Consider the following 96,903-nt stretch of genomic DNA (forward strand, 5'->3'; position numbering starts at 1 on the left):
GCCGCTGATCCGTGAGGCGCACGCCCTTTTCAGCACAGACAGCCTTGGCATCGGCAAGAACGCGATCTATGCAAAAACTATGGTCATGGTCACTCATTTCGATCATTGCATTTTCCTCTACAACACAGCAAAAGGCATTTCCGTCAACGCAATGCCATGCGTTTTGCCATGGTCATTTCTCTTTGGCCTTTCTGATGGTCGTGCAAACTGGCCTGAAGAGCATGCTGCCCGGCAGCGATGTGATACAATATAACAAGTCCGATTGTGCACATCCATAACCACTTGCCAAGTCTGAGACGGAATCAAATTGCTGAAAAGCACGCACAAAATGCCACAGGCCCCATCGCAAAGCCGAGACAGGCCGACAGGCAGCATCCCCATCTGAGCCTGAAAAGCGCCTGACCAGTCTGATGGTCAGGCATAAAATCAGTCAGATGATCAGGCGGAAGCGGCTTCAGAAATGTTAAGCAGATTGCGCATGTCGCCTTCCCGAGCAGTAAGATCCGCCAGCGTGTATTTGTCCAGCGCCTTGAGGAAAGATTCAAGCGCATCATTGAGCGCCTGGTTGAAGTCGCACATTGAGAGCAGCGGGCAATCATAGCTGCCTTCATCAAAACAGTCCGCGAGATGGAAATTCTCTTCGGCGGCACGAATGATCTGCCCCAGCGTGATCTCGCTTGGCTCCATTGCCAGCTTCAGCCCACCGTTGCGGCCACGGTGCGTGGTTATGAAGCCGTTGGACACCAGAATCGGCAGAATCTTGAACAGGTGATATTCGGAGATGGCATAAACCTGCGCGATCTCGCTAACCTTGGCAAATTCATCTTTCTTGGCAGCGCAATACATCAGAATGCGAACAGAATAATTAGCCTGCTGAGTTAATCTCATAATTTCACCACCTGCCTGTTGGCGCTGCGCAAAAGGTCACCGCTTGTTACTTGTGCCTTTTATCCCTTTTCACCATATCCTTCAATCCCGGACGCCGGAAACATTAGAAGAATTCGACTTCTAATATAGGGATGCGCGCAGAATATGTCATGATTCCGAAGTGAAATTCTTTATTTACACTTTGAAATATCAGAACCCGTTTCTTGCGAAAGCTCTTCGGCCCACCGGACGGCCCAGTCAGCGAGCGGTTGCAGCAAAGAATAAAGCTCCTCGCCAATGGCTGTCAAAGCATATCCCTGCGGCGTTTTCTCTATCAGGCCCGCTTCGCGCAGATCCTTGATGCGGCTATTCAAAATGGAGGGAGAAATGGTTTCGCAGTGGTCCTGCAGAGCCCTGAATGTCGCAGGCCCCTTCTTGAGGTTCCAAATGATCCCCATGGCCCATCGACGGCCCAATAGATCGAATGCTGCCATGACCGGGGCTCCGCTTTGGGAGCCTCGGACAGGATTTCCGGGGCGTGGTATCGCCATATGTGTCTCTTCTTCCTTCGCTGTGATGGTGTCACACTAACGCAAAGAACCAAAAAGAAAAGACCGTTTTGCCGCCAGAAGGCACAAAGCCCTTACGATGCCCTCAGCTTGCGTTTTTCTGTAAGCGACACACCGCCTACGCCGATATTATCGCTATCAAGTTGCTCGATGAAGACGATGAAGGATTGCTCGGGAATATTGGTAATTTCCGCAGCGGACTTGGTGACGGTCTGAATGAAAGCAGTTTTCTTTTGCTGGTCAATCTGATCAGCGCCCAACGTCATTGTGATAACGGGCATGATAGACTCCATGAATGAGTAGATAAACATAATTTGCTACTATTTTAGTAGCAAAGCCACATTATCACGCTACTAAATTAGTAGCAACAATTTTCTAGCATGACTTTTCTTCATCCCCGTCTGCCGCCAACCGGCATCAAAGCTGGGATCAGAGCGTCATTACCCACCTTTTTGCTTTGATTTTCGGGAGAAATGGTGAAAAGCTCGAATAAGCAAAACAAGAAGCCAAAAACGAACCATAATCAAACCTCATGCCATGCTGAATTACCTTCCTTCTCTCTCTGCCCTGCGTGCCTTCGAGGCAGCAGCCCGTCACCTCAGTTTCACCAAGGCTGCCAGCGAGCTGGGCGTCACCCAGAGCGCCATTTCCCGCCAGATGCGCTCCATGGAGGATCTGCTGGGCCTGCGCTTGTTCGAGCGCACAGGCTCGGGACTGGTTCTGACAGAGGCGGGCGCCGTCTATGCCCACAAAATCCGCACCAAACTGCAGGATATCGAAACCGCAACGCTGGAACTGCTCGCCTATCGTGGACAGGGCGGAGAATTGACCATCGCCTGCCTGCCGACCCTTGGCGCTCGCTGGCTGGTTCCGCGCCTCACAAAATTCACCACCACACACCCAGAAATCCTGATCCAGATCGTGACCAAACTTGAACCCTTCGAGTTTGATGGCCTTGATATCGATGCCGCCTTCCATTTCGGCGAAAGCGCTTGGCCCAATGCCCTCACAGACGAGCTGATGCCGGAATATGTCGTGCCCATGGCTCATCCAATCCTGCAGGAAGAACTCAAGGAGGTTGGACTGGAAGAATTGTTGCGGCGTCACCCGCTGCTGCAAGCGACATCGCGTCCCGCCCTCTGGCCCCACTGGTTCAGCCAGAAAGGCTATAGCCATCCCAACCCGCATGTTGGGCCGCGTTTCGAGCATTTTCATATGGTCATACGGGCCGCCGCCTCTAAAATGGGCATTGCCGTTCTGCCTCGTCTGTTGGCGGAGGAAGAACTGGCCAGCGGAGAGCTGGTGCAGCTTGACGACCAGTTGACGCCTTCCAACGGCGATTATTATTTCGTCTATCCGCAGGCCAAGCGGGCCAATCCCAATCTTCAGACCTTCCGCACCTGGGTCATGCGCGAGGCACTAAGCACCAAGAAGAAGATGAATGCAGCCCTCTCCTGAGCCCAACAGGTTAGGCAACCAGGGCCTATAAACAAATGTCATGAGCGATTGAAATATCATCGCTTCCTGCGCCTGACAGGCAGCACTACTATTGCGCCATTAATGCCAGCCCGCATCGGCCCTCTATCGGCCTTCCCGCGCGGCAGAACAGGAGCAATAGGCAATGTGCGCAAAACCGGCCTTCACTTGGGATGATCCGTTCCTCTTTCGCCAGCAACTGAGCGAAGATGAACGCATGATCATGGACGCGGCCCGCGCCTTTTGCGACGACAAGCTGATGCCGCGCGTCCTTGAAGCCAACAGGCAGGAATATTTTGACAGCGCCATCATGCGGGAAATGGGAGAACAAGGCTTCCTTGGCCCCACCATCAGCGAAGACTATGGCTGCGCTGGCGTCAACCATGTGGCCTATGGTCTGATCGCCCGCGAGATCGAACGTGTGGACTCAGGCTATCGTTCAGCCATGTCGGTCCAATCCTCGCTGGTCATGCACCCCATCCATGCCTATGGCTCCGAGGCGCAAAAACAACACTATCTGCCCAAGCTGGCGACAGGAGAGTTGATCGGCTGCTTTGGCCTCACCGAACCGGACCATGGCTCGGACCCCGGCTCCCTAGTCACCCGCGCCACGAAGGTCGAGGGCGGCTATCGCCTCAATGGCGCGAAAATGTGGATCACCAATTCTCCCATCGCCGATATCGCCATCGTCTGGGCCAAATCCGATGCTCACGACGGCAAGATCAAGGGCTTCATTGTCAAGGCTGACAGCAAAGGCTATTCGGCCCCCAAGATCGCAGGGAAACTAAGCCTCAAGGCCTCGATCACCGGCGAAATCGTGCTCAAAGATGTCTTCGTGCCCGAAGATCATCTACTCCCCAACGTGGAAGGCCTCGCGGGGCCCTTTGGCTGCCTTAACAAGGCCCGCTATGGCATCGCGTGGGGGGTTTTGGGCGCTGCCGAATTCTGCTGGCATGCTGCGCGCCAATATACAATGGATCGCAAACAATTTGGTCGCCCGCTCGCGCAAACCCAGCTCGTCCAGCTCAAGCTTGCCGATATGCAGACCGAAATCACGTTGGGCCTGCAAGCTGCCTTGCGCGTGGGCCGAATGATGGATGAAGGCAACTGCCCGGTCGAGAATGTCTCACTTATCAAACGCAACAATACCGGCAAGGCCCTCACCATTGCGCGCACGGCCCGTGACATGCATGGCGGCAATGGCGTTGCCGACGAATTCCACATCATGCGCCACATGGTCAATCTGGAAAGCGTGAATACCTATGAAGGCACGCACGACATCCACGCCCTGATCCTTGGCCGCGCACAAACCGGTTTGCAGGCTTTCTTCTAGAACCCCATTGGCCAAGCCCATTGGCACATACTTAATCACCATCCAATAACCGCAGCACTCCCTCCGCACGAGCATAAAAGCGGTTCCATAAAGAGAAAAGGACAGCGACATGACGCTGACAACAGGCGCAACCCTTCTGGTGGATTGCCTCATAGAGCAGGGAGCCTCAACCATTTTCGGCGTGCCCGGCGAGAGCTATCTGGCCGTCTTGAACGCGATTTACGATGCCCCCTCCCTGCGTTATGTCAACGCAAGACAGGAAGGCGGCGCCTCGATGATGGCGGATGCCTGGTCCAAGCTGACCGGCGAGGTTGGCCTCTGCATGGTCACCCGAGGCCCCGGTGCCACCAATGCAAGCTCCGGCGTGCATGTGGCCTATCAGGATTCCACCCCCATGATCCTGTTCATCGGCCAGGTTGCCAGCGACCAGATCGAGCGCGAGGCCTTTCAGGAGATCGATTATCGCCGCATGTTCGGCCAGATGGCCAAATGGGTCGCCCAGATCGATGACGCTTCCCGCATTCCAGAATATATCGCCCGTGCCTATCGCACCGCCCTGTCCGGTCGTCCCGGCCCCGTTGTATTGGCCCTGCCCGAAGACATGCTGGTCACCGAAATTGAAAAGCCAGCAGCCCTTCCCGCCAAGGGCAAACCGGCAGACAGCGCACCATCTGCTGAGAGCATGAAAGAGCTTGAGGCGCTTGTCGCCGAGGCCGAACGTCCCTTCATGATTGTTGGTGGCGGCGGCTGGTCGCTGGCAGCCAAGAAGGCGGTCACCGCCTTTGCCGAGCAGAATGCCATTCCCGTGGGCACCTCCTTCCGCTGTCAGGACTATTTCCCCAACGAGCATCCGAACTTTGCGGGCCATGTCGGCATCGGCATCGATCCCGCACTTGCCAAGCGCATCAAGCAAAGCGATCTGCTCATCGTGCTCGGCGCCCGCCTTGGCGAAATGACCACCTCCGGCTACACCCTCATTGATACGCCGATCCCGACCCAGACGCTCATTCACATTCATGCCGATCCGGAAGAATTGGGCCGCGTCTATCAGCCAGCTCTCGCCATCGCTGCCCGCCATGAAACCATGGCGCTGCTATTTGGCGCTCTGGGCCAAATCCGCAAGGCAGGGGATGCAAACTGGGTGAGCGAAGCCCGTGCGGGTTATGATGCCTTCAGCGCCATACCCGAGCGTAAATTGCCCGGAGATGTGCAGATGGCCGAAATTGTCAAACATGTGGTTGCCAACACCCCCGACAACACGGTCTTCACCAATGGTGCAGGCAATTATGCCATCTGGGTGCATCGCTTCATCAAATATCGTGGCTGGCGTACCCAGCTCGCCCCGACTTCCGGCTCCATGGGCTATGGCATGCCGGCCGTCGTTGCAGCCGCTATTCAGGATCCATCTCGCCCGGCCATCTGTTTTGCAGGCGACGGCTGTTTCCAGATGACCTGTCAGGAATTTGCCACCGCCGCGCAGGAAGGTGCCCCCATCAAGGTGATCGTTGTCAACAACTCCATGTATGGCACAATCCGCATGCATCAGGAGCGCGAATACCCAACCCGCATTTCCGGCACGGCCCTGTCCAACCCGGACTTCACAGCCATGGCCGCAGCCATGGGGGGGCATTCAGAAAAGGTCGTTTCAACCGAGGAATTTCCCGATGCCTTTGCCCGCATGATGGCCCATGACGGCCCAGCGCTCATCGAGATCATCACAGATCCCGAAGCAATCACGCCAGTTAAAACCATCACGGATTTCCGCACCAAAAGCTGATATGGCGCGTTTTTTCGCTTCAAAATGCATGATTTTTTTACAAAAGGGTGCCTCAAGGCACCCTTTTTTGTGCTAACAATCGTGCAAAACAGAAAAGTGATTGAAATCTCGACTTCGACGGAAGTCATGGCTGCCCCGAAGCGCACGCTGTGCAATAAAACGCCGCAACAAAGGGGGGAGCGAGCAGCATGCTGTCAACAGGACATACTGCGCTCTGCAATCAGCCAGCCAGTTCCTTTTATGAACCAGCGCGGCACAAAAAGACGGTCGGAGAGTATCAAGAATGATGAAATCAGCAAGGAAATGGGCTGTAGCCTTTTCTATGGCGGCAACGCTTGTAACAGCAGGCTCCACGTCCGCCGCATGGGCTGCACGGACAGATATCGTGCTGGGCGTCCGGTTGGAACCACCTCATCTGGACCCAACAGCAGGCGCTGCCGCTGCGATTGACGAAATCACCTATGCCAATATTTTTGAAGGCCTCACGCGCATTGACGAACATGGTGCAATCAAGCCAGCGCTGGCGGAAAGCTGGACCATTTCCGCCGATGGCCTCACCTATGACTTCAAGCTCCATGAGGGTGTAAAATTCCACGACGGCACCGATTTTGATGCAGAAGACGTGGTCTTCTCGCTCGACCGTGCCCGCGGGGAAGATTCGGTCAATGCGCAGAAAGCGCTGTTCGAACCCATAGATAGCGTCGTTGCCAAGGACAAATATACCGTCGAGATGACTCTTAAGCGCCCGACCGGCGCTATGCTCTTCAATCTGGGCTGGGGAGACGCTGCCATGGTGGCCCCAGAAAGCGCAGAAACAAACAAGACCAATCCCGTGGGCACAGGCCCTTTCAAACTGGAAAAATGGGTCAAGGGCGATTCCATCACCCTGATCAGGAATGACGCCTATTGGGGTCAACCAGCCAAGCTGGAGAAAGCCACCTTCAAGATTGTTGCCGATGCCGCGGCCAGCCTTGCTGCCCTGATGGCAGGCGATGTGGATGCCTTCCCGATTTTTCCCGCACCGGAAATGCTGCCGCAATTCGAGAATGACCCGCGCTTCAAGGTCGTCATCGGCACCACGGAAGGGGAAACCATTCTGGCCACCAACAATGGGGTCAAACCTTTTGACGATGTGCGCGTGCGCAAGGCGCTGGCCTATGCCATCAATCGCCAGTCCCTTATCGATGGAGCCATGTTCGGCTATGGAACCCTTATCGGCTCCCACTTTGCGCCGCATAACCCGGCCTATCTCGATCTATCCCACGTCTATGACTATAATCCGGAGAAAGCCAAAGAGCTGCTGAAGGAAGCTGGTCTGGAAGACGGCTTCAAAGCCCGCCTGTTCCTGCCACCGACCGACTATGCCCGTCGCTCCGGCCTGATCATCGCCTCTGATCTCAAAAAGGTCGGCATCGAACTGGAACTGATCAATGTCGAGTGGGCCCAGTGGCTGAGCAACGTCTTCAAGGGCAAGGATTATGATCTGACCATCATCTCGCACACCGAACCGCTGGATATCGGCATCTATGCCCGCGATGACTATTACTTCAACTATAAGAATGAAGAGTTCAAAGCGATCATCGCCAAGCTCAATGCCACAGCCGATGAAGCAGAACGCACGGAATTGCTGCATCAGGCCCAGAAAAAGCTCAATGACGATGCCGTCAACGGCTTCCTGTTCCAGCTTGCCAAGACCGGCGTCTGGAACGCCAAGATCAAGGGATTGTGGGCCAATGCCCCCATCCAGGCCAACGATCTGACAGCCGTAGAATGGATGGACTAATCAGCGAATTCGGTTTAAAAGACCTCCGGGTATGGCAGCAACCATCTGCCATACCCTTTTTCGCATCACCATGCCCGGCAGATAGCAGCCCATTGCCATGATCATCTATTCCCTGCGCCGCCTTGCTTCCCTTTGCGTGACACTCGTGGCAGCTTCTCTTTTCATCTTCGCAGTGATGGAGATATTGCCGGGCGATCCGGCTCAGTTGATTCTTGGCATCAACGCGCAGGAAGACACCTTGGCCGCTTTGCGCGAGCAACTGGGCCTCAATCTGCCCCTTGCCAGCCGCTACTGGCTCTGGATCTCGGGCATGCTGCAAGGCGATTTCGGCATCAGCTATACCTATTCTGTGCCAGTCACAGAGCTGATCAGCGAAAGACTGACCATTTCTCTGCCACTTGCGCTAATGGCCCTTGCCCTTTCCACCTTGATAGCCCTGCCACTTGGTATTCTGGCCGCCAGCAATCACGGTCGCTGGCCGGATGTGAGCCTCATTGGCGCAACACAGATCGGCATCGCCATCCCCAATTTCTGGTTTGCCATGCTTCTGGTTCTGGTCTTTGCCGTTACCCTGCATTGGTTGCCCTCGGGTGGCTTTCCCGGCTGGGAGGCCGGACTTTGGCCCGCAATCAAGGCGCTGTTATTGCCTGCCATTGCCCTTGCTCTGCCGCAAGCATCCATTCTCGTGCGCATCATGCGCTCTTCCATGCTGGAAGTGTTGCATGAAGATTATATGCGCACCGCCCGCGCCAAGGGCCTCAACCTGCGTCAGACACTGGCGCGCCATGGTCTGCGCAACGCGCTTATTCCGGTGATCACCATCATGGGGCTGCAATTCTCATTCCTTCTGGCTGGCACGGTCATCATCGAGAATGTCTTCTCCCTGCCCGGCCTTGGAAGATTGGTGTTTCAGGCCATCAACCAGCGCGACCTCATCACGGTGAAAGCCGTGATCATGCTGCTGGTCGCCACCGTCATACTCGTCAATTTCCTCGTGGACATCACCTATGGCCTGATCGATCCGCGCCTTCATCGCAGGCAGGGCAGCCAATGACCAAGCCGCATCTCTTCTCAACGGACGCCCATAAATATCGCAGCTTCCTTGCCAAGGGCCTGCATTCGCCTTCCTTTGTCATCGGCGGCGCGATCACTCTGTTCTTTGTGGTGCTTGCTCTGGTCTCCTTTGTCTGGACACCCCATGATGCGCTTTCGGTCAACATAGCCGAACGCCTCAAACCCATCAGCACCACCTATTGGCTCGGCACGGATCATTATGGCCATGATCTCTTTTCCATGATCATGCTAGGCGCCCGCAACTCCATCGCCGTGGCGCTGGTTGCCGTGGGCATCGGCGCCTGTCTCGGCGTGCCTCTTGGCTGTTGGGCAGCGGCAAAAGGCGGCTGGCTGGACGAAGCCATCATGCGCACGGGCGACTTCATTTTCGCCTTTCCGGCCATCATTTCGGCCATCATGATCACCGCTCTGGCAGGCCCCGGCGCCATCAACGCCATTGTCGCCATCGGGATTTTCAACATTCCGGTCTTTGCCCGCCTTGCCCGCGGTGCGGCGCTGAGCCTATGGACGCGTGAATTCATTCTCGCCGCCCGCCTTTCCGGCAAGGGCTCGGTGCGCATCACCATCGAACATATCCTGCCCAACATCGCCAACCTGCTGATCGTGCAGGGAACCATCCAGTTCTCACTGGGCATTCTGGCCGAGGCCGGCCTCTCCTATGTGGGCCTTGGCACCCAGCCACCCATGCCCAGCTGGGGGCAGATGCTCTCGGAAGCTCAGACATGGCTGATGATGGCCCCGCAACTGGCGATCATCCCCGGCATGGCCATCATTCTCACGGTTCTGGGCCTCAATCTTCTGGGCGATGGCCTGCGCGACATGCTCGACCCGAAAATCCGTTCAAGCCTCGACATTGGCGGGAGCAAAGCATCATGAGCCTGCTCACGTTGGAAAATGTCAGCCTCACTATTGGTGACAAGCCAATATTGAAGGATATCTCCTTCTCGTTGGAGCGGGGCCAATGTCTCGGGCTCGTGGGCGAATCCGGCTCTGGCAAGAGCCTGACAGCCCTCTCTATCATGCAGCTGCTGCCGCGCCAGAGCCAACTTACCGGCGCCATCCATCTGGCAGAAACCAATCTGGCCCATCTCTCCGAGCGGCAGTTGTGCAATTGGCGTGGCAACCGCATGGGCATGATCTTTCAGGAGCCCATGACCGCGCTCAATCCGCTAAAAGCCATTGGCGCGCAGGTGGAAGAATGCATCCTCCAGCACAGCTCGGTCACCCGCCATGAAGCGCAGGAGCAGGCCAGAAGCCAGCTGCAACGCGTTGGCCTCAACCCCGAGCATGTCGGGCCGGATCGCTTCCCCCATCAGCTCTCGGGCGGCCAGCGCCAGCGCGTCGTCATTGCCATGGCCATCGCCATGAAACCGGACCTCATCATCGCCGATGAGCCGACCACAGCGCTCGACGTCACCTCACAGGCCGAAATCCTGCAATTGCTCAAGGCCCTCATGGCCGAAGACCATTCCGCCTTGATGCTCATCTCCCATGATCTCGCGGTGGTGGCTGAAATGGCCAACTCGATAGCCATCATGAAAAAGGGTGCCATCGTCGAACAAGGCCCACTACCGGGATTGTTCGACACCCTCAGCCACCCCTATAGCAAACGCCTGTTCGAGGCTTCGACCCATCAGCCCGCGCGGCAAAAGCCTCCCATTTTCAGCGATGACCCGAGCCTTGCGCAAACGGCCCCCGTGCTTTCCGCCAACGCCCTTTTGCGCACCTACCCCTTGCCGCGCCAGTTCCCCTATCTTGAACGCCGCAGCACGCGCGCCGTGGATGGCGTAGACCTGACGATCCACAAGGGCCAGAGCATCGGGCTCGTGGGCGAATCCGGCTGTGGCAAGTCCACCCTTGCCCGCACCCTTCTCGGGCTGGAAGCTCCACAAAAAGGCGGCATTCGCGTCGGCCAACACGATCCCTATTCCGCCAACAAGACCGATCTGCAACAGGTGCGTCGGGATATCCAGATCGTCTTTCAAGACCCGAACGGCTCCTTCAATCCGCGTCACAAGGTGGGACGATCCATTGCCGAACCGCTCTATCTGTTTCAGAAGGAAGTGAACCGCGACGAGCGCGACGAACGCATCGCCACCAGCCTCACGCAGGTGGGGCTAGCACCAGAAGACGCGGAAAAATTCCCCCATGAATTCTCCGGAGGCGAGCGCCAGCGCATCGCCATCGCCCGGGCGCTTATCACCCGTCCCCGCATCATCATCGCCGATGAGCCCGTCTCGGCCCTCGACGTCTCCATTCGCGCCCAGATTCTGGATCTTTTCACCGATTTGCGTGACCGGCTAGACCTTGCCTATCTGTTCATCAGTCACGATCTTTCCGTTGTCCGCTCGGTGACAGACGAAGTCATGGTCATGTATCGCGGCAAGATCATCGAGCGCGGCCGCACCGAAACCATTTTCAACTCCCCCCAAGAGCCCTACACCCAAGCCCTCATCAACGCCGCCCCCGACCTGCACAAAACCATTGCACGGCGACGGGACGGGATAGAAGAGCCCACCTGAGAACGCGCCATGTCAGCTTTGCGGACGAAGGATACATTGGGTGCAGTGCCGAAATTTCATGGCGTCGGTGCGCGCTTATGGCAAAGCGAGCGGGAGGCGGTCATCTACTGCGGATGAGAGATTTGTGATGCTTCAAGAGGAAGCTGACATTTAGGGAATTAAGCAAAATACCTATTTGGCAGTTCAGCGGCCATGAAGGCGTTCTAGCGTCCCCAGAATAGCGCACCTGCTTTTGCCTTTTCTTAGCATCTCGCGGGCCACATCAGCATCGCGCCCACCCTTTCGAATGATGCTGAAAACATCCGATTCATCGAGCGTGACAGGATGCGCTAGCCCACAAATTTGAAAAACCTGCTTACTGGAGTGTGCCGCCATATCGAAGGGCGCCGCCATATCGGAGTATGGCGCCACCCTTTTGGACTGCTCCGAAAAGCCTGGACCTTCATAGGTTTTGCTCAGAGGTCTCTCCACTGTGACGGTGAGAATTGGTATGTTGAGAAGAATATAAATACTGAACATGAACATCGAGGCGATCAAGACGATACGCAGCGTTCTTGAGAAAGCGGACATTCGCAGCACCTTTTGAAATGAGTGTAAAGATTTGTTCTAATGACTTTTCGAGGAAGTTTACGTTTGTTTTCAGAACAAGGAATAGCAGCGCCTATTGCAGACATCTGAAACCGTCGAGACACTTGCCCGTGGCAAGGTCATAGACCACGGCATGTCCCAGGTCGCCTGCGGGAAGAGGAACCCCTTTTTCCAAGAGAAACGTACCGCCAAAGGCTCCGTGCATGCCTGCAGGAAAATGCGCTATCGGTTTTTTAATGATGAAGTATTCGTCTTCTGTAACGCTAAGTGATCCTGCATCAAGCAATTGTATCAGCCCTGCAATGTTAGGGAGAATGTCGTAAACTGCCACTTTTCCTGATGCGATCACATCAGCCACCTCGAATTGTTCCACCCCATATGGGTAGAAACCTCGAAATTTATTCTCAATTTTGCTGCGCGGATCTCTCTTTGAATAGTCGATGCCTAAGCGTTCTCTTTTAGCGCTCGTGCCCGATGGAAGCCCGATATTCTGAATAGAGCGGGCGGCAATTACCTTGTCAATAGCGTGGCCCAGCACCAGCGACAAACGACTTTCCGCCAGCAGGGCTCTTCCGGATTTCGGGTTGCCTATATAGGGTGGAGCACAGTTTTTTTGTGCTGTGAACTCGACTTGATTGGCCTTGAGGCCAACGATCCCCTGACGCTTACCATCCAGTTCAGAAACGACAAGCTTTTCAATCCTGCTCGTTTCGCCGGTAAATTTCAGAACAACTGATCCGCTAAAAGCACTTATGATGAAAAGGGGCTTGTCGCCGGATTCAATATTGATACTTGCAGCGGTTGTTTCTTCTTCAAAGCCATTCACGGCAACCGACGAGAGAGCCTTGGAGGCAGATCCGCTCAGGAAGATGATTTCCGCCTTTTCCGAGGGTTGCGGCAAAATGCAGGCCTGTTTTTTAGTTTCAACGGCAGCAGCTTTCGTCTTTGGCGTCTGGGCTGGTTTTTCAGCCGTTTCCGTTTCCTCTGTCGATGGACTTTGCTTTACCGGAACCTGATCTAATGCTTGCAGGATATCTTCAAACACCACCTTTCCATCATGGTCAGCGTCAAAACGCATGAGGCGGTCTTGCCTTTTTTTCTTGTCCTTATGATGCTGCGCTGCATCAGAAGAATATCGATACAATTCCTCAAATGAGACCTTGCCGTCTCCATTGCCTGCCTCGTCAATCTTGGAAAGAGTGGCTTGTACACTCTTGAGCTTGCGCTCAGACATGAGAGCGGAAAGACTGGCGTAATCCTTGCCGTCAATGACGCGATCCGAATTGAAATCATATGAAAGTATGTCAGCCGCAAAAAATGCGCGTGCCTTTGCCAAGCTCCATTGCTCTTCCCTATCCAACATGCTTTGCGTAAACACGCCGTCAGAAGCTCGTCTTTTAAACTCATCGTTGAGACGGATTAAGAATTTATCACGTCCCTTGGCGATCTGCTTCAGTTCATATTTGCTAAAAATGGATGGCGCTTCAGAGGCGCTCGCATAGGGCGCATTTAACAGCATCAGGGAAGCAACAAGCGATAGCATTTTGGTTTTCACAATACACCCTCCAGATTGAATATTGTCTTGATATATTCAAAAGGTTGAGAGTAAGAAAACACTGAATGCACACTGTCAGTAATTTTGCTTTTGGTAAGTAAATTGTAAAAATGATGCATCTTCGTAAAGGCTTGCGATGCTTCAATCGAATGGCAGGAATGGGGAAGCATGCATTTGGGATGTAGCCTCTACAGGGTGTCCGGTATGGACTGCGGTTTCCGGGCAGCTCTTTCGAGCATGGGAACGTGCCACCATTTTCAATGTCGCGTTTGGGCTCCAACCTCCCCTCCCAAAAAAAGCAAAACCCGCCGGATTGCTCCGACGGGCTGGATCGTTATTCCGCTAAAAGCGTTGTTGCACCATTTGGTGCTTATTTGGCGCGGTAGGCTTTGAGGCGATCGAGAATGGCTGGGTCACCTTCGCCGCGTTCGGCGGATTTAACGGCAGGAGCCAGCTTGTTGGCCAGTTCCTTGCCAAGCTCGACGCCCCACTGATCATAGCTGTTCACGCCCCAGACGACGCCCTGAACGAACACCTTGTGCTCATAAAGCGCGATCAGGCGACCGAGCATTTTCGGGGTCAGCTTGTCATAGAAGAGCAGCGAGGTCGGGCGGTTGCCCGGGAACACCTTGTGCGGCACGAGGGCTGCGACCTCTTCGGCGGATTTGCCCGAGGCTTCCAGCTGCGCCTTGGCTTCATCTGCCGTGCGGCCAAAGGCCAGCGCTTCGACCTGCGCAAAGCAGTTGGAGAGCAGCAATTCATGCTGATGCTGGTCCGCGTCCGTCGGCTTTGCAGCAACGAGGAATTCGCATGGGATGATATCATGGCCCTGATGCAGTTCCTGATAGAAGGCATGCTGACCGTTGGTGCCAGACTGGCCCCAGATCACCGGACCGGACGCGCGTAGGATATCGGAGCCATCGCGGCGCACGCGCTTGCCGTTGGATTCCATATCCAGCTGTTGCAGGAAGGCGGAGAAGAATTCCAGCCGCTGGTCATAAGGCAACACGGCAACCGATGGGCAGGCCCAGATATTGCGATACCACAGGCCAAGCGCGGCCAGCAGCATGGGCAGATTCTCGCGGAATGGCGCTGTTTCGAAATGCTCGTCCATGGAGCGGGCACCAGCGAGAAACTCCTCAAACCCTTCCGGCCCGATGGCGATCATCACAGGCAGACCGATGGCCGACCAGACCGAATAGCGGCCGCCGACCCAATCCCAGAATTCAAACATCCGCTCGGTGCTGATGCCAAAGCCTTCCACACCTTCCTTGTTGGTGGAAAGCGCTGCAAAGTGATCGCCCACAGCATCATCGCCCAGAGCCGCGACAAGCCATTCCTTGGCCGCACGGGCGTTGGTCATGGTTTCCTGCGTGGTGAAGGTTTTGGAGGCAACGAGGAACAGGGTACGAGCGGGATCCAGCACCTTCAGCGTATCGCCCATATGCGCGCCATCCACGTTGGAGACGAAATGCACGCGTGGACCATCATGATAGGCAGCCAGACCAGCGGTCACCATATGCGGCCCAAGGTCAGAGCCCCCAATGCCGATATTGACCACATCGGTGAAGGGCTTGCCATCTTTGGCAGCGATGGACCCATCACGCACGCCTTTGGCAAACGCATAGAGCCGTTCCTTGACGGCATTCACATCAGCCGCAATTGCCTGCCCATCAACCACCAGATCATCATCAACACTGCCGCGCAGAGCGATATGCAGCACAGAGCGCCCTTCAGTATTGTTGATGGCAACGCCAGATTTCATCTCGGCATAGCGTTCGGCCACACCGGATTGCAGCATCAGATTTTCGAGCAGCATCAGGGTTTTGTCCTGGATGCGGTTGCGCGAATAGTCGAGCGTTAGACATCCGTCCATTTCTGCAGAAAAGCGTTCGAACCTGTCAGCCTCTTCAGCGAAGGCTGAGCGCAGGTTAAAATCAGACAATTCCTGACGATGGCGGACCAAATCGGACCAGACGACTTCCAGAGAGCTCATTTTCAACCCCAATCAATTGCTTTTGAAACTTTACAGACTTGTAGAACGAATATGTGACGAGTCATTTGAGTTCCATCAACAAATGAATTCAAGTGTGTAATTTTCCACGCCCGCCCTTTGACGGCCTTCAGAGGAAAAAAAGCGCCTTCGCTGCTAAAAAGCGTCAAAAAATAGCTGAATATGTCAAGCAGATTGTAGAAATTCAACCTATGCAATTAATATGAAACAGTGAGCTGATTCGACCCCTCGAAGCCGCTCGCAAGGAAACAGGACAGGAAAAGCCGGATCGGCGGGAGAGTTTTGTGCGCAATATAGTCATTTCCATTGTTTCAGCGATCATTGTGGTTGTTCTGGCAATCCTTCTCCTACCCATGTTCCTTTCCACCGACTATCTCAAGGCGCAGGTGGTCAATCTAGTGAAAGACAAGACGGGCATGACGCTGGCCATTGGTGGCGATGTATCCCTGTCCTTCATCACCGGCGTTAAGCTCAACACCGAGAGCGTTTCGCTGGAAGATCAGGCGGGACAGCCGCTCTTCTCGGTGCGCGAACTGGATTTCGGGCTCGCCCTCTCTCCGCTATTGAGTGGCAAGGCAGACATCACCGGCATTACGTTGGATCGGCCGGTGGTGACCATTACGACGGGAGCGCCATCGCCCGCTGAAGGCCAACAGGGACAGACCAAGGCAGCCGATGGGGCTAGCGCCCAGACAGACACAGCGCCCGCCGCTTCGGGACAATCCGGCGAGATAGACCTTTCCGCCCTTAGCATCCGTCGCCTCAGCATCAATGACGCCCAGGTCGTTACCATCGATCAGGGTGGCCACGCACAAAACATCGTCTCCGGGCTTAACGCCACCGTGCGCATTCCCGATTTCAATGGTGTCTCCGAGATCGAGGCAACCCTGCCCTACAAGGGCCAATCCCTCTCCATTGCAGGAAAGCTGGCCAATACGGGACGCGCAATCAATGGCCAATCTTCGCGACTAGATCTCAACCTTGATAGCGAACTGATCAAGGCGACCATCGAGGGCAATCTTGCCTACAAGAACAACCAGATCTTCACGGCAAACTATGCCTCCAACATTGGTAATGTGAAGCAATTCATGAGCTGGTTAGGCCTGTCGCCAGACCTGCTGGATGTCAAGGCGGCGAGCGTCAAGGGCTCTGTGATCGCGAGAAAGAAAGAGATTCGCCTGCCCAGCCTGACCGTCTCGCTGGACAAGCAACAGCTGAACGCAGCAGCACGGCTTTTCATCGCCCCCAAAACGCAGCGCCCCGCCATTCGGCTGGCCGTGGATAGCTCTACCCTCAATATCGACACGCTTCTCAAGCCCGCAGCCGCAGCAAACGCGCAGGGCCAGGAAGCCACGTCTCAGGCGCAAGGCACCGCCGGCACACCGCCGGATCTGTCCATTCTCAACGACTTCAACGCCACGCTTGACTTCCGCTCTGGGCGCCTCACCTACAAGGGACAGTCGCTGCGCCAAGTCAAATTGCTGGCCCAGAACATCAATGGCAAACTTGGCATCAATCTCAAGTCCGCCAATCTGGCCAAGGGCAATGTGCGCGCCAAACTTTCGGGCGATGTCAACCAGCTTGTCTGGTCCGGCTCTCTGACAGCCAATGGGTTGGGGGTCAAGCAGATCGCAAAGCTGGTGGGGCAGACCAGCCCCTTGGCGGGCAAGCTTTCGGCCAATATCAATTTCGCCGCACAGGGCCTGACCGTCGACGAAATCACCCAGAAGGGCAATCTGGCAGGCGAGATCACCCTTACAAACGGACAATATGCCAATCCGGCACTGCAACAGGCCGTACCAAAGCGCAAAACCGGTATGCTGCGCAAAATCTCCAGCCGCATCACCATCGCCAACCTCGATGATCCTATCGACATCAAGGGCAGCTTCAACTGGAATGGCGACACAATCCAATATAGCAGCACCATCGGCCTTGGCGAGTTGCTGTCCAATGCGCCGGTTCCTGCCAGCATTTCGGTTGAAGGCAAGCGCTTCGCCCTCGCCCTTGCGGGAAAGCTTGACCCTGCTAAAAGCAGCCTTTCAGGCAGCAAGCTGACCGTTGAAACCAAATCAAGCAAACAACTGCTGGCCTGGCTCGGGCGAGATGTCAACCGGGGCACACCGAACCTTCCGGTTTTCTTCTCCGGTCAGCTCGACCTTGGCGCCAACAAGAGCACGCTCAAAAATATGACCCTGCGCATGGGCCAGACTAATGGCTCAGGCAACATCACCTATGTCGCGGGCACTATTCCAGCCATCTCGGGCTCGTTGGCCTTTGACAAACTGGACGCGACCCCGTTCATGGGCGATGGCCAGCAGAGCGGGGGTGCGAAAAACAGGCAAGCGGCCAATCGACCAGCCACCCCGTCCGGCTGGGACAAAAGCCCCATCGATTTCTCGGGCCTCAACAGCATCAAAGCCGATCTGGCCTTCTCGGCAAAATCCCTCGTTGCCCGCGACATCGTCATGGGGCCGGTGCAGCTCGCTGTGAAAATCGACAATGGCCAGCTCTCCACGGCACTGAACCAGATTTCGCTCTATCAGGGCAAAGGCAATGGACAGATCACGGTGGACGCACGGAGCAAACCGGCGAAACTGGCTGCCCAATTCGCCCTCTCGGGCATGAATATGCGCCCCTTCCTCACCGACACCATCGGCATGCGCAACTTGAGCGGCAAAGGCGGGGTCACCCTCGATCTGACAGCACAAGGCGCAAGTCAGGCCGCCATCATCAGACAGCTCAATGGCACAAGCAAACTGGAAATGCGGGATGGACAGATCAATGGTATCAACATTCCGCGTATGCTGCGCAGTCTGCGTGGCAATATTCTGGATGGCTGGGCCTCTGCCGATGCTCAAAGTACAGACTTCTCAGCCCTGACCGCCAGCTTCGTCTTCAAGAACGGCATTGCAAGCAACAATGACCTCAACATGCTCAGCCCGTTGTTGCGGCTGTCTGGTGCAGGCACCATCAACCTGCCACAGATGACCATCAACTATAAGGCCATACCGAAGGTCATTGCCAAGCTCAAAGGGCAAGGCGGTCCGGTGGATGCGGATGGCATTCCCATCCCGATCATCATTGAAGGCAAGCTCAGCCAGCCGCGCATCTATCCCGATATTCCGGGCATTCTGGAAAACCCGCAAGCGATCCTCAAATCGCTTGAGCAGATGGGAGGAGCAGGTAAAGATGCCTCCAAGGCGATCCAAAAAATCGAAAAGAATGTCACCAAGGAGCTGCAAAAGCAGTCAGACAAGCTCGGCGTTGACCTGAACCAGATCTTGCAGCCACAAAAGGGCAATAATAATGGCAATAACAACGAGAGCCAGCAAAAGCCCAAGCTCGAAGAGCAACTCCTGCAAGGATTGACCAAGGGCCTGTTCGGCAATTGAGCAAGCCGCATACCGACATCAAGGGTCGCCCATCGGCGGCCCTTTTTTTGTTGGAGACAGTCTCACTGCCAGACCAATTGACAATTTGCACAAAGAGTTCTGACGATTTGCATTAATTCTGACAATTTTTATAAAAGATAGCCTCTACCCGTTGATCAGCGAGTGCAGTTAAGTCCTCCCAAAAGACCAGCAAGCCGATCAAGGGAGCCATAGCACAATGCCTGCACCAGAGAAAGCAACCCCGCCAACGATCCATCTTCTTGGGGTTCCGGTTCAAGATGGTACCCATGAAAAAGGATGCCTCATGGGGCCGGATGCTCTGCGCACTGCCGGATTGCGAGACACGCTTGAAGGACTTGGCTTTGATTGCGTGGATCATGGCAACCTTTCGCCCGCCGCCATTGATCCGATGCCCGCGGGAAAGGGCAACGCTTTGCAATTTGATGCTATCGCAAGCTGGACCCGCACCCTTGCTCCCAAAGCCTATGAGATGGCCAAGAACGGTTTTCCGCTCTTTATGGGCGGCGACCATTCGCTGTCTATGGGCTCGGTTGCTGGCATGGCACGCCATGCCGCCGAAGAAGGAAGAGAGCTCTTCGTGCTATGGCTTGACGCCCACACAGACTTCAACACCCCGCTGACATCGGAATCGGGCAATATGCACGGCATGTCTGTCGCCGCTTTTTGCGGTTTGCCCGAATTGAGCGGTCTTTACGAAGCCCCCCTTGATCATCCGGTCAATCCCGCTCAAGTCCATATGATGGGCATTCGCAGCATCGACCAGAAAGAGCGTGATCTCTTGCGGCGGCACCATGTCAAGATCAACGACATGCGTGTACTTGACGAGATGGGCGTCATCCGCCCCTTGATGGAACTGATCGATGAAGTCAAATCACGCAACGCCATGCTACATGTCAGCCTTGATGTGGACTTTCTCGACCCGGAGATTGCCCCAGCCGTCGGCACGACAGTACCGGGGGGCGCCACCCTGCGTGAAGCCCATCTGATCATGGAGCTACTGCATGAGAGCGGCTATGTCTCCTCGCTGGATCTGGTCGAGCTCAATCCGTTCCTTGATCATCGCGGCAAGACAGCGGAGCTGCTGACCGATCTCACAGCCTCCCTCTTCGGACGCACCATTTTCGACCGGCCAACCCGCCGCCCCGGCCCACGGCACAGAAGCGTCTAGTCCACGGCCAACAAACAATTTGCTATCCCTTTCGGTAATTTTGTCGCTGCGTAACAGCCTGATCACGTTGATTAACTGGACAAAAATCATTTCCTGCCTAAAACTAGGATCAACGACAATGATCTGTCGTGTGAGAATGGCTCGCTATGGGTCAGGCTCAAAGGATAGATCACAACGGCACGAGGAAACGCACGCATGCAAGACAATGACAGCAAAGAGGATGATGCTCCGCTTCGCATCGCTCTGGTGGCCCATGATGCAAAGAAGGATGACATCGTGGATTGGGTTGGCAAACATCTCAATCTGCTGAGAAAAGCAACATTTGTCGGCACCGGCACCACCGGTGGACGCATCAAGAAGGCCTTTCCCGAGCTGGATCTCACGCCTTTGTTCTCCGGCCCTTTGGGTGGCGACCAGCAGATCGGCGCCATGATTGCCGAAGGCAAACTGGATGGTCTGATCTTCTTCGTCGACCCGCTTTCTCCCATGCCCCATGATGTGGACGTAAAAGCGCTCAACCGTCTGGCCGTCGTTTACGACCTGCCTATGGCCCAGAGCCGCCGCTCCGCCAACATGATCATTCGCGGCATGATGATGGAAAAATACGGCACCATCGACTTGTAGGATAGGCCCCCACAAAGCCCAAACGGATATTGCAAGACAAAAGGCCGCCCGGTTCCCCGAGCGGCCTTTTTCATTTCGCGATGCAGCCTGTCGCTAGTCTTCCCGCACAACATAGACCGAGCATTTGGAGTGGCGCACGACACGCGCCGCATTTGGACCAATCAGCATTTCGCGCAAGTCAGGCTTATGAGCACCGATCACGATCAGATCTGAATCAGCCTGCTCGGCGGTTTCCAGAATCTCCTCATAGATCGAGCCCGACGCCACGATGTGACGCAAATCGGCCACACCGTCTTCGCCAAGAATATCGGAGACACGCTTCTTCAACGCAACCTTGGCATCTTTGACCGCCTGATTCTGGAAATTCTCATCGAAATAGGACCCGACGAGAGAGATCCGGAAATTGGGCACGACCGTTACGATATCCAGCCGTGCACCTTCAAGCTTGGCGATCTTGTTTGCCGTGTTCAGAACTTCGGCATCATTTTTCTGACTGATGTCAAGGGCGCATAGGACCGTATTGATCATGCTGGTTTCTCCTCTTTGCGACCAACGCGTGCACGCTGAAGCAAATAAACACATCCAAGCAGCAACAGCCCCGGAATATAGATCAGATCCTTGGGCAACTGGTCTGCCTTGATTTCCGCATGGGTAATCTGCACAGGGTCATCCGCGTAGAAGTCAAAGCCACCGAGCATTTCAAAGAAAGGTGTGCCCGGGAATGGCTCATCCAGCTTGGTCACACCATCTTCATCGAGAATGGTCAGGCCCTGAGCCTCGAGACGTGCGTCCCCTCCCGCTTCTTCACCGGAGGTAATAACCAGGGTGGTTTCCTTGGTTGATCCTGTGTCGAAATCCGGCCCGGAGATGTTGAGCCGCATTTCATGCCCCGGAGGAATAGCCCCGAAGGCCTGGCTTACCTGCGCCGGTTCCACCACCTCGAAAGGAGGCTGTATCCGGTTCATGAAGAAGTCCGGACGGAACAGAATAAAGGCAATCAGCACCAGAGCGACACTTTCATAGATGCGGCTCTTGGTCACGAAATAGCCCATCGTACCCGCTGTAAAGACCAGCACTGCTATCATTCCGATCGCAGCAACCAGAAGCCCCTGATACCATGTGACATCATACCAGAGCAGATCGGTGTTGAAGATGAAGACGAATGGCAGAGCAACGGTCCGGAGCGAATAGAAGAAGGCTGTAAAGCCCGTCTTGATCGCATCGCCCCCCGACACCGCAGCCGCCGCAAAGGAGGCAAGCCCCACCGGCGGCGTCACATCGGCCATGATACCGAAATAGAAGACGAACAAGTGAACTGCGATAAGCGGCACCACCAGACCGGATTGCGCCCCGAGTTGAACAACCACACCGGCCATCAGCGAAGACACAACGATATAGTTGGCCGTTGTCGGCAGTCCCATACCCAGCACGAGCGACAGCATGGCCACAAAGATCAGCATCAAGACGAGGTTGCCCCCGGACATCAGCTCCACGAGATCCGCCATCACCTGTCCGATACCGGTTAGCGTCACCGTTCCCACGATCACACCAGCCGTTGCCGTGGCAAGACCGATACCGATCATGTTGCGTGAGCCATCGATCATGCCGATACCCAGATCACCAACACCAGCCTTGAAGGCGTTCACATATTCATTTTCGCCGCGGAACATGGCCTTGAGCGGCCGCTGCGTCAGCAGGATAACGAACATCAGAGCCGTCGCCCAGAAAGCGGAAAGCCCCGGCGATTTCTGCTCGATCATCAGGAAGTAGACCAGAACCACGATCGGCAGCAGATAGTAAAGACCGGTTTTGTAGATGTCCTTGACTTCCGGCAGCACGATATTCTCGTCATTTGGGTCGTCCGGTTTCAAGTCGTCCACCGATGCCGCCAGCTTGAGCAGCAGCAGATAGGCCACGAAGGTGAGAGCAGCCAGAATCCAGCTTGCCCCTTCTGGTACCATAGAAACGATCAACCCGATCGGGTATTTGATGCCATAGCAAAGCAGGGCAAATCCGACGAAGAAAAACAACATGCCAAGAATGGTACGCGCCGTGGAAACAGCTTTCGTACCGATGGTGGGCATATTCCGCTTCACCGCTTCCAGATGCACGATGTAAACCAGCGCAACATAGGACAGGATCGCAGGCAGGAAGGCATGCGTGATCACTTCCATGTAGGAAATGCCCACATATTCCACCATCAGGAAGGCCGCAGCCCCCATCACCGGCGGCATGATCTGCCCGTTCACCGAAGAAGCCACCTCAACAGAGCCAGCCTGTTCGGAGGTAAAGCCCACCCGCTTCATGAGCGGAATGGTAAAAGTACCCGTCGTCACCACGTTGGCAATGGAAGAGCCGGAGATAAGACCGGTAGCTGCCGAGCCGACAACGGCTGCCTTGGCAGGTCCGCCCTTCAAATGCCCTAGAGCAGCGAAGGCCATCTTGATGAAATAGTTCCCCGCCCCGGCCTTGTCGAGTAACGAGCCGAACAGCACGAACAGGAACACGAACTTGGTGGAAACCCCCAGCGCGATACCGAACACGCCTTCGGATGTGATCCACATGTGGCTCATGGCTTTCTTGAGCGAAGCGCCCTTCCAGCGAATGACTTCCGGCACCCATTCAGAGGAGCCGAAAAAGACATAGACAAGGAAGATGACTGCGATGGTCGCCATAGCCGGACCAAGCGCACGCCGGGCCGCTTCAAACAGCAGGATCAGGCCTGCAAGGGCGACCCACTTGTCGACATCATCGGCCAGACCGCCATTATTGACGACCTTCTGATAGAAGAAGAAGCCATAGAGCGCGATAAAGGTGCCCGCCAACGCGAAGATCCAGTCCTGAACCGGAATATGATGGCGTGGACTGCTTTTCAGCGCGGGATAAGCCATATAGGCCAGGAAAATGGCAAAGGCCAGATGCACCTGACGCGAGTTGTTGATCAGATCGGACGGAAGGACATAGTTGGAAATCGGCGAAGCCAGCAAGACCTGAAAGGCAGCCCAAACAAGGGCAACGATAGCCAAAAAGGTTCCCACCGGGCCGATCGGATTACGCGCTCCCGCATCCGTAGAGGCAACCAGGTCCTGAAGCTCTTCCTCAGAAAGTGGACGCCCAGACGCATTTTTCTGTGACATAGATTGCAGCCCCCAGCCATCGCTCCCAAGCGCGATTACAACCAAGCTGAAACCGTCAAACAGTTTCACCAGCACTGATCGGCGATAGCATATTATTAATTATGGAAAACCGAACCCGGTCTTGCCGGGTCCAGTCACAGCAATTGCAAAAGGCCTCGGACACAAAAGCCCGAAGCCTGAAATCAGCGAGACTTACATCCAGCCTTTTTCTTTGTAATATTTCACAGCACCCGGATGCAGAGGAGCAGACAGGCCGTCCTTGATCATTTCTTCCGGTTTCAGGTGAGCAAATGCAGGATGCAGTTTCTTGAAGGCATCGAAGTTTTCGAAGACGGATTTCACAAGCGTGTAAACAGCGTCATCGGAAACGGCAGCGGAGGTCACCAGAGTTGCGCCAACACCGAAGGTTTTCACATCTTCATCGTTTCCGCGATACATGCCACCAGGAATGGTAGCGGAGCGGTAGTAGGCATTGTCGGAGATCAGTTTTTCAACGGCAGGGCCGTCAACCGTTACCAGAACGGAATCACAAGCTGTGGTGGCTTCCTGAATGGAACCGGATGGGTGACCAACGGTGTAAACCATGGCATCGATCTGGTTATCACACAGAGCAGCAGACTGTTCAGCAGCCTTCAACTCGGTAGCCAGTGCGAAATCGTCGGTGGTCCAGCCAAGGGCTTCCATCAGAACTTCCATGGTGCCACGCTGACCAGATCCCGGGTTACCGATATTGACGCGTTTGCCTTTGAGGTCGGCGAAGTTTTTCACGCCGGCATCAGCACGGGCAACCACGGTGAATGGTTCCGGATGGATGGAGAACACAGCGCGCAGATCCTCGAAAGCGCCTTTGTCTTCAAATTTGGAGGTACCATGATAAGCGTGATACTGCCAGTCAGACTGGGCAACACCGAACTGCAGTTCGCCATCACGAATCGTGTTGATGTTGTAAACGGAACCACCGGTTGATTCGACAGAGCAGCGAATCCCATGGTCTTTACGGCCTTTATTGACCAGACGGCAGATAGCGCCACCCGTTGGATAATATACGCCCGTTACACCGCCGGTACCGATGGAAATAAAGCTCTCGGCAAACGCCGCTTGAGAAAAGCTCAAGCCAGCTGCGACCGCAGCTGCAGTGATTGTCAATTTTTTCAACATAAAGTTCTCCCTGAGTTGATCGAAAGGTTAATCCAAGTCTATTCAATCCCAAAACTCACCATATCGGTGATTCCGGGTTTCAACTTCTTCAATTCTGGCGCGAGCACTATCCCCTGCCCTAGCAACCAGCATTCCGATAAGAGTTTCAATTAGCACAAGCGTGGCTGCATAAGAAGAGAAGAATTGTGGACTCTCTGTCGGCACGATAAAATTTGCAGATGCATGTGCAAGAGCCGGGCAGGAAATATCATCCGTAATAACAAGTACATAGGCGCCAGCGTCGGCGGCCATCTGGGCAGCAACAATCGCGCGTCGGGCATAAGGAGCCTTGGTCAGTATGATGACGGCGTCCTTCTCGTTAAGCCCCACCATGGCCGAGCTCAAAGATGCCCCCATCCGCCCGGCAACCTTCCAGTTATCGGCAAAATAGCGCGCAAGATATCCCAGATATTCCATAAAACCCGTTGAACTGAAGGCCCCGAACAAAAGCACCTGACGGGCATCATTCAGACGATCCGCCACAGCGACCAGCTGTTCCTGATTGATATCCCGTTCCAGTTTCCCAAGATTTTCAAGGCTGGCGGATACCTGTCGTTCGAAGAAGGATCGAGCGCTGCTGCCGGCTCCATCCTCGACAAGCAAGCTCGCGCGTTCAGAAAATGACATGGCCTGACGCCCGATGCGCTGACGGCACATGTCTCTCATTTCTTCATAGTTGGAAAATCCCAGCGCCTGAGAAAGCCGTGTAAAAGTGGACGGAGCCAAGCCTGCCATACCGGATACCGAGCGCAACGAGTGAGTCGCTATCTCGACTTCGTGGTCAACCACAAAGTCTGCGGCCTGTTTCAACCGCCCGCTCAGTTGGCCATAGTGACCAGAAATCCTGTCCTGTATCGACTGCATACCCGTAATATTGGCTCCACCCTAGTCTCATGACGCCTCAGTAAAATTTCAATTGTTTTAACTAAAGTCAATAGTTGAAACAAATGTTTCTTTGTTATATAACCCACCCCTTGGGTCAAACGGTCCAATAACCCCGCGCGACCCGCTAAAACCATTGCTGCGGAGGCCATCTCCGCCCTATCAGCAGGCACAGCCATGTCCCACATATTCCCTCGCCATACCAAATCCAATCTCCCCACTGTAGACCACGGAAAAGGCGTTTATCTCTTTGACACCGAAGGGAAATGCTATCTGGACGGGTCCGGAGGAGCGGCTGTCTCCTGTCTGGGTCATGGCGATCAAGATGTCATCGAAGCGATCAAACAACAGCTTGACGCTGTGCCATTCGCGCACACCAGCTTTTTCACCTCCAAACCGGCCGAAGCGCTCGCCGACAAGCTGATCGCGCATGCCCCTGAAGGGCTGGACCGGGTCTATTTTGTTTCAGGTGGTTCGGAAGCCGTCGAATCGGCCATCAAGCTGGCACGTCAGTATTTTCTTGAAATCGGCCAGCCGCAGCGCCGCCATATCATCGCCCGCCGCCAGAGCTATCATGGCAACACCCTTGGTGCGCTTGCAACGGGCGGCAACCTTTGGCGCCGCGAACCTTTCGCGCCCCTGATGATCGATACAAGCCACATCTCTCCCTGCTATGAATATCGCGACCGCAAGGAAGACGAGAGCGCCTTTGATTATGGCCAGCGCGTTGCCAATGAGCTGGAAGATGAAATCCTGCGTGTCGGGGCCGAAAATGTCATGGCCTTCTTTGCTGAACCGGTTGTCGGTGCAACGGCCGGTGCATTGCCGCCGGTTGAGGGCTATTTCAAACGTATTCGTGAGATTTGCGATCAATATGGCATCCTCCTGGTGCTGGACGAAGTCATGTGCGGTATGGGCCGTACCGGTACGCTCTTTGCCTGTGAACAGGACGGCATCGCACCGGACATCCTGACAACCGCCAAAGGGTTGGGCGCAGGCTATCAACCCATCGGGGCCATGATCTGCACCGATACGATCTACAAGGCGATTGAGGATGGCACCGGCTTCTTCCAGCATGGCCACACCTATATCGGCCACCCCACGGCAGCGGCAGGAGCGCTGGCGGTTTTGACCAAGCTGACCGACGGCGGTCTTGTGAAGCGCGCTGCGGAAACCGGCACCAAACTGCGAGCAGCCCTCGATGATGCCTTTGGTACCCATCCCTACGTGGGTGACATCCGAGGCCGCGGCATGTTCCTTGGCATCGAGTTTGTTGAAGACAAAGAGAGCAAGAAGCCTTTTGATCCGGCCCTTGCAACCGCCAAACACCTCAAGAAAGCGGCCTTTGAAGCAGGCCTTATCTGCTACCCGATGAGCGGAACGATCGATGGCAAATTCGGCGATCACATTCTGCTGGCCCCTCCCTTCATCTATGAAGACGCGCATATCGAAGAGCTGGTCGGAAAACTGAAGATTGCCATGGACAAGGTGCTGCCATGACCTTGACTGCAGGCCAATCTCCCCTGCCGGCGATCATGATCGCGCCCAACGGGGCACGCAAGGGCAAGGCGGATCATCCCGCCCTGCCTGTTACCATTGCCGAAACCGTTAAAACGGCCCTTGCCTGCCAAGAGGCGGGAGCCGACGGCATCCATGCCCATGTGCGTGATGCCAAGGGCAAACATATTCTTGATGCCGGCCTCTACAGCGAATTGCTCGATGAGCTGACGAAGCAGACCCCGGACCTTTATGCCCAGATCACGACCGAAGCCGTGGGTCAATATAGCCCCGCCGAACAGAGAGCAGTTGTCGAAGCGGTGGAGCCAACCGCTGTATCCATTTCTGTCAAGGAAATGCTGAGCGATGGCGAAACTGCGGACGTCAAACGCTTCTATCACGCGCAGGCAGAAAAGGGCGTCGCCATCCAGCACATCCTTTATGATCAGCAACAGGTCCTTTTCCTGCTTGATCTCTGCCGTCGGGACATAATCCCCGCCCGGAACCTCCATCTGCTCTTTGTTCTAGGCCGATACACCGATGGTCAGGTTTCATCCCCCGACGATCTGCTGCCATTCATCAAGGCCAAACAAAGCCTTGAAGAAGCGTTGCAGATCAAGGCGGACTGGGCCTGCTGCGCCTTCGGAGCGCAAGAGACCGACTGTCTTCTCAAGGCGGAAAGTCTGCAAGGGAAGGTTCGGATCGGATTTGAAAACAACATGACCAACAAGGATGGCACCATTGCAAGGGACAATGCCGAACGTGTAGTCGACCTTATCAAGGCCCGACCGACAGCGCATTAACGCTCTGCTTACCATAGCCAAAGAAAGAGAGAGGTCGCCAGCGCAACTGGCATTATTGCTCAACTTTTCACTTCTATAGTCCGCTTGAAGATAATGTAAAAAATTCGGACTTATAATGAAGCGGGCACCTCTCTATCGCATATTGACGCTTCTGGTCGTTCTTGTTTGCTGCGTGCTGGCAAATAGGGAAGGCTGGTTCGACCATATTGATCATGTGCTCACGGATCATCGTATGGCCACTCGAGCCATGCCCGCTTCCGGCGAAATCGTCCTTCTGGAAATTGATAACAAGAGCCTCTCCGCCATTGGCGTCTGGCCGTGGAAGCGCTCGATCTATGCCGATATCCTTGATAAGGCCTTTAAGGCCGGGGCACAGGAGCTGGCCTTCGATATCGATTTTTCATCCAGTTCAACCCCCGATGAAGATCAAGCCTTTGCCGCGGCGCTCGAACAGGCGGAAGGGCCGGTAACCCTTGCGGTTTTCCAGCAATTTGCCACCTCGAGCATGGAGGCAGGCGAACAACGCTTCAACCGGCCCATCGCTTCTCTGGCCACACAGGCCTGGCTGGCTACGGTCAATGTGATCGCAGATTCAGATGGCTATGTGCGGTCCTTTCCTCTGGCGCAAACCATTGGTGACGAGCTGCTCCCCTCCCTTACCAGCTCCCTGAGTGGATATCAGGAGATTGTGGAGAAACAGCAGATCATCAATTTCAATATCAATCCGGACACGATCCCCACCTATTCGGTCATAGACCTGTTGGAGGGCACCCTCCCGGAAAGGGCGCTTGATAACCGGAAGATCCTGGTCGGTGCGGGCGCAGCAGAACTGCGCGACACGATGGCCGTCCCCGTCTTTGGCGTTCTCAGTGGACCGCAATTGCAAGTCATCGCCGCAGAAAATCTGTTACAGGGCACCAATGTCCATCAGGCTCCAGAGCGCTGGACCTATGGCCTGATGCTGCTGTTGCTATTGCCCATGGGATTGATCCTCCTTCTCAGAAAGTTCAATAGTTATGGCCGACTAGCGGGCCTTTTCGCGCTGGCTGCTGGCGTGGAATATCTGGGTTTTACCCTCTATGCCGATCATCATCGGCTGCTGGATACGGCCATGATTCAAGCGACCATCCTGATGACGGGTGTCGCCCTGACGCTGACCGAAGTGGGCTTCAAGTCTGTACTGCTCAATCTTTCCCACAAGCATGGCCAGAGCATATCCGATCTGCTGGACACCATTGTCACCGACAGCCTGACAGGCATTGTGATTGTTGATTCCGAACGCCGCATCCTCAGCGTCAGTCAGCAGGCACAGCAAACATTCGCGCGTCTCGGTTATGACGCCCACAAAGGGGCTCTTATGGAGCAATCCATCCCATCCGAGTTTGGCAGCAAGATCAGGGAATGCCTCGACAAAATTCATTGGCACCATAACGGACAGAGCACCCACCTGCTTGAAATCAAACGCAGGGGCGGAAGGCGCGTTTACGAATATTCCATAACACCGTCCTCCATTGCCCCCGATGGCGATGAGCAACAGGAAGAAAGCAAGGTCGTAACCCTTCTGTTTCACGATATCACGGATGTCTATCTGGAGCAGAAGCGTCTCGCCTACATCGCAGATCATGATCCCATCACGAACCTGTACAACATGCAGGGCTTTTGCAATCAGATAGAAGAAACTTCGTCTTCCGAAGCCGCTCTAGACACCACAATCATTCTGGCCTGTCAGGGAAGACGCATCGAAAAAGTCAACCAGATGTTGGGCCCGGACTATGTCGAGAGCCTCTTGCGTCAGATCGGCCAATCCCTCATAGCCCTGCAGCAATTTGACTGCATTGGCTGCTGCACCAATCGCAAGACCTTCTTGCTTGCCAAGAGGAATGCAAGCCCGTCCGACATGCACGCATTGGCCGAGATGGTTCAAGCATGTCTGGATGCTCCGTTCGACGTGCGCGGGCACAGCATCATGGTTGGCTCGCAAATCGGAGGAGCCAGATTTGACAGCGCGACCATGAAAAGCGCCACCGATCTGACCAATGCAGCCATCATTGCCCTTGATCACGCTCAGGAAACGGGAGAAGACTGTACCGTCTATTCAACCAGTCTCGCCGCCGACGTTCAGCGCAAACGGTTTCTGGAAAACGAGATACCGGGTGCGTTCAAGCGCGAGGAATTCGAGCTTTACTATCAGCCGCAGGTCGATCTGAAAACAGAAGAGCCCGTGGGCTGCGAAGCACTGGTTCGCTGGAACCACAAGGAACTGGGCCTCATTCGCCCAGACCATTTCATTCCCATTCTGGAAGAAACAGGCAAGATTGTCGAGCTGGGCCACTGGCTTTTAAGAACAGCTTGTTCTCAGGCGATGAGTTGGCCAAAGCCGGTGCCTGTCGCGGTCAATATTTCAGCGGTACAGTTCCAGCGCTCCAACATTCTTGAAGAGATTGAGGAGGCTCTGGCGTTTTCCGGACTGCCGCATGACCGCCTTCATATCGAGATCACGGAATCTCTTTTCATAGCAGATCCCGAAGCCGTTCTTGAGCAACTCACTGCCATCAGAAACAGGGGCATCAAGATCGCACTGGATGATTTCGGCACGGGCTACTCATCCCTGAGCTATATTCATCGGTTCCCTCTGGACAAGATCAAGATAGACCGCGCCTTTGTCAAAGATCTGCCCTACTCAGCGGATTCCATGGCCGTCATCAATGCGGTAACAGCACTCGCCCATGGCTTTGATATGAAGATCGTTGCCGAAGGCATGGAAAACCAACAACAGGCCGATGTCTTGCGTGTTGCTGGCTGCCATCAGGGGCAAGGCTTCCTATTTGGCAAACCCATGAAAAGCGATCAGTTTGCATCCTATCTTTCACTCAGCACAACGGTCAGCGCGGAGGGGAAACAGCGCCAAATCGGTTGAGCAAGAGATCAGTTCGACTCATGATTTTTAGGCAAGTAAACACCTTCAATGCCCCCCTGTTTATCCCGCAAAACAACAGAACTTGGCAATCTTGACGAGGTAAAAGCCCGGTAAAATCTATATAGCTTGTGGATTCTTAGTAGTATCGCGGTATCCAAACAGCTGAAGAATGTGATCTGCTTAGTGAGTCGCGGCGTCGCCAAGACAAATTGCGGGTTTTCAACCAGCATTACAGCCTCAACTATAAAAACAAATATGGTGACATTGAATGTCCACACGCATTTTCAGTGAGGATATCGACGAGACTTCCTTGGAAAAAATGGCGGGCGTTGCATCGCAAGCCTCCAGCTTCCTCAAGGCAATCGGACATGACGGACGACTGATGATTCTTTGCCATCTAGCAACAGGCGAAAAATCGGTTACTGAATTGGAAGATTTATTGTCAGCTCGTCAGGCTGCTGTTTCCCAGCAGCTCTCTCGACTACGTCTTGAGGGTTTAATTGAATCACGCCGAGAAGGTAAATCGATTTACTATCACCTCACCGACAATCGGGCAAAACGGGTCATGGACCTCGTTTACGACTTATTCTGTGGCAGCACCACATAGAGCTGCCACGATAACAATCGGGAGGAATAAAAAAGGCCGCTCACGCGGCCTTTTCCTGTTTCATGAAGCTATTCTTGCCCGGATGCTATTCGCCGATCTTGATCATGCGGCCTTTTCTGTAGGATTCCCAGGCTGCCTCTGCCAGTTCGATAGCCTTCAGACCATCAATATGGTCTGGGTGCTTTTCGTCCTGACCGGAAATCACGCGGCAGAAAGTCTGCAACTCGGCCTTATAGGAAACGGCATAACGCTCCTGGAAATAGTCGAGCAGCGGATCGCTGCGATAGCCGGTGGAGTTGGCCAGCGTAACCGACGTGCCACGCAGGTTGTTCGCCCGAACCATGCCCTTGGAGCCATGCACTTCGACGCGCTGGTCATAGCCATAACTGGAGCGGCGGCTGTTGGTAATCACGGCAACGCGGCCCTTGGCAGACTTCAGCGTTGCGGTCGCGGTATCCAGATCGCCAATCTTGCCGATTGCCGGATCGGTCAGCACGGAACCGGTGGCATAGACTTCAACAATCTCATCGTCGAGAACATAGCGCGCCATGTCGAAGTCATGAATCATCATGTCGACGAAAATGCCGCCGGATGATTTCAGATAATCCATGGATGGGGCGGACGGGTCACGCGAGGTGATCTGAACGAGTTCAACTTCCCCGACTTCGCCATTTTCGATGTTGCGCTTGACCGCATTGAAGTTGGTATCGAAACGGTGGTTGAAACCAACCATCATTTTCACACCGGCCTTCTCAACGGCAGCCACGCATTCACGCACCTTGTTCATGTCGAGATCGATCGGCTTTTCGCAGAAAATATGCTTGCCCCCATTAGCCGCTTCCATAATCTGCTCTGCATGCTGCATTGCAGGCGAAGCAATGATCACAGCATCGATATCGGGGTCGTCCACGATTTCCAATAGCGACGCACGGGCTGCGCCGGTCATGGCTTGAACATATGCGGCAGCCTCATCGGCCGGATCATGAATCGCGACAATTTCAACATTGTCGAGCGCATTGACTGATCTGGCATGAATTTGGCCAATACGGCCAGCTCCCAAAAGACCGATACGGATCATATATATTTCTCCAAGTTGCGTTTCTGCACGGGTATTAGCGACGCAGGATCGCGCAGATATGACAGATTCGTCATAACGCGTCGGTTCCGGCGTATGTCCACCGATTAATTCAGACTAGCACACAGGCGTAAGTGAGTTAGACCTTGGTATGGCTCAAATGCCACATTCCAGGGCGGAAAGTCAAATAGATGGTCAATGCTAATGGTCACTTCCGGCAGTCTTCTAGCATATAGTCGTTTTCACGAATAGCGACGCCTGGATGATAGAAGCTATGCAACAAGCTCATATCTCACCTGATTGGATATGATCTTCAGAAACATCTGATCAAACGCGCACAGCCGGGGCTGAAGCTTTTCATAAAAAAAGCACCCGGACCAAATCCGGGTGCCATTTGTCTTGCTAACCTGCGTAAGGCAGGTGTTGGACTATTATCCGCGCTTAGCTGAAGATTGCGTTCAGAGTCGCACTTGGACGCATGACGGCCGCTTTCTTCTCTACGGATGGGTGATAGTAACCACCGATATCACCAGCCCCGCCTTGCGCCTCAGCCAATTCCTTGAGGATGTCGCTTTCCTTCTCGGCAAGCGCCTTGGCAATCGGAGCAAAATGTGCTGCCAGCTCAGAGTCATCGGACTGTGCAGCCAGAGCATCGGCCCAATAGCGGGCAAACCAATAGTGGCTGTCGCGGTTATCCGGCTCACCAACCTTGCGCGATGGTGACCTGTTATTGTCCAGAATGCCCTGAGTAGCAGCCTCAGCCGCAGCGCCGAGCACAGCAGCCTTACTGTTGCCCTTGCTATCAGCAAGGAAATTCAGGCTCTCGCCAAGAGCGCAGAATTCACCCATGGAATCCCAGCGCAGATGGTTCTGCTCGATCAGCTGCTGAACATGCTTTGGAGCCGAGCCGCCAGCACCGGTTTCAAACAGACCTCCACCATTCATCAGTTTGACGATGGAGAGCATCTTGGCCGACGTACCCAACTCAAGGATCGGGAACAGGTCCGTGAGATAGTCACGCAGCACATTGCCGGTGATAGCGATGCTATCCTTACCCGCTGTGATGGTTTCAAGCGAGGCGCGGGTTGCTTCACGCGGTGCCATGATCTGGAACTTGTCGGCCACGCCAGCAGCCTCCAGAGCAGGTTTCACATAGTTGATCAGCTCTGCATCATGGGCGCGATTGGCATCAAGCCAGAAGATGGCTTCAAAGCCGGTCAAGCGCTGACGATCAAGCGCAAGCTGGATCCAGTTTTCAATCGGCGCCTTTTTAGCAGTGGAAGAGCGCCAGATATCGCCAGCTTCCACTTCATGGCTATGCAGAACATCACCATTGGCCAGAACAATACGGATGGTGCCATCGGCAGGAGCTTCAAAGGTCGTCGGATGAGAGCCATATTCCTCGGCCTTCTGCGCCATGAGGCCTACATTCTGCACGGTACCGGCGGTTGACGGATCAAGCGCCCCGTTGGCTTTGAAGAAACTGATGGCCTCATCATAGATGGATGCATAGCAATTGTCCGGGATGACGCAATTGACGTCGCCCTTCTCACCCTTGGCATCCCAGCCCTTGCCACCGGCGCGAATGAGCGCTGGCATGGAAGCATCAATGATCACGTCGGACGGCACATGCAGGTTGGTGATGCCCTTGTCGCTATCAACCATATAGATTGCCGGACGGTCCGCAGCCAAAGCGTCGATCTCGGCCTGAATTTCAGCAGCATTGGGCAGACTTGCGATGCGAGCGAGTACATCGCCCATACCGGAATTGGGCGAAATGCCTGCGCTGGCGAAAGCTTCACCATATTTTTCGAAGATCGGCCCCATCCATGCCTTGACCGCATGGCCGAAGATGATCGGGTCAGAGACTTTCATCATGGTCGCTTTCATATGCAGCGAGAACATGATGCCGTCATTCTTGGTCTTCTCGATTTCGTTAGCGAGAAAGGCATCCAGCGCCTTGGCCGACAGGAAGGTTGCATCGACAACTTCGCCATCGGTGAGCATCCAGCCATCCTTTAGAATCGAGATGCTGCCATCCTTGGCAACGAATTCGATTTTTGCAGCGCCTGCCTGATCAGCAGAAAGCGTTGCGGATGCCTCGTTGGCATAGAAATCATCACCCGGCATGGAAGACACATGGGTCTTGCTGTCAGAGGACCATTTGCCCATGGAATGCGGGTTCTTCTGCGCGTAATTCTTGACGGCCTTGGCTGCACGACGATCGGAGTTGCCTTCGCGCAGAACCGGGTTCACGGCAGAGCCCTTGATCCCGTCATAGCGCGCACGCACGGCCTTTTCTTCATCAGTTTTCGGCTCGGCAGGATAGTCCGGCAGATCATAGCCCTGTGCCTTCAGCTCTTCGATGGCCGCAACAAGCTGTGGCACGGAGGCGGAAATATTCGGAAGCTTGATAACATTGGCGCCGGGTGTTTTAACCAGTTCGCCAAGTTCAGCCAGATCATCACTCTGGCGCTGTTCTTCGGTCAGCTTTTCCGGGAAAGTTGCAATGATACGCCCGGCAAGGGAAATGTCCTTTGTACCGACCTTGATGCCAGCAGCATCAGCGAAAGACCGTATGATCGGCAAGAAGGATGCGCTCGCCAATTCCGGCGCTTCGTCCACAATAGTATAGATGATATCTGGGTTAGACTGATCGGCCATATGATTTACCTTTCCGGTTCCCGAATTCCTGACCATCAGGCAGCTCCCCTGCCGGGTCAGGAAAAATGAGCTCCGCAACCTCTCCCTCAAGGAAAAGCCCGAAGTGAGCAAGAGCACTATGCGTCAACCACTGATTGACATTCAAGTTAGCAAAATGATGTCATTCGCCGTTATTTGCCATTGACGCCCTTGTTATTGAGCACGCTCTTTTTTCGATCAAGTGTCTAGTCACTCTAAGGCCTTATTCCAATTCAACATCCGTCGCATGCCACCCTCAAACATGGCAAGATTTGTCAGTTGCAGGAAATTGCCGGAAGCTGGCGGTGCAAGACCTGCCCAGAATGCCTTTCCTTGCGAATCTCCTCACGCAGATTGCACAAAGCGCCAAGTACACCAAATACAACTCAAAGAGACACCAAGACACGCAAAGGTTTTAGCCAAAGGAAAGAAAACAAAAATTGAATTCACACATTCGGATATCAGAAATCACAGAAACAAATACTTAAGGAAAATTCGCTACACTCTTACCTAAGCAAAATTATCAATAACCAGTAAAAACGCCCGGTAGCACCGAAAAAGAGATCTGCGCCATGTTTTCAAGAATGATGATAACAACCAAAATGCTCGTAGCAAGCATATTGACCCTTATCGTGGTCCTCGCTGCAGGCATTACATTTATCGGTTGGCAAAGCTCCTCCATCACCAAGGAAACGACCTTCAGGGAAGCCAAGGCCGTTACCGAAACGCAAGTTGCAGAGGTCAAGAATACTCTGCAATATGGCCTGACCTCTGCTGGCAACATTGCCAACGCTCTTACAAGCCTAAAGCAGGATGACATGACCAACCGGCAAGCCTGGTCGGGTATGCTGCTGCATATGCTGGAAAAGACTCCTGAGCTTTCCGGCACATGGGGCGCCGTCATCGACAACAAGCTTGATGGTGAAGACACAAAGGCCGCCAATTCCGAGTATCATGATGCCTCGGGCGTCTGGCGCCCATATTTCTTCCGTAACCCGGACGGTTCTATCGGTTTCCGCACCATCGCGGATATGGATAGCAAATCCCGCGAAGAGCTGAGCTGGTTCTATGGCGCCTATGATAGCGGCAAGCCTTACGCCACTGAGCCCTACAGTTGGGACATGGGCGGCAAGACCGTGACCGGTGTTTCTCTGGCTGTTCCCATCAAGGACGCCAGCGACAACATCATCGGTGTAGCCGGTACAGATATTATCCTGACCGAGCTTTCAGATTATCTGTCTTCGATAAAGCCTCTTGGCAGCGGCACCGTGCAGCTTATTTCGCAAGAAGGCAAATGGATTGCCCATTCGGACAGCACTCTTCTTGGCAAAAACTGGAACGAGGGACGCAGCGAAGCGGATCTGTCTCATCAGGCCGAACTGTTCAACGCCATCAAGTCTGGCAAGCCGTTGACCTTCGAGGGATACTCCAACACTCTGGCTACAGACGTCATCCGGTTTATCGATCCGGTTCCCGTTGGCAACACGGGCAATTCCCTTGCCCTCATCGTTTCCATTCCGGTTGATAGCGTCTATGCGGCAAGCCGTCAGATCACCATGTCTGTCGTCATCACGGGTCTGGTTCTGATCCTTGCCGTCTCCTTGGCCCTGTTCCTTGTCGGTCAATCCGTGATCCGCAAGCCATTGGCTGCGACCACCGAAACCATCAAGGCCCTGATCAATCGCCAGTATGACGTCACCATTGGCTATCTCAACCGCAAGGATGAAATCGGCCAGATCAACCATGCTCTTGAAATCTTCCGCGAAAGCTCCCTGCGGGCCGAACAGCTCACCAAGGAGCAGGAGAAGGAAAAAGAGGAACAGTTGCGTCGGGCAGCCAAGGTCAACGAACTCGCCCAGGCTTTCGATGCCCAGATCTCTGGCCTGCTGGATACGGTTTCCAGCTCTGTTGAGCGTCTGGATCTGACCTCACAACAATTGACACAGGGCGCTGACAGCACCTCCATGAGGTCCAACGCTGTGGCAGCGGCCTCCGAAGAGGCCTCAGCCAACGTGGAAGCCGTTGCATCGGCTGCCGAGGAGCTATTCGCTTCGGTCAATGAAATCAACCGTCAGGTGGATCAATCCAACCAGATTGCGTCCGAGGCGGTGATGCAGGCCAATCGCACCAACAGCAAGATCGAAGGCCTTTCCAACGCGGCAACCCGCATCGGAGAGGTGGTCAAGCTGATCACGGATGTGGCCGAACAGACCAACCTGCTCGCACTCAACGCGACCATCGAGGCCGCACGCGCTGGCGAAGCTGGCAAGGGCTTTGCGGTTGTCGCCGCAGAGGTCAAAGGCCTTGCGGAGCAGACTTCCAAGGCAACGGACGAGATCGCACAGCAGATTCAAGCGGTTCAGAACGAAACCGATGGAGCGGTTACCGCTATCGGCGAAATCTCGGCCACCATCGAACATATGAACCAGATTGCCGCTGCCATCACCGAAGCGGTGCAGCAGCAAGGGCAAGCCACTCAGGAAATCGCACGCAACATTCAGGAAGCCTCCGCAGGCACGCGGGAAGTTTCTTCCAACATTGCAGGCGTCTCCACCTCGGCTAGTGAAACCGGCGAAGCAGCTCGTCACGTTAGTGAATCTGCAAGCGAGCTGACCAACGAATCCAGCAACCTGCGCAGAAGCGTCAGCGGCTTCTTTGAAGACATCCGCAAGGTTGTCGGTTCCTGATCCCTTCGCCCATACAAAGCAAAAACACGATAAAAGGTCGCCCATGGCGGCCTTTTTTATTGCCCCCTCTTTTGCGCGCCCTTCACACAATAACCGTCATCAATAGGCATGGCTTGCGATACTGAAGGTGATCCCTTAGGGTCAACACGATTTTCAAGACGCACCGGGCCTGTCAGATATCGACCCGGACAAATTTACCGCGCGAAAGACATAATGACATGAACCTTAAAGACAAAAGCCTTCTAGAACCCCGCGCCTATATTAATGGCGAATGGAAACAACTCGACGCCACTTTCGATGTCACCAACCCCGCGACGGGCGACGTAATCGCCAAGGTTTCCGATTGCAGCATTGACGATGTCAAGGCCGCCATTGATGCTGCCTATGAAGCCCAGAAGGAATGGGCCAAGCGCACGGGCAAGGAACGTGGCACCATCTTGCGCAAATGGTTCGACCTGATGGTCGAAAATGCCGACGATCTCGGCCAGATCCTGTGCGCAGAAATGGGCAAGCCCCTGCCTGAAGCCATTGGAGAAATTCATTATGGCGCCTCCTTCATCGAATGGTTCTCCGAGGAAGCCAAACGGGTTTATGGCGATATCATTCCCGGCCATCAGCGCGACAAGCGCATCATGGTGCTCAAGCAGCCAGTTGGCGTCGTCGGCTCCATCACACCCTGGAACTTCCCCAACGCCATGATTGCCCGCAAGGTCGCTCCGGCGCTGGCTGTGGGCTGCGCCTTTGTGGCGCGCCCGGCAGAACTTACGCCACTGTCTGCCATGGCCATGGCTGTTCTGGCCGAGCGCGCAGGCGTGCCAAAAGGCGTCTTCAATGTGGTGCCGAACAGCCATTCTGCCGCAACAGGGCAAGAGCTGTGCGCCAATCCGAAAATTTCCAAGATCACCTTCACCGGCTCCACCCGCGTGGGCAAAATCCTCATGCGCCAGTGCGCAGACAGCATCAAGAAGATGAGCATGGAGCTTGGTGGCAACGCCCCCTTCATCGTTTTCGACGATGCCGATCTGGACGCCGCCGTGGAAGGCGCCATGATCGCCAAATATCGCAACAATGGCCAGACCTGCGTCTGTGCCAACCGCCTCTATGTGCAGGAAGGCGTCTATGATGCCTTTGCCGAAAAACTCACCGCAGCCGTGGCGAAACTTAAACCCGGCAACGGCATGGACGAAGGCGTCACCGTCGGTCCGCTCATCAATATGGATGCCGTTGAAAAGGTCGAGACCCATTTAAAGGATGCCTCGGAAAAAGGCGCCAAGGTGCTCACCGGTGGCTCTCGCCTTGACGGCACCTTCTTTGAACCGACGGTCATTGCGGACGTCCCGGCTGACGCGCTCGTCTCCAACGAGGAAACCTTCGGACCGGTCGCCCCGCTCATCCGCTTCAAAACCGAAGAGGAAGTCATTACGTTGGCGAACGACACCGAATTCGGCCTTGCTGGCTATTTCTTCGCCAATGATCTCTCCCGCGTCTGGCGCGTTGCTGAAGCGATTGAAACCGGCATGGTTGGCGTCAATACCGGCCTTATCTCTACTGAGGTGGCTCCGTTCGGCGGCATCAAGCAGTCCGGTCTTGGCCGTGAAGGCTCCAAATATGGCATCGAGGACTATCTCGAAGTCAAATATGTGTGCCTTGGCGGCATTTAACAGGCCAAAGAAAAGCCCAAAAATCAGAACTTGAAAGAGCCCGCCTCCCGACAGGGGCGGGTTTTTCGCGCCAAACGCCAAGGAAAGCGCAAATCCCTGTTGTACTCGATGAGACAACGTGGCACTGAGACACCAACCAAGCCCCTGCCCTATGGGCAAAGAGAGATAGGACCCGCCATGAGCGAACTACCACCCTGCCCGCAATGCGGCAGCACCTACACTTACGAAGACGGCGCCCTGCTGATCTGCCCTGAATGCGCCCACGAGTGGTCGCTCACACAGGCGACAGAAGAAGATGGCGAAGAGATTGTTCGGGACGCAAACGGCACCCCGCTTGCCGATGGCGACACCGTCACTGTCATCAAGGATCTCAAGATCAAGGGCACCAACGATGTCGTCAAGGTCGGCACCAAGGTGAAGAATATTCGCGTCGTTGGCGGCGACCATGACATCGATTGCCGCATTCCGGGCATTGGCCCAATGGGGCTGAAATCGGAATTCATCAAGAAGGTGAATGAGTAAGCAAACAAGGCCTCCGAATGGAGGCCTTTTTCATATCCCGACTGAGCGTTATCGGCGCGGATCAAACCAGATACACACGACTGGGTGCATCAGAGCATCATGGAATGGTTGAGACCGCCATTCACATAGATCACCTCTCCGGTCATCCCGCCCGAAGCATCGCTCAGCAGAAATTCCACGCTACCCGCAATCTCTTCAGTGGTCACCGGACGCCGCAGGAAGGACCGGCGGCTCAAGATGGAATGCACCTTGCTGAAATCAGGCAACACGCGCGAGGCTGGCGTGCGCAGCGAACCGGCAGAAACGATATTGGCGCGAATGCCGCGATCTCCGAGCTCACAGGCAAGAATACGGTTGGTCTGTTCAAGCGCAGCCTTGGCCACCCCGATCGCATCATAGCCGGGAATAACCTTCTCCCCACCGAGGAAAGACAACCCGACAATCGACTTGATATTGGGATTCCGCTTGAGCGCTTCATCGATCACGGCGATGTAGGAATAGCAGCTATCGCTCATCGTCTGCAAAAATTCATCGCGGCTGGTGCCAAGCAGACCCTTGGTCGTCGTCACATTCGACTTGGCGATGCAATAGACAAGACCGGTCACATCATTGAGATCATCCAGATCATCAAAAGATCTCTGATAATCGAGCTCACGCACCTCGTGACGCTGAGAAATATGCATGAACTTGTCTTTGCGACGCGTTGTCACCACGGTATTCCAACCATGGTCAGCCAGATGTTCAGCAATACCGAAGCCGATGGAACGCCGCGAGCTCACACCCACGATCATGGCCTTGCCGGCAGGAGCCACAGCCTTTTCCTCGCGCACGTCCTGTCTCGGAGCCTCATTATCGGGCACCGGAGCCAAAAAATTCCGTTTGTCGAGAAATGCACTATATTTCAGGACTTGTCCTTGCCAACCCATCGCCAATCGATCCACTTCTTCATCCTGAACGGATGGTCCCAAGACACCGGAGACAATACGCCTTCATCAAAAGGTCACGGATGAATGCGTCAAAACTCCAATTGATTCAAAACTCAACAAGCGCCTCAAGTCTTCAAGACCCGAAAGGCCGCCTTAGATACCACGCGTTCCAAACTTCAATATGACAAAATGACGGCACAGTGTGGATTTGTGACAGGGCTGTCCAAGATCCACATCCACCTACAACTCCCGGCAAGATCTGCTTCAATCTTACCGACGCGGAGCAATCAAAATGTTCGCTGAACATGTTAGTTAAATATATGGGACAAATCGTGAAATGCCAACAGAGGCGCCCGGGCAGGAGTGAACATCAAGACACCCAAAAGCGTCATCAAGAGCAACCCCACACAAAATCCAAGAAAATCAAACAAGTTATTGTAAATATTGAACTTTCAAGAAATTCTGGAGCAAAAAACCGCTTACCTTGACCTTGCGAGACGGTCGAACATTACCATTTCCAACACAATTTGAAACAATATGTGATTACCCTGAGAGGGCATTTTCAACCCTCAAAAGGCGTGAAGGGCTGGCAAGCCAGAATCAAACAGGGACGCCGCCGCGAAACCCGCCAGCTCCCTATTCCATCCTGTAGCGGTCAAGATCCACATCCGCCTCATAGTCGACGCTCTCCAGTCCGAAGCCGTTGAGCTTCATGAAGTCGCCCTTGTAGCCTTCATAATCACCGATGGAGCGGAAGGTCTCAGGTGTCATCTTGTCCAGAAGCGCGGCAACCTTCTCCTGCACATCGGCGCGCTGCTCCCTGTCGTCAATTCGCACCAACCGCTCGGCATCAACCGGAATGGTGCCATCCGCGCGGTAGAGTGTGTCCGCATAAAGCCGCTGCATCTGCTCGATGCAGCCTTCATGCAGTCCCATTTCCTTCATCACGCGAAACAGCGCCAGCAGATAGGGCGACAGACCTGGAATAAACACACTGGCCTTTGTCACCAGAGCCTTGCAGACAACCACATGGGCCTGACCCTTTTGCGCCTTCAGCGCCGCATCAATCCGGTCTGCGGTTTGATGCAGATCAGCCTTGGCCCGCCCGAGCGTGCCATGATGGTAGATGTCGTAAGTGCGTTCCGGCCCGATATAGGAAAAGGCCAGCGTTTCAAAGCCTTCCGCGAGCAGACCTTCGCCTTTCAGAAACGATATCCAGCTTTGCCAGTCCTCGCCACCCATCACCTTGACGGTATCCTTGATCTCCTGATCTGTCGCAGGTTCCAGACATTGCTCTTCCAGAAAATCCTTTTCCAGATTGATGGTATAGCCGCGCGTCGCAGTTCCTATCGGCTTGATGGTGGAACGCACGAGTTCACCCGTTTCCGGATCGGGCCTTGCTCCGGTGGCCAGAGAATAAACCACCAGATCCACCGATCCGCCAAATTCATTGCGAATATAGTCAGCGACTTTCGCCCGCATGTCCGGAGCAAAGGCGTCGCCAACAAAATTGCGCGCGATCAGCCCTTCCTTGCGGGCCATGTGACTGAAATGAATGAGATTATACCAGCCGGCCGAGCCGACGCCCTTGTCCGAAGGCCCGCGCTCGAAGGCGACACCGATGGTATCGGCCCGTGCTCCGCCAAAGGCCAATGAGATCCGCGAGGCAAGCCCGAAGCCCGAAGACGCCCCCAACACCAGAACCTTGCGTGGCCCTTTGGCAATTTGCGGGGCGCGGCTCACATATGCAATCTGTTCAGCAACCGCCTGGCCACAGCCAACCGGGTGGCAGGATTTGGCAACCTGCCCCTTGATAACGGGATGAATAATCATGATAGTCCAAGCAGCAATGCGTGATCAAAAACAGGGGCTCATCCATCTTGGGCCCGACACAAGCAAAATAGCGCAACCAAGCAACTGAAAAAAGTGGCCACACTTAACCAAAAGACCCCTGTTAAAAAACAGAGGCCCACGATCCGGTGCATTCGCTCCTGAGAGCCCGAATAGATGCCAGAAGCAAGATAGAGGCAAGGAAGATGCAGCCTAGAAGCTGGTGCGCATCCGGTAGCCGGGATGATAAACCAGCCGCACATGGGTGATCGGTTTTTCCGCAAACCATGTATTGCGCTCGGTTGCAAACAAGGCGCCGCCGATAGGAATATCAAAGGCTCTGGCCAGCTTGGCATCGGCCGAAACGGCAAAGAAACTCGCATCGCCACCCGAATAAGGCGCATTCTGAACGAGCCATTCGTTTGCCGTCACCTTTTCCAGATCGGCAGCCTCGAAATCAGGAACCGCATCAAGGCTGGTATAGCGTTCTTCATAGATAAAGGGCTGATTGTCGTAAAAATGCACAGTCTCGGTGTAAAGAAGCGGCGTATCATCACCGACACGGAAGGCCCCAGCCAAAAAGGCAGGCAGGGAACGATTTTCACGGATCAGCAGATTCTGCCGATAGAATGCACCCTTGGCCTCGACTTCCTCGCGAATGATCGGAATGGTCAGGATTGCCTTGTGTGGCGGATTGACGGCAACCCGAGTGCCCGCCTTGCGCTTGCGCGTCACGATGCCTGATGTCGCCAGCTCTCGAAGGGCACGGTTGACCGTCGTTCTGGCGCAGTGAAATTCCTCGGCCAGCTCTGACTCATTGGGAATTATCTCACCGGGCTGCCAAATTCGCTCATTGATCCGCCGAAGCACTTCTTCTCTGATCTGGGTCCAACTGGTACCCTCTTTTGTCTTCTCGCTCAAAATTCCTGCCTCAGCCGTCTCATTACCTGGATATAGCGTGCGCGAATCTCTTCTCCCCTCGTGTGTTTTCCATCTATAACCAAATGCCGCCCCGCAGACCAGACATCTGTTATCAAACGATCATCGCCAGCAAAAATCCAGCTATCCAGAATTTCGTCCCCCGCGCAGCCATCCAGCATCACAGATGATGCATCAAGCGCCAGCAGGTCTGCATAGTGCCCCTCGGCAAGCGCTCCGGCAGCACGACCAGCAGCCTGAGCCCCACCGGTTACGGCCGCATCAAACAGCACCCGCCCTGTGGAGCGCTCCGCTGTGGCAACACTCGCCCGGCAACGATCACGCAAACGCTGCGAATATTCCAGCGTTCTCAATTCTTCAGACAGGGAAATGCGGATGTTGGAATCCGACCCGAGCCCCAGCTTGCCGCCCTTGGCCAGATAGCGCACCCCATTGAAGATACCATCCCCAAGGCTGGATTCAGTCATCGGGCAAAGTCCGGCAACAGCACCGGTTGCCGCAAGCGCGTCAGTCTCGTCGTCGCTCATCTGCGTGCAATGGATAAGACACCAGTTCGACGCCACATCATGGGTATCAAGCAGCCAGTCGACGGGCCGTTTGCCCCAGGCAGCTTCCACTTCTTCCACTTCCTTGACCTGCTCGGCCAAATGCATATGCAACGGGCGCTCTCCTACCAAGGCCACACAAGAGGCCAGAGCATCGGGCGAAACAGCCCGCAGAGAATGGGGTGCAACGCCAATGAGGCTATCGCCCCCAAGATGCGCCACAGCCTTTGACGCTCCTTCATGCAGTCGTGCAAAGCGCTCGAAATCATTGCCAAACCGGATCTGCCCAGCCCCGAGAGGCCGCTGATCACAGCCGCCATATTGATAAAGCACAGGCAGCAGCGTCAATCCGATGCCGGATGTCTCGGCGGCAGAAACCACCCGCTCGGACAGTTCGGCCAGATTGTCATAGGGCGTCCCGTCCGCTTGATGATGCACATAATGGAATTCGGTGTTGCAGGCATAGCCCGCTTCCAGCATTTCCATCTGCACAAAGCTCGTAATGGCTTCAATGTCGTCGGGCGTCAGAATATCAAGGAAGCGATACATGATCTGGCGCCAGGTCCAGAAGGTATCGAGCGGTTCGGGCCCGCGTTTCTCGCTCATGCCGGCCATGGCGCGTTGGAAGGCATGGCTATGCAGATTGGTCGGCGCAGGCAACAGAATATCCACTCTGCTCTCAGCCTCGCTTGCGCGCGCGGCATCAACATCGCTCTCGATCTGTGCTATCTTGCCATCCGCGCCAATCGACACAAGAGCATCATTCTGCCAGCCATTCGGCAGCAACGCCTTTTCTGCATAAATTTTCATCACTTACTATTCTCCAACGCGATCGTGATCAGTTTTGCCGATAATAGCGGCATTAATTCGAGAGTCTCGTTGACAGCCTCATTATTATGTGCATGTATATTCACATAAATCGCAACATAATCAAGCACGGATTGCAATCAGTGACGCGACTTTTGATAAAAAACGCCACCTTGGCAACAATGGTAACAGGCGCGGAGCCCTATGGCCTCATCCCCGATGGAGCGCTCGCCATAGAGAACGAGACAATCGCCTATTGCGGCCCGCTTGCCACTCTTCCAGAAGACATGAAGGACTGGCCGAGCCGCGACGTAGATGGCGCATTGGTCACACCCGCTCTGGTCGATTGCCACACGCACATTGTTTTTGGGGGCAATCGTGCGCGCGAATTTGAAATGCGTCTTGAAGGAGCCACCTATGAAGAGATTGCCCGTGCAGGTGGCGGCATTGTTTCCACGGTAACAGCCACCCGCGCAGCCAGCGAAGACGACCTGCTTGCCAGCGCCCTGCCCCGCGTTGATACCTTGATCGCAGAAGGCGTCACCACCCTTGAAATCAAATCCGGTTATGGCCTCGATATCGAGAGCGAACTAAAAATGCTGCGCGTTGCCAAGCGGATCGCCAAGGAGCGTCCGGTCACCGTGCGCACCAGCTATCTTGGCGCCCATGCCGTACCGGCCGACTATAAAGGCAAGTCGGATCTCTATCTTGATGAGGTTTGTCTGCCAGCCCTCAAACAGGCCCATGAAGAGGGCCTTGTGGATGCGGTTGATGGCTTCTGTGAGGGCATTGCCTTCTCACCTGAGCAGATTGCTGGTGTATTTGCAGCGGCCAAGGCACTCGGCCTGCCGGTCAAACTCCATGCCGAACAGCTCTCCAATCTGGGTGGCGCAGCGCTTGCTGCCAAATTCGGCGCACTTTCCTCCGATCATCTGGAACATCTCGATGAAGCTGGCGTAAAAGCCATGGCCGAGGCCGATACGGTTGCCGTTTTGCTGCCCGGAGCCTTCTATACCCTGCGCGAAACCCAAAGCCCACCGGTTGACCTGTTGCGTAAGCATGGCGTCTCCATGGCCATCTCGACAGATTGCAATCCGGGCACATCGCCGCTCACATCCCTTCTGCTGACCATCAACATGGCCTGCACCCTTTTCCGCCTGACGCCAGAAGAAGCGCTCAGCGGTGTCACCCGCAACGCAGCCAAGGCCCTCGGCCTTGCCGATCGGGGCATGTTGCAAAAAGGCCTTCGTGCCGATATCGCCATCTGGAATGCCGCTCATCCGGCAGAGCTGGCCTATCGCATCGGCTTCAACCCGCTAGAAGATCGCATCTGGGGAGGTGCATAATAAAATGGCTACCGTTTCTCTCGTTCCCGGCGCCGTAACGCTCAAGGATCTTGAATCCATTTATCGTCAGAGTCACTCTGTCACCATTGACCGCAGCGCCAAACCAGCCATTGAAGAAGCCGCCAATCGCGTGCGCCTTGCTGCCCTTGGTGAAGAAGCCGTCTATGGCGTCAACACCGGCTTTGGCAAACTGGCCAGCGTCAAAATCGCACCGGAAGACACCGCCACCCTGCAGCGCAATCTCATTCTCTCCCATTGCTGCGGCGTGGGCGAAGAGATGGAACCGGCCACCGTGCGTCTCGTCATGACGCTGAAGCTGTTGTCTTTGGCCCGCGGCGCATCGGGCGTTCGATGGGAAATTCTCGAGCTGATCGAAAATTGCCTTGCAAAGGGCGTGACCCCCATCATCCCAAGCCAAGGGTCGGTTGGGGCTTCAGGCGACCTTGCCCCACTGGCGCACATGACCGCCGTGCTGATCGGCGAAGGCGAAGCCACCTATGAGGGCGCCCGCCTGTCTGGCGCGCAAGCCCTTGCCCAAGCGGGCCTTACACCAGTCACCCTTGGCCCCAAAGAAGGCCTCGGCCTCATTAACGGCACGCAGGTTTCCACCGCCTTTGCGCTGGTCGGACTGTTTGGCGCCCTGCGAATGGCCGAAGCCTGCCTCGTGACCGCCTCCCTGTCCACGGATGCCATCATGGGCTCCACAGCGCCCCTGCTACCGGAAATCCACGCGCTCCGTGGCCATCGCGGCCAGATCGAAGTGGCCAGCGCCATGCGCAAGCTGATGGAAGGCTCTGAAATCCGCGAAAGCCATCGCGATGGCGATGCCCGTGTGCAGGACCCCTATTGCATCCGCTGCCAGCCACAAGTGGCAGGCGCCTGCGTTGACCTTCTGCGCATGTCCGCCCAGACTTTGCAGATCGAAGCCAATGCCGCCACCGACAACCCGCTCGTGCTCATTGAGGCTGATCGCATCGTTTCGGGTGGCAACTTCCACGCCGAGCCGGTTGCCTTTGCCGCCGACCAGATCGCCCTTGCCATTTCCGAGATTGGTGCCATTGCCCAGAGGCGTATTGCGCTCATGGTAGACCCGGCCCTCTCCTTTGATCTTCCGCCCTTCCTTGCCAAGGATCCCGGCCTCAACTCAGGCCTGATGATTGCTGAAGTGACGACCGCTGCCCTGATGAGCGAGAACAAGCATCTGGCCAACCCCTGCTCGACGGACAGCACGCCCACAAGCGCCAATCAGGAAGACCATGTCTCCATGGCCGCTCATGGGGCCCGCCGCCTCAAGCGCATGACGGACAATCTTGCCAACATTCTGGGCGTGGAGCTGCTCTGTGCGGCCATGGGTGTGGAGCATCGCTTGCCACTCAAGACGAGCCCATGCCTGCAAACGGCCATTGCCCGCCTGAGAGACGACATTCCGAGCCTTGAGACCGACCGCTTCATGGCACCGGACCTCAAAGCCGCCTGCGCCCTGATCGCAGACCGCACCCTGCTTGATGCAATTTCCAAAGACTATCTGATTTCACTGGAGGCGCTCGATGCAGCCCTTTGACCTTACCGAAGGCACAAGCCCGATTATCCTGGCCTTCCCCCATGTGGGCACCTATCTGCCTGACGCGGTAGAAGAAAAGCTCAATGAAACGGGCAAGGTCCTTGCCGACACCGACTGGTTTGTCGACCGGCTCTATTCGGGTCTATTGGAAGGCGCAACCATGGTGCGCGCCAATTTCCATCGCTACGTGATCGACGCCAACCGCGCCCCGAGCGACGAGTCGCTTTATCCGGGCCAGAATACCACAGGCCTTTGCCCCATCACCGATTTTGACGGCAAGCCGATCTACAAGGATGGCATGGAGCCCGACGCTGAAGAGATAGAAGCCCGCCGCCTTGCCTGGCACAAGCCCTATCATGATGCCCTTGCGGCCCAGATCGAGCGGGTCAAGGCCATTCATGGCTTCGCAATTCTCTATGATTGTCACTCGATCCGCTCCCATATTCCTTTCCTTTTTGAAGGCAAGCTGCCCGATTTCAACATCGGGACCAATGAGGGCAAAACCTGCTGCAAATGCGTTGAGAAGACCGTCGCCACCCACGCCATGGGCGCTGAGGGCTACACCGCCGCGCTCAATGGTCGCTTCAAGGGCGGCTGGACGACGCGCCATTATGGCGATCCGGACAACAAGGTCCATGTAATCCAGATGGAACTGGCACAGGATACCCATCTGGTCCGCGAAGAGCCCCCGTTTGACTATGATGACAAAAAGGCCGAAGCGCTGCGCGTGCATTTGAAGGCGATCCTGACCGATCTGGCCGCACTCGCACCCCACCTTTCCGGCAAAGAACAATAAGACTTGAGGAGACAGCAATGGTTGACAGCCGCCACAACGAACGTGATGTTTTCCCGCCGACCGGCCCGGAACTGAACGCCAAATCCTGGCTCACCGAAGCGCCCCTGCGCATGCTCATGAACAACCTGCATCCGGATGTGGCCGAACGCCCGCACGAACTGGTTGTCTATGGTGGCATCGGTCGCGCCGCCCGCACCTGGCAGGATTTCGACAAGATTACACAAACCCTCAAGACGCTGGAAGACAACGAGACCCTATTGGTCCAGTCTGGCAAGCCGGTTGGTGTGTTCCGCACCCACAAGGATGCGCCGCGGGTTCTCATCGCCAACTCCAACATTGTGCCCCACTGGGCCAACTGGGACCATTTCAACGAGCTCGATAAAAAGGGCCTTATGATGTATGGCCAGATGACCGCTGGCTCGTGGATCTATATCGGCGCACAGGGCATCGTGCAGGGCACCTATGAAACCTTCGCCGAAGCAGGCCGTCAGCATTATGAAGGCGACCTGAAGGGCAAATGGATTCTGACCGGTGGTCTTGGCGGCATGGGTGGCGCCCAGCCACTGGCAGCCGTCATGGCAGGCGCCTGTTGCCTTGCCGTTGAATGCGACGAGAGCCGCATCGATTTCCGCATGCGCACCCGCTATGTGGACGAAAAGGCCCACACCCTCGACGAAGCTCTGGAGATGATCAAGAAATGGACCGCCGCAGGCGAAGCCAAATCGGTCGGCCTCGTAGGCAACGCCGCTGACATCTTCCCCGAGTTGGTCGCACGCGGCGTCAAACCGGACATCGTCACCGACCAGACCTCTGCCCATGACCCTGTTCATGGCTATCTGCCCAAGGGCTGGAGCGTTGCCGAATGGCGCGCCAAGCAGGAAACCGAGCCCAAAGTGGTCGAAAAAGCGGCCCGCGCTTCCATGCGAGATCATGTCGAAGCCATGGTTGCCTTTTCCGACATGGGCATCCCGACCTTGGACTACGGCAACAATATCCGTCAGATGGCACTGGAAGAAGGCTTAGAGAATGCCTTTGCCTTCCCAGGCTTCGTGCCCGCCTATATTCGTCCGCTCTTTTGCCGTGGCGTGGGCCCCTTCCGCTGGGCAGCCCTCTCCGGCGATCCAGAAGATATCTACAAGACCGACGCCAAGGTGAAGGAACTCATCCCCGATGATCCGCATCTGCACAACTGGCTCGATATGGCCCGTGAGCGAATCGCCTTCCAGGGCCTTCCTTCCCGCATTTGCTGGGTTGGCCTTGGCCAGCGCCATCGTCTCGGCCTTGCCTTTAACGAAATGGTGCGCAATGGCGAGCTGAAAGCGCCGATCGTCATCGGCCGCGACCATCTGGACAGTGGCTCGGTTGCTTCGCCAAACCGCGAAACCGAAGCCATGAAAGATGGTTCGGATGCCGTTTCCGACTGGCCGCTACTCAACGCTCTGCTCAACACAGCCTCGGGCGCCACATGGGTGTCGCTGCATCATGGCGGCGGCGTCGGCATGGGCTTCTCCCAGCATGCGGGCATGGTCATTTGTTGCGATGGCACAAAAGATGCAGACGAACGCCTGGAACGCGTGCTATGGAACGATCCTGCAACCGGTGTGATGCGTCATGCCGATGCGGGCTATGAAATCGCTGTGGAATGCGCTAAGGAACACAAGTTGAATCTTCCGGGCATCCTTTCAGACGAATAATATAATAACGAAAACAATACCCTCCAACCTTCCAGAAATTTAGGAGTACAGCTACAATGAAAAAGACAATCCTCAGCTTTGTTGCTGCTGCAACCATCGGTCTGAGCTTTGCCAGTGCGGCACAGGCCGACCTTTTGTCCGACATCAAGGCAAAAGGCGAAATCGTAGCCGCAACCGAGATGCACTACGCGCCATTCGACCTTCTCAAGGATGGTGAATATGTAGGTATCGACCGTGATCTGTTTGACGAAATTGCCAAAGATCTGGGCGTCAAGGCCAAATATCTCGACCTGCCATGGAACTCCATTCTGCCGGGTCTGGAAGCAGGCAAATTCGACTTCGTCGTTGCCCCGGTCACCATCACCGCAGAACGCATGAAGCGCTACAACTTCACCCTGCCTATTGGCAACGCCACCGTTGCTTTGGCCAAGAAGGCTGGCGACACGTCCATCTCCAAGCCTGAAGACATTTCTGGCAAGGTCGTCGGCACCCAGAAGGGTACCGCTCAGCTCGAACAGCTCAAGGCTTTTTCCGAATCGCTGGCAACGCCAGCTGAGATCCGTGAATACACAAACGTCGACGAAGCGCTCGCTGACATGGCAGCAGGCCGCATCTCCGGCGTTGCCAACTCCCTGCCTCTGATGGGGTATGCCGCAGTACAGCGCCCAGGCCTGTTCGAACTCGTCATGCCTCCATTCGGCGATCCGAAATTCTTCGGCTGGGTCGCAACGGGTGACGAAAACAGCAAAAGCCTGATTGAGGCAATCAACGCCAGCCTTCTCAAAATGCATGAAGACGGTCGCCTGAAAGCCATCAACGAAAAATGGCTCGGCAGCAATCCGGACCTTCCGACAACCATGCCGGACGTAAAATAATGAAAACAGCGCCCGGCAGGTCACCTTGCCGGGCGTATGCTTTTCATTAGATTGCCAATACAGCCAAGCGAGTCATGCCTTTATGCCTCGCCCTTTCTGTTTAACAATCATATAAGTCTTCTCTACGACAGATCAGCCCGCCTCATGACACTTGACCGGGGGAAGTGGCTCATCGAGCGGAGATTGCGATCAATGAATTTTTCCTTTGATACGATCTGGCACAATCTGCCCTATCTGCTGGCAGCTGCGCGCTGGACCATCCTTATTTCGGTCAGCGGCATGGCGATTAGCCTTGTGTGGGGCACAGCCCTGTGCGCGACCCGGCTTTCGGCCAACCCCTTTTTACGTGGAGCCGCCGTCCTCTATATCAGTTTCTTCCGTGGCGTACCGCTGCTTGTCCAGTTGCTGCTATTCTATTACGCCTTGCCTTATGTCGGCCTGGACCTTCCGGCCGTTCAGGCTGCCATTCTGGCAACGGGCCTATGTTCGGCGGCCTATACCGCTGAAATCCTGCGCGGTGCCTTGCAGAGCATCCCCAGCGGACAAACGGAAGCTGCCTATGCGCTGGGCATTCCGTCTTTTTCGCTCTGGCGTCGCATTCTGGTGCCGCAGGCGGTGCGCATCGGTATGCCTTCCCTTGTCAACGAGCTGATCCTTCTGGTCAAGGTTTCCTCTCTGGCATCCGTTGTCGGCATCGGCGAACTCACGCGCATCTCGCAGAATATCACCGGTGAGACCTATCGCCCGCTGGAAATCTACATCACCGCTGCTGTCATTTACTTCGCGATCAACTGGGTTCTGTCCATCAGTGGCCGACTGATCGAAAAGAAACTACAGATCGGATAGGAGCGCGTCATGGAAACAGAACTTTTTGTCCGTTACGGACCCGCCCTGCTCTACGGTTTCGGCATCACCATCCTGTGCTGGTTGGCAGGCTCCATTGGTGGCGTGATCGTCGGCTTCATTTTGGCCTGCCTCAACCGCTGGGGCCCGCATGCGCTCAGTTGGGTGATCTATGTCTATGTTGAGATCATTCGCGGCACGCCTTTCATGATCCAGCTGTTCATCCTCTATTATGGCGGCCCCTATATCGGTCTGGTGCTCTCGCCGGTGCAGGCTGGCATTACAAGCTTTGTGGTCTATGGCAGCCCCTATTTTGCCGAGATCTTCCGCTCTGGCTTTAACGCCATTCCCAAGGGCCAGATCGAGGCGGCCCGCTGCGTCGGCATGCCTGAAACCCGCATCCTGTGGCGGATCATCCTGCCGCAAATGCTGGTGCCGATCACCGCACCACTCACCAACTTCTTCATCATCCTGACCAAGGAAACCGCTATTCTTTCCGTCGTCACCGTGCCGGAACTGCTGTTCCAGACCCAGACAATGGCTGCGGAAACCTTCACCTTTGTCGAGCCGTTCCTCGCGCTGTCCCTGTTCTACTGGCTGATGGTGCTGGTAACCGGCTGGATTGGCGCCAAGGTGGAACAGCGCGTTACCCGCCACCTGAAACGGGCCTGACAAGATGAACGCACAAGCAAGTGAGACCAAGATGTCGAAAGAACAGATGACCACCACCGCTGACGATGCGATCATCACAGTCCGCAATCTCAGCAAATATTTTGACGATTTCGAAGCCCTGCGCGACATCACGCTGGATGTCAAACGCTCCGAAGTGCTCTGCCTCATTGGCCCGTCCGGCTCCGGCAAGAGCACGCTGCTGCGCTGCCTCAACTTTCTTGAGCAATATGACGGCGGCGAAGTGCATCTGGATGGCGAACTGATCGGCTGGCAGGATATCAGCCACAATCCGCGCAAGCCGCTTTCCGGTGAAGCCCTGCGCAAACAGCGCCAACATATCGGCATGGTGTTCCAGCATTTCCATCTCTGGCCGCATATGAGCGCACTGGACAATGTCGCCGAAGCCCTGACAAGCGTAAAGAAGTTATCCAAAAAGAAAGCCAAGGAAGCTGCCATGGCAGCGCTCACCAAGGTGCATCTGGAAGACAAGGCAGAGAATTACCCGGCGAACCTCTCGGGAGGTCAACAGCAGCGTGTCGCTATCGCCCGCGCCATTGCCATGGAACCGCAGGTGATGCTGTTTGACGAACCCACGTCGGCGCTCGACCCGGAACTGGTGGGCGAAGTGCTCTCGGTGATGAAGGATCTGGCGGCCGAAGGCATGACCATGGTCGTGGTTACCCACGAAATGGGCTTTGCCGCCCATGTGGCCGACCGCGTCGCCTTCCTTGATAGCGGACGACTGGTCACCTGCGTTCCGCCTGAAGAAATGTTCGGGCGCGAGCCGGACGACGCCCGCGTGCGTTCCTTCCTGCAGACCTATCGCGAGCGCAACGTGGTTTAGGCTTTGCGCTTAATCTTGCTTGAAAAATGGCCGCTTTCTCTCCAGGAAGGCGGCCTTTGTCTTTTAAAGAGGGCACCCAATCTATCCCACCGGTGGAAAGACGCATGCCTGAAGCGGAAAGACCCTAAAGGGGGCTGGAAATGGCGTGCCTGCCCTTTATGATGACTGGATAACACGACTAATTCATTGCCCCATTCCCTTGCCCTTTCACACTAGCAAGGCCCCCATTTCAAACCTTAAAGAGAGAACCATGGCAACCTCGTCTGCCCCATCCAGAGCCCACACGCCCATCGCTTCCCATACGACGCCCATTGCCGATATCATTCTGCATAACGGCCCCATCTGGCGTGGTTTTGAAGAAGGCACAACGCAAGCGCTGGCTCTTTGGCAAGGGCGGGTTCTGGCAACGGGCACACTGGATGAACTCTCCCCTTACAAGGGGGACCACACCCGCATAATCGATCTTGAGGGCAGGCTGGCCACACCGGGCTTTACCGATGCCCATCTGCATCCCACCTATTTGGGCGTGGTCATGGATTGGGTCGATATCACGCCGCAAAAGGCCCCAACCCTTGAAGCGTTGCTTTCTGCCGTCAAGGCGCGGGTAGAGCAGAGTGCGCCGGGCGACTGGGTCTTTGCCAGCGGCTATGACCAGACCAAGCTCGACGTCAAACGACACCCGACGCTTGCAGAACTGGACGCCATCGCGCCGAATAATCCGGTAATGCTGATCCGTACCTGCACACATGTGCAGATTGCCAACAGTCTGGCCATGAAGGCAGGCGGAATTGATGACAGCACACCTGACCCGGATGGCGGACAGATTGGCAAGGAAAATGGCAAACTGACCGGCTTTCTGGCCGAGAATGCCTCGGCACCGGTCTTTGATGCCGTGCCGCCACTCAGCAGAGACGCTGCCATTGATGCCATAGAACGAGCCGGGAATTACTGTCTCTCGGTCGGCATCACATCCGTGATGGATGCTGCCATCGGCATGAAGGCAGGCTTTGAGGAAATCGCTGCCTATAACGAGGCCAAGCGGACAGGTCGCCTGCCGGTGCGCACATGGATGGCGCTCAGAGCCACCCCCGCGCATGATAATATCGTGCCCCAATGCGAGGCCGTCGGCCTTGTCTCCGGCGTTGGCGACGACATGCTGATGGTCGGCTCTGTGAAGCTGTTTCTGGATGGCTCGATCGGCGGCGCAACAGCCTGGATGACCGAAGGATATCTAGCCGACAAGGACAATCACGGCCTGCAGATGATCCCCACCCAAGAGCTGGAAGCCATGGTGCTGGAGTATCATGAGAAGGGCTACCAGATTTGCGCCCACGCCATTGGCGATGGCGCCATCGAACAGCTCATCACCGCCTATGAAAAGGCACTCACCGCCTACCCCGATCCGGACCGGCGCCACCGCGTGGAGCATAGCGGCTTTCTGGCCCCTGACCACAATGAGCGCATGCAGAAGGCAGGCATCATCCCCTCGCCGCAACAGGTGTTTCTCTATGATTTCGGCGATGCCTACATCACCATGATCGGCAAGGAACGGGTCTATAGTTCCTATCCGCAGAAAACATGGACAGACATGGGCCTGAAACCACCTGCCGGCAGTGATAGCCCCGTCTGTGACCCTGCCCCGTGGACCAACCTTTATGCCATGCTAACCCGCAAGACGGGCGCAGGCACCCAGTTAGACCCGTCCGAATGCCTCTCGATTGAAGAAGCCCTGCAATCCTACACCGAATATGGGGCCTATTCGCAAAAGCAGGAACATGTGCGTGGCAAGCTGATGCCGGGTTATTTGGCCGACGTCGCCGTCTTCTCGCGCAATCTCCTGGAGGCAACGCCGGAAGAGATTCTCAATGACACGCTCTGCGACCTCACTATTCTAAATGGCAAGGTCTTCTATGAGCGCAAAGAGGGCTGATTGCAGCCCTCTTGTCACTCTTTCCCGCGACTCATCAAATCCTCTGCAAGTGAAGGAGCCCTGCTCCTAGCGCACGATCAACAGACTACAAGGCGCAAGATGGGCGAGTTGGGCCGTCACTGGCCCGGCAATACCCGTCATCGCGTCCGGCTGGCTGGCATTGACGATGAGATAGGATGGGGCCAACGTCTCGGCGAGCAGCAGGATCTGCTGATGAACGCCGCCCTTCAGGACATGCCGATAGACCAGCTCATCGGAGAGGCCAGCCTCCTTTACGAGCGCCACAAGCTCCATCTTGACGTGAGCGATGCTGTCCTTGACCACCTCTTCCACCAGAAAGGGCTTCACATAGTCATAAAAGCCATAGGCCAGCACATAGCAGACATGGATTTCGCCATTGACGCATTGCGCAAGCTTAGCTGCCTCCTTGAGGGCCTTGACCGCATTGGCCTGATGTTCAATGTCAATCGCAACGAGAATCTTGGGGTCCATGGGTCTCTCCGCAGGGTTCATCGCCACCTATCCAGAGGCCGATTGTCTATTTCAATACACTCGGCAACCAGAGCGCCAGATCCGGGAAGATCACCAGCAGCACCACAAACAGGCACATGACGAGGAAGCTCGGAACCGCTGCCCGCGCAATGACCCCGATATCGTGCCCCGTCATCCCTTGCAGCACAAACAGGTTGAACCCGATTGGCGGCGTTATCTGTGCCATCTCGACCACGATCATCAGATAGACTCCGAACCAGAGCATATCAAATCCGGCAGCCCGGACCATCGGCTCGATGACGGCCATTGTCAGAACAATGGACGAAATGCCGTCCAGAAAACAACCCAGCAAGATGTAGAAGACCGTCAGCGTCATGATCAGAGCCAGCGGCGATGGATCCCACGTGGAAATCACCTCGGCCAGCGCCTTGGGAATCCCGGTAAAGCCCATAGCCAGCGACAGGAAGCCCGACCCCATCAGAATGAACATGACCATCGTGGTGGTGCGCACCGCACCCAAGACGGACTCAACGAAAGTGTCCCGCGTCAATGTCTTCTGCAGGAAGGCGAGCACAAAAGACCCGAGCACCCCGAGCGCAGCCGCTTCGGTTGCCGTTGCGACGCCGCCATAAATAGAGCCGATCACTGCAACAATGAGCGCCACAACGGGCAGCAGCCCCAAAAAGGCTGAAAGCTTTTCGCTCCAGTTGGTCGATGGATCCATCTGCATCTTCTCGCCATGGCGTAGCCCCCAGAGGGCGATATAGCCCATGAAAAGCAGCGCCAGACACACACCGGGGATCATCGCCGCCATGAAGAGCTTGGCGATGCTCTCATTGACGGTCACCCCATAGATAATCATCGAAATGCTGGGTGGAATGAGCAGCCCGAGCGTGCCTGCCCCCGCGAGCGACCCGACGATCTGCCTTTCCGGATAGCCACGTTTGCGCAACTCCGGAATGGCCATTTTACCAACTGTGGCCACCGTGGCTGCAGAAGAGCCGGAGATAGCAGCAAAAATGGCAGAAGCCCCCACATTTACATGCAGCAATCCGCCGGGCATGCGCCGCATAAAGGGAGCGATGCCACGAAACAGGGTCTCGGACAGGTTTGTTCGATAGAGAATTTCACCCATCCAGATGAAAAGAGGCAAAGCCGTCAGGGTCCAGGAAGATTGGCTGCCCCAGACGGTCAACGCCAGCGCGTCCCCGATGGGTGCAGAGGTAAACAGATACATGCCCAACATCGCCGTGAGCAACAGCGATGCCCCCACCCAGACACTGGTGCCAAGCAGGAAAAACAGGGCGAACAGGAAAATCGAAATGGAAAGCGCTTCATTCATACTTCTTGCGGCCCCCCGGCCTCGCCCTGTTCAGGATCTATCGACTTGTAATCGAACAGAACGATCAGCAAGACATGAATGGTCGACAGCGCGAACAATATGGAGCCCAGCGCCACTGGCGTCTGCGGTATCCACAAAAGGATCGCATCGGCGCCTTCGCTGCGCTCACCATAGTCATAGGAATCAATCACCAGTCGCATCATGTAGAAGGCCAGAAAGCTGGCAACACCGGAGATAACCAGATGCGCCCAGATTTCCAAAGCCCGCCTCTTGGCCCCTTCCAGCCTCTGGGAGAGGATCGATACACGAATATGCCCCTGTGAGCGGAAGGTATAGGCCAGAGCCATGAAGCTGCTGGTTGCCATGGCATAGCCAGCCACATCAGATGCCCCACCGGCGAACCATCCAACAAGACGCGCCAGGATGCTATAAAGCACCAACAGACACAGCAGCACCAAGAGCGCCCCCGCAAGCCAGGCTCCCAAAAGATAGATGCGGTCCATAAACCGACTGATAGTAGTCATGCATTCGTCCCGAGGCTTGCGCCTCTCAATAAGACCGGATTACCTGCGAACAGATATGCATCGGGGAGGCACGAGGCCTCCCCGATATTTCGGTTACATTTCTTCGTAGGCTTTCAAAGCGGCAGCGCCTTCTTCTCCGGCGCGCTCAAGCCATTCAGCTTTCAGCTTTGCACCGGCATCTTCAAAGGCTTTCTTCATTTCAGGCGAAGCAGGAGCAACGGTCATGCCCTTTTCCTTGAACTGCTCAACATACCAGCTGTCCAGCTCTTCCGATTTTGCCCAGCACTTGGCTTCTGCATTGGCAGCTGCGTCTTTGACAACTGCTTTGACGCCATCATCCAACCGATCCCATGCACGGGTGTTGACGATGACCATGTTGCGCGGCAACCAGGCTTTCACATCATAATAGTAACTCACATGCTCCCAAAGCTTACGGTCATAGCCAGTCGCGCCAGAAGAAATCATGGCTTCTGCCACACCTGTTGCGAAAGCCTGAGACAGTTCGGCAGCTTCGATCTTGGTCGGCGCCATACCCAGATATTCGGCGATCTTGGATGTTGTCGGATTGTAAGCACGGAATTTCAGGCCTTCAACATCAGCAGGCACCTTGGCTTCCTTGATGGAATAGAAGCCCTGCGGCGGCCATGGGCAGGAATAAAGCAGCGTGACGCGTGACTTGGCCAGAGTTTCTTCTAGAGTTGGTTTGGTTGCCTTGTAAAGCTTCATGGCATCATCAAAAGAAGTTGCCAGAAACGGAATGGAATCCATTTCATAGATCGGGCTTTCATTGCCAAGCGCAGAAATCAGGCGCTCACCAATCGGCACCAAACCTTTACGCACGGCACCGAAAATTTCAGCCCCGCCAAACAAAGACCCTGACGGGTGGGTGGTGATTTCAAGCGCGCCATCACTCTTCTCGGCCACTTCCTTGGCAAATTCAGCAGCCATTTCGGAATGGAAGTTTGTGGCCGAATAAGCCAGAGCCATATCCCACTTTTCAGCATGGGAGAGCGATGTCGAGGCCGCAAGCGCTGCGACCGAGGCAAGGAGAAATTTGAGTTTCATTTGGTATTCCTCTGGATGGTGGTGCTTTTTAAAAATGAAAGATTGAACCGTAAGAAAAGGACGGCTCGGCAATCCTGTTATTTTTCCGACCTGTTATCCGATCGGTGAAAAATTTGCGATATCAGGGGCTTTCCCTGATTGGCGCAGGTGTCTGCTGGCTTAAAGTGTTAGAAAATGTGGAAAGCGTCAAGATCTATGAGGCTTATCCTGTTGGGCAGAAGCGCCAGCGCGATCAGCACGCCCCTTGTTCATGCTCCGCAATCCAGACCATCCTTGACCATACTGCATACTCCACTTGACGCTTACCGGACTGGCGGCCCGCCCTTGATCTCATTCAAAATTGCAAAGATAAAAGGACAAGGCAAAGACCGAATGAAGCCCCTGCCAACCCTTTGCCTGCGAATAAAATGCCGTCCGGCTTTCTTTTGCCGGTCTCCACGTGCAAAAACCATGCCCCATTGACAAATTTGGAAATATCGCTGCTATTTCGCACAAGCAATGCGATTTCCAGTTATAAAATCAACAGCTTTGACCGGAATGGGCATTCGTCACCAACAAGGAATGGCAAATATTTTGGCACCAACTGTTCAAAATGATCCTTTTCTAGGCATCCTGATGCTGGATACACGTTTCAAGCGCCCAATCGGAGACGCGGGCAACGCCGCCAGTTATGCCATACCGGCCCGTATCGAAGTGATCGCCGGAGCGGGCAGTCCTGACATTGTCAGGAATGGGCGCCCTCTGCCGGGTCTGGTAGAAGCGTTCAAGGAGAAGGCGCGTAAGCTGGAACGGGAAGGCGCCTGCGCTTTGACCTCGACCTGCGGTTTTCTCGCGACCATTCAGAAGGAAATGGAAGAGACAGTCTCGATCCCCGTGATGCTGTCTGCGCTTTGCCTCTACACGGATATACGCTCCAAACATCCCGAGGGGCCGATCGGCATTCTCACGGCGTCCGCGAGAAGTCTGGGCGCAGACGTGCTCAAGGCCGCAAATATCAGGCCCGAGGATGTGATCATCCGCGGCATGGAAGATTGCCCCGCTTTTGCCACCGCCATTCTGGGCGCCAAGCAAGAGCAGTCATTGAAACTGGATCGGACAGCCATAGAGGCCGACATCATCTGCAAGGCGCAAGATATGCTCGCTCACCATCCAGATCTTGCGGCCTTTCTGCTCGAATGCGGCAATTTGCCTCCCTATCAGCAGACCATAGGCAAGGCCACCGGCAAGCCGGTCTATTCCATTCTGGATGGGGTCAATGCCCTAATCAAAGGGCAATAACACGCCTCTCTTCGACTAAACCGACCGCCCAATCTTCTATAGATTCATGATATCGGCGGGCACTTCTTCAAGCGCGGCAAGATACTGATCATAGGTGTTGCCAAGCGTGTAGATATGTTTGCGCATCAGCTCGGCAGCCTTCTCCTCGTCACCTTCATCCATCGCGGCTAGAATATCGTCATGCTCTTGCATGGACTGCTCAAGGCGTCCGCTCACATCGAGCTGCTTGCGCCGGAAGGGTCTGAGGCGCCGGTGCATGCGCAAGGTTTCTTCTTCCAGCACCGCATTGCCCGAGGCCTGATAGATCATGCCATGAAGCCTGTTGTTTGCTTCATAATAGTCATCATTCTTGCCTTCCTTCAGCGCCCGCGCGCAATCGCTCGCGGCACGCTTGAGATAAAGCTGCTGAGCTGAAGTGAGACGGCGGGTTGCCAGCTTGACACACCAGGCTTCCAACTCAGCCATGAATTCGAACATCTCCACAAGGCGGGTCATTGAAGGCCTGCGAACGAAGGCACCACGGTTGGGTATAAGTTCCACAAGACCGATGCCATCCAGAATCTGAAAGGCCTCTCTCAGCGGTGTGCGCGACACATTGAACTGCTCGGAAAGCGCAGCTTCATTGAGTTTTTCGCCATCTTTGTAGGCACCGGTGGCTATTTTCTGCTCAATTTCCGAGCAAATCAGGGCTGATGCTTTGTATTTATTAGTCATGGTACCATTATCGCTTGACAGTATACATTTCACACAGATTATATACAATCTTATAAAAATCAATACAAATAACCTTCCAAGCACAAACCCGAGCTTCAACAGGGGAACGAATATGAAGATATCCAAACTGGTATTGAGTACTGCGGTCTACTTGGCGCTTTCGGCGACGTCCTACGCTGATAAAGCGAGCGACACCGTCAATATGGCATTTCTGAAAGAACTCGAATCTGCCGACGTCTTTTTCAACACGGCACGCGAAGGTCTTCTTCTGAACAATTCGGTATGGGATGGTCTGCTTTATCGCGATCCAGACTCCGGTGAATATAAGGGCAACCTCGCAGAATCCTGGGAATGGATTAACGACACCACAATCGAATTCAAGCTGCGTAAGGGCATCAAATTCCACAATGGCGAGCCATTCAACGCAGATGACGTAGTCTACACTGTCAACTTCGTGTCTGACAAAGCCAATGGCGTGAAAAGCCAGACCAATGTGAGCTGGATGGATCACGCAGAAAAGGTAGATGACTTCACGGTCCGTATCATTGCCGACGCTCCATTCCCGGCCGCTGAAGAGTTCCTCGCAGGCCCCGTTGCGATGTATCCCAACGAATACTACGCCAAAGTCGGCCCCAAAGGCATGGCTGCCCATCCAGTCGGCACCGGTCCTTTCAAGGTCACGGAGCTGGAACCCGGCAAGCATTTTGTACTTGAGAAAAACGAAGACTATTTCAACGGCCCCAAAGGCATGGCCAAGGTGTCAAAAGTTGACATCCGCACCATTCCGGACATGAACACCCAAATCGCCGAATTCTTCAACGGCACATTGGACTTCCTCTGGAACATCCCTGCCGACCAGGCTGAAAAGCTCGCCGCTATGGGCAAGTTCGATGTGGTCAATGCTCCGGCAATCCGCGTTGGCTATATCACAATGGATGCTGCAGGCCGCTTTGATCCGGACGGCCCGATGACCAAGAAAAAGGTTCGTCAGGCCATCTATCACGCCATTGACCGCAAGGCGATCGTCGAAGCTCTCGTGAAAGGCTCTTCCACCGTCATCGACAGCGCCTGTTCTCCAGTTCAGTTTGCCTGTGCTCAGGACCTGCCGACCTACGACTATGACCCGGCAAAAGCCAAGGCCCTTCTGGCCGAAGCTGGCTATCCGGATGGCTTCACCACCGATTTCTATGCATACCGCAACCGTCCGTATGCCGAAGCCATGATGGGCTTCCTTAACGAAGTCGGCATCAAGACCAACTTCAGCTACCTGAAATATGCTGCCCTGCGTGAGAAGCGCGCCAAGGGTGAAGTGCCGATTTCCTTCCAGACATGGGGCTCTTACTCCATCGCAGATGCGTCCGCCATTACCTCCGAATTCTTCACCGGCGGCGACTGGGATGATGCCCGCGATCCGGAAATCAAGGAATGGCTGACGGAAGCTGACAAGACCACAGACAAGGAAGCACGTAAGGCCCTTTACAAAAAGGCCCTGACCAAGATTGTCGAGGAAGCCTACTGGGTTCCGATGTTCACCTACAATGTGAACTACGCCATGAGCAAAGAACTCGATTACAAGGCAACCCCGGACGAGCTGGTGCGTTTCTTCACCTTCGGCTGGAAATAACGAGCAATCGGGGCCGGATACCATCCGGCCCCCACCCCTCCCCCAATAATGAGAATTCGAGGTCGGAATGTATATCTATATTCTGAAACGGCTTGGTCTTGCCTTACTGGTGGCTTTCACCGTATCCGCAATCAGCTTCAGCCTGCTCTTCATGGCCGGTGATCCCGCCATCGCAATTGCAGGAGAAAACGCGTCCATGGAAGACATCCAGATGGTCAATGACCGCTATGGATTTGATCGCCCCATCGTCGTGCAATATTTCGAATGGCTGGGCAAGGCTGCCTCTGGAGACCTGGGCAACAGCTGGTATTTCGATCTGCCTGTTTCCGACCTCATTGTAGATCGCTTGAGCGTTACCATGCTTCTGGGATTGCTCAGCATCAGTTTCGCGCTTTTGCTGGCCATCCCCATGGGCGTTGCCGCAGCGATGAAACCAAACTCCCTCATCGACCGCGCCGCCCTGTTCATCTCGGTGGTCGGTCAGGCCATCCCGTCCTTCTGGTTCGGGCTGATCCTGATCGTGGTCTTTTCCATCAAGCTGGGGCTTGTACCCGCCTCCGGCTCGACAAGCTGGGCTCATTTCATCCTGCCCACGATCGTTCTAGGCTATTACGCCACCCCGGCCATCATGCGCCTCACCCGAGCAGGCATGCTCGAAGTGTTGAGCGCAGATTATATCCGCACCGCGCGCGCCAAGGGGTTGGACAGTCGCAAGATCATGTTCAAGCACGCCCTGCGCAATGCCATCATTCCGGTGATCAGTCTTGCTGCCGTGCAGATGGGCTTCATGCTGGGTGGGTCCATTGTGGTGGAAAGCATTTTCGCGCTGCATGGCGCGGGCTTCCTCGCCTGGGAATCCATTTCCCGAAATGACCTGCCAACCATGCAGGCCCTCATCCTCATCTTCTCGATGTTCTACATCTTCTTCACCTTCCTGGCAGATATCCTCAACGCCTGGATGGATCCACGCCTGCGCATCGCCTGATAGGGAACGGAGAAAATCATGTCAGAGACATCCATCACCTCGGCCTCGACCGAGAAAAAGGCATCTGCCCCCAAAAAGCAGAAGACGCCGGTTCATCAGCTTTCACCGCGCGCCAAGATGTTGCATCGGGCGCTGCGCCACAAAGGCTTGCTGTTTGGCCTGTTCGTCATGGCGATCATCGTGATTGTCGCCCTGTTCGCGCCGCTGCTTGCCGGTCATGACCCCTATAGCCAAAGCCTGCTCGCCCGCATGAAGCCGCCAGTCTTTCTTGGTGGCACATGGGAGCACCCACTCGGCACGGACGCCCTTGGCCGCGACTATCTTGCCCGCCTTGTCTATGGCGCCCGCATTTCGCTGCTGATTGGCCTCATCGCAGCCACTATCTCGGCATGCATCGGCACCTTCATGGGCGTTCTGGCCGGCTATTTCGGCGGCCGTATCGACCTGATTGTGACCTTCTTCATCAATGTGCGCCTCGCCATGCCGGTGGTTCTGGTGGCGCTGGCTGTCGTGGCCCTGTTTGGCGGGTCTCTGCTCGTTGTCGTCTCCGTGCTTGGCCTGCTGCTCTGGGATCGCTTCGCCGTGGTCATGCGCGCAGCCACCATGCAGGTACGCAAGCTGGAATATGTTGCCGCAGCTCAAGTGCTCGGAGCCTCTCTGCCGCGCGTGCTTATCAAGGATATCCTGCCGAACGTGATGAACCATCTGATCGTCATATTCACGCTTGAAATGGCCCATGCCATCATTCTTGAAGCCGCCCTCAGCTTCCTTGGCCTTGGCGTTCAGCCACCAACCCCGTCCTGGGGCCTGATGATCTCTGAAGGCAAAGAAATGCTGCTGTTCGAAAGCTGGCTGATCACCATCCCGGGTATCGCCCTGTTCTTTCTCGTCCTGTCCATCAACATGCTTGGCGACGGCATCCGCGACGTCACCGCACCGGAGGGCCGCAACTGATGACCGACCCTATTCTCACCATCAAGAATCTGACCGTCGATCTGCCAGAAGGCGGCGATCGCCCCCATGCGGTCGAGAAGCTCTCGGTTGACATTGCCCCAAAGGAAATCGTCTGCATCGTCGGCGAATCCGGTTCGGGCAAGTCCATCACCTCCTTCACCACCATGGGCCTCTTGCCGAAGGCTCTGAAGCCTTCAACCGGTGAAGTGATCTTTGAAGGGCAGGATGTGCTCAAGCTCTCCCCGAGGGAACATGCCAAGCTGCGCGGTAGCCGCATGGCCATGATCTTTCAGGAACCTATGAGCGCACTCAATCCCTGCTACACTGTCGGAGATCAGATCGAGGAAGTGTTCGAGCAGCATACCAGCCTGTCCAAAGCCGAACGCAAGGCCAAGACCATCAAGCTGCTGGACGAAGTACAGCTTCCGGAACCGGAACGGATCTACTCCTCCTATCCCCATCAGCTCTCCGGTGGTCAGCGCCAGCGCATCGTCATCGCCATTGCCCTTGCGCTCGATCCGTCCCTGCTGATCGCAGACGAACCGACCACCGCGCTCGACCTGTCCACGCAGGCCCAGATTCTCCATCTGTTCAAGGAACTGCGCGAAAAACATTCCGCCGGCATCATGTTCGTGACCCACGACTTCGACGTGGTGGCAGAGATTGCCGACAAGGTTGTCGTCATGAAAGAGGGCAAGATCGTTGAGCAGGGCACAGCCGAAGAAGTGCTCAACCGCCCCAAACATCCCTACACCCGCAAGCTGATTGACGCAGTGCCCCGCCGTACAGGCTCAGTGAATGCCCACATGACGGAAAAACACAAGGTGATGGAAGTACTTGGCCTCAACAAGACCTTCCACACAAAGGGCACCATGTTCAAACCGTCCCGCACGGTGCATGCCTGCAAGGATATCAACTTCATCGTCCATCGCGGCGAAACGCTGGGCATCGTGGGCGAATCCGGCTCGGGTAAATCAACGCTCGTCAAATGCCTCATTCGCCTTGAAGATCCAGACAGCGGCTCGGTCATCATCGACGGCAGCGATATCGCGCAATTCACGCCAAAGCTACTGCATCCCTATCGCAAGAGCATCCAGATCGTCTTTCAGGACCCTTATGGCTCGCTCAACCCGCGCCGCACGATCGGCGACCAGCTGGTAGAGGGACCGATCAATTTCGGCGAAGACCGCGCCCATGCCATGGAACGGGCCAAGAAGCTGATGGAAATCGTCCGGTTGGAGCAGGATGCGCTCTATCGCTATCCCGCCCAGTTCTCCGGCGGTCAGCGCCAGCGCATCTGCATCGCTCGCGCGCTGATGGTCGAGCCCGAAGTGCTCATTGCCGACGAAGCCGTCTCGGCGCTGGACGTGTCCGTGCAGAAGGAAGTGCTCAAGCTGCTCAACGAGATTCGTGATGAAATGGGCCTGACGGTTCTCTTCATCACCCATGACCTGCGCGTTGCCGCCCAGATCTGCGACAATCTTGTGGTCATGCAGAATGGCGAAATCGTGGAACGGGGCAATGTCGACGAAGTCTTCGGACATCCCAAACACGACTATACCAAGAAATTGCTCTCGGCCCAGCCCGGCCAGAACTGGAATGTCCCTGACATCTCCAAACTCCCCCCCGTTGATCCGGCTTTGCTGGATCAGGCCTTGAACCAGCCCATGGGGGCGGTCAGATGAGTGGCAATTTCTCTCGCTCTCAATCCACCCGCAAACCGGGTGTAACAGCAACAAGCGGCGGCGTTGTCGCCGCCCAACATGCTCTGGCCGCTGAAGCTGGAGCCCAAGTTCTGGCCGCCGGTGGCGACGCGGTGGACGCAGCCGTAGCCGTTAGTTTCGCCATCGGCGTGCTGGAGCCCTGGATGTCCGGCCCCATGGGGGGCGGCGCGATGATGCTCTGGCGAGCGGACGAGAAAAAGCCTTATGCCCTACACTATGGCATGCGGTCCTCAACCAGCCTTGATGTGTCCCACTATCCCCTCTCTGGAGCAGGCAAGGCATCGGATCTCTTTCCCTGGGAAGCCGTGGTTGAGGATCGCAATGTCACAGGCGCATCCTCTATCGCCGTGCCCGGCACGGTGGCCGGTGCGGCAGAAGCCCATCGACGCTTCGGAAAGCTGCCATGGCGTGATCTGCTGCAGCCAGCCATTGCCCATGCCAAAGCCGGCATGCATGTGGACTGGTACGCGGCCCTCATCATCGCCTCTTCGGCCAGAGAGCTGGCAAAGGACAAGGACGCCGCGGCATTGTTCCTTGAAGATGGTCAATGGCCCAAGATCTTTGGCTGGACGGCTCTTTCCGATATCCGCCTTGACCAGTCCGGACATGCTGCAACCCTTGAGCGCCTTGCCGAAGCGGGAGCCGAGGATTTCTATACCGGCGACATTGGCGCGGCCCTTATCAAGGATGTAACCGACAAGGGCGGGTTCCTCACTGCCGAGGATATGGCCAGCTACCGCGCCGAGTGGCAGGATCCGCTGCATATCCCTTACAATGGCGCCAACATCTGGGCCGTTCCGACCCTCACTGCAGGCCCCACTCTTGCGCACGCCATAAGCCACTGGCAAAGCGCCTACACACCATCAACTGTGCCAGACGGAACGAGCTTTGCCGCCATGGCCGAAGCCATGCGTGCCGCCTATGAGGATCGCCTCACCAATATGGGCGATCATGAAAGCGCCAAGGCCCCGGGCTGCACCACCCATTTCTCCATCGTCGACAAAGACGGCAACATGGTCGCCATGACGCAGACCCTGCTCTCCATCTTCGGCTCGCGCACCCTGTCGCCCTCCACCGGCCTGATGATGAATAATGGCATCATGTGGTTCGATCCCGAGCAGGGAAAACCCAATTCCCTGGCTCCGGGCAAACGCTGCCTGATGAATGTCTGCCCCGTGATTGGCGAAAAAGGCGAACGCCGTTTTGCACTGGGCGCTTCAGGCGGACGCAAGATCATGCCCGCAGTGGGACAAATCTCGTCATTCCTGCTTGACTATGGCATGTCAATGCAGGATGCCATAGAGGCCCCTCGTATCGACGTTTCAGGCGGCGACACGATCGTCGCCGACGAGCGCCTTTCAGATGATGTCACCGACGCCCTGTCGGCCCGCTGGTCTCTGGCAACAGCAAAGCGCATGCCCTTCCCCTATGCCTTCGCCTGCCCGGCTGGCGTTTTGCGTGACGGAAGCACCAATTCCGGCACCACAGAAACCTTTTCCCCATGGGGCGATGGCATTGCAGAAGTCAGGGACTGACCTGACCTCTGCCCCCGCCATTGCCCTGAGCCCGCCCGGACGGTCGCCGCCCGAAACCGTTTAAAATTTGACAAGAATAGAGAGCAGACAGATGAGTGATCGCAATAAGGCTCTGGCCATCAGCGCCAGCTATTTTGATGAGGGCACCTTCCTCTCGGACATCAAGCGCCTTGTCTCACACCCGACCGAAAGTCAGGACCCGCGCGGCAAGCCTTATCTTCTGGCCTATCTCACGGACGAAATGCAGCCCCTACTTGAAGGCCTCGGCTTCAGCTGTAAAATCTTTGACAACCCTCAGGAAGATGCGCCTCCCATCATGGTGGCCGAGCGCATGGAAGATCCGGCCCTGCCAACGGTGCTGAGCTACGGTCATGGCGATGTCATCCGCGCGCAGGAAACCCAGTGGCGCGAAGGGCTCTCCCCCTTTGACATGGTTGAAGAGGGTGACAAGGTCTATGGCCGTGGCGCTGCCGACAACAAGGGCCAGCATCTCATCAACATCAAATCCATGGCGGCCGTCATCGAGGCAGAAGGCAAGCTGGGATTCAACGCCAAGATCCTGCTGGAAATGGCTGAAGAGTGCGGCTCCCCTGGGCTAAAGACCTTCTGCGAACAGCATAAGGAGCTGCTCGCCGCCGATGTGCTCATCGCATCCGATGGCCCGCGCCTTTCCCCCGCAGCTCCAACCATCTTCACCGGCTCGCGCGGTGGCGAACTGTTCGACATGGTGGTGGACCTGCGTGAAAGTGCCAATCATTCGGGCAACTTTGGCGGCCTGATTGCCGATCCGGCCATCATTCTGGCCCACGCGATTGCTTCCATCACCGATGAACGTGGCCAGATCCAGATCCCAGAATGGCGCCCGACCAGCCTCACCCCGCGCATTCGCGAAGTGATCTCGGCGCTACCACCCGTCGACACTGGCTCCATCGAGATCGATGAGAACTGGGGCGAAGAAAGCCTCACCCCGCAGGAACGTGTCCTTGGCTGGAACAGCTTTGCCGTGCTCGCCATGAAATCCGGCGTGCCGGAGGCCCCCGTCAACGCCATTTCCGGCTATGCCAAAGCCACCTGCCAATTGCGCTTCGTTGTTGGCACCGACCCCGATGACATTATTCCGGCGCTGCGTCGTCATCTGGCAGCCAAAGGCTTTGACAAGGTCGAGGTCGTCAAGGCCGAACGCCATGCCTTCCCGGCCACGCGCCTTGATCCGGACCATCCATGGGTCCGCTTTGCCGCCAAATCCCTCGAAGCATCCACAGGCACCAAGCCGCACATCCTGCCAAACCTTGGCGGCTCCCTGCCCAATGACTGCTTTGCCGATGTGCTGGGCCTGCCAACCATCTGGATTCCGCACAGCTATGCGGCCTGCAGCCAGCATGCCCCCAACGAGCATATCCTCAAATCCCTTTCCCGACAGGCCCTGCAAGGCATGACGGGGCTGTTCTGGGACATCGCCGCCAAAGGGGCGGTGCCTTCCGAAGGAGAATAAAACATGGCAGCAACCCTCACGCTTTTTGCAGTCATCGCTGGCGCGGGTGCCATTGCGGGCATCATCTCAGGCCTTCTGGGCGTGGGAGGCGGTATCATCCTTGTGCCCGCCTTCTTCTATGCCTTCTCTTCTTTGGGTTACCAGCCCGAACAGCTCATGCAAATTTGCGTGGCGACTTCCACGGGCACCATCATATTCACCTCGATCCGCTCGGTGCTGGCACACAACAAACGCGGCGCGGTTAGCGTCGAGTTGATCAAGACATGGGGCCCGTTCATTGCCTTTGGATCGGTGGTTGGTGTGTTCGCGGCAGCCTCCCTGCGCTCCCATGAGCTGCAACTTGTCTTTGGCTGCATCGGCATCATGCTGGGCCTTTACATGCTGCTCGGCAAGAAGGACTGGCGCCTTTCAACCGAATTGCCCGGCCGCATCCTCAGCAAGATCTACCCCATCATAATCGGCTTCTTCTCGGCTCTCATGGGCATTGGCGGCGGCTCATTCACCGTGCCACTGCTGACCGCCTATAACGTACCCCCGCACAAGGCTGTCGGCACGTCCCCCGGCTTCGGGCTGATGATTTCCATCCCCGGCTTCATCACCTTTCTCACGCAAGGCTGGGATATCACCGGCAAGCCTCCCTTCACCGTCGGCTATGTCAACCTGCCCGCGGTTGTCGTCATCGTCATGACCACCATGCTGACCGTACCGCTTGGGGTGCGTCTGGCCCATTCCCTCTCGCCCAAGCAGCTGCGCATCGTCTTTGCCTTCACAATCCTTATCCTGACAGGCAACATGCTCCGAAAGGCGCTGATGGCATGACGCATTCTTCTCCTTTCCTCAGCAATGACGCCCTTCTAGAGCAGCTAAGGGCCGCAGAACCAACCCTCTGGTGCAATCCTGATTATGCGCCCCAGCGTGACGATGAGGCGCAAGCTGGCTTGCAGCAGGCCGTCGAGAATTGGCGCATGCTGGCGCCACTCCTCCAGCTTATTTTCCCCGAGCTGGAAGATACAGCTGGCACCATTACCTCCGATCTCATCGAAGTGGATGCTCTTCGCGCCCCTCTTGGTTATCTGGATCGCACCTTCGGGCGCCTGTTTGTCAAGGCTGACCATGCCTTGCCGGTTGCCGGATCAGTCAAGGCCCGCGGTGGCATCTATGAGGTCCTCATGACCGCCGTGAATGAAGCCCGATCCTCTGGCTTCATCGCCCCCACGGATCCTGTCTCCGCCCTCACAGGCGCGGCCGCACACAGTTTCTTTGCCGAACGCACCATTGCTGTCGGCTCGACCGGCAATCTTGGTCTCAGCGTGGGCATTGCCGCCAGAACCCTTGGCTATAATGCCGTTGTGCATATGTCTGCCGACGCCAAGCCCTGGAAGATCGAGCGCCTGCGCCGCTTCGGTGTCAAGGTCAAGCAGCATCGTGGAGACTATAACCTCGCCGTTTCCGCAGCCCGTGATGCTGCCAGCAAAGACCCTATGGTCTATTTTGTCGATGACGAGGATTCAGAGCTGCTCTTTTCCGGCTACAGCGCCGCTGCGCTGGAACTGGCGAGCCAGTTGATCGAGGCTGGCATCAATATCGGCCCTGATTGCCCGCTCTTTCTCTATCTTCCCTGCGGCATCGGCGGCGCACCGGGCGGCATCGCCTATGGCGCGCGCGGTGTGTTTGGTTCCAATGTGCATTGCTTCTTTGCCGAGCCAGTGCAATCGCCTTCCGCTATGGTGCAGATGATGCATGGTCTGGAAAAGCCAATGTCTGTTTATGATATCGGCCTGACCAACAAGACCGAAGCCGATGGCATGGCGGTTGCCACCATGTCCCATATCGTTGCCCAGAAAATGCAGCAACGCCTTGCTGGCGTTTATACCGTTGGCGATGATGATTTGATGCGACTGCTCTCCATTGCCTACGGCGCAGCCAATCTCAAGCTAGAGCCCTCAGCCACCATCGGCTTTGCTGGCCCGCATTTCATGCTTGAAACCGCGCAGGGTCAGGCTTTCAGCAGTCAGCATCTCACTCCCAAAGCGATGGAAAACGCAATTCATGTCGTCTGGACGACCGGCGGTTCTTTCGTTCCCGAGTTGCAATTCCAGTCTTTCGTGGACAAGGGCAATGCGCTTGCACCCCAATTCGATTTGAAAAAAGGATAAAGAAAATGGTCAAGCAAACCGCGACGAACCCCGCAGATCTGGGCGCAATCGAGGCGCGTCAGCTGATCGCTCGCAAGGCCCTTTCTCCGGTTGAACTCGCCAATGCCTGCATCGAGCGGGTCGAAGCTGTAGACCATGCCGTCAACGCGCTGGTCGCACGCCGCTTCGAAGCCCTCTCAGATGAAGCCAAGGCCGCCGAGCAGGCCGTCATGGATGGTGAACCGCTTGGAGCCCTGCATGGCCTGCCTTTCGGCGTCAAGGACATGATCGATGTGAAGGGCCTGCCGACCACCTTCGGCTCTGAGGCTTTCAAGGACAATATCGCAACGCGGGATGACCCAATCGTTGCCGCCATGCGCAAGGCCGGCGCCATGCCCATGGGCAAGACCAACAATCCCGAATGGAGCGCAGGCGGCAACACCCGCAACCGGGTTTATGGCGTCACCGCCAACCCCCACGACCTCACCCGCACCTGCGCTGGCTCTTCAGGCGGGTCTGCCGTCAGCCTTGCCTGCGGTTATGCGCCCTTGGCAACCGGCTCGGACACGGGCGGCTCCCTGCGCAATCCGGCGGCTTTCTGCGGCATTGTCGGCTACCGCCCCAGCCCGGGCGTTGTCCCCGGCGATAGCCGCGCCGCAGCCCTCATTCCGATGCCAACCTCTGGCCCCATGGGCCGCACAGTTGCCGATACAGCCCTGATGCTCTCCGTTCTGGCACGTCCCGATGGCAAAGATCCCTATACCATCATCACTGATGGCAAGACCCCGTGGGATCCGGAAAGCTTTGCGAATCTGCCACGCGCAGATCTCTCTTCGCTCAAGATTGCGGTGACCGAAGATTATGATTTCGCCCCGACGGAAAGCATCGTCCGCGATCATTTCCGAACGATAATGCCACAGCTGGCCCCCTTCTTTGGCACAATCGAACAGACAAGCCCCAAATGCACGGACGCAGATCGCATATTTTCTGTGCTGCGCGGTGTTCAATTCTTGGGCATTCATGCAACTTTAGTAGACACCAAACCCGAATTGGTCGGCCCGAACGCCACCGAGAATGTGAAAGAGGGCCGCAGCTATTCCGCCGAAGATGTCGCCCAAGCCATGTTCGCCCAGAGCCGTTACTATCGCGACTGGCAGAAATTCTTTGAAAATCACGACTATCTGATCTCACCGGCTGTAACCATTAGCCCGCGCCCGTGGCGGGAGCTATATCCGGCTGAAATCGACGGAAAGCCCACAAAGAGCTATTATCATTGGCTGGCCATGGCCTATGCCTCGACCATCCCCGGCCACCCATCCATCACAATTCCCTGCGGCTTTGACGCCAACAACATGCCCTTCGGCCTACAGATTGTCGGGCGCCGCCACGATGATCTGGGTGTCCTTGCGGTCGCCAACGAGCTGGAAGCGATCATCGCGTCCATTTCGGATCTCGCACCAAAAGGCCCGGATCTTGCATTGCTCAAATCGGCAGCGCCAATCAGCCAAGCCGAGGGGTTTTTGAGTTTCGAATAACACCGTCTGAATCCTCCCGACTAAAGACCAAATAACCTCCCAAGGACTACACTATGGCCAATCTACCCTTCTCCAAAGTCCGCCGCTCCGGCTCCACCGTCTATCTGTCCGGTGAAATCGGCTTCAATGCGGATGGCTCCCTGCCCGAGGGCATCGAAGCGCAGACCAAAAACTGCCTCGAAGGCATCAAGAAGACACTGGAAGGCGAAGGCCTTTCCCTCTCCAATGTGATCTCCTGCACATGCTATCTGACCGACCGCGCTGATTTTGCTGCCTTCAACGCTGTTTATGCGACCTTCTTCTCCGATCCTCTCCCTGTTCGCACCACAATTGGCTGCGAACTTATGGTGGATGCGAAAGTGGAAATCACAGTCATTGCCGAAGCCTGAGGCTTCACCCTTTGAAAGAACAAGAAAATGTCAGAGATAATCGTTCTGGGCGCAGGTATGGTTGGCGTCAGTACGGCCCTCGCCCTGCAAGAGCGCGGACACGCAGTCACCCTTCTGGATCGCTCCAACCCGGGCCTTGAAACAAGTTACGGCAACGCTGGCCTGATCCAGCGCGAAGCCGCAGAACCATACCACATCCCGCATAATCTGGTGACCCTGTTCCTTTATGGTATCGGGCGCACCAACGACATTGTCTATCACTGGAAAGACATGCCGAACATCATGCCGTCGCTGTGGACCTATTTCGTCAATTCTGGCGAAACCCAACATCGACGCATTTCCAAGATCTTCGAACAGATGACCGTCAAATGCACCGATGACCATCAGCCACTCATCGAGGCATCCGGAACCGAACGTCTGATCGAACGCAAGGGCTTTTTCAAGCTGTGCCGCAACAAGCGCGCCTATGATGACCAGTCCATCGATGCCGAGCGCATTGCCTCCATGTATGATGTACCTCTGCGCATGGTCGATGGAAAGGAACTGCGTCAGCTAGAACCGGCCCTCAAGATCGATGTCGCCGGCGCTGTGCACTGGACCGACACATGGGCCTGCTCCGATCCGGGCGCTCTCACCTCGGCCTATGCAGATCTGTTCATCAAGCGCGGCGGTTCCTTCGTCAAGGGCGACGCCATGACATTGAAACAGACGGAGACTGGCTGGGAAGTGCAAAGCGATGACGGTCCGGTTACCGGCAGTGATGTCGTGGTGGCTCTCGGCCCGTGGGCTCCGGATCTGCTCGGCCCGTTCGGCTACAAGATCAAGATGGTCTACAAGCGCGGCTATCACGCCCATTTCAAAATGGATACCCCGCTGAGCCGTCCGATTCAGGATTACGCCAATGGCTGCGTATTCTCGCCCATGGACAAGGGCATGCGCATCGCGACCGGCGCCGAGTTGGTCAACCGCAAAGACCCGGCCAATCCCAAGCAGCTCATGCATGGCCTCAAGAGCGCACGCGAGCTGATGGATGTGGGTGAAATGGTGGAAGACGAACCATGGTTCGGCAATCGTCCCTGTATGCCCGACATGCTGCCCATTGTCGGTCCGGCTCAGAAGCACAAGGGCCTCTGGTTCCATTTCGGCCACGGCCATCAGGGCTTTACCCAAGGCCCAACGACAGCAAAGCTCCTCGTCGATGTCATGGAAGGGAAGACAAGCACCCTGTCGGATGCTCTATCCCCCGAAAACCGGCCAGTCATCTCGGCACGGTAACACAAAATACAGCGGCCCACATTGTGGGCCGCAGCGCACCAACGCAGGACTGAGATAGCAAGAAAGGGCATTTCGCGGGGGACAAGACCACCAGATCGTCATCGCCCTCTCAATTAGCTCCGGACGCGCCATTGCCCATCCTCAAGATTGACGATAAATAAAAAGCAGACCAGATGCTGCTTGGATTTGATGCAGTCGACCACTGCGCGGCACCCCAGCTTTCACGTTTGAAGGACAAACAGTGCTATCAACCCTGCTTGACAGTATTTTCCGCTCGGCGACACGCAAAGAAGTCACCTACGCCTCTCCGTCCATCGATATTTGTGAGGAGCAGGCCGTTGCCAGCATTCTGGGAGAGCGCCCTGCCTTCTGCCTGCCTTTCCAGCCCATGAATGCCAAGACCTATGTCGGTTGGGGGCAAAAGTCCGGACGTCACGCAAGGCGCATGGCCAAGAAGCGCAACGCGCAGATGCTGCTGCTCGAAGACGGCTTCCTGCGCTCTCATGATCGCAACGATCCACCACTGGCGATCGCCCTTGATGATCTGGGCATCTATTATGATGCCTATGCTCCGTCCAGACTTGAGAAGCTGATTCCCACAGAGTTGACGCCGGATGAAGAGCGCCGCATTGCCTCCATCCTGTCGCGCTGGAGAGAGCTTCGCCTTTCCAAATATAATGCAGGCGCAGAATATGACGGCGAGCTGCCGGAAGATTATGTTCTCGTGATTGATCAGGTGCGCAATGACGCATCAATCCATTTCGGCATGGCCGATGCAAACACATTCCAGACCATGCTGGCGGCCGCACGCACGGAGAATCCGGGCCGTGAGATTGTTGTAAAAATGCATCCAGATATCTATACAAGGTCAAAATCTGGCCATTTTGATGCTAGTGAACTAGACAGACAGAAGAATATAAAGGTAGTTGCAGAAGGTTGCCTTCCTTCCCGGCTGATAGAGAATGCCGATAAGATATATACGGTAACGTCACAAATAGGCTTTGAAGCCTTGATATGGGAGAAACCGGTTAGATGCTTCGGCATGCCCTTCTATGCCGGATGGGGGCTAACAGAAGACTTTTTGGAGGCTCCGCAGCGTCGACAAACCACAACTTTGGCTCAATTAGCGATGGCAGCATTGGTCTTTTATCCACGCTACGTAGATTTGCGCGCCGGGCAGGCTTGCGAGATTGAAAGAGCTATTGACTATCTGGCGGAACTCAAGCAAAAAGCTTGAATTCGGTTTTATTTCGCGGAATTTGTTTTTTGTAAAAAGCGTTTATGTTGCGGGGTTTGTTCTTCGTTTTCCTAGGCTACGAGCTGTAAAGACAGTGAAAGACAATTGTAATAACGATGAGTGACAACTGGGTTGAAGTAATTGGGCGGGCTTGCCGCCTTCCTGGAGCCAATAGTGTATCTGAGTTCTGGGATTTACTGGTTTCGAATGAATGCAGCGTAGGGGAAATCGGACAGGACCGGTTTTCGACCTTCCGTTATTTGCATCCAAAATCGGGCCAGGCTGGCAAAACCTATACATTTCGCGCTGGCATTCTGGACGATGTCTGGGGCTTTGACCCTTCCGTCTTTTCCCTGTCCCCCCGTGAAGCAACGCAGATGGACCCGCAGCAGCGTTTGCTGCTGATGCTCGTTTGGGAAGCACTCGAAGAAGCCGGCCTGCCCATTTCCGAAGTGGCCGGTTCCAATATCGGCGTATTTGTCGGCAACTCAGGCAGCGATCACTCAAACCGTTTCTTCTTCGACCCGGCCAGCTCCGACAGCTTCATGATGACGGGTAACACCCTGTCGCTGGTTTCCAACCGCATTTCCTACGTTTATGATCTGCACGGCCCCAGCTTCACGGTCGATACGGCCTGTTCATCGTCACTGGTGGCCCTTGATCTGGCACTAAAGCGCCTGCAGTCGGGCGAAATAGACACCGCCATCGTTGCGGGTGTCAACCTGCTGCTCTCGCCCTTCCCGTTTGTCGGTTTTGCTGCCGCATCCATGTTGTCGCCGCAGGGGCTTTGCCGCCCCTTTGATGAAGATGCCAATGGCTACGTGCGCGCAGAAGGGGCCGTTGCCCTCGTTCTGCAGCGCAAGGAAGTCTTTGATCCGAAACTACAAAAGAGCTTTGGTCGCATCGTTGCCTCGGGCATTAACTCCGATGGCCGCACCTCGGGCGTTGCCCTGCCGTCCATGGATTTCCAGTCGGCACTGCTCAAGCAACTCTATTCCGACATCGATCTGGACCCCAATGCACTCGCCTTCATTGAAGCCCATGGCACCGGCACCCGCGTCGGCGACCCGGCGGAAGCCTTCGCACTGGGCCAGGTTCTAGGCCAGAAGCGCGACAAGCCGCTGCCGATTGGCTCGGTCAAGTCCAATCTGGGCCATCTGGAGCCCGCTTCAGGCCTCGTCAGCGTTCTGAAATCGCTGCTGTCGCTTGAAAACAACCTGCTGCCCGCAAGCCTGCATATCGAAAATCCCAATCCGGATATCCCGTTCGAGGACCTCAATCTGGCCTTGAACAGCGAAGCCACGGTTCTGAAAAAGGGCAAGGACATCCGCTATGCCGGCATCAACAATTTCGGCTTCGGCGGCACCAACGCGCATGTTCTGGTCTCCGATACCAAGCCAGTACGCCCGGCAAAAGCCAAGCCTCTCGCAGCCTCGACCAAGTCGGGCGGCGAAACGACTGCCGAGCCAAGCACACCGACGCTCCTTGTTCTCTCTACCAGGACCGAAGACGCTCTCAAGGCCCTCGCAACCAAGAGCGCTGAAGCGATTGCAGCTGATGATAGCGCAAGCCTTGCAGACTGGAGCAATGGCTTTGGCTGGCACCGCTCCCTTCTGGACGAACGCCTCAGCATTGTTGCCAAAAGCAAAAGAGAGCTGACCGAAGCGCTTGAAGCCTTCGCGCAGGAGGAAAAGCATCCTGCGCTGATCCACGCTACCGCATCGCGTGCAACCAAGGCACCGGTCTTTGTCTATTCGGGCAATGGCGCCCAGTTTGCTGGCATGGGGCTTGTAGCCTATGAGCAGAATGCCGCCTTTGCTGTGGCCTTTGACAAGGTCGACGCCTTCTTCCAGCCGCTTTCGGGCTGGTCCCTCAAAGACAAGCTGTTTGAAGATAATCTGAAAGAAGATCTTAAGCAGACCTCGGTCGCGCAGCCGTTGCTCTTTGCCGTGCAGGTTGCCTTGACCGAAGCGCTGAAAGCCTCCGGCATGACCGCCAGTGGCGTCATGGGCCATTCAGTCGGCGAAGTCGCTGCGGCTTGGGCCTGTGGTGCCCTTGATCTCAAACAGTCCGTCGAAGTCATCTATTGGCGTTCACACCATCAGGAAGCCGTGGCAGGCACAGGCCGCATGGCCGTGATCAAGCTGTCAGTTGCAGAAACTCAGGCCCTGTTGTCCTCTGAAGGCTTTGACAAAGTCGAGATTTCCGCAATCAACACGGACAAGTCCCTGACGCTTTCGGGCGAAACCGAGGAGCTGGAAGCCTTCCTCAAGATCGCTCGCAAGAAGCGCCTTGCCGCCAAGATGCTGGACATCAACTATCCCTTCCACTCCAACGTGGTTGAGCCCATCAAGGATGGCCTGCTCAAGGATCTTGCCAGCATCAAGCCAGCCAAGGCAAAACTGCCATTCTATTCTGCTGTTACAGGCACCTGCCTCAAAGGCAAGGAAATGGATGGCCAATATTGGTGGCAGAATGTGCGTCAACCGGTGCGCTTCCTCAGCGCGGTCGAAGCCGCCTTCGCCGACGACCAGACCCAGTTTCTCGAAATCGGTCCGCGCGCCATTCTCAAAGGCTACATCGCGGAAACAGCGCGCGATCGCGCCCAGACCATCATTGTCGCAGAAAGCCTGACGCAGAAGACAGGAAAAGACCTCGACCCTGTGCAACTGGCCATGGGGCGGGCCATTGCCAACGGCATGCTGTTTGACAAGAAAACCGTATTTGGTGCCAACAAGCCATGTTCCGTTGCGCTTCCCAGCTATCCATGGCAGCTCAAGCCCTTCAAGCTACGCCCAAGCAGCGAAGCCTTTGACATTTTCAACGACAAGGTCGTCCCGCACGCCCTGCTCGGACAGCAGATCCGTAATGAAGAACATGTCTGGTCTACCGAGCTGGACACGGCACAAATTCCGTATCTTGAGCACCACAAGGTAGATGGCAAGGTCATCCTGCCCGGAGCCGCCTTCGCTGAAATGGCGCTGGCTGCCGCGCAGATTGCCTTCCAAACCGACCGCGTCGAAATTCGCGATATGGATCTGTTGCAAGCCTTGCCGCTTGGAGAAGATCAGATTTCGTCCATTCTAACGCGCCTTGACACCACTTCGGGCGTGGTAGAAATTTCCAGCCGCGCGCGGTTGGTTGATGACGAATGGCAATTGCATGCAAAATGTCGCGTCGCGAAGATTCCGGGCGATGTGGGCGAGGACCGTTCTGAATATGAACTCAAGGCGCCAGATGCGAGCCGTACATCCTCGCCCGAAGAGATCGAAGCGCTCTATGCCATGTCGCGCGAATTCGGGTTAGATTTCGGCCCGGCCTTCCAGCGCATGACCCATTGCGAACGCCATGGCGACGAGTATATCGAACTCGTCATCGCAGACCGCGACGCCTTCACCTCCAAGCGTGAAGAGTTGGCCGCCCCCTATGCGCTGCATCCGCTTGATTTCGACGCCTGCTTCCATGGCCTGAACACGCTTTATGAAAGTCTGGAAGAAGACGCCGAGAAAATGGCCTTCATTCCTGTTCGCTTCGGACGCCTGCGCATTCTGCAATCCGGCGTAGCCGTGCGATCAGCCCGCGTGCATGTGATCCGCTCCAACGCACGCGGCATCAAGGCCGATATCGACATGTTCGGCGACGATGGCTCTCTGGTGGCAACCTTAAGAGATGGCCGCTTCCGTGCATCCGCTCTTGTGCAGCGTCAAGGGCTGGACCGCCTGACCTATTTCTACGATTCCCTGAAGCTGTCATCTCCCGGCGTGGAAGCGCAAGGCGCTCCGATCAATGCGGCAGCGCTTGCCGAAGCCCTCAAGGGTCTCTCCTTGCCAGATCGCACCCCGATCGATGATGGCCAGATGCTGCTGCAGGCAGCCAGTCGTCGTGGTGCCTATGACATTCTTCGTCAGTTCGCAAATGACGATCTGACACTGTCCGAAGCCACCCTGCCACGTCTTACCGCACGGGACGATCTGGATGGTGAACATGCGGATGAAGATCTCAGAAGCCGCTCCATCCACCGCAAGCAGATTTTCGGTGCTCTGGTTTCCATCTGTGAGCAGTCCGGCCTGGTCAGCGCGTCTGAAGACGGTTTGACGCTGGCAGAGGACAGTGGCCTGCCCGAATTCAGCCAGATCCTGCAAATGCTTCTGAGCGAAAATCCGCTTTGGTCGGCAGATTGCGTCATGCTCAATCATGCGCTGATGCGCATGCCCGAGATGCTGCGCACCATGCAGCGAGACGCAGAAGACCATGGCCAGCCGCAGGATCTCTATTCGCACGATCTGTTCGAACAGCATTTGAGCTCCTCGCCTCTATCTGAAGCCCATGTGGAGCAGGTTACCGCATCCTTCAAAGCCGCTCTTGACCTGTGGCCGGAAGGGCGTCCGTTGCGCGTTCTGGAATTCGGCGTCGGCGGTGCCAAGCTGACCAAAGCCATTCTGCCGCTGCTGGAAGAGAACAAAGGCATTCTGGTTTCAGCCGACACCAACAAGCTGATCATTGACCGCCTGCGCATCCTGTTTGCCAACTCGATCCATTTCGAAGCCGTAGCACTGCGTTCTGATCTTGAAGCCCTTGAGCCGTTCGGCCCGTTTGATTTCGTCGTCTCGGCCAATGGCCTGCAGATGATGGATCAGGCATCTTCCATGTTGAATCCTCTGGCTGATTTACTCGCCAAGGATGGCTTCATGCTGATGAGCCTGTCGGATGCCAACGTCTATCAGGATCTTGTCTTCGGACCAGCCACAAGCTGGTTCGACCATTCCGTTGATCCTTCGTTCCCTGTTTCGCGCTTTGGCGCTGCCAAGGATTGGAGCAACTGGCTGGATGAAGCCGGCTTTGGCTCCATCGACATGGCTCCTTTTGCCAACGCGCAAGGCGAACCGGATCTTTCCGGCGCCTATCTTCTGACCGCAGCAAGCAAACCAGCTGCGAAGGCAGAGGAGACAACCGACATTCCGCTGCTCGACGCCGAGCACAGAACTGCCGTTCTACTGACAGATGGCAAAGACACAAAGGCTCAGGCCTTTGCTGAAGCGCTTACAAGTGGCGCTGCCGCTCCGGCTCTATCCTGCTTTGACGTCTCAAACGCTGAAGAGTGGGAAAAGGCGACAGATCTCATTTGCGCCAGCCAGCCCGATGACAAACTGGATGTCATTTATACGGCAGGCAGTGAGAGCACGGAAAAAGCCTCCATGGATCGCCTCACCGGTCGCCTGCATAAGCTGGCTGATCTCGTGCGCACCACGTCAAGCATCCCGATGCGCCTCTGGATCATCGCTCCGGGTGGCTATCCGGGAGCAGAGAATCGGAAAAGCGATCCGGTTCAAAGTTCTGTCTGGAGCTTTGGCCGCACAGTCAGCAACGAATATGACAATCACGATGTCCGTTTGGTCGATTTTGCGAACACACTGACCGCCTCCGATCAGGCAGCTAGACTTGCAAACCTCATCCAAGAGCCGGGCGAAGAACGCGAGATCCTGCTTGAAGACGAAGCTCAAAGTGTCATTCGTGTAAGACGCGGCTGGCCGCAGCCTGCAAAGCAGGAAGAAGCCTTCGGCAAGGACGATGGCTGTCAACTTTATCATCCGCGCACAGGCTCCTTTGATCGCCTGCAATGGGTTCCAGCCAAACGCCGCAAGCCGGCCGAAGGCGAAGTGGAAATCGAAGTCGTGGCCGCTGGCCTCAACTTCCGCGACGTCATGTGGGCGCAAGGACTGCTGCCTGAGGAAGCGCTGGAAGACGGTTTTGCCGGCCCGACCCTCGGTTTTGAATGCTCCGGCCGCATCGTGGCAACAGGCAAGGGTGTCTCCGATCTCAAGGTTGGCGATCCGGTGATGACGCTGGCCCCTGCCAGCTTTGCCTCTCACGTAACGGTCTCCGACAGTGCGGTTTCCAAATTGCCGGAAACGGTGGATCTTGTTGCCGCAGCGACTATGCCGGTGGCGTTCCTGACCAGTTATTATGCCCTGCATTATCTGGCCCGCCTTGAAGAAGGCGAATGGGTGCTCATTCACGGCGCAGCAGGGGCCGTTGGCCTTGCTGCATTGCAGATTGCCAAATGGCGTGGTGCCCGCATTATCGCCACCGCTGGCAATGATGAAAAACGCGATTTCCTCAGAATGCTTGGTGCAGATCATGTGCTTGACACCCGCTCGCTTGATTTCGTCGATCAGGTGCGCGCCATCACACGCAAAGCCGATGGTCCGGATCAGGAAGGCGTCGATGTCGTGCTCAACTCGCTGTTTGGCGAAGCGATGGAACGCAGCATCGAGCTGGTGCGTCCATTCGGTCGCTTCCTCGAGCTGGGCAAGCGCGATTTCTATGGCAACACCCAGATTGGCCTGCGCCCGTTCCGCCGCAACATCAGCTATTTCGGCATTGATGCGGACCAGCTGCTCAACAAGCAACCGGCGCGCGCGAAACGGCTCTTTAACGAACTGGCTGACCTGATCGCTGAGGAACAATTCACACAGCTGCCTTATCGCCTGTTTGACAGCGCAGATATCGTTGATGCGTTCCGCCTGATGCAGCGCTCTGGTCATATCGGCAAAATCGTCGTCAAGGCGCCGAAACCAATGGCCGACCCGGCTGATAAAGCGCCATTCAAAGTCAACTCCGAAGGCCACCACATTCTTGTCGGTGGTCTGGGCGGCTTCGGCATCGAGGTAGCCCGCTGGCTGGCTGATCAGGGCGCAAAATCTATCGTCCTCACCAGTCGCTCGGGCAAACTTTCCGATGCGGCATTGGCGCTTCAGACCAAATTGGCCGCAAGCGATTGCGCGCTGGTGGTCAAGCCATGCGATGTATCCGATCCTGCGGCGCTGGAGAGCCTGTTTGCCGAATTGCGCAAGGAGCGTCCAATCAGCGGTGTCATGCATATGGCCGCTGTTCTTGATGACGTGCTGCTTGCCAATATGAGCGACGAGCAGATCGACAAGGTACTCGGGCCGAAGGTTCTTGGCGGCGACAATCTCGATATGGTCACGCGCAAGGATGATCTGGATTATTTCTGGCTCTTCTCGTCTGTCTCCGTCCTGATGGGCAACCCGGGGCAAGCAAACTATGTGGCAGCCAACAGCTACATGGATGGTCTGGCACGCAAACGTCAGCAGCAAGGCCTACCCGCCCTTGCCATCGGCTGGGGTGCGATCACCGACGTGGGCATTCTGGAACGCGACAAGCAGACAGCAGAGATTTTGGCAAGAACCACGGGCGGCATCGAATTCAAGGCGCGGCAAGCCTTGGATCATCTCGCCAAACTGCTCGCACAGGTGCCTTCAGAAAGCCACTTGGCAACCATCACACTGGCTCCGATGAACTGGGCCTATGCGCATGACAATCTGCCAATTCTGAAAACACCGGCCTATGAATTGCTCAAGAAGGAAGCGGCGCAATCTTCCAGAAGCGGCCAGCAGTCCCTTGATGTCAGCAGCCTGATCGACGGTCTTGATGACGTAGCGGCACGTGGTGAAATCGCCAAAATCCTTGCACAGGAAGTGGCGGATATCTTCCGCATGCCGGTTGAAGAGATCAACCTCAAACGCTCACTGACCGATCTGGGCATGGATAGCCTGATGGGTATGGAACTGCGCACAGCGGCACAACAGAAGCTCGATATTGAAATCCCAATGGGGGCCATTGCCGATGGCACAACCATTGAGGACATCGCAGCCAAGGTGCTTGAGCGTATTCGAGGCGATGCCGACAGTGGTCTATCCTTCACCGAGGAAACGCTGCTTCATCAGCATGTGAGCAGCGAAAGCGAAGCCACCACAGTTGCAACCAAGCTCAACGAAATGCGCAAGAGCGACATGTGATGTCGGCCCTTGCCTTTTCTTCTGGTAAACCGCTACCGTTATTCGTAGATTGATTATTATAGTCCGATCATGCGAATGATCCGGAAATCGAGGGGCATGCTTCCGCGCACCAGAAGATCCTATGATCTTTTGACCCGTTGTGCTGGAGGCCCACTCGGCAGAGGAATGAATGGAGCAATGAATGTCAAAGCAGCAATTTGATCGGGACGCGATCTTGAATTTGTCCCGGTCAATGGCCAAAGGTGCCGCGCCCAAACCTACGCCGACCCGCGAATCCCGCACAAAGGCCGACCGCTCGAAGACTGACTTTGCGACCCTGGATCTTTATCAGCAGATCGCCATTCAGCGGCAAATGGCTGAAAAACTGCAAACGAAAGATCCCTATTTCGTCTTGCACGAAACACGCGCTGGCGCGACGACCATCGTGGATGGCAAGGAGCTGATCAACTTCGCTTCCTACGATTATCTGGGCCTCAATGGTCTGGATGAAGTGCATGACGCAGCCAAGGCCGCCATTGACAAGTTTGGCACTTCCGTATCTGGTTCACGCCCCACTTCGGGCGAACGCCCCTTCCATTCCGAACTTGAACGGCAATTGGCCGAGCTGTATAAAAGCGAAGCTGCGCTCGTGTTCGTCTCGGGACACGCGACCAACGTTTCCACCATCGGCGAGCTGCTCGGCCCTACCGATCTGGTGGTGTTCGATGCCTATAGCCACAATTCGGTGACAACCGGCTGCAAGCTTTCCGGCGCCACAAGACGCTCCTTCAAGCATAACGATCTTGATGATCTTGAACGCATTCTGGAAGAGACCCGCAACGCCCATGATCGCGTCATGATCATTGCCGAAGGCCTCTACTCGATGGATGGCGACATGCCGGATCTTGCCCGCCTCGTAGAAATCAAGGAGCGCTTTGCGGCGTGGCTTCTGGTCGATGAAGCCCACTCACTGGGCGTTTTGGGGGCAACTGGTAAGGGTCTGTTCGAACAGCAGGGCGTTGATCCCAGCAAGATCGACATCTGGATGGGCACCATGAGCAAGACCATGAGTGGTTGCGGAGGCTATATCTGCGGCAATCAGGTGCTGATCGATATCCTGAAATTCTTCGCGTCCGGCTTCATGTATAGCGTCGGTCTGTCTGCGCCACTGGCTGTAGCCGGGGCAAAGTCGCTCGAGATCATGCAGCGAGAACCATGGCGCGTTGAAAAACTACAGTCCAATGGTCGCTATTTCAAAAAGGCAGCGCAAGACGCCGGATTGGACACGGGGCTTAGTGCAGGATTCTGCGTCGTCCCGGTCATAGTTGGCGACAGCTTGCGCGCGGTCAAATTGAGCAACAACCTGATGGACCGAGGCATCTACGCCTTTCCCATCACCTATCCTGCGGTGCCCATGAACAGCGCGCGTTTGCGCTTCTTTATTAGCGCCACTCATAGCGAAGAACAATTGCAACAGGCTGTCGACATCACAGCTGAGGAATTACGCAAGCTGGAAGAGGCAAACTTCTCCATTGCCACCTCCCTGAGCACTCTTAATCTGGAAGAATGAGCATGCGCACGCGCTCCATATTGATCACTGGAGCCAGTCGCGGACTGGGTGCGGCACTGGCGCACGCCTACGCCGCTGCGGGTGTTGATCTCATTTTGACCGCTCGTTCGGAGGAAGCCTTGGCGAGCGTCTGCTCGGATTGCCGGTCGTCTGGAGCCAAGGTCAGCTGCATCCCTCTGGATCTTACCAGCGAAGCCAGCATTGATGAGGCCTTGGCAGAGATCAAGCTCATCGGCCTGCCGGATCTGCTGATCGCCAATGCCGGGGTTTATTCCGGACGACAGGCAAACGGTATGCTCGAGCCACGAGCTGAACAAAACCAACAACTTAGCGTCAATCTGTTAGGAACCATCCAGTTTCTGGATCAATGCGCGCAAGGCATGAAGGACAGAGGCTCAGGCCATCTGGTTCTCATCAGTTCGCTCGCAGCCATCCAGCCGCAACCCGATAGCCCAGCCTATAGCGCAAGCAAAGCAGGCCTTGCCTTTTGGGGCCGGTCGATGGCTGAAGATCTCGCCGACCATGGCGTGCAAATCAGCATTGTCTATCCCGGCCATATCGAAAGCCAGCAGACAGAGATGCAGGTTGGCGCCCTGCCCGGTTTGATGCCAGCCCCTCGCGCCGCAGAGATCATCCGCCAAGGCATCGACAAGAAACGTGCCCGGATCATTTTCCCAAGACATCTTTACTGGCTCATTCTGGTGAGCAACCTCCTTCCCGGTTGGCTAAGACGCCGGGTCAACAGACCTTTCCGCTATCACGTCGCACGTGATGACCGGCCTGAATAGGGAGAGCCTTTCATCGTGGCAAATCAGACCAGAGACTGGATGCAGCGACCGGCCGTGATTTACGGCGTCGGATTCTGGAACAGGAAATCCATGGCAGGCATGCTTGCTCCTCTGCCCGGAAAGCCACGCTTTATCCGCTCCTTCAAACGCGCCCTCAAAGCTGCCAAGGCTAGCAATGCCAGTTTGTTTGCCTGGGCCACCCGCCTCAGCCCGGAGCAGCGCGCAGCCTGCAACGCTGAGGGTGTTGCAATCGTGAATGTGGAAGACGGCTTTATCCGCTCCGTCGGGCTGGGCGCAGCCTTCACTCCGGCAGCATCTCTGATCATGGATGCAAGCGGCATCTATTACGATCCGTCCCAACCCAGCGATCTGGAAACTATGCTGGAACAGGATACTGTTAGCGCTGAAGAGCGCTTGCGAGGGCAGGCCTTCCGCCAAAAAGTCGTCGATCTGGGTGTCTCAAAATACAACCTTGGCAACAAGGCATCTTTCAACCTCTCCAAAACGGGGCGCACCCCAGCAGACGCCTTGCGCATTCTCGTGCCCGGTCAGGTCAGCGATGATGCCTCCATCCAGAAAAGTCGCAGCGATAGTCTGGCGCTCGCTTCGGGCGAGAATCCAAACCTGCTACTGCTCAAATGGGTGCGCAGCCATCACCCCGATGCCCATATCACCTTCAAACCCCACCCCGACGTGACCAATGGCCTGCGCGATGGCAACCTCTCGGACGCGCAGATGTTGGCATATGCAGACGCGATAGAGCTTGATACCGACATCATCCAATTGATCGAACAGTGTGATTCTCTGCACACGATCAGCTCTCTGTCCGGTTTTGAGGCCTTGTTGCGCAACAAACATGTGGTCGTGCATGGCCTGCCTTTTTATGCCGGCTGGGGTATCAGCGAGGATAAAACCAGCTGCCTGCGCCGCACCACAAAGCGTTCCCTTGATGAACTCGTCTATCTGGCCATGATCAAGTATCCGCACTATGTTTCCCCCCTCACCTTCCAATATTGTGAGGCAGAAGAGACGGTCGATCAGCTTTCAAGGTTAAGGAATAATAAAGCCGGATCGGCTAAGGATGGAATAATGCTGCAAATTGCCAGGCTCGCCTTCAGACTTGGCCTCTGATAAAGACTGGGAGTTACTGCAGTAAAAGGCTTAATACCGTTGAAATTAAGCGTTATCAGTGATATCCAGATTGGCATTGATGAATATGTGTTTCAAACCAAACGTGGTGTTTGTGCAACTGTCGGTTCAAAAATGTTGCTAAACAGGATTAACTGATTGATTTAATTTATGCTATTTTTGTATCGTGGCTAAAGCATGATGCAAAAGCTGACGCGCAGATCTCATACGGGGGTGTTATTCCCGTTTGTTACCAACGAGTTATATACCCATGCTTAGAATTCTTCTTGCTCTGATAGTTTCTGCTTCTTTGGCTGGTTGCGTTTTTACGCCACGAGAAGGGCCCCTATCTGCTGAAATTGAGAAGCAAAGCACCCAGAATGACTATCTTGTGGTTGACGTCGATTCGAAAGTTGTCGATGGCTTAGCCCGTTTCAACCCCGTTGGTCTGCATAGCAAGTTCAAATCCACGAGCCATCGCCTGCCGATATCCACTGTTGGTACCGGTGACATCTTGGCTATCACCGTCTTTGAAGCTGATCAGGGTGGCCTCTTCACAGGCAGCTCAGGCAACCGGGCCGAATTCCCCAAAGTCGTCGTGGACAACAAGGGCGAGATCTCTCTGCCCTACTCTGGCACCATTAAGGTCAAGGGTAAGACCCCTCTGCAAATTCAGGATCTCGTAGTAGAGCGCCTGCAGGGCAAGGCTATTCAGCCTCAAGCCATGGTGAATGTCGTTCAGAACGAGAACAATGTCGTTACCCTCAGTGGTGACGTGACCAAGCCGGGCCTTTATCCCTTGTCATCCAAAGGCGTTCGTCTACTCGACGTCGTTGCGCAGGCTGGCGGCACCAAATTCCCGGCTCGCGAAACCTATATCACGCTCATGCGCGGCTCCCGTCAGGGTGTCCAGCTGCTAGAAACAGTGATTGATCAGCCCGACGAGAATATCTATGTGTCACGCGGCGACCGGATCTATCTTTCCCATGATCCGCAACGTTACACCGTGCTCGGCGCAGTCCAGAAGCCATCTGTCTATACATTCGATTCATCAACGATCTCTGTATTGGAAGCCATTGCAGCAGCAGGTGGTCTGAATGACAACCGAGCCGATGCGACAGGTGTCTTTGTCTTCCGCTACGAAGACCCGAAAGTTCTTGATACTTTGAACATTGGCTACACCCATCAGGTCCGTGGCAAAGTTCCGACTATTTATCGTATTAACATGAAGCACGCACAGTCGTATTTTTATGCGCAATCCTTCCATCTGCAGGATAAGGATTCGGTATTCGTTTCAAATGCGCGTGCTGTCGAAATCGGCAAGATCCTGCAACTTATGAATCTTGCGACTTCATCTGTAAGAAACATAGCAACGACCGGAAATAAGGTTGAAGTTTTTAGCGACTAAGGTCACTTTAAACAATCAACGAACCTATAGTTAAATTTTTGACCTCATGGTGTTCGCGTGACCCAGGAATTGAAAAATCCTACCCAACAGGATGGAAAGAGAGTCTTTCTCTTTCTTCAGGGTCACCCCTCGTTCTTTGCCAGGAATGTAGCCAATCACCTTGAAGATCAAGGACACACAGCGCTTCGCATCAATTTCTGCCTTGGCGATGCCATTTTGTGGTGGGGAAGAAAATCTCACAACTTCCGCAAGCCCTTCTCGTCATGGGAACAGTATTTGCGGGGCTTCATCCAGACCCACGGCGTTACTGACATCATTTATTACGCAGACCGAAAGCCTTATCACCAAATAGCGGCAAAGGTTGCAGCGGATCTCGATATCCCGACCTACGCCTTCGAATTCGGTTATCTCCGCCCTGACTGGATCACTCTGGAAAGAGGCGGCATGTCGGCTTTTTCCCATTTCCCGACGGAACCCGAAAAGATCAGCGCAATTGCCAATCAGGCCGATGAGCCTGACTTTGAGCCGAAATATCCCTATACCAAGCCACGCGAGATCTTCTACGAGGTTACCTACAATCTGCTCAGTTATTTCCTGTGGTTCTTCTATCCTTTTTACAAAGCGGATCGGTATTACAATCCGCTGGTCGAATATATTTCAGGCATTCCCGGTCTCTTCCTTGAAAAGCGCCGACACATAGCCGCTCGCAAGCTGGTCACCCAACTCGGGCGCAAAAGACGATCATTTTTCATCTTTTCTCTTCAGCTGCAAAGCGATTATCAGCTTCGTTCGAATGCGCCATTTTCTCATCAAAAGCGCGCAATCGAACAGGTCATTCGCTCGTTTGCGAGAACCTCTGACAAGAGCACAGACCTGATCCTGAAGGCGCATCCTCTGGACAATGGACTGGAACGCTGGGGCCCCTTCATCAAGAAAATTTCCAAGCAACTTGGCGTGTCCAAACGCGTACATTTTATTGTTGGCGGCAACCTGACATTCATGCTGAAACACGCCAAGGGCTGCGTCATGATCAACAGCACCGTTGGTCTGCATTCGGTCCGCTCCGGCTGTCCGGTCAAGGTTCTGGGCCACGCCATTTTCGATATTGAGGGCCTGACCCATCAGGGCAGTCTGGACAGTTTCTGGACGCACCCGCAGTTGCCGAACGACGCTTTCGTCAGAGACTTTGTGAAAGCCGTTGCGGCCAGCATTCAGGTAAAGGGCAATTTCTTTACGACCAAGGGAAACAAGGCCGCAGTGCCCGCCTTTGCCAACAACCTCATCGAACGCAAAGTCAACGGCTTTGACGCCTTTGAAGAAATGCCCCCGAGACTGACGACGCTGGTAGCGAACGAGCCACCCCTTTATGCGCCCAAGCCCATTACAGTGGAAATCGACCCTGTCGAGCCCAAAGAGGTATCACCGGATCGATTGCCGGTGTTCGTGAACCCGCCAGCAGCGAAGGCAACCTGATAGTCTGGGTCATAGACGTCTCCAGGTCTCGCCCTCACGTCTCAAAGCCCCCTACCGCTTGCCTTGCATCTCGTTTGGTACAGTCGCTAAAACTTGGTCTTACACATGAGTCAGCCATCTTGGCCAAGATGACCCGCGCCAACGTCAGTCCAACACCCGTGAAGCATTAAGGCAGCATGAGCGCCCTAAATTATCCTTCACCTTGAGAAACCGGAGCCCCTCCAAAAATCCCCCTCGAGAAAGAGGGTCTCTGCAACAAGCGCCTCGCTAAACCTGCCATCATCACCTAGCAACGCAAAACGCCCCACTTCCGATAACGAAGCAGGGCGTTGATTTAATTATGATGCAGATCTTGCTGTCACAGCAAGGTGCCTACATCGGATGATGTCATCTAGGCATGCTCGCGCATCACGGCAAGTGACACCGAAACCATGAAATAAACCATCAGAGCGATAATTGCGCCGGTCAGAATATTATACCCTCTCCGCGGATAGAGAGACGCTTCTGGCATGGTTGGGGCAGACACGATGGTCAAAAACCGCATACGTCGTGCAGTTTCCAACTGCGCGGCTTCAAGCGCCTCCAAATGTGATTTATAGCGCAGCGTCTTATATTCGATCCTGAGATTGATATCTCTGAATTCAGAATCAATTTCACTGAGGGTACGCCCCGAGCCACCTGCCAGACGCTCATTTTCCTTTTCAATCTGGTGCTTGAGCGCTTCACTCTCGGCCCTTAGCCTGATCAGGGTAGGTGAATTCTCACCAAGTGTCCCCTGACGAGAGGTAATTTCCGCCTGCTTGGCAGCCAATTGCTGCTCAAGGCTGGAAATGGTTCCAGCAATGGTTTGCGAAGCAATTTCGGTTGAGAAGATTTTGTTCTTCTGTTGGAATTCCTGCAGAACCTTCTTCTCCTGCATCAACTCTTCTTCCGATTGCTGCACCACACCTTCAAAGAAAAGCAACTGCGAACGGGACACCTTCTCGTTCAGATTATCAATAAACTTCTGGGAGTGGTACAGAATGCGATCAAGAACTTTCTGCGAATAGGCAGGATCGAAGGTTTGAACGGAAATTTCCAGCAGCTTGGCTTCTTCATCCAGAGTGGCCGTAACCATCTCGTTATAATATTCAAGCGCGTATTCCCGTTCTGTATCTTTTGTCAAACGAGAAAAGAAGTCTGCGTCCGAAGAGGCAAAATGGTCCAGAAGCCCCAAATCATCATTCAACTTATCAAGTAGCGTTGGGCTTTCGATAAAGGCTTTCAAAACCAGAATATCGCGATCAGACGCAGTTGAAGATGTGAGCCCCAGCATCGAAAGATCCAGCGGACTGCTTTCGGATTTCGCTTCAGTTATATAAATGGATGCCAAACTCTCATACCGGTCGGTCGCAATCAGTCCCTGATAAATGGCCACAATGACTATGGGCAATATGAGAACGAAAAGAAACAGATATAGCGACAGATTCAGAGCGGGCAATTTGCTCTTAATATCATTGATCATCTTTGGCTCCGATATGTGGCTTTAGGCGCTCTGGTGTTCCGGTCTGGTCTGGGCCCGGTCCATGCGGCCCTTCTCCATTTTTGATATTGGCATTGGGACGGTTCTGTCCACGCGGCAAGCCTGCCTGAGGGCCATGCTCTGCGGTTTCATGCGCGCGGGATACGCCAGGCGGCTTCATTCCGGCGTTCGGGCCTTGTTTCCGACTTGCAGGGCGCCCGTCACTTCGCCCCGTCGCCGCATTCGGACCAGCGCCCTGATTCTTACCAGCGTTAGGCCCCGCTCCGGGTTTCTGATTGAAACGAGGCCCGCCGCCTTGTGCCATTCTGGCTTTCGGACCACCAGCTTGCTGCCTATCCGCATGCGGCCCATTGCCTTGCTTCATTGCCGCCTTCACACCAGTGGCCTGTTTGTTGGCTGCATTTGGTCCGTTGCCTCTCGCCTCACCAGCATTCGGCCCCGCACCAGAGTTCTGATTGACAAGAGGCCCGCCGCCTTGTGCCATTCTGGCCTTCGGGCCACCAGCTTGCAGCCTGTTTGCCTGCGGCCCACCGCCTTGCTTCATCGCCGCATTCGGGCCTGCTCCCTGATTCTTACTGGCGTTGGGCCCAACACCTCTCTTAACACCGGCATTCGGCCCGTTCCCGGCTTGTTTCTTGCGCGCAAGAGGTCCTTTTTTGGGGTGCATTCTCTTCTGATTGGGCCGTTTTTTCGGCGCCGAAGACTCCGACCCGATATTTCGCTCATAGACCTCGATAGCCTCTTCGATCGAGTCATACATGACCGCGCTGCCCTTGTTCAGCACAAGCCCCATATTGCATTCATTGCGCAATTCTCTGAGGCTATGAGATACCTTGATAAAGGAAGCAACAGCACGCTTGTCTTTGAAAACCTTGGCACTTTTCTCCTTGAAATTCTTGTCCCCAACAGCGGTCAGCTCATCAATGATATAGCAATCAAAGGTAAAAGCCATCGCGATGGCAAAATTGAGCCTTGCGCGCATCCCAGAAGAGTAGGTTCGCACGGGCATTTCGTAATAATCACCGATTTCCGCAAAGTCTTTTACTTCATCGATAATCGCATCCATGTCTCTGCGCCGAACACCCTGTAATCGGCAAGCAAAACGAGCATTCTCTCGCCCCGTCAAAGACCCTTGCATCGAGTTGGCTAAGCCCATTGGCCAGGATATGGAGCCTGTCCGGCGGATCGTTCCGGTATTGGGCATGTCAACACCGGCCAGAAGCCGCATCAACGTAGACTTACCGGTGCCGTTTGGCCCCAACACGCCCACCTGTGCTCCGTCAGGAATGACCAAGGAGACATCCTTGAGAACATAGTGCCGCCCATTGGGCGTCGGGTAATATTTTGAAACCTCGAACAGTTCGATCATGATTGCAGCAACTTGAAACGATACTTGAAGTAAAGAGCATAACCGATCCCCAGACCGATCACAGCCCATTCAAGCGGGTAAGACAAATCTGAATCCGCAAACAAAGGTACGCCCAGAGCGCCTGCCCGGAAACCGTTCGTCAGATGGATAATGGGATTATATGCAAGAACTGTCTGGATATTTGCAGGCAGATCAAGAATCGAAAAGATAACGCCGGAGATAATCATGAGCGGACTCGTCACAATCCCAACAACCTTGAATATATTCTCATTGAGCGTCCCCAGTACAGCCAGCGGAGTTGCGATTCCCATGGCAAACAACATCGAAATCAGAATAACTTCAACACACAATAACGGGTCGGGGAAATCCGGCACAGCGCCAAACAGCCACCAGACCAGCAAAATCAAGAGGACACTTGCCCATGCATGCATAAACATGGCGGTAATGAAACGCGCCAATATCGTATCCAGAGGTTTCACCTGAGGGTAATTGAGCAAAGCCATATTCGCTTGAATGGCATGCGCCAGATAGCCAAACCCGTTTCGGACCGTATTGAAAACAATAAAACCGCAGCCAACAAAGAGGGTCACGTGAACACCTCGAATACTGGTTCGGCCAGAGGCCCACCAGACCGCGGTAATGATGCTCATTCCGACAATCGGTTCAAAAAGCGACCAGAACAGACCAATCCGGCTCTTTCCCAGACGGATTTTATATTCCTTGAAGACAAGCGCCCAGATAGCGGAAACCTGCTTTTGAAAACCGCGCTTATACAGATAGAATTCGCTTTTATTGTCTAAGCCTTTGGATTTCAACTTAACATTCTTCAAACCCGCTCTCCATGATCACGCATGCCGATAAGTAAAGTCTGAGACGATCGAAATGGTGGCTTCAGGGACGTGATTGCATAAAGTCCCGGATATAGATGATATTATAGTCTATTTGAGGTAAAATTTTGTCTCACCCGAAGCAATGATTCCATATAGTTAAAGTGTCGTCTCACACAGCTCACGCAACGTCAAGGGGTTCAACGCGAGTTGCCACCTAGAGACATAAATTTGCCATACAACGACACGACAGTGTGCCGCGATAAACTCAGACAAAACATCAGCCTTTTTGCCTCTGCAACATCCCAGTAAATGCAAAACCGATCTTGCCGAATTTTTAACGGCTATTGGTAGACAAACACCAAAGCACAACGATATAAAGGCCCCAATGTTTACGTTCTGAATACATTGTCATGTATGACAGTAAACTCTGTCGCTTAATCCCAGAAGTTAGTTGAGTTCGCCAATGCATTTTACTCACTTAAAGGCCCTCGAATATGAGAGCATCCATATTATTCGCGAGGTTGCGTCGGAATTCAAAAATCCGGTGATGCTCTACTCGATCGGCAAGGATAGTGCCGTGATGCTGCATCTGGCGCGCAAGGCGTTTTATCCGTCTCGCTTGCCGTTTCCGTTGATGCATGTTGATACGACGTGGAAGTTCCGGGAAATGATCGAGTTCCGCGACCGGATCACCAAGGAATATGACCTTGATCTGATCGTGCATACGAATGAAGAAGGCCGGGCGAACAATGTGAACCCGTTCACCCATGGCTCTTCGCTTTACACGCAGATCATGAAGACGGATGCGCTAAAGCAGGCGCTGACCGCACACAAGTTTGATGCAGCCTTTGGTGGCGCACGACGCGATGAAGAGAAGTCCCGCGCCAAGGAGCGCATCTTCTCCTTCCGGACAGAAAATCACAGCTGGGATCCGAAGAACCAGCGTCCGGAGCTTTGGAACATCTTCAACACCCGCACCAAGCCGGGCGAGAGCATCCGGGTCTTCCCTCTGTCCAACTGGACCGAGCAGGATATCTGGCAATATATCATGCTGGAGAATATTCCGATCGTTCCGCTCTATTATGCCAAGGAGCGCCCTGTCGTGAAGCGCGATGGCACCTTGATCATGGTGGATGACGACCGCATGCCGCTCAATGAAGGCGAAGTGCCGGAAATGAAGATGGTGCGCTTCCGCACCCTTGGTTGCTACCCGCTGACGGGCGCGGTTGAAAGCTCGGCCTCGACACTTGAAGAGATCTTTGAAGAAATGCTGATTGCCCGGACCTCGGAGCGCGAAGGACGCATGATTGATCATGACGACACCGCATCGATGGAGAAGAAGAAAAGGGAGGGCTATTTCTGATGAGCGACGTGGAAACAACCTCGAAATCATCGCTGGAAGGCGGCCAATTTGCCCGTCAGGAAAGCCGCGACATTCTGCGCTTTCTTACCTGTGGCAGTGTTGATGATGGCAAGTCCACCCTGATCGGGCGGCTGCTTTACGATAGCAAGACGATCTTTGAAGATCAGCTCTCTGCGCTGGAAGTGGTCAGCCGCAAGCATGGCACGACCGGGGACGACATGGACCTTGCGCTGCTGCTTGACGGGCTTCAGGCCGAGCAGGAGCAGGGCATCACGATCGACGTGGCCTATCGCTTCTTTGCGTCCGACAAGCGCAAATTCGTTGTCGCCGATACGCCAGGGCATGAGCAATATACCCGCAACATGGCGACCGGTGCGTCCAACTGCGATCTGGCGGTCATTCTGATTGACGCGCGCAAGGGCGTGCTGACCCAGACCCGTCGTCACAGCTTCATCACCTCACTGATCGGTGTGCGCCATGTGGTGCTGGCGGTCAACAAGATGGACCTGATGGACTTCAGCCAGGAGGTGTTCGACAAGATCGTTGCGGATTATAACGCCTTTGCGCAAGGGTTCGAGTTCGAGACGATCATGGCGGTGCCGATGTCTGCCCGCTATGGCGACAATGTTGTGGTCAAGAGCGACAAGACCCCATGGTATGAAGGCCCGAGCCTTCTGTCCTATCTGGAAGATATCGATGTCGAGAGTGCAGACCGCTCTCTGCCTTTCCGCTTCCCGGTTCAGTGGGTCAACCGTCCGAACCTCAACTTCCGTGGCTATTCGGGCACGGTGGCCTCTGGTGTGGCGCATGTGGGGGACGAACTTGTTGTCGCCAAGTCCGGCAAGGTCTCCAAGATCAAGTCCATCGTGACGATGGATGGGGATTTGCAGGAAGTGGAAGCCGGACAGGCTGTCACGATCACGCTGGAAGACGAGATCGACATCTCGCGCGGCGATCTCTTGGCTCCGCCGCAGCATCGCCCGCAGGTGACCGACCAGATCTCGGCCCATCTCATCTGGATGGATAGCAGCCGACTGATGGTTGGTCGGGCCTATATCATCAAGATGGGCAACCAGCAGGTTCAGGCGACGGTTACCGAGCTTAAGCACAAGATTGACGTGAACAACGCCTCCCACAAGGATGCGGGCAAGGCGCTGGATCTCAACGAGATCGGCTTCTGCAACATGTCCTTTGCCGAGCCACTGGCGATGGATACCTATGAAGAGAACCCGCATACGGGCTCCTTCATCCTGATCGACCGCTATTCCAACCAGACGGTTGCGGCTGGTCTTGTCTGGTTTGGCCTGCGCCGTGC

72 protein-coding genes (1 of these 72 running past the window's edge) are annotated in these 96,903 nt (G+C 55.3%); 47 read left to right on the top strand and 25 right to left on the bottom strand.

Features of this window, described 5'->3' with window-relative positions; all coding sequences use genetic code 11:
• The 4 genes from BM258_RS16095 to BM258_RS16110 all read right to left on the bottom strand — a co-directional run.
• On the bottom strand, window positions 1–106 hold the 5' end (the start) of the coding sequence (locus BM258_RS16095) for a Fur family transcriptional regulator (protein WP_090074002.1). Its footprint begins 404 nt before the window's first position; only the first 106 of its 510 coding nucleotides appear in the window; its start codon is at window positions 104–106; its stop codon lies beyond the left edge, outside the window.
• A gap of 332 nt (window positions 107–438) precedes the next feature.
• Window positions 439–888, bottom strand: a complete 450-nt coding sequence (locus BM258_RS16100) for an Rrf2 family transcriptional regulator (RefSeq protein ID WP_090074004.1) — start codon at window positions 886–888, stop codon at window positions 439–441.
• 170 nt (window positions 889–1,058) lie between these two features.
• Complete coding sequence (locus BM258_RS16105) at window positions 1,059–1,361, bottom strand: winged helix-turn-helix transcriptional regulator (protein ID WP_342029359.1); 303 nt, start codon at window positions 1,359–1,361, stop codon at window positions 1,059–1,061.
• Window positions 1,362–1,510: 149 nt separating this feature from the next.
• The gene (locus BM258_RS16110; protein ID WP_090074144.1) at window positions 1,511–1,717 is read right to left on the bottom strand and encodes a tautomerase family protein; all 207 of its coding nucleotides are present in this window, start codon (window positions 1,715–1,717) and stop codon (window positions 1,511–1,513) included.
• A gap of 256 nt (window positions 1,718–1,973) precedes the next feature.
• On the opposite strand from BM258_RS16110, the gene gcvA reads away from it, so the two are divergent.
• The 7 genes from gcvA to BM258_RS16145 all read left to right on the top strand — a co-directional run bounded on the left by gcvA (window position 1,974) and on the right by BM258_RS16145 (window position 11,401).
• Window positions 1,974–2,894, top strand: a complete 921-nt coding sequence (gcvA, locus tag BM258_RS16115) for a transcriptional regulator GcvA (protein ID WP_090074007.1) — start codon at window positions 1,974–1,976, stop codon at window positions 2,892–2,894.
• 163 nt (window positions 2,895–3,057) lie between these two features.
• Window positions 3,058–4,245, top strand: a complete 1,188-nt coding sequence (locus BM258_RS16120; protein ID WP_090074009.1) for an acyl-CoA dehydrogenase — start codon at window positions 3,058–3,060, stop codon at window positions 4,243–4,245.
• 109 nt (window positions 4,246–4,354) lie between these two features.
• Complete coding sequence (locus BM258_RS16125) at window positions 4,355–6,022, top strand: thiamine pyrophosphate-binding protein (protein WP_244544730.1); 1,668 nt, start codon at window positions 4,355–4,357, stop codon at window positions 6,020–6,022.
• A gap of 283 nt (window positions 6,023–6,305) precedes the next feature.
• Window positions 6,306–7,805 (top strand): ABC transporter substrate-binding protein, encoded by a 1,500-nt coding sequence (locus BM258_RS16130; protein ID WP_407062731.1) that lies wholly within the window; start codon window positions 6,306–6,308, stop codon window positions 7,803–7,805.
• A gap of 97 nt (window positions 7,806–7,902) precedes the next feature.
• Window positions 7,903–8,859 (top strand): ABC transporter permease, encoded by a 957-nt coding sequence (locus tag BM258_RS16135; protein WP_090074013.1) that lies wholly within the window; start codon window positions 7,903–7,905, stop codon window positions 8,857–8,859.
• Window positions 8,856–9,755 (top strand): ABC transporter permease, encoded by a 900-nt coding sequence (locus BM258_RS16140; RefSeq protein WP_090074015.1) that lies wholly within the window; start codon window positions 8,856–8,858, stop codon window positions 9,753–9,755. The genes BM258_RS16135 and BM258_RS16140 overlap by 4 nt, the downstream gene beginning before the upstream one ends.
• Complete coding sequence (locus BM258_RS16145; RefSeq protein WP_090074017.1) at window positions 9,752–11,401, top strand: ABC transporter ATP-binding protein; 1,650 nt, start codon at window positions 9,752–9,754, stop codon at window positions 11,399–11,401. The genes BM258_RS16140 and BM258_RS16145 overlap by 4 nt, the downstream gene beginning before the upstream one ends.
• 183 nt (window positions 11,402–11,584) lie before the next feature.
• Here the strand turns inward: BM258_RS16145 and BM258_RS16150 are convergent, their stop codons facing one another.
• From BM258_RS16150 to pgi, 3 genes are all read right to left on the bottom strand, one after another.
• Window positions 11,585–11,971, bottom strand: a complete 387-nt coding sequence (locus tag BM258_RS16150; RefSeq protein ID WP_090074019.1) for a hypothetical protein — start codon at window positions 11,969–11,971, stop codon at window positions 11,585–11,587.
• Window positions 11,972–12,062: 91 nt separating this feature from the next.
• Entirely contained in the window at window positions 12,063–13,544 is a 1,482-nt protein-coding gene (locus tag BM258_RS16155) for an EF-hand domain-containing protein (protein ID WP_139229296.1), read from the bottom strand.
• Between the two features lie 370 nt (window positions 13,545–13,914).
• Window positions 13,915–15,552 carry a glucose-6-phosphate isomerase gene (pgi, locus tag BM258_RS16160; protein WP_407062732.1) on the bottom strand — a complete coding sequence of 546 codons (1,638 nt, stop codon included), beginning with the start codon at window positions 15,550–15,552 and terminating at the stop codon, window positions 13,915–13,917.
• A 290-nt stretch (window positions 15,553–15,842) separates the two neighbouring features.
• On the opposite strand from pgi, the gene BM258_RS16165 reads away from it, so the two are divergent.
• The 3 genes from BM258_RS16165 to BM258_RS16175 all read left to right on the top strand — a co-directional run bounded on the left by BM258_RS16165 (window position 15,843) and on the right by BM258_RS16175 (window position 20,763).
• Window positions 15,843–18,950, top strand: coding sequence for an AsmA family protein (locus BM258_RS16165; protein WP_090074024.1), 3,108 nt, complete (start codon window positions 15,843–15,845; stop codon window positions 18,948–18,950).
• A gap of 217 nt (window positions 18,951–19,167) precedes the next feature.
• Entirely contained in the window at window positions 19,168–20,139 is a 972-nt protein-coding gene (gene rocF, locus BM258_RS16170) for an arginase (protein ID WP_090074026.1), read from the top strand.
• 195 nt (window positions 20,140–20,334) lie between these two features.
• Complete coding sequence (locus tag BM258_RS16175; RefSeq protein WP_090074028.1) at window positions 20,335–20,763, top strand: methylglyoxal synthase; 429 nt, start codon at window positions 20,335–20,337, stop codon at window positions 20,761–20,763.
• Between the two features lie 93 nt (window positions 20,764–20,856).
• Here BM258_RS16175 and BM258_RS16180 read toward each other — a convergent pair whose 3' ends face one another.
• The 4 genes from BM258_RS16180 to BM258_RS16195 form a co-directional block, all read right to left on the bottom strand.
• Window positions 20,857–21,291 (bottom strand): universal stress protein, encoded by a 435-nt coding sequence (locus tag BM258_RS16180; RefSeq protein WP_090074030.1) that lies wholly within the window; start codon window positions 21,289–21,291, stop codon window positions 20,857–20,859.
• Window positions 21,288–23,900 (bottom strand): TRAP transporter permease, encoded by a 2,613-nt coding sequence (locus tag BM258_RS16185; RefSeq protein WP_090074031.1) that lies wholly within the window; start codon window positions 23,898–23,900, stop codon window positions 21,288–21,290. Before BM258_RS16185 ends, BM258_RS16180 begins: the two co-directional genes overlap by 4 nt.
• Before the next feature lie 192 nt (window positions 23,901–24,092).
• Window positions 24,093–25,058 (bottom strand): TAXI family TRAP transporter solute-binding subunit, encoded by a 966-nt coding sequence (locus BM258_RS16190; RefSeq protein WP_090074033.1) that lies wholly within the window; start codon window positions 25,056–25,058, stop codon window positions 24,093–24,095.
• Window positions 25,059–25,100: 42 nt separating this feature from the next.
• Window positions 25,101–25,961: a MurR/RpiR family transcriptional regulator gene (locus BM258_RS16195; RefSeq protein ID WP_090074035.1), complete on the bottom strand. Its 861-nt coding sequence runs from the start codon at window positions 25,959–25,961 to the stop codon at window positions 25,101–25,103.
• Window positions 25,962–26,156: 195 nt separating this feature from the next.
• Here BM258_RS16195 and BM258_RS16200 point away from each other — a divergent pair, with 195 nt between their 5' ends.
• From BM258_RS16200 to BM258_RS16215, 4 genes are all read left to right on the top strand, one after another.
• Window positions 26,157–27,479, top strand: coding sequence for an aspartate aminotransferase family protein (locus BM258_RS16200; RefSeq protein ID WP_090074037.1), 1,323 nt, complete (start codon window positions 26,157–26,159; stop codon window positions 27,477–27,479).
• Complete coding sequence (locus tag BM258_RS16205) at window positions 27,476–28,279, top strand: beta-keto acid cleavage family enzyme (protein ID WP_090074038.1); 804 nt, start codon at window positions 27,476–27,478, stop codon at window positions 28,277–28,279. Before BM258_RS16200 ends, BM258_RS16205 begins: the two co-directional genes overlap by 4 nt.
• Window positions 28,280–28,394: 115 nt before the next feature.
• On the top strand, window positions 28,395–31,196 hold the full coding sequence (locus BM258_RS16210; protein WP_090074040.1) for an EAL domain-containing protein: 2,802 nt from the start codon (window positions 28,395–28,397) through the stop codon (window positions 31,194–31,196).
• Window positions 31,197–31,464: 268 nt separating this feature from the next.
• Complete coding sequence (locus BM258_RS16215; RefSeq protein WP_090074042.1) at window positions 31,465–31,803, top strand: ArsR/SmtB family transcription factor; 339 nt, start codon at window positions 31,465–31,467, stop codon at window positions 31,801–31,803.
• 85 nt (window positions 31,804–31,888) lie between these two features.
• Here BM258_RS16215 and iolG read toward each other — a convergent pair whose 3' ends face one another.
• Window positions 31,889–32,881 (bottom strand): inositol 2-dehydrogenase, encoded by a 993-nt coding sequence (iolG, locus tag BM258_RS16220; protein ID WP_090074043.1) that lies wholly within the window; start codon window positions 32,879–32,881, stop codon window positions 31,889–31,891.
• Window positions 32,882–33,319: 438 nt separating this feature from the next.
• On the bottom strand, window positions 33,320–35,542 hold the full coding sequence (locus BM258_RS16225) for an NADP-dependent isocitrate dehydrogenase (protein ID WP_090074045.1): 2,223 nt from the start codon (window positions 35,540–35,542) through the stop codon (window positions 33,320–33,322).
• 590 nt (window positions 35,543–36,132) lie between these two features.
• On the opposite strand from BM258_RS16225, the gene BM258_RS16230 reads away from it, so the two are divergent.
• From BM258_RS16230 to BM258_RS16240, 3 genes are all read left to right on the top strand, one after another.
• Window positions 36,133–38,247 (top strand): methyl-accepting chemotaxis protein, encoded by a 2,115-nt coding sequence (locus tag BM258_RS16230; RefSeq protein ID WP_090074047.1) that lies wholly within the window; start codon window positions 36,133–36,135, stop codon window positions 38,245–38,247.
• Between the two features lie 218 nt (window positions 38,248–38,465).
• Complete coding sequence (locus BM258_RS16235) at window positions 38,466–39,908, top strand: NAD-dependent succinate-semialdehyde dehydrogenase (protein WP_090074049.1); 1,443 nt, start codon at window positions 38,466–38,468, stop codon at window positions 39,906–39,908.
• Window positions 39,909–40,085: 177 nt separating this feature from the next.
• Window positions 40,086–40,430 carry a zinc ribbon domain-containing protein YjdM gene (locus BM258_RS16240; protein ID WP_090074051.1) on the top strand — a complete coding sequence of 115 codons (345 nt, stop codon included), beginning with the start codon at window positions 40,086–40,088 and terminating at the stop codon, window positions 40,428–40,430.
• A gap of 89 nt (window positions 40,431–40,519) precedes the next feature.
• Here BM258_RS16240 and BM258_RS16245 read toward each other — a convergent pair whose 3' ends face one another.
• The 4 genes from BM258_RS16245 to BM258_RS16260 form a co-directional block, all read right to left on the bottom strand.
• Entirely contained in the window at window positions 40,520–41,371 is an 852-nt protein-coding gene (locus tag BM258_RS16245; protein ID WP_139229297.1) for an enoyl-ACP reductase FabI, read from the bottom strand.
• Window positions 41,372–41,992: 621 nt separating this feature from the next.
• A complete protein-coding gene (fabV, locus tag BM258_RS16250; RefSeq protein ID WP_090074056.1) occupies window positions 41,993–43,189 on the bottom strand; it encodes an enoyl-ACP reductase FabV in 1,197 nt (398 codons plus the stop codon).
• A gap of 210 nt (window positions 43,190–43,399) precedes the next feature.
• Window positions 43,400–44,107, bottom strand: a complete 708-nt coding sequence (locus tag BM258_RS16255) for a GntR family transcriptional regulator (RefSeq protein WP_090074057.1) — start codon at window positions 44,105–44,107, stop codon at window positions 43,400–43,402.
• Window positions 44,104–45,480 (bottom strand): formimidoylglutamate deiminase, encoded by a 1,377-nt coding sequence (locus BM258_RS16260; protein ID WP_090074059.1) that lies wholly within the window; start codon window positions 45,478–45,480, stop codon window positions 44,104–44,106. Before BM258_RS16260 ends, BM258_RS16255 begins: the two co-directional genes overlap by 4 nt.
• A 92-nt stretch (window positions 45,481–45,572) precedes the next feature.
• On the opposite strand from BM258_RS16260, the gene hutI reads away from it, so the two are divergent.
• The 9 genes from hutI (at window position 45,573) to BM258_RS16305 (ending at window position 56,038) form a co-directional block, all read left to right on the top strand.
• Window positions 45,573–46,823 (top strand): imidazolonepropionase, encoded by a 1,251-nt coding sequence (hutI, locus tag BM258_RS16265; protein WP_090074061.1) that lies wholly within the window; start codon window positions 45,573–45,575, stop codon window positions 46,821–46,823.
• Window positions 46,824–46,827: 4 nt separating this feature from the next.
• Window positions 46,828–48,384 (top strand): histidine ammonia-lyase, encoded by a 1,557-nt coding sequence (gene hutH, locus BM258_RS16270; protein ID WP_090074063.1) that lies wholly within the window; start codon window positions 46,828–46,830, stop codon window positions 48,382–48,384.
• Window positions 48,371–49,180, top strand: a complete 810-nt coding sequence (gene hutG / locus BM258_RS16275; RefSeq protein WP_090074064.1) for an N-formylglutamate deformylase — start codon at window positions 48,371–48,373, stop codon at window positions 49,178–49,180. Before hutH ends, hutG begins: the two co-directional genes overlap by 14 nt.
• A gap of 17 nt (window positions 49,181–49,197) precedes the next feature.
• Window positions 49,198–50,874 (top strand): urocanate hydratase, encoded by a 1,677-nt coding sequence (gene hutU, locus BM258_RS16280; RefSeq protein WP_090074066.1) that lies wholly within the window; start codon window positions 49,198–49,200, stop codon window positions 50,872–50,874.
• Window positions 50,875–50,930: 56 nt separating this feature from the next.
• The gene (locus BM258_RS16285) at window positions 50,931–51,749 is read left to right on the top strand and encodes a transporter substrate-binding domain-containing protein (protein ID WP_090074068.1); all 819 of its coding nucleotides are present in this window, start codon (window positions 50,931–50,933) and stop codon (window positions 51,747–51,749) included.
• A 192-nt stretch (window positions 51,750–51,941) separates the two neighbouring features.
• Window positions 51,942–52,595, top strand: coding sequence for an amino acid ABC transporter permease (locus tag BM258_RS16290; protein ID WP_090074070.1), 654 nt, complete (start codon window positions 51,942–51,944; stop codon window positions 52,593–52,595).
• Window positions 52,596–52,604: 9 nt separating this feature from the next.
• Window positions 52,605–53,264 carry an amino acid ABC transporter permease gene (locus tag BM258_RS16295; RefSeq protein WP_090074072.1) on the top strand — a complete coding sequence of 220 codons (660 nt, stop codon included), beginning with the start codon at window positions 52,605–52,607 and terminating at the stop codon, window positions 53,262–53,264.
• Between the two features lie 31 nt (window positions 53,265–53,295).
• Entirely contained in the window at window positions 53,296–54,108 is an 813-nt protein-coding gene (locus BM258_RS16300) for an amino acid ABC transporter ATP-binding protein (RefSeq protein WP_280141778.1), read from the top strand.
• A 250-nt stretch (window positions 54,109–54,358) separates the two neighbouring features.
• Window positions 54,359–56,038, top strand: coding sequence for an amidohydrolase (locus tag BM258_RS16305; RefSeq protein WP_090074073.1), 1,680 nt, complete (start codon window positions 54,359–54,361; stop codon window positions 56,036–56,038).
• 66 nt (window positions 56,039–56,104) lie between these two features.
• Here the strand turns inward: BM258_RS16305 and BM258_RS16310 are convergent, their stop codons facing one another.
• The 4 genes from BM258_RS16310 to BM258_RS16325 form a co-directional block, all read right to left on the bottom strand.
• Window positions 56,105–56,530, bottom strand: a complete 426-nt coding sequence (locus tag BM258_RS16310) for a universal stress protein (RefSeq protein WP_175528117.1) — start codon at window positions 56,528–56,530, stop codon at window positions 56,105–56,107.
• Between the two features lie 46 nt (window positions 56,531–56,576).
• Window positions 56,577–57,872: a TRAP transporter large permease gene (locus tag BM258_RS16315; protein WP_090074077.1), complete on the bottom strand. Its 1,296-nt coding sequence runs from the start codon at window positions 57,870–57,872 to the stop codon at window positions 56,577–56,579.
• Entirely contained in the window at window positions 57,869–58,396 is a 528-nt protein-coding gene (locus tag BM258_RS16320; protein WP_090074078.1) for a TRAP transporter small permease subunit, read from the bottom strand. The genes BM258_RS16315 and BM258_RS16320 overlap by 4 nt, the downstream gene beginning before the upstream one ends.
• Before the next feature lie 93 nt (window positions 58,397–58,489).
• Window positions 58,490–59,461, bottom strand: coding sequence for a TRAP transporter substrate-binding protein (locus BM258_RS16325; protein ID WP_090074080.1), 972 nt, complete (start codon window positions 59,459–59,461; stop codon window positions 58,490–58,492).
• Window positions 59,462–60,076: 615 nt separating this feature from the next.
• Between BM258_RS16325 and BM258_RS16330 the strand changes: the two genes are divergently transcribed.
• Entirely contained in the window at window positions 60,077–60,739 is a 663-nt protein-coding gene (locus BM258_RS16330) for an aspartate/glutamate racemase family protein (RefSeq protein ID WP_139229298.1), read from the top strand.
• A gap of 36 nt (window positions 60,740–60,775) precedes the next feature.
• Here BM258_RS16330 and BM258_RS16335 read toward each other — a convergent pair whose 3' ends face one another.
• Entirely contained in the window at window positions 60,776–61,453 is a 678-nt protein-coding gene (locus BM258_RS16335) for a GntR family transcriptional regulator (RefSeq protein WP_090074084.1), read from the bottom strand.
• A gap of 112 nt (window positions 61,454–61,565) precedes the next feature.
• Here BM258_RS16335 and BM258_RS16340 point away from each other — a divergent pair, with 112 nt between their 5' ends.
• The 18 genes from BM258_RS16340 to BM258_RS16425 all read left to right on the top strand — a co-directional run bounded on the left by BM258_RS16340 (window position 61,566) and on the right by BM258_RS16425 (window position 90,504).
• Window positions 61,566–63,077 (top strand): ABC transporter substrate-binding protein, encoded by a 1,512-nt coding sequence (locus BM258_RS16340; RefSeq protein ID WP_090074085.1) that lies wholly within the window; start codon window positions 61,566–61,568, stop codon window positions 63,075–63,077.
• Window positions 63,078–63,144: 67 nt separating this feature from the next.
• Window positions 63,145–64,062: an ABC transporter permease gene (locus tag BM258_RS16345; protein WP_090074086.1), complete on the top strand. Its 918-nt coding sequence runs from the start codon at window positions 63,145–63,147 to the stop codon at window positions 64,060–64,062.
• An 18-nt stretch (window positions 64,063–64,080) separates the two neighbouring features.
• The gene (locus tag BM258_RS16350) at window positions 64,081–65,016 is read left to right on the top strand and encodes an ABC transporter permease (protein WP_175528118.1); all 936 of its coding nucleotides are present in this window, start codon (window positions 64,081–64,083) and stop codon (window positions 65,014–65,016) included.
• Window positions 65,016–66,701, top strand: coding sequence for a dipeptide ABC transporter ATP-binding protein (locus tag BM258_RS16355; RefSeq protein ID WP_090074088.1), 1,686 nt, complete (start codon window positions 65,016–65,018; stop codon window positions 66,699–66,701). The genes BM258_RS16350 and BM258_RS16355 overlap by 1 nt, the downstream gene beginning before the upstream one ends.
• On the top strand, window positions 66,698–68,275 hold the full coding sequence (locus BM258_RS16360; protein WP_090074090.1) for a gamma-glutamyltransferase: 1,578 nt from the start codon (window positions 66,698–66,700) through the stop codon (window positions 68,273–68,275). Before BM258_RS16355 ends, BM258_RS16360 begins: the two co-directional genes overlap by 4 nt.
• 91 nt (window positions 68,276–68,366) lie before the next feature.
• Window positions 68,367–69,767 carry a M20 family metallopeptidase gene (locus BM258_RS16365; protein ID WP_090074092.1) on the top strand — a complete coding sequence of 467 codons (1,401 nt, stop codon included), beginning with the start codon at window positions 68,367–68,369 and terminating at the stop codon, window positions 69,765–69,767.
• A gap of 3 nt (window positions 69,768–69,770) precedes the next feature.
• A complete protein-coding gene (locus BM258_RS16370; protein ID WP_090074093.1) occupies window positions 69,771–70,586 on the top strand; it encodes a sulfite exporter TauE/SafE family protein in 816 nt (271 codons plus the stop codon).
• Complete coding sequence (locus tag BM258_RS16375; protein WP_090074095.1) at window positions 70,583–71,923, top strand: D-serine ammonia-lyase; 1,341 nt, start codon at window positions 70,583–70,585, stop codon at window positions 71,921–71,923. Before BM258_RS16370 ends, BM258_RS16375 begins: the two co-directional genes overlap by 4 nt.
• Before the next feature lie 5 nt (window positions 71,924–71,928).
• A complete protein-coding gene (locus tag BM258_RS16380) occupies window positions 71,929–73,437 on the top strand; it encodes an amidase (protein WP_090074097.1) in 1,509 nt (502 codons plus the stop codon).
• Window positions 73,438–73,490: 53 nt separating this feature from the next.
• Entirely contained in the window at window positions 73,491–73,826 is a 336-nt protein-coding gene (locus BM258_RS16385) for a RidA family protein (RefSeq protein ID WP_090074099.1), read from the top strand.
• A gap of 27 nt (window positions 73,827–73,853) precedes the next feature.
• Complete coding sequence (locus tag BM258_RS16390; protein WP_090074101.1) at window positions 73,854–75,101, top strand: NAD(P)/FAD-dependent oxidoreductase; 1,248 nt, start codon at window positions 73,854–73,856, stop codon at window positions 75,099–75,101.
• Between the two features lie 241 nt (window positions 75,102–75,342).
• Complete coding sequence (locus BM258_RS16395; RefSeq protein WP_090074102.1) at window positions 75,343–76,338, top strand: capsular polysaccharide export protein, LipB/KpsS family; 996 nt, start codon at window positions 75,343–75,345, stop codon at window positions 76,336–76,338.
• Between the two features lie 116 nt (window positions 76,339–76,454).
• Window positions 76,455–84,158: a type I polyketide synthase gene (locus BM258_RS16400; RefSeq protein WP_090074104.1), complete on the top strand. Its 7,704-nt coding sequence runs from the start codon at window positions 76,455–76,457 to the stop codon at window positions 84,156–84,158.
• 181 nt (window positions 84,159–84,339) lie between these two features.
• Window positions 84,340–85,707, top strand: coding sequence for an aminotransferase class I/II-fold pyridoxal phosphate-dependent enzyme (locus tag BM258_RS16405; RefSeq protein ID WP_210186780.1), 1,368 nt, complete (start codon window positions 84,340–84,342; stop codon window positions 85,705–85,707).
• A gap of 2 nt (window positions 85,708–85,709) precedes the next feature.
• A complete protein-coding gene (locus BM258_RS16410; RefSeq protein ID WP_175528119.1) occupies window positions 85,710–86,495 on the top strand; it encodes an SDR family NAD(P)-dependent oxidoreductase in 786 nt (261 codons plus the stop codon).
• A 15-nt stretch (window positions 86,496–86,510) separates the two neighbouring features.
• On the top strand, window positions 86,511–87,626 hold the full coding sequence (locus BM258_RS16415) for a capsular polysaccharide export protein, LipB/KpsS family (protein WP_139229299.1): 1,116 nt from the start codon (window positions 86,511–86,513) through the stop codon (window positions 87,624–87,626).
• A 268-nt stretch (window positions 87,627–87,894) separates the two neighbouring features.
• Complete coding sequence (locus BM258_RS16420) at window positions 87,895–89,031, top strand: SLBB domain-containing protein (RefSeq protein WP_090074110.1); 1,137 nt, start codon at window positions 87,895–87,897, stop codon at window positions 89,029–89,031.
• 276 nt (window positions 89,032–89,307) lie between these two features.
• Complete coding sequence (locus tag BM258_RS16425; RefSeq protein WP_175528120.1) at window positions 89,308–90,504, top strand: capsular biosynthesis protein; 1,197 nt, start codon at window positions 89,308–89,310, stop codon at window positions 90,502–90,504.
• Between the two features lie 391 nt (window positions 90,505–90,895).
• Here BM258_RS16425 and BM258_RS16430 read toward each other — a convergent pair whose 3' ends face one another.
• The 3 genes from BM258_RS16430 to BM258_RS16440 are packed head-to-tail and all read right to left on the bottom strand — an operon-like array spanning window position 90,896 to window position 94,225.
• On the bottom strand, window positions 90,896–92,008 hold the full coding sequence (locus tag BM258_RS16430) for a KpsE/RkpR family capsule polysaccharide export protein (RefSeq protein ID WP_090074114.1): 1,113 nt from the start codon (window positions 92,006–92,008) through the stop codon (window positions 90,896–90,898).
• Window positions 91,998–93,395 (bottom strand): ABC transporter ATP-binding protein, encoded by a 1,398-nt coding sequence (locus tag BM258_RS16435; RefSeq protein WP_090074116.1) that lies wholly within the window; start codon window positions 93,393–93,395, stop codon window positions 91,998–92,000. Before BM258_RS16435 ends, BM258_RS16430 begins: the two co-directional genes overlap by 11 nt.
• Complete coding sequence (locus tag BM258_RS16440; protein ID WP_090074117.1) at window positions 93,392–94,225, bottom strand: ABC transporter permease; 834 nt, start codon at window positions 94,223–94,225, stop codon at window positions 93,392–93,394. The genes BM258_RS16435 and BM258_RS16440 overlap by 4 nt, the downstream gene beginning before the upstream one ends.
• A gap of 463 nt (window positions 94,226–94,688) precedes the next feature.
• Here BM258_RS16440 and cysD point away from each other — a divergent pair, with 463 nt between their 5' ends.
• Window positions 94,689–95,588: a sulfate adenylyltransferase subunit CysD gene (gene cysD / locus BM258_RS16445; protein WP_090074119.1), complete on the top strand. Its 900-nt coding sequence runs from the start codon at window positions 94,689–94,691 to the stop codon at window positions 95,586–95,588.
• A partial coding sequence (gene cysN / locus BM258_RS16450; RefSeq protein ID WP_090074120.1) for a sulfate adenylyltransferase subunit CysN occupies window positions 95,588–96,903 on the top strand: 1,316 nt, incomplete at its 3' end. The genes cysD and cysN, both read left to right, overlap by 1 nt.

The sequence above is a fragment of the Cohaesibacter marisflavi genome, assembly GCF_900115225.1.
Taxonomy (GTDB): Bacteria; Pseudomonadota; Alphaproteobacteria; order Rhizobiales; family Cohaesibacteraceae; genus Cohaesibacter; species Cohaesibacter marisflavi.

What these genes read in the sequence shown, in the direction of transcription:
- BM258_RS16215 (WP_090074042.1), top strand. Translation starts at nt 31,465, where the DNA reads ATGTCCACACGCATTTTCAGTGAGGATATCGACGAGACTTCCTTGGAA.
- BM258_RS16175 (WP_090074028.1), top strand. Translation starts at nt 20,335, where the DNA reads ATGCAAGACAATGACAGCAAAGAGGATGATGCTCCGCTTCGCATCGCT.
- BM258_RS16380 (WP_090074097.1), top strand. Translation starts at nt 71,929, where the DNA reads ATGGTCAAGCAAACCGCGACGAACCCCGCAGATCTGGGCGCAATCGAG.
- BM258_RS16225 (WP_090074045.1), bottom strand. Translation starts at nt 35,542, where the DNA reads ATGGCCGATCAGTCTAACCCAGATATCATCTATACTATTGTGGACGAA.
- BM258_RS16435 (WP_090074116.1), bottom strand. Translation starts at nt 93,395, where the DNA reads ATGATCGAACTGTTCGAGGTTTCAAAATATTACCCGACGCCCAATGGG.
- hutG (WP_090074064.1), top strand. Translation starts at nt 48,371, where the DNA reads ATGCAGCCCTTTGACCTTACCGAAGGCACAAGCCCGATTATCCTGGCC.
- BM258_RS16290 (WP_090074070.1), top strand. Translation starts at nt 51,942, where the DNA reads ATGAATTTTTCCTTTGATACGATCTGGCACAATCTGCCCTATCTGCTG.
- BM258_RS16200 (WP_090074037.1), top strand. Translation starts at nt 26,157, where the DNA reads ATGTCCCACATATTCCCTCGCCATACCAAATCCAATCTCCCCACTGTA.
- BM258_RS16235 (WP_090074049.1), top strand. Translation starts at nt 38,466, where the DNA reads ATGAACCTTAAAGACAAAAGCCTTCTAGAACCCCGCGCCTATATTAAT.
- BM258_RS16345 (WP_090074086.1), top strand. Translation starts at nt 63,145, where the DNA reads ATGTATATCTATATTCTGAAACGGCTTGGTCTTGCCTTACTGGTGGCT.
- cysD (WP_090074119.1), top strand. Translation starts at nt 94,689, where the DNA reads ATGCATTTTACTCACTTAAAGGCCCTCGAATATGAGAGCATCCATATT.
- fabV (WP_090074056.1), bottom strand. Translation starts at nt 43,189, where the DNA reads ATGATTATTCATCCCGTTATCAAGGGGCAGGTTGCCAAATCCTGCCAC.
- BM258_RS16330 (WP_139229298.1), top strand. Translation starts at nt 60,077, where the DNA reads ATGCTGGATACACGTTTCAAGCGCCCAATCGGAGACGCGGGCAACGCC.
- BM258_RS16125 (WP_244544730.1), top strand. Translation starts at nt 4,355, where the DNA reads ATGACGCTGACAACAGGCGCAACCCTTCTGGTGGATTGCCTCATAGAG.
- BM258_RS16285 (WP_090074068.1), top strand. Translation starts at nt 50,931, where the DNA reads ATGAAAAAGACAATCCTCAGCTTTGTTGCTGCTGCAACCATCGGTCTG.
- BM258_RS16100 (WP_090074004.1), bottom strand. Translation starts at nt 888, where the DNA reads ATGAGATTAACTCAGCAGGCTAATTATTCTGTTCGCATTCTGATGTAT.
- BM258_RS16405 (WP_210186780.1), top strand. Translation starts at nt 84,340, where the DNA reads ATGTCAAAGCAGCAATTTGATCGGGACGCGATCTTGAATTTGTCCCGG.
- BM258_RS16400 (WP_090074104.1), top strand. Translation starts at nt 76,455, where the DNA reads ATGAGTGACAACTGGGTTGAAGTAATTGGGCGGGCTTGCCGCCTTCCT.
- BM258_RS16150 (WP_090074019.1), bottom strand. Translation starts at nt 11,971, where the DNA reads ATGTCCGCTTTCTCAAGAACGCTGCGTATCGTCTTGATCGCCTCGATG.
- BM258_RS16355 (WP_090074088.1), top strand. Translation starts at nt 65,016, where the DNA reads ATGACCGACCCTATTCTCACCATCAAGAATCTGACCGTCGATCTGCCA.
- BM258_RS16430 (WP_090074114.1), bottom strand. Translation starts at nt 92,008, where the DNA reads ATGATCAATGATATTAAGAGCAAATTGCCCGCTCTGAATCTGTCGCTA.
- BM258_RS16260 (WP_090074059.1), bottom strand. Translation starts at nt 45,480, where the DNA reads ATGAAAATTTATGCAGAAAAGGCGTTGCTGCCGAATGGCTGGCAGAAT.
- BM258_RS16130 (WP_407062731.1), top strand. Translation starts at nt 6,306, where the DNA reads ATGATGAAATCAGCAAGGAAATGGGCTGTAGCCTTTTCTATGGCGGCA.
- BM258_RS16195 (WP_090074035.1), bottom strand. Translation starts at nt 25,961, where the DNA reads ATGCAGTCGATACAGGACAGGATTTCTGGTCACTATGGCCAACTGAGC.
- hutU (WP_090074066.1), top strand. Translation starts at nt 49,198, where the DNA reads ATGGTTGACAGCCGCCACAACGAACGTGATGTTTTCCCGCCGACCGGC.
- BM258_RS16325 (WP_090074080.1), bottom strand. Translation starts at nt 59,461, where the DNA reads ATGAAACTCAAATTTCTCCTTGCCTCGGTCGCAGCGCTTGCGGCCTCG.
- BM258_RS16335 (WP_090074084.1), bottom strand. Translation starts at nt 61,453, where the DNA reads ATGACTAATAAATACAAAGCATCAGCCCTGATTTGCTCGGAAATTGAG.
- BM258_RS16240 (WP_090074051.1), top strand. Translation starts at nt 40,086, where the DNA reads ATGAGCGAACTACCACCCTGCCCGCAATGCGGCAGCACCTACACTTAC.
- BM258_RS16295 (WP_090074072.1), top strand. Translation starts at nt 52,605, where the DNA reads ATGGAAACAGAACTTTTTGTCCGTTACGGACCCGCCCTGCTCTACGGT.
- BM258_RS16360 (WP_090074090.1), top strand. Translation starts at nt 66,698, where the DNA reads ATGAGTGGCAATTTCTCTCGCTCTCAATCCACCCGCAAACCGGGTGTA.
- BM258_RS16410 (WP_175528119.1), top strand. Translation starts at nt 85,710, where the DNA reads ATGCGCACGCGCTCCATATTGATCACTGGAGCCAGTCGCGGACTGGGT.
- hutI (WP_090074061.1), top strand. Translation starts at nt 45,573, where the DNA reads ATGTATATTCACATAAATCGCAACATAATCAAGCACGGATTGCAATCA.
- iolG (WP_090074043.1), bottom strand. Translation starts at nt 32,881, where the DNA reads ATGATCCGTATCGGTCTTTTGGGAGCTGGCCGTATTGGCCAAATTCAT.
- BM258_RS16420 (WP_090074110.1), top strand. Translation starts at nt 87,895, where the DNA reads ATGCTTAGAATTCTTCTTGCTCTGATAGTTTCTGCTTCTTTGGCTGGT.
- gcvA (WP_090074007.1), top strand. Translation starts at nt 1,974, where the DNA reads ATGCTGAATTACCTTCCTTCTCTCTCTGCCCTGCGTGCCTTCGAGGCA.
- BM258_RS16110 (WP_090074144.1), bottom strand. Translation starts at nt 1,717, where the DNA reads ATGCCCGTTATCACAATGACGTTGGGCGCTGATCAGATTGACCAGCAA.
- BM258_RS16305 (WP_090074073.1), top strand. Translation starts at nt 54,359, where the DNA reads ATGGCAACCTCGTCTGCCCCATCCAGAGCCCACACGCCCATCGCTTCC.
- BM258_RS16320 (WP_090074078.1), bottom strand. Translation starts at nt 58,396, where the DNA reads ATGACTACTATCAGTCGGTTTATGGACCGCATCTATCTTTTGGGAGCC.
- BM258_RS16315 (WP_090074077.1), bottom strand. Translation starts at nt 57,872, where the DNA reads ATGAATGAAGCGCTTTCCATTTCGATTTTCCTGTTCGCCCTGTTTTTC.
- BM258_RS16350 (WP_175528118.1), top strand. Translation starts at nt 64,081, where the DNA reads ATGTCAGAGACATCCATCACCTCGGCCTCGACCGAGAAAAAGGCATCT.
- BM258_RS16140 (WP_090074015.1), top strand. Translation starts at nt 8,856, where the DNA reads ATGACCAAGCCGCATCTCTTCTCAACGGACGCCCATAAATATCGCAGC.
- BM258_RS16210 (WP_090074040.1), top strand. Translation starts at nt 28,395, where the DNA reads ATGAAGCGGGCACCTCTCTATCGCATATTGACGCTTCTGGTCGTTCTT.
- BM258_RS16340 (WP_090074085.1), top strand. Translation starts at nt 61,566, where the DNA reads ATGAAGATATCCAAACTGGTATTGAGTACTGCGGTCTACTTGGCGCTT.
- BM258_RS16105 (WP_342029359.1), bottom strand. Translation starts at nt 1,361, where the DNA reads ATGGCAGCATTCGATCTATTGGGCCGTCGATGGGCCATGGGGATCATT.
- BM258_RS16365 (WP_090074092.1), top strand. Translation starts at nt 68,367, where the DNA reads ATGAGTGATCGCAATAAGGCTCTGGCCATCAGCGCCAGCTATTTTGAT.
- rocF (WP_090074026.1), top strand. Translation starts at nt 19,168, where the DNA reads ATGCCTGCACCAGAGAAAGCAACCCCGCCAACGATCCATCTTCTTGGG.
- BM258_RS16190 (WP_090074033.1), bottom strand. Translation starts at nt 25,058, where the DNA reads ATGTTGAAAAAATTGACAATCACTGCAGCTGCGGTCGCAGCTGGCTTG.
- BM258_RS16300 (WP_280141778.1), top strand. Translation starts at nt 53,296, where the DNA reads ATGTCGAAAGAACAGATGACCACCACCGCTGACGATGCGATCATCACA.
- BM258_RS16390 (WP_090074101.1), top strand. Translation starts at nt 73,854, where the DNA reads ATGTCAGAGATAATCGTTCTGGGCGCAGGTATGGTTGGCGTCAGTACG.
- BM258_RS16310 (WP_175528117.1), bottom strand. Translation starts at nt 56,530, where the DNA reads ATGGACCCCAAGATTCTCGTTGCGATTGACATTGAACATCAGGCCAAT.
- BM258_RS16385 (WP_090074099.1), top strand. Translation starts at nt 73,491, where the DNA reads ATGGCCAATCTACCCTTCTCCAAAGTCCGCCGCTCCGGCTCCACCGTC.
- BM258_RS16120 (WP_090074009.1), top strand. Translation starts at nt 3,058, where the DNA reads ATGTGCGCAAAACCGGCCTTCACTTGGGATGATCCGTTCCTCTTTCGC.
- BM258_RS16370 (WP_090074093.1), top strand. Translation starts at nt 69,771, where the DNA reads ATGGCAGCAACCCTCACGCTTTTTGCAGTCATCGCTGGCGCGGGTGCC.
- BM258_RS16375 (WP_090074095.1), top strand. Translation starts at nt 70,583, where the DNA reads ATGACGCATTCTTCTCCTTTCCTCAGCAATGACGCCCTTCTAGAGCAG.
- BM258_RS16230 (WP_090074047.1), top strand. Translation starts at nt 36,133, where the DNA reads ATGTTTTCAAGAATGATGATAACAACCAAAATGCTCGTAGCAAGCATA.
- BM258_RS16185 (WP_090074031.1), bottom strand. Translation starts at nt 23,900, where the DNA reads ATGTCACAGAAAAATGCGTCTGGGCGTCCACTTTCTGAGGAAGAGCTT.
- hutH (WP_090074063.1), top strand. Translation starts at nt 46,828, where the DNA reads ATGGCTACCGTTTCTCTCGTTCCCGGCGCCGTAACGCTCAAGGATCTT.
- BM258_RS16135 (WP_090074013.1), top strand. Translation starts at nt 7,903, where the DNA reads ATGATCATCTATTCCCTGCGCCGCCTTGCTTCCCTTTGCGTGACACTC.
- BM258_RS16205 (WP_090074038.1), top strand. Translation starts at nt 27,476, where the DNA reads ATGACCTTGACTGCAGGCCAATCTCCCCTGCCGGCGATCATGATCGCG.
- BM258_RS16180 (WP_090074030.1), bottom strand. Translation starts at nt 21,291, where the DNA reads ATGATCAATACGGTCCTATGCGCCCTTGACATCAGTCAGAAAAATGAT.
- BM258_RS16145 (WP_090074017.1), top strand. Translation starts at nt 9,752, where the DNA reads ATGAGCCTGCTCACGTTGGAAAATGTCAGCCTCACTATTGGTGACAAG.